The organism is Candidatus Accumulibacter phosphatis (assembly GCF_000024165.1).
Classification (GTDB): domain Bacteria; phylum Pseudomonadota; class Gammaproteobacteria; order Burkholderiales; family Rhodocyclaceae; genus Accumulibacter; species Accumulibacter phosphatis.
This window is the reverse complement of sequence record NC_013194.1, coordinates 3324680-3437571: the sequence shown is the minus strand read 5'-3', so window position 1 is coordinate 3437571 and position 112892 is coordinate 3324680. Positions and strand designations below refer to the sequence as shown.

The 112892-nt window shown below is 64.4% G+C and carries 109 protein-coding genes and 2 pseudogenes (2 of these 111 running past the window's edge); 71 read left to right on the top strand and 40 right to left on the bottom strand.

The window, feature by feature from the left end:
- The 5 genes from CAP2UW1_RS14855 to CAP2UW1_RS14835 all read left to right on the top strand — a co-directional run.
- Positions 1-535: the 3' portion of a bactofilin family protein gene (locus tag CAP2UW1_RS14855; RefSeq protein ID WP_015767441.1), read on the top strand. The gene continues 128 nt to the left of window position 1, outside the view; 535 of the gene's 663 nt are visible here — the last part of the coding sequence; its start codon lies beyond the left edge, outside the window; the stop codon is at positions 533-535.
- A 28-nt stretch (positions 536-563) separates the two neighbouring features.
- Positions 564-1271 carry an N-acyl amino acid synthase FeeM domain-containing protein gene (locus CAP2UW1_RS14850; RefSeq protein ID WP_015767440.1) on the top strand — a complete coding sequence of 236 codons (708 nt, stop codon included), beginning with the start codon at positions 564-566 and terminating at the stop codon, positions 1269-1271.
- Between the two features lie 141 nt (positions 1272-1412).
- On the top strand, positions 1413-2222 hold the full coding sequence (locus CAP2UW1_RS14845) for a spondin domain-containing protein (protein ID WP_015767439.1): 810 nt from the start codon (positions 1413-1415) through the stop codon (positions 2220-2222).
- Positions 2223-2289: 67 nt separating this feature from the next.
- On the top strand, positions 2290-3021 hold the full coding sequence (locus CAP2UW1_RS14840) for a response regulator transcription factor (RefSeq protein WP_015767438.1): 732 nt from the start codon (positions 2290-2292) through the stop codon (positions 3019-3021).
- A complete protein-coding gene (locus CAP2UW1_RS14835) occupies positions 2988-4496 on the top strand; it encodes a sensor histidine kinase (RefSeq protein WP_015767437.1) in 1509 nt (502 codons plus the stop codon). The genes CAP2UW1_RS14840 and CAP2UW1_RS14835 overlap by 34 nt, the downstream gene beginning before the upstream one ends.
- A gap of 155 nt (positions 4497-4651) precedes the next feature.
- Here the strand turns inward: CAP2UW1_RS14835 and CAP2UW1_RS14830 are convergent, their stop codons facing one another.
- From CAP2UW1_RS14830 to CAP2UW1_RS14820, 3 genes are read right to left on the bottom strand one after another with little or no spacing between them, the layout of a single operon-like run.
- Positions 4652-5497: a class I SAM-dependent DNA methyltransferase gene (locus tag CAP2UW1_RS14830; RefSeq protein ID WP_015767436.1), complete on the bottom strand. Its 846-nt coding sequence runs from the start codon at positions 5495-5497 to the stop codon at positions 4652-4654.
- Complete coding sequence (locus CAP2UW1_RS14825; RefSeq protein WP_015767435.1) at positions 5494-6342, bottom strand: class I SAM-dependent methyltransferase; 849 nt, start codon at positions 6340-6342, stop codon at positions 5494-5496. The genes CAP2UW1_RS14830 and CAP2UW1_RS14825 overlap by 4 nt, the downstream gene beginning before the upstream one ends.
- A complete protein-coding gene (locus CAP2UW1_RS14820) occupies positions 6342-6983 on the bottom strand; it encodes an FMN-binding negative transcriptional regulator (protein ID WP_015767434.1) in 642 nt (213 codons plus the stop codon). The genes CAP2UW1_RS14825 and CAP2UW1_RS14820 overlap by 1 nt, the downstream gene beginning before the upstream one ends.
- A 233-nt stretch (positions 6984-7216) precedes the next feature.
- Between CAP2UW1_RS14820 and CAP2UW1_RS14815 the strand changes: the two genes are divergently transcribed.
- The 12 genes from CAP2UW1_RS14815 to truB all read left to right on the top strand — a co-directional run bounded on the left by CAP2UW1_RS14815 (position 7217) and on the right by truB (position 19260).
- Positions 7217-8083 carry a 3',5'-nucleoside bisphosphate phosphatase gene (locus CAP2UW1_RS14815; RefSeq protein WP_015767433.1) on the top strand — a complete coding sequence of 289 codons (867 nt, stop codon included), beginning with the start codon at positions 7217-7219 and terminating at the stop codon, positions 8081-8083.
- Between the two features lie 15 nt (positions 8084-8098).
- Complete coding sequence (locus CAP2UW1_RS14810; protein WP_015767432.1) at positions 8099-8725, top strand: L-threonylcarbamoyladenylate synthase; 627 nt, start codon at positions 8099-8101, stop codon at positions 8723-8725.
- Between the two features lie 10 nt (positions 8726-8735).
- On the top strand, positions 8736-9389 hold the full coding sequence (locus CAP2UW1_RS14805) for a site-2 protease family protein (RefSeq protein WP_015767431.1): 654 nt from the start codon (positions 8736-8738) through the stop codon (positions 9387-9389).
- 17 nt (positions 9390-9406) lie between these two features.
- A complete protein-coding gene (locus CAP2UW1_RS14800) occupies positions 9407-10609 on the top strand; it encodes a tryptophan--tRNA ligase (protein ID WP_015767430.1) in 1203 nt (400 codons plus the stop codon).
- A 19-nt stretch (positions 10610-10628) separates the two neighbouring features.
- A complete protein-coding gene (locus CAP2UW1_RS14795) occupies positions 10629-11489 on the top strand; it encodes a segregation and condensation protein A (RefSeq protein WP_015767429.1) in 861 nt (286 codons plus the stop codon).
- The gene (gene scpB / locus CAP2UW1_RS14790) at positions 11452-12042 is read left to right on the top strand and encodes an SMC-Scp complex subunit ScpB (RefSeq protein ID WP_015767428.1); all 591 of its coding nucleotides are present in this window, start codon (positions 11452-11454) and stop codon (positions 12040-12042) included. The genes CAP2UW1_RS14795 and scpB overlap by 38 nt, the downstream gene beginning before the upstream one ends.
- A 79-nt stretch (positions 12043-12121) precedes the next feature.
- The gene (rluB, locus tag CAP2UW1_RS14785) at positions 12122-12997 is read left to right on the top strand and encodes a 23S rRNA pseudouridine(2605) synthase RluB (RefSeq protein ID WP_363319328.1); all 876 of its coding nucleotides are present in this window, start codon (positions 12122-12124) and stop codon (positions 12995-12997) included.
- Between the two features lie 139 nt (positions 12998-13136).
- Positions 13137-13604 (top strand): ribosome maturation factor RimP, encoded by a 468-nt coding sequence (gene rimP / locus CAP2UW1_RS14780; protein WP_015767426.1) that lies wholly within the window; start codon positions 13137-13139, stop codon positions 13602-13604.
- Positions 13605-13618: 14 nt separating this feature from the next.
- Complete coding sequence (gene nusA, locus CAP2UW1_RS14775; protein WP_015767425.1) at positions 13619-15091, top strand: transcription termination factor NusA; 1473 nt, start codon at positions 13619-13621, stop codon at positions 15089-15091.
- Between the two features lie 19 nt (positions 15092-15110).
- Positions 15111-17942, top strand: a complete 2832-nt coding sequence (infB, locus tag CAP2UW1_RS14770; protein WP_015767424.1) for a translation initiation factor IF-2 — start codon at positions 15111-15113, stop codon at positions 17940-17942.
- Complete coding sequence (rbfA, locus tag CAP2UW1_RS14765; protein ID WP_015767423.1) at positions 17943-18353, top strand: 30S ribosome-binding factor RbfA; 411 nt, start codon at positions 17943-17945, stop codon at positions 18351-18353.
- Between the two features lies 1 nt (position 18354).
- On the top strand, positions 18355-19260 hold the full coding sequence (gene truB, locus CAP2UW1_RS14760; protein WP_015767422.1) for a tRNA pseudouridine(55) synthase TruB: 906 nt from the start codon (positions 18355-18357) through the stop codon (positions 19258-19260).
- A 61-nt stretch (positions 19261-19321) separates the two neighbouring features.
- Here truB and CAP2UW1_RS14755 read toward each other — a convergent pair whose 3' ends face one another.
- The 3 genes from CAP2UW1_RS14755 to CAP2UW1_RS14745 are packed head-to-tail and all read right to left on the bottom strand — an operon-like array spanning position 19322 to position 21508.
- Complete coding sequence (locus CAP2UW1_RS14755; RefSeq protein WP_015767421.1) at positions 19322-19987, bottom strand: energy-coupling factor ABC transporter ATP-binding protein; 666 nt, start codon at positions 19985-19987, stop codon at positions 19322-19324.
- Positions 19984-20676, bottom strand: coding sequence for an ABC transporter permease (locus tag CAP2UW1_RS14750; protein ID WP_015767420.1), 693 nt, complete (start codon positions 20674-20676; stop codon positions 19984-19986). The genes CAP2UW1_RS14755 and CAP2UW1_RS14750 overlap by 4 nt, the downstream gene beginning before the upstream one ends.
- 7 nt (positions 20677-20683) lie before the next feature.
- Positions 20684-21508: a substrate-binding domain-containing protein gene (locus tag CAP2UW1_RS14745; protein WP_015767419.1), complete on the bottom strand. Its 825-nt coding sequence runs from the start codon at positions 21506-21508 to the stop codon at positions 20684-20686.
- Between the two features lie 227 nt (positions 21509-21735).
- Between CAP2UW1_RS14745 and CAP2UW1_RS14740 the strand changes: the two genes are divergently transcribed.
- From CAP2UW1_RS14740 to CAP2UW1_RS14690, 11 genes are all read left to right on the top strand, one after another.
- Complete coding sequence (locus tag CAP2UW1_RS14740) at positions 21736-22161, top strand: c-type cytochrome (RefSeq protein WP_015767418.1); 426 nt, start codon at positions 21736-21738, stop codon at positions 22159-22161.
- Between the two features lie 176 nt (positions 22162-22337).
- Positions 22338-23390 carry a quinone-dependent dihydroorotate dehydrogenase gene (locus CAP2UW1_RS14735; RefSeq protein WP_015767417.1) on the top strand — a complete coding sequence of 351 codons (1053 nt, stop codon included), beginning with the start codon at positions 22338-22340 and terminating at the stop codon, positions 23388-23390.
- An 88-nt stretch (positions 23391-23478) separates the two neighbouring features.
- The gene (gene rsxA / locus CAP2UW1_RS14730) at positions 23479-24063 is read left to right on the top strand and encodes an electron transport complex subunit RsxA (protein ID WP_015767416.1); all 585 of its coding nucleotides are present in this window, start codon (positions 23479-23481) and stop codon (positions 24061-24063) included.
- The gene (gene rsxB / locus CAP2UW1_RS14725; RefSeq protein ID WP_015767415.1) at positions 24060-24602 is read left to right on the top strand and encodes an electron transport complex subunit RsxB; all 543 of its coding nucleotides are present in this window, start codon (positions 24060-24062) and stop codon (positions 24600-24602) included. The genes rsxA and rsxB overlap by 4 nt, the downstream gene beginning before the upstream one ends.
- 10 nt (positions 24603-24612) lie before the next feature.
- Complete coding sequence (gene rsxC, locus CAP2UW1_RS14720) at positions 24613-26364, top strand: electron transport complex subunit RsxC (RefSeq protein WP_015767414.1); 1752 nt, start codon at positions 24613-24615, stop codon at positions 26362-26364.
- A complete protein-coding gene (locus CAP2UW1_RS14715; RefSeq protein WP_015767413.1) occupies positions 26361-27386 on the top strand; it encodes an RnfABCDGE type electron transport complex subunit D in 1026 nt (341 codons plus the stop codon). The genes rsxC and CAP2UW1_RS14715 overlap by 4 nt, the downstream gene beginning before the upstream one ends.
- Positions 27383-28054, top strand: coding sequence for an electron transport complex subunit RsxG (gene rsxG, locus CAP2UW1_RS14710; protein WP_015767412.1), 672 nt, complete (start codon positions 27383-27385; stop codon positions 28052-28054). The genes CAP2UW1_RS14715 and rsxG overlap by 4 nt, the downstream gene beginning before the upstream one ends.
- Positions 28051-28749 (top strand): electron transport complex subunit E, encoded by a 699-nt coding sequence (locus tag CAP2UW1_RS14705; protein ID WP_015767411.1) that lies wholly within the window; start codon positions 28051-28053, stop codon positions 28747-28749. Before rsxG ends, CAP2UW1_RS14705 begins: the two co-directional genes overlap by 4 nt.
- Position 28750: 1 nt before the next feature.
- Positions 28751-29428, top strand: a complete 678-nt coding sequence (gene nth / locus CAP2UW1_RS14700) for an endonuclease III (RefSeq protein ID WP_412566826.1) — start codon at positions 28751-28753, stop codon at positions 29426-29428.
- Positions 29425-30552, top strand: a complete 1128-nt coding sequence (locus tag CAP2UW1_RS14695; protein WP_015767409.1) for an FIST C-terminal domain-containing protein — start codon at positions 29425-29427, stop codon at positions 30550-30552. The genes nth and CAP2UW1_RS14695 overlap by 4 nt, the downstream gene beginning before the upstream one ends.
- The gene (locus CAP2UW1_RS14690) at positions 30533-30961 is read left to right on the top strand and encodes a DUF1841 family protein (RefSeq protein WP_015767408.1); all 429 of its coding nucleotides are present in this window, start codon (positions 30533-30535) and stop codon (positions 30959-30961) included. Before CAP2UW1_RS14695 ends, CAP2UW1_RS14690 begins: the two co-directional genes overlap by 20 nt.
- Before the next feature lie 55 nt (positions 30962-31016).
- Here the strand turns inward: CAP2UW1_RS14690 and CAP2UW1_RS14685 are convergent, their stop codons facing one another.
- Entirely contained in the window at positions 31017-31292 is a 276-nt protein-coding gene (locus CAP2UW1_RS14685; protein WP_015767407.1) for a hypothetical protein, read from the bottom strand.
- A 104-nt stretch (positions 31293-31396) separates the two neighbouring features.
- On the opposite strand from CAP2UW1_RS14685, the gene CAP2UW1_RS14680 reads away from it, so the two are divergent.
- Positions 31397-32239, top strand: a complete 843-nt coding sequence (locus CAP2UW1_RS14680) for an AAA family ATPase (RefSeq protein WP_015767406.1) — start codon at positions 31397-31399, stop codon at positions 32237-32239.
- A gap of 20 nt (positions 32240-32259) precedes the next feature.
- Positions 32260-33429 (top strand): vWA domain-containing protein, encoded by a 1170-nt coding sequence (locus CAP2UW1_RS14675; RefSeq protein ID WP_015767405.1) that lies wholly within the window; start codon positions 32260-32262, stop codon positions 33427-33429.
- A 319-nt stretch (positions 33430-33748) separates the two neighbouring features.
- On the opposite strand, the gene CAP2UW1_RS14670 is transcribed toward CAP2UW1_RS14675, so the two are convergent.
- The 10 genes from CAP2UW1_RS14670 to CAP2UW1_RS14625 form a co-directional block, all read right to left on the bottom strand.
- Positions 33749-34426 carry a hypothetical protein gene (locus CAP2UW1_RS14670; protein WP_015767404.1) on the bottom strand — a complete coding sequence of 226 codons (678 nt, stop codon included), beginning with the start codon at positions 34424-34426 and terminating at the stop codon, positions 33749-33751.
- Complete coding sequence (locus tag CAP2UW1_RS14665) at positions 34423-37386, bottom strand: N-6 DNA methylase (RefSeq protein WP_015767403.1); 2964 nt, start codon at positions 37384-37386, stop codon at positions 34423-34425. Before CAP2UW1_RS14665 ends, CAP2UW1_RS14670 begins: the two co-directional genes overlap by 4 nt.
- On the bottom strand, positions 37383-37859 hold the full coding sequence (locus tag CAP2UW1_RS14660) for a hypothetical protein (RefSeq protein ID WP_015767402.1): 477 nt from the start codon (positions 37857-37859) through the stop codon (positions 37383-37385). The genes CAP2UW1_RS14665 and CAP2UW1_RS14660 overlap by 4 nt, the downstream gene beginning before the upstream one ends.
- Positions 37860-38096: 237 nt before the next feature.
- The gene (locus CAP2UW1_RS14655; protein ID WP_015767401.1) at positions 38097-39350 is read right to left on the bottom strand and encodes an EAL and HDOD domain-containing protein; all 1254 of its coding nucleotides are present in this window, start codon (positions 39348-39350) and stop codon (positions 38097-38099) included.
- A gap of 43 nt (positions 39351-39393) precedes the next feature.
- Positions 39394-40773, bottom strand: a complete 1380-nt coding sequence (locus CAP2UW1_RS14650) for a phosphomannomutase/phosphoglucomutase (RefSeq protein ID WP_015767400.1) — start codon at positions 40771-40773, stop codon at positions 39394-39396.
- A 1-nt stretch (position 40774) separates the two neighbouring features.
- Positions 40775-41746 carry a hydrolase gene (locus CAP2UW1_RS14645; RefSeq protein WP_015767399.1) on the bottom strand — a complete coding sequence of 324 codons (972 nt, stop codon included), beginning with the start codon at positions 41744-41746 and terminating at the stop codon, positions 40775-40777.
- On the bottom strand, positions 41743-42192 hold the full coding sequence (locus CAP2UW1_RS14640; RefSeq protein WP_015767398.1) for a YybH family protein: 450 nt from the start codon (positions 42190-42192) through the stop codon (positions 41743-41745). The genes CAP2UW1_RS14645 and CAP2UW1_RS14640 overlap by 4 nt, the downstream gene beginning before the upstream one ends.
- On the bottom strand, positions 42189-43205 hold the full coding sequence (gene waaF, locus CAP2UW1_RS14635) for a lipopolysaccharide heptosyltransferase II (RefSeq protein ID WP_015767397.1): 1017 nt from the start codon (positions 43203-43205) through the stop codon (positions 42189-42191). The genes CAP2UW1_RS14640 and waaF overlap by 4 nt, the downstream gene beginning before the upstream one ends.
- A gap of 58 nt (positions 43206-43263) precedes the next feature.
- Entirely contained in the window at positions 43264-43461 is a 198-nt protein-coding gene (locus CAP2UW1_RS14630) for a zinc-finger domain-containing protein (RefSeq protein WP_015767396.1), read from the bottom strand.
- Positions 43462-43483: 22 nt separating this feature from the next.
- Entirely contained in the window at positions 43484-44404 is a 921-nt protein-coding gene (locus tag CAP2UW1_RS14625; RefSeq protein ID WP_015767395.1) for a branched-chain amino acid transaminase, read from the bottom strand.
- 106 nt (positions 44405-44510) lie between these two features.
- Between CAP2UW1_RS14625 and CAP2UW1_RS14620 the strand changes: the two genes are divergently transcribed.
- The 7 genes and pseudogenes from CAP2UW1_RS14620 to CAP2UW1_RS14595 all read left to right on the top strand — a co-directional run bounded on the left by CAP2UW1_RS14620 (position 44511) and on the right by CAP2UW1_RS14595 (position 49205).
- Positions 44511-44960 (top strand): NUDIX hydrolase, encoded by a 450-nt coding sequence (locus CAP2UW1_RS14620; protein ID WP_015767394.1) that lies wholly within the window; start codon positions 44511-44513, stop codon positions 44958-44960.
- Positions 44957-45583 (top strand): hypothetical protein, encoded by a 627-nt coding sequence (locus CAP2UW1_RS14615; protein ID WP_015767393.1) that lies wholly within the window; start codon positions 44957-44959, stop codon positions 45581-45583. Before CAP2UW1_RS14620 ends, CAP2UW1_RS14615 begins: the two co-directional genes overlap by 4 nt.
- Positions 45584-45596: 13 nt before the next feature.
- Positions 45597-46697, top strand: coding sequence for a tRNA 2-thiouridine(34) synthase MnmA (gene mnmA / locus CAP2UW1_RS14610; RefSeq protein ID WP_015767392.1), 1101 nt, complete (start codon positions 45597-45599; stop codon positions 46695-46697).
- 163 nt (positions 46698-46860) lie between these two features.
- On the top strand, positions 46861-47169 hold the full coding sequence (locus tag CAP2UW1_RS23940; RefSeq protein WP_015767391.1) for a type II toxin-antitoxin system prevent-host-death family antitoxin: 309 nt from the start codon (positions 46861-46863) through the stop codon (positions 47167-47169).
- On the top strand, positions 47169-47483 hold the full coding sequence (locus tag CAP2UW1_RS14600) for a type II toxin-antitoxin system RelE/ParE family toxin (RefSeq protein WP_015767390.1): 315 nt from the start codon (positions 47169-47171) through the stop codon (positions 47481-47483). The genes CAP2UW1_RS23940 and CAP2UW1_RS14600 overlap by 1 nt, the downstream gene beginning before the upstream one ends.
- 75 nt (positions 47484-47558) lie before the next feature.
- A pseudogene (locus tag CAP2UW1_RS26145) lies at positions 47559-47648 on the top strand (aminomethyltransferase beta-barrel domain-containing protein); the annotation flags it as partial.
- 402 nt (positions 47649-48050) lie between these two features.
- Positions 48051-49205: an SGNH/GDSL hydrolase family protein gene (locus tag CAP2UW1_RS14595; protein ID WP_412566873.1), complete on the top strand. Its 1155-nt coding sequence runs from the start codon at positions 48051-48053 to the stop codon at positions 49203-49205.
- Positions 49206-49402: 197 nt separating this feature from the next.
- Here the strand turns inward: CAP2UW1_RS14595 and CAP2UW1_RS14590 are convergent, their stop codons facing one another.
- The 10 genes and pseudogenes from CAP2UW1_RS14590 to CAP2UW1_RS14545 all read right to left on the bottom strand — a co-directional run bounded on the left by CAP2UW1_RS14590 (position 49403) and on the right by CAP2UW1_RS14545 (position 59545).
- On the bottom strand, positions 49403-50614 hold the full coding sequence (locus CAP2UW1_RS14590) for an ABC transporter permease (RefSeq protein WP_015767388.1): 1212 nt from the start codon (positions 50612-50614) through the stop codon (positions 49403-49405).
- A gap of 30 nt (positions 50615-50644) precedes the next feature.
- Entirely contained in the window at positions 50645-51886 is a 1242-nt protein-coding gene (locus tag CAP2UW1_RS14585) for an ABC transporter permease (RefSeq protein WP_015767387.1), read from the bottom strand.
- Between the two features lie 158 nt (positions 51887-52044).
- On the bottom strand, positions 52045-52878 hold the full coding sequence (locus tag CAP2UW1_RS14580) for a hypothetical protein (RefSeq protein ID WP_015767386.1): 834 nt from the start codon (positions 52876-52878) through the stop codon (positions 52045-52047).
- A 137-nt stretch (positions 52879-53015) separates the two neighbouring features.
- Complete coding sequence (locus CAP2UW1_RS14575; RefSeq protein WP_015767385.1) at positions 53016-53348, bottom strand: DMT family transporter; 333 nt, start codon at positions 53346-53348, stop codon at positions 53016-53018.
- Between the two features lie 13 nt (positions 53349-53361).
- Positions 53362-53766, bottom strand: a complete 405-nt coding sequence (locus CAP2UW1_RS14570) for a DMT family transporter (RefSeq protein ID WP_081444192.1) — start codon at positions 53764-53766, stop codon at positions 53362-53364.
- Positions 53767-54163: 397 nt separating this feature from the next.
- Positions 54164-54577 (bottom strand): annotated as a pseudogene (locus CAP2UW1_RS26140) (Druantia anti-phage system protein DruA); the annotation flags it as partial.
- Between the two features lie 322 nt (positions 54578-54899).
- Complete coding sequence (locus CAP2UW1_RS23930; protein WP_015767383.1) at positions 54900-55544, bottom strand: class I SAM-dependent methyltransferase; 645 nt, start codon at positions 55542-55544, stop codon at positions 54900-54902.
- Positions 55545-55829: 285 nt separating this feature from the next.
- Positions 55830-56483, bottom strand: coding sequence for a DapH/DapD/GlmU-related protein (locus CAP2UW1_RS14555; protein WP_015767382.1), 654 nt, complete (start codon positions 56481-56483; stop codon positions 55830-55832).
- Positions 56484-57068: 585 nt separating this feature from the next.
- Positions 57069-57863 carry a PEP-CTERM sorting domain-containing protein gene (locus tag CAP2UW1_RS14550; protein ID WP_015767381.1) on the bottom strand — a complete coding sequence of 265 codons (795 nt, stop codon included), beginning with the start codon at positions 57861-57863 and terminating at the stop codon, positions 57069-57071.
- A gap of 356 nt (positions 57864-58219) precedes the next feature.
- Positions 58220-59545, bottom strand: a complete 1326-nt coding sequence (locus CAP2UW1_RS14545; RefSeq protein ID WP_015767380.1) for a glycosyltransferase — start codon at positions 59543-59545, stop codon at positions 58220-58222.
- 576 nt (positions 59546-60121) lie between these two features.
- Here CAP2UW1_RS14545 and CAP2UW1_RS14540 point away from each other — a divergent pair.
- Positions 60122-60811, top strand: a complete 690-nt coding sequence (locus CAP2UW1_RS14540; RefSeq protein ID WP_199931476.1) for an MBL fold metallo-hydrolase — start codon at positions 60122-60124, stop codon at positions 60809-60811.
- 19 nt (positions 60812-60830) lie between these two features.
- Here CAP2UW1_RS14540 and CAP2UW1_RS14535 read toward each other — a convergent pair whose 3' ends face one another.
- Together CAP2UW1_RS14535 and CAP2UW1_RS14530 are read right to left on the bottom strand one after the other, a co-directional pair.
- On the bottom strand, positions 60831-61898 hold the full coding sequence (locus tag CAP2UW1_RS14535) for a nitroreductase family protein (protein WP_015767377.1): 1068 nt from the start codon (positions 61896-61898) through the stop codon (positions 60831-60833).
- Positions 61888-62784, bottom strand: a complete 897-nt coding sequence (locus CAP2UW1_RS14530; protein ID WP_015767376.1) for a ThiF family adenylyltransferase — start codon at positions 62782-62784, stop codon at positions 61888-61890. The genes CAP2UW1_RS14535 and CAP2UW1_RS14530 overlap by 11 nt, the downstream gene beginning before the upstream one ends.
- 249 nt (positions 62785-63033) lie before the next feature.
- Here CAP2UW1_RS14530 and hfq point away from each other — a divergent pair, with 249 nt between their 5' ends.
- From hfq to CAP2UW1_RS14400, 26 genes are all read left to right on the top strand, one after another.
- Entirely contained in the window at positions 63034-63273 is a 240-nt protein-coding gene (gene hfq, locus CAP2UW1_RS14525) for an RNA chaperone Hfq (RefSeq protein WP_015767375.1), read from the top strand.
- A gap of 114 nt (positions 63274-63387) precedes the next feature.
- Complete coding sequence (hflX, locus tag CAP2UW1_RS14520) at positions 63388-64560, top strand: GTPase HflX (RefSeq protein WP_015767374.1); 1173 nt, start codon at positions 63388-63390, stop codon at positions 64558-64560.
- Between the two features lie 20 nt (positions 64561-64580).
- Complete coding sequence (gene hflK / locus CAP2UW1_RS14515) at positions 64581-65849, top strand: FtsH protease activity modulator HflK (RefSeq protein ID WP_015767373.1); 1269 nt, start codon at positions 64581-64583, stop codon at positions 65847-65849.
- Positions 65849-66736 (top strand): protease modulator HflC, encoded by an 888-nt coding sequence (gene hflC, locus CAP2UW1_RS14510; RefSeq protein ID WP_015767372.1) that lies wholly within the window; start codon positions 65849-65851, stop codon positions 66734-66736. The genes hflK and hflC overlap by 1 nt, the downstream gene beginning before the upstream one ends.
- Positions 66733-66918, top strand: coding sequence for a DUF2065 domain-containing protein (locus CAP2UW1_RS14505; protein ID WP_015767371.1), 186 nt, complete (start codon positions 66733-66735; stop codon positions 66916-66918). Before hflC ends, CAP2UW1_RS14505 begins: the two co-directional genes overlap by 4 nt.
- The gene (locus CAP2UW1_RS14500; protein ID WP_015767370.1) at positions 66915-68072 is read left to right on the top strand and encodes an ATP phosphoribosyltransferase regulatory subunit; all 1158 of its coding nucleotides are present in this window, start codon (positions 66915-66917) and stop codon (positions 68070-68072) included. The genes CAP2UW1_RS14505 and CAP2UW1_RS14500 overlap by 4 nt, the downstream gene beginning before the upstream one ends.
- 5 nt (positions 68073-68077) lie before the next feature.
- The gene (locus tag CAP2UW1_RS14495; RefSeq protein WP_041567859.1) at positions 68078-69385 is read left to right on the top strand and encodes an adenylosuccinate synthase; all 1308 of its coding nucleotides are present in this window, start codon (positions 68078-68080) and stop codon (positions 69383-69385) included.
- 103 nt (positions 69386-69488) lie between these two features.
- Positions 69489-70514 (top strand): hypothetical protein, encoded by a 1026-nt coding sequence (locus CAP2UW1_RS14490; protein ID WP_015767368.1) that lies wholly within the window; start codon positions 69489-69491, stop codon positions 70512-70514.
- Between the two features lie 133 nt (positions 70515-70647).
- Positions 70648-71133, top strand: a complete 486-nt coding sequence (locus CAP2UW1_RS14485) for a hypothetical protein (protein WP_015767367.1) — start codon at positions 70648-70650, stop codon at positions 71131-71133.
- A 300-nt stretch (positions 71134-71433) separates the two neighbouring features.
- A complete protein-coding gene (locus CAP2UW1_RS14480; protein WP_041567858.1) occupies positions 71434-72294 on the top strand; it encodes a hypothetical protein in 861 nt (286 codons plus the stop codon).
- Positions 72227-72700 (top strand): hypothetical protein, encoded by a 474-nt coding sequence (locus CAP2UW1_RS14475; protein WP_199931475.1) that lies wholly within the window; start codon positions 72227-72229, stop codon positions 72698-72700. Before CAP2UW1_RS14480 ends, CAP2UW1_RS14475 begins: the two co-directional genes overlap by 68 nt.
- Positions 72681-74348 carry a tetratricopeptide repeat protein gene (locus tag CAP2UW1_RS14470; protein WP_015767365.1) on the top strand — a complete coding sequence of 556 codons (1668 nt, stop codon included), beginning with the start codon at positions 72681-72683 and terminating at the stop codon, positions 74346-74348. The genes CAP2UW1_RS14475 and CAP2UW1_RS14470 overlap by 20 nt, the downstream gene beginning before the upstream one ends.
- 285 nt (positions 74349-74633) lie before the next feature.
- A complete protein-coding gene (gene gyrA / locus CAP2UW1_RS14465; RefSeq protein ID WP_015767363.1) occupies positions 74634-77252 on the top strand; it encodes a DNA gyrase subunit A in 2619 nt (872 codons plus the stop codon).
- Between the two features lie 100 nt (positions 77253-77352).
- Positions 77353-78444, top strand: coding sequence for a prephenate dehydratase (gene pheA, locus CAP2UW1_RS14460; RefSeq protein WP_015767362.1), 1092 nt, complete (start codon positions 77353-77355; stop codon positions 78442-78444).
- 23 nt (positions 78445-78467) lie between these two features.
- Positions 78468-79556 (top strand): histidinol-phosphate transaminase, encoded by a 1089-nt coding sequence (hisC, locus tag CAP2UW1_RS14455; RefSeq protein ID WP_015767361.1) that lies wholly within the window; start codon positions 78468-78470, stop codon positions 79554-79556.
- Positions 79557-79581: 25 nt separating this feature from the next.
- A complete protein-coding gene (locus CAP2UW1_RS14450; RefSeq protein ID WP_041568558.1) occupies positions 79582-80469 on the top strand; it encodes a prephenate dehydrogenase in 888 nt (295 codons plus the stop codon).
- Positions 80466-82433 (top strand): bifunctional 3-phosphoshikimate 1-carboxyvinyltransferase/cytidylate kinase, encoded by a 1968-nt coding sequence (locus CAP2UW1_RS14445; protein WP_015767359.1) that lies wholly within the window; start codon positions 80466-80468, stop codon positions 82431-82433. The genes CAP2UW1_RS14450 and CAP2UW1_RS14445 overlap by 4 nt, the downstream gene beginning before the upstream one ends.
- A gap of 183 nt (positions 82434-82616) precedes the next feature.
- The gene (gene rpsA / locus CAP2UW1_RS14440) at positions 82617-84317 is read left to right on the top strand and encodes a 30S ribosomal protein S1 (protein WP_015767358.1); all 1701 of its coding nucleotides are present in this window, start codon (positions 82617-82619) and stop codon (positions 84315-84317) included.
- Between the two features lie 9 nt (positions 84318-84326).
- Positions 84327-84620: an integration host factor subunit beta gene (locus CAP2UW1_RS14435; RefSeq protein WP_015767357.1), complete on the top strand. Its 294-nt coding sequence runs from the start codon at positions 84327-84329 to the stop codon at positions 84618-84620.
- Between the two features lie 65 nt (positions 84621-84685).
- A complete protein-coding gene (locus CAP2UW1_RS14430; protein ID WP_015767356.1) occupies positions 84686-84967 on the top strand; it encodes a LapA family protein in 282 nt (93 codons plus the stop codon).
- 22 nt (positions 84968-84989) lie between these two features.
- Positions 84990-86156: a lipopolysaccharide assembly protein LapB gene (lapB, locus tag CAP2UW1_RS14425; RefSeq protein ID WP_041568556.1), complete on the top strand. Its 1167-nt coding sequence runs from the start codon at positions 84990-84992 to the stop codon at positions 86154-86156.
- Positions 86157-86239: 83 nt separating this feature from the next.
- The gene (gene rfaE1, locus CAP2UW1_RS14420; protein WP_015767354.1) at positions 86240-87172 is read left to right on the top strand and encodes a D-glycero-beta-D-manno-heptose-7-phosphate kinase; all 933 of its coding nucleotides are present in this window, start codon (positions 86240-86242) and stop codon (positions 87170-87172) included.
- 12 nt (positions 87173-87184) lie between these two features.
- A complete protein-coding gene (gene rfaD, locus CAP2UW1_RS14415; RefSeq protein WP_015767353.1) occupies positions 87185-88189 on the top strand; it encodes an ADP-glyceromanno-heptose 6-epimerase in 1005 nt (334 codons plus the stop codon).
- A complete protein-coding gene (gene cysM / locus CAP2UW1_RS14410) occupies positions 88182-89081 on the top strand; it encodes a cysteine synthase CysM (RefSeq protein ID WP_015767352.1) in 900 nt (299 codons plus the stop codon). The genes rfaD and cysM overlap by 8 nt, the downstream gene beginning before the upstream one ends.
- Positions 89082-89088: 7 nt before the next feature.
- Positions 89089-89874 carry a 3'-5' exonuclease gene (locus CAP2UW1_RS14405; protein WP_015767351.1) on the top strand — a complete coding sequence of 262 codons (786 nt, stop codon included), beginning with the start codon at positions 89089-89091 and terminating at the stop codon, positions 89872-89874.
- A gap of 92 nt (positions 89875-89966) precedes the next feature.
- Positions 89967-90821, top strand: a complete 855-nt coding sequence (locus CAP2UW1_RS14400; protein WP_015767350.1) for an amino acid ABC transporter substrate-binding protein — start codon at positions 89967-89969, stop codon at positions 90819-90821.
- A gap of 14 nt (positions 90822-90835) precedes the next feature.
- On the opposite strand, the gene CAP2UW1_RS14395 is transcribed toward CAP2UW1_RS14400, so the two are convergent.
- Entirely contained in the window at positions 90836-91645 is an 810-nt protein-coding gene (locus CAP2UW1_RS14395; protein ID WP_015767349.1) for a DUF2189 domain-containing protein, read from the bottom strand.
- Positions 91646-91952: 307 nt separating this feature from the next.
- Between CAP2UW1_RS14395 and CAP2UW1_RS14390 the strand changes: the two genes are divergently transcribed.
- On the top strand, positions 91953-92168 hold the full coding sequence (locus tag CAP2UW1_RS14390; protein WP_015767348.1) for a hypothetical protein: 216 nt from the start codon (positions 91953-91955) through the stop codon (positions 92166-92168).
- Positions 92169-92341: 173 nt separating this feature from the next.
- A complete protein-coding gene (rimO, locus tag CAP2UW1_RS14385) occupies positions 92342-93667 on the top strand; it encodes a 30S ribosomal protein S12 methylthiotransferase RimO (RefSeq protein ID WP_015767347.1) in 1326 nt (441 codons plus the stop codon).
- A gap of 30 nt (positions 93668-93697) precedes the next feature.
- On the opposite strand, the gene CAP2UW1_RS14380 is transcribed toward rimO, so the two are convergent.
- The 4 genes from CAP2UW1_RS14380 to CAP2UW1_RS23925 are packed head-to-tail and all read right to left on the bottom strand — an operon-like array spanning position 93698 to position 101098.
- The gene (locus CAP2UW1_RS14380) at positions 93698-96826 is read right to left on the bottom strand and encodes an error-prone DNA polymerase (RefSeq protein WP_015767346.1); all 3129 of its coding nucleotides are present in this window, start codon (positions 96824-96826) and stop codon (positions 93698-93700) included.
- 59 nt (positions 96827-96885) lie between these two features.
- Complete coding sequence (locus CAP2UW1_RS14375; protein ID WP_015767345.1) at positions 96886-97776, bottom strand: formyltransferase family protein; 891 nt, start codon at positions 97774-97776, stop codon at positions 96886-96888.
- Positions 97767-98789 (bottom strand): ABC transporter substrate-binding protein, encoded by a 1023-nt coding sequence (locus CAP2UW1_RS14370; protein WP_015767344.1) that lies wholly within the window; start codon positions 98787-98789, stop codon positions 97767-97769. The genes CAP2UW1_RS14375 and CAP2UW1_RS14370 overlap by 10 nt, the downstream gene beginning before the upstream one ends.
- Positions 98786-101098, bottom strand: a complete 2313-nt coding sequence (locus CAP2UW1_RS23925) for an MFS transporter (protein ID WP_015767343.1) — start codon at positions 101096-101098, stop codon at positions 98786-98788. The genes CAP2UW1_RS14370 and CAP2UW1_RS23925 overlap by 4 nt, the downstream gene beginning before the upstream one ends.
- A 63-nt stretch (positions 101099-101161) precedes the next feature.
- On the opposite strand from CAP2UW1_RS23925, the gene CAP2UW1_RS23920 reads away from it, so the two are divergent.
- Entirely contained in the window at positions 101162-102994 is a 1833-nt protein-coding gene (locus CAP2UW1_RS23920) for an SUMF1/EgtB/PvdO family nonheme iron enzyme (protein ID WP_015767342.1), read from the top strand.
- A 96-nt stretch (positions 102995-103090) separates the two neighbouring features.
- Here CAP2UW1_RS23920 and CAP2UW1_RS14350 read toward each other — a convergent pair whose 3' ends face one another.
- The 6 genes from CAP2UW1_RS14350 to map all read right to left on the bottom strand — a co-directional run bounded on the left by CAP2UW1_RS14350 (position 103091) and on the right by map (position 109966).
- Positions 103091-104236 (bottom strand): nucleotidyltransferase domain-containing protein, encoded by a 1146-nt coding sequence (locus CAP2UW1_RS14350; protein ID WP_015767341.1) that lies wholly within the window; start codon positions 104234-104236, stop codon positions 103091-103093.
- The gene (locus CAP2UW1_RS14345) at positions 104229-105146 is read right to left on the bottom strand and encodes an HprK-related kinase A (RefSeq protein WP_015767340.1); all 918 of its coding nucleotides are present in this window, start codon (positions 105144-105146) and stop codon (positions 104229-104231) included. The genes CAP2UW1_RS14350 and CAP2UW1_RS14345 overlap by 8 nt, the downstream gene beginning before the upstream one ends.
- A complete protein-coding gene (locus tag CAP2UW1_RS14340; RefSeq protein ID WP_015767339.1) occupies positions 105143-105463 on the bottom strand; it encodes an HPr-rel-A system PqqD family peptide chaperone in 321 nt (106 codons plus the stop codon). Before CAP2UW1_RS14340 ends, CAP2UW1_RS14345 begins: the two co-directional genes overlap by 4 nt.
- 53 nt (positions 105464-105516) lie before the next feature.
- Positions 105517-106020 (bottom strand): hypothetical protein, encoded by a 504-nt coding sequence (locus tag CAP2UW1_RS14335; protein ID WP_015767338.1) that lies wholly within the window; start codon positions 106018-106020, stop codon positions 105517-105519.
- Between the two features lie 520 nt (positions 106021-106540).
- The gene (locus tag CAP2UW1_RS14330; RefSeq protein ID WP_015767337.1) at positions 106541-109129 is read right to left on the bottom strand and encodes a [protein-PII] uridylyltransferase; all 2589 of its coding nucleotides are present in this window, start codon (positions 109127-109129) and stop codon (positions 106541-106543) included.
- 6 nt (positions 109130-109135) lie between these two features.
- Positions 109136-109966, bottom strand: a complete 831-nt coding sequence (gene map, locus CAP2UW1_RS14325) for a type I methionyl aminopeptidase (protein ID WP_291911502.1) — start codon at positions 109964-109966, stop codon at positions 109136-109138.
- Between the two features lie 299 nt (positions 109967-110265).
- Between map and rpsB the strand changes: the two genes are divergently transcribed.
- From rpsB to frr, 4 genes are all read left to right on the top strand, one after another.
- The gene (rpsB, locus tag CAP2UW1_RS14320) at positions 110266-111009 is read left to right on the top strand and encodes a 30S ribosomal protein S2 (protein WP_015767335.1); all 744 of its coding nucleotides are present in this window, start codon (positions 110266-110268) and stop codon (positions 111007-111009) included.
- Between the two features lie 112 nt (positions 111010-111121).
- Entirely contained in the window at positions 111122-112018 is an 897-nt protein-coding gene (gene tsf, locus CAP2UW1_RS14315) for a translation elongation factor Ts (protein ID WP_015767334.1), read from the top strand.
- Between the two features lie 61 nt (positions 112019-112079).
- Positions 112080-112802 (top strand): UMP kinase, encoded by a 723-nt coding sequence (gene pyrH, locus CAP2UW1_RS14310; protein WP_015767333.1) that lies wholly within the window; start codon positions 112080-112082, stop codon positions 112800-112802.
- A gap of 11 nt (positions 112803-112813) precedes the next feature.
- A protein-coding gene (gene frr / locus CAP2UW1_RS14305; RefSeq protein WP_015767332.1) for a ribosome recycling factor crosses the window boundary here: on the top strand, positions 112814-112892 show its start. The gene runs 482 nt beyond the window's last position; only the first 79 of its 561 coding nucleotides appear in the window; it begins with the start codon at positions 112814-112816; its stop codon lies beyond the right edge, outside the window.

Below are 112892 nucleotides of genomic sequence, written 5' to 3'. Positions count from 1 at the left end.
CAGTTCGCCGGTTCACTCAGTCGCCCAATCGCCGGTGTCTCCCGACGAGGTGACTCAGAATCTCTCCGGCGCCCAGCCCGTGCGTGCCACCAACACCCCGGCACGCGCCAGCGCGGCGGTGCCCCGCGAGTCGTTGATCAGCGACAACATGATCGGTGCCCGCCTCCTCGTCGGCCCCGACGTCAAGCTCAAGGGCGCCGAAATCCTCGACTGCGATACCTTGGTGGTGGAAGGTCGGGTCGAGGCGACGATGGATAGCCGGGTGATCCGGATCGCCGAGAACGGCGCCTTCGTCGGCAAGGTCAGCATCGACATCGCCGAGATCCACGGTAGCTTCGAAGGCGAACTGACCGCTCGCAGCCAACTGATCATTCATGCGACCGGGCGCGTCAGCGGCAAGATTCGCTACGGCAAACTGGTGGTCGACGAAGGCGGCGAGGTCTCCGGCGACATCAACATTCTGTCCGACAATGTGTCGGCGCGCACCAGACCGGTGATGGAAGCGCTGGTCGCGGTCAACGCGGCGGCCGGTTGACCATGCCACGACGCCGCAGGGAGCGCCCATGCTGACCGCCTTGCACGCCGGTCGACAGCCGGGAGCGCCAGTCGCCCTTGACCGGTATGGCGTGCAGTTGTCGGGCGCCACGCGCCGTCCGCCGCCGCCCGAACCTGCTGCGGCGTACCCCACTTACCTCGCCTACCGCACCGACTACGCCATTCGCCCGGCGCGCACGCCGTATGAGCAAGGCATGGCAAGCATGCTGGTGCGCCGGATGTACGCCTGGCGGGGCTACCAGAGCGAAGCCGTCAGGCCACCGGTGGACGATCCGCACCGGCTGACGCTCGCCGCCTGGCACCGCGACGAGGTCGTGGCCACCCTTACGCTGGGCCGCGATTCCTCTGCCGGCTTGCTCGCCGACGTCCTTTACGCGCCGGAAATCGGTCGCCTGCGTCGCCCCGGGCACGTCGTTTGCGAGGTGTCGAGGCTGGCGGTAGCTCCGGAATCCAGTTCGCCGGACCTGCTGATCGCCCTCCTGCAGTCGGCACATCGACACGGACAGGAGCGCTTTGCGGCCACCGATGTGGTGATCGAGGTGAATCCGCGGCACGCCCGCTACTATCAGCGCGTTCTCGGCTTCCGACAGCTTGGCGGTCTGCGCCAGTGCCCGCGGGTGGACGCACCGGCGCTTCTCCTGCACCGGGCGCTCGACGATTTCTCCGTGTCGATCGCCAGGCTGTCTGGCCGCGAGGCGCTTGCCGACGCCGCGTGAATCCCGCCCGCCTGCCGGCGGGATTCACGGCGCCGTGATCTTTCGATGAGGACTGCGGGATGCGGGCTGCCTATGATCAGCCCGGCGAGTCTGCCTTGCGGGCTCGTTTGCCGATCGCAACATCCTGACAGGAGAACCCTCATGTACCATACTTCTTGCACCCTGGCCCGCCTCACCGTCGGTGCCGCTGCGCTCGCCTTGTGCGCGACGGCTGGCGCGGCGCAGCTCAACGTTACCGTGAAAGTCGAGAATCTTGCACCCACCAACAGCATCAGCTTCGCGCCGCTGCACCTGGGCTTCAACAACGGCAGTTTCGACGCCTTCAACAATGGCGAGACTGCCACTTCGCCAATCGTCTCTGTGGCCGAAGGCGGCAGCGGCTCGGCCTGGCAGCCGGCTTTCGCGGCGGCCGATCCGAGCGCGACGCGCGGCACGATCGGTGGTCTGCTGCAGCCCGGGGAGCGCCGCAGCAGCAGCTTCCTGGTGGATACGATGCTGAATCCCTTCTTCACCTTCGCCGCGATGGTCGTGCCCAGCAACGACTTCTTCATCGGCAACGACTCGCCGACGCGCTTCCGCTTATTCGACGCCGCCGGCAACCTGCTGATCGGATCGATCGGTCAGAAAGCGCGCGACATCTGGGATGCCGGGTCCGAGCTGTTCGATCCGTTGGCGGCTGCCTTCGTCGGCAACAATGACCTGCGCACGCCGCAGAACGGCGTCGTCAGTTTCAATTTCGCCGAACTTGCCGGTTTCGACGGACTGACCACGGGTGCCGGCTACGTGTTCGCGAGCGCGCTTGCCGCCGACTCGGATGTCTACCGAATCAGCTTCGCCGTCGTTCCCGAACCCGCCACGTACGCGCTGATGGCCGGCGGTCTGTTCGCCGTCGGTTGGCTGTCGCGTCGCCGCCGCGGCCAGCCGTCGGCCTCCACCGTCGCGCCGGTGTGACGCCGAGTGGCGTCGTTCACCTTTCCCGGACGCTCCGGTGCCGCCCGCGCGCGGTACCGGTCGCCCGATGAACGAGCAACTGCTGCTCGTCGAGGACGACGACGCGATTGCCGCCGCCTTGCGTCTGCACCTGGAGGCGGCCGGCTACCGGCTGCATCGCGAGTCCGACGGCCTGCAGGCGATGGCGGCGATCGATCGCCAGCGCTGGGACATGGTCCTGCTTGACCTCATGCTGCCGGGCGCCGACGGCTGGGACGTCTGCCGCCACCTGCGGGCACGTCACGCGGATGTGCCGGTGATCATGCTCAGCGCCCGTTCGGCCGAGGCGCACCGTGTGCTGGGGCTCGAACTGGGCGCCGACGACTACCTCGCCAAGCCGTTCTCGATGCTCGAACTGGTGGCGCGCGTGCGCGCCCTGTTGCGGCGGATCGAGCAATTGCGCTCGTCGCCGGCGTTGGCGTCGGAACTGCGCTTCGGTCCTTTCCGGCTCGACACCGTCCGCCGCGAGCTTCTGCGCGGCGACGATGTCGTGCCGCTGACCCTGCGCGAGTTCGATCTCCTGTACTTCCTGGCGCGCCACCCGGGCCGGGTGTTCAGCCGCGGCGAGCTGCTGCAGCGCGTCTGGGGCGCCGCTTTCGACGGTTACGAGCACACCGTCAACTCGCACATCAACCGTCTGCGCACGAAGATCGAGGACGACCCGCGCGACCCGCGGCGGATCGTCACCGTCTGGGGCGTCGGCTACCGTTTCGAAGAGAAACCCGCATGCTCAGCCGCCGTTCCTTCACCACTCGCCTGACGCTGGCGCTGGCGCTGCTGCTGCTCGCCTACGGTGCGCTCGTCGGCCTGCTCGGTCGGCATGTCGCCGCGGAGCACGAGCAGGAAGCGCTGCAGCGGCTGTCGCACGGACTGGCTCGCCACATCGTCGAACACTGGCCGGAAATCACCCTGACCGACCCCGATCAGGCCGACCGCGCGGCGCGTGCGGCGCTGCTGTCGATGCTGATGGTGGTCAACCCCGGTATCCAGGTCTATGTCCTCGATGCCGACGGCCGCGTCCAGGCTTACATCGGCGATCCCGGCATGGTGCGACAGGAACAGGTGGACCTCCAGGCAGTGCGCGACTTCCTGGCCGGCGCTGCTCTGCCGCTGCGCGGCACCGACCCGATGGGCTCGGGAATTCCGCGCATCTTCAGCGCCGCGATGTTCCCGCCGCGTGCCGCTGACGCGCGGCCGCCAGGTTACCTGTACGTCGTGCTCGACGGGCAGGCGCGCGAGCAGGTGGCCGGGCAACTCAGCCTGCGCCGGGTCTGGCAGGGTGCCGGTCTGGTCGCCGCGGCCGGCATGCTGGTGACGCTGCTGCTCGGCATCTTCGTCTTTCGCCGCCTGACCCAGCCCCTGCATCGTCTGGCCGGTCGCCTGCGCGACTACTCCCTGCGTACCCTGAACACCGGCGCCGCCGCCGGTCGCCGCGTGCCGACGGGCGAGCAGGAGCGCAGCACCGGCGACGAGGTGAGCGCCATCGGCGCCGCTTTCGACGCGATGACGCAGCGCATCGAGGCGCAGACGGCGCGCGAGCAGCAGCAGGCGAGCGACCACCGCGAGATGATGGCCGGCGTCGCGCATGACCTGCGCACCCCGCTGACCGCGCTGCACGGTCACCTCGAAGCGCTGGCCGGCAGGGGGCTGGCCGAATCGGGGCAGCGCGAGCGCGTGCTGGCCGCGGCCCTGGCCCAGAGCGACAAGGTTCGCCTCCTCTCGCAGCAACTGTTCGAACTGGCGGCGCTGCAGTCCACCGATCAGGTGCTGCATCGCGAGCGTTTCCGCCTCGACGAACTGGTGACCGACGCGGTACAGAAGTTCGATCTCGGTGACGGGCCGCCGCCCGTGACCTTGCACGGCGCACCCCCCGGACCCCTGGAATTCGAGGGCGATCTGCATCTCATCGAGCGGGCGCTGAGCAACCTGATCGACAACGCCATGCGGCACGCCGCAGGCGCTGCACCGGTGCGCGTCAGTCTGCGACGTGAGGGCGGGCTGGCCGAGGTGCTGGTCGAGGATGCCGGCCCCGGTCTGTCGGCAGAACTGCTGAGTCGTCTCGAGCAGGGAGAGTCGCTGCGCGACCCGCCGCTCCGACGCACCAGCGGCGGCATCGGCGGCCTCGGTCTGGCGATCGCACAACGCGTGGCGGCGCTGCACGGCGGCAGCCTGCGGCCCTTGCCGTCGGTGCTCGGTGGTACGCGACTCTGTCTGGCTTTGCCGCTGACGAACTGATCAGTTCCGCTGCGGGTGCTGTGGGGTTGATGGTCGGGGCGCGTCGCCGCCGGCCCGGGAGGAGTCGCCGCGTTGCGTGCTGGCCGGGGCTTCCCCCTGCGCCCCGGGGTGCAAGCCGGGTCGTTCGCCGGCGCACGCGGTGCCAGCACCCCACCTCACCGGCGCACCATCCTCGCCACCAGCACGCTTCCCGGAAGGTGTGCCCGGATGATGATGCGGTCCGCCATCCGCGACAGCCGGCGCAGGCGATACGGTACGTAGCCATCGAGTTGTCCGAGGCGATGCAGGCTCCAGGTCTGCAAGGAAAACTCGTTGCCGGCGAGGCGGCGAAGCGCGGCAGGGCTGTTGCACCGGTAAAAGACCGGGAAATTGTCGTAGCGCGCGAGGTGCTCGCCCCTCCGCCCGCGCACGCGGTCCAGGTAGCGATCCTTGAGGCGGAGCGCGCCCAACAGCTCGCTGCACCACGAGAAGTAGTGTCGGCGGTCTACCGTGAATGCCCAGAACACTCCCCCGGGGCGCACGACGTCGGCGAGCTTGGCGAAGAAGTCCGCCGGCTGGCGGACATGCTCGAGCACCATGGCGGCATAGGCGAGATCGACCGAGGCAGCATCGATCGGCGCCTCCTCGAACGTGTGCGGGTGCACGCGCGCAAACACCGGCGCGGGCTCGGCGGCCGTGTCGGGTTCGACGCCGATGTAGCAACCGGCGCGCGCGGCGATTGCCTGTTGCCAGATCCTGGCGCCAAGCAAGCCGCCGCCGCAGCCAATGTCGAGGACGGTCGGGCCCGACGAGGCGCCAAGCGATTCGAGGTCGTCGACGATCAATCGGGCGTAGAACTCCCCTGGACCTCGCCAGGCGAAGCCGTATCGGCCGGTGACGTCCTGATCGGGCACGCAAGGCCGGAACGGCGGTACATGGGGGGGCGGATCCAGGTGAGTCATCTGTCGGCGATCGCCAACCGGCGATGACGGCGCCGCAATCTCGGCTGTGCGCTTACTCATTGCACCCGGAAGACACCCCTTACAAGCCGGACCTGGCCTTCGTCAAGACTGCGTCGGGCGTTCCCGGCCTTCTGTGCGAGATTGTCGACGTACACCGCCAGGCTCAGCTGTCCCGGAGTAGCGGGCGTCATGTTTGCGGGTGTCGCGCCCAAGTGAGCATCGCTGGTGTCCTCCAGGAACTCAACGATGAATCCGGTTGCGCCGAGAAGCGAGCCCATCTCCTCAGCAGAGACCAGGAAGCTGTCGGCCGGGTCAGTGGCCCATGGAAGGGGAAAGTAGGACGTCGGCGCTTCTCCTGCGGCCATCTCCTGGAAAGCGAACCGGCCCCCCGCTTTGAGGACCCGGTAAATCTCCCCGTAGAGCGTCTGCTTGTCGGCGATGTTCATGCCGACGTTTTGCATCCAGACGACATCAAACGAGTCGTCTGGAAATGGCAGGTCGAGAGCACTGCCCCTATGCACCTCGATCCGGTCGTCAAGCCCGGTCAGTCGATTCAGCAGCACGGCACCTGCGCAGAAATCGCGCGACATTTCGAGGCAGTCGACGCGGCAGCCGAGGGTGGAAGCGAGCAGCCGGGCGGGACCGGCCAGCCCGGCTCCAATGTCGAGAACGCGGTCTTCGCCCCGAATTCGCGCCAGCTCCAGCAACCCGCGTGAGGCGCCGAGCCCGCCCGTGTGGAAATGGTCAAGCGCCGCCAGTTCCTCGGGCGACAAGCCTTGCTCGGGATTCAATCCGGCGGCGCGGATGGCCGCCAGGATTCGCGTCTCGATGTCGCGGACCGAATAGTGTGTTTCCAGACCAGCCATCACCAATCCCCCCTCAGAATCCAGCGTGTTCGGCGGCATCAGCCTCCATTGACTAAAGCCGCCAGCATAGCTGCGGATGTGACGTGCTCGCCGCGCTTGCGTAACTCCTCGGCGGAGTTGATGCGATCTCGCTCCTCGCGGTTCTGGCTAAGCTTCCACTTCCCGACCAGCTGGGTGATCTCGATCTCGATGCCGACGATGGCTGACAACATCTGATCGATATACTCCTTTGATGAATCGCTCATCTTCCAAGGCTTGTCGGACCCGGTGCGCGCCTCATTCACCCGCGTGAGGCGGGCCACGACACCGCGCACGAACCTTTCGTCATCGCGAATCTTGATCTTTCCGTGAGCGTGCACAGCCTGGTAGTTCCACGTTGGCACTTGCCGATGAAACTCGTGCTTGCTCGGATACCAGTTGGGTGAGACATAGGCATTGGCAGCACGAAAGATCACGAGAGCGTCGTCACCATCCTTCGCCTCCTGCCATAAGGGATTGGCGCGCGCGACATGAGCGAGCAGATGTCCGCGCTCGCCGGAATCCGGATTCAACTCGAAAGGCAGGTGATTGGCATCGAGTCCGCGCGGCCCATCAACCACGAGCACGCCAAGCGGGTAGTCGCGGATCACGCGGTGAAGCTCTTCCGCGCGCGCTTCTTCAAAATGCTGAGGTAGGTACATACCGTTCCGTTCACAGGCTCATGAAGGCTAGAGTGTAATCAACCTTGAACGCGGAGAGAATGCTGCGCATATGGCTGGAACATCAGATGCCGCGTCTTGTCGCCGCCGACTACTTCTACGTGGTCAGATTGCGTTTCAATCTGATGTGATTGCGCCTCACGCTCATACCGCGTTGGACAAGGCTGCCCCGGGAGCCGCGCAGCGCGCTGTGCTATCATAGGCAGTTCTCGATTTTGCGCTGCTCATTCTGCCCTTTCCTGTCTTCTGCCGTGTTCAACTGCGATCTTCACTGCCACTCTACTTGCTCTGACGGCCTTCTCCCGGCTGCGGAAGTCGCGCGTCGGGCGGCGGCGAATGGTGTCGACATGCTCGCCCTGACCGACCACGACGACGTCGACGGCCTGGCGGCGGCGCGCGAGGTGGCTGACGCGGTGGGTATGGCGTTTGTCAATGGGGTCGAGATCTCGATCGAATGGGAGAGGCTGCAGATTCATGTTCTGGGCCTGGCCTTCGATGTCGCCGACGCACCACTGAACGCCGGTCTGGCCGCTATCCGCTCGGGTCGGATAGAACGTGCGCGGCGGATGTCGGCGGAACTTGCTCTGGTCGGCGTCGGTGGCGCCTTCGAGGGGGCGATGCGTTATGCGGCCAACCCGAACCTGATCAGTCGCGCGCATTTCGGACGCTATCTCGTGGAAGCTGGCGTCTGCAAGGACTTGCGCAGTGTCTTCGAGGCGTATCTGGTCCCCGGGCGACCGGGTTACGTGGATCATCGCTGGGCGACGCTGGGCGACTCGGTGCGCTGGATCCTCGATGCAGGCGGGATTGCGGCGGTGGCGCACCCGGGCCGTTACAAGCTGACGCGTAGCGAAATGCGGCGCTTTCTCGGCGAGTTCAAGGATCTCGGTGGGCAGGCGATCGAAGTCATGTCGGGAAGTCACACGCCGGAGCATGTCGCTGTCTATGGCCGCCTGGCGAAGGAGTACGGCTTTCTGGCGTCGCGAGGTTCGGATTTTCACGGGCCCGGCGAGAGTTACGTGGATCTCGGCCAGTTGGCGCCCTTGCCGGACGGCCTGACGCCGGTCTGGGAAGCTTTTTGAGCCTTCTGACAAGCCATGGCACAGTATCTTTCAATTCATCCGGAGAACCCGCAGGCGAGGTTGCTGCAAAGGGCGGCCGAGGTCATCGGGCAGGGAGGGGTGATCGCCCTGCCGACTGACTCGAGTTACGCTCTCGGTTGCCAGCTCGGCGACAAGGCGGCGGTCGAGCGCATTCGCAGTTTGCGGGGTGTCGATGATCGACACCATCTGACCCTGATGTGCCGCGACCTGTCGCAGATCGGTCAGTTTGCGCGCGTCGATAATGCTCGCTATCGTCTCCTCAAGGCCACCACGCCGGGCAGCTATACCTTCATCCTGGAGGGAACCCGCGAGCTGCCGCGGCGCGTCCTGCACCCCAAACGCAAGACGATCGGCCTGCGCGTGCCTGCGCATGTGGTCACCCTGGCGCTCCTGGCGCAGCTCGGCGAGCCGCTGCTGACCTCGACCCTGATCGTTGCGGGCGACGATGAGCCACTGACCGAAGCGTGGGAGATCCGCGACCGGCTCGACGCCCAGCTCGAGCTGATCCTCGACGGCGGGCGTTGCGGGGTCGAGCCGACCAGCGTTGTCGATCTGACCGGCCAGCTGCCGGTGCTGGTCCGCGCCGGCCTCGGGTCGCTGGCGCCGTTTGGCCTCGATTGAGGAGGACCGCATGGAGGCGCTGATTCAGGCGATTGCCATTGCCGCCTTGCCGGTGATTCTGGCGATCACGCTGCACGAGGCGGCGCATGGCTATGCCGCGCGCCATTTCGGTGATCCCACCGCCTGGCAGCAGGGCCGGATCACGGCCAATCCGCTGAAGCATATCGATCTGGTCGGGACGATCATCGTGCCGGGCATCATCCTGCTGCTGTCTACTGGCGGCATCCTGTTCGGCTGGGCGAAGCCGGTTCCCGTCGATTTCAGTCGCCTGCGCCATCCGAAAAGCGACATGTTATGGGTCGCCGCGGCCGGTCCGGGGGCCAATCTGGCGATGTTGCTGTTCTGGGCTCTGGTGATGAAGCTGGCCTGGCTCCTGCCGATCAATTTCTTCAGTCTGCCGATGGCGCGCATGGCCGAGGTCGGCATGTCGGTCAACATCGCTTTGATGGTGCTCAACCTCTTTCCGTTGCCGCCGCTCGATGGCGGCCGCATTGCGGTCAGCCTGCTGCCACGAGCCGTGGCCTGGCGCTTTGCGCAGATCGAGCGTTTCGGCTTCCCGATCCTGCTGGTCCTGTTATTCACCGGAGTGCTCGGGTCGCTGTTGACGCCGGTGATGCGTCTGGTCGGCGGGATGGTCGAAATGCTGTTTCAATTACCTTCCTGAATCGTCGAAGACAGAACATGTACGCAGAACGAGTCCTCTCCGGCATGCGGCCGACCGGCAGCCTGCATCTCGGTCACTATCATGGGGTGCTGAAGAACTGGGTCCGCCTTCAGAACGAGTATCCCTGCCTGTTCTTCGTTGCCGACTGGCATGCGCTGACGACTCAGTATGACGACCCGCAGGGCATCGTCAGTTCCTCGTGGGACATGGTCATCGACTGGCTGGCGGCGGGTGTCGATCCCGAGCGGGCGGTGCTGTTCATCCAGTCGCAGGTGCCCGAACATGCCGAGCTGCATCTGCTGCTGTCGATGATGACCCCCTTGGGCTGGCTGGAGCGCGTGCCGACCTACAAGGATCAGCAGGAAAAGCTCGAGAACAAGGACTTGTCGACCTATGGTTTCCTCGGCTATCCGCTCCTGCAATCGGCCGACATCCTGATCTACCGCGCCGACAAGGTGCCGGTGGGCGAGGATCAGGTGCCGCACATCGAGTTTTCGCGCGAAGTCGCGCGCCGCTTCAATCACCTGTACGGGCGCGAGCCGGGTTTCGAGGACAAGGCCAGGGAAGCGGTGACCCGACTGGGCTCCCGGCGCGCGCGCCGCTATCAGGAACTGCGCACGCGTTTTCAACAGCACGGCGAGCAGGCGGCGATCGAGCGTGCGCATGTGCTGCTCGATGAAGTCGCGGGCCTTTCGCATGTCGACCGCGAACGCCTCTGCGGCTATCTCGAAGGCACCGGCAAAATGATTCTCGTCGAGCCCGGCGCGCTGCTGACCGAGGCCTCGCGGATGCCCGGGCTCGACGGCCAGAAGATGTCGAAGTCCTACGGCAACACGATCACCCTGCGCGAGGACGCGGAGTCGGTGACCCACAAGGTCAGGCGGATGCCCACCGACCCGGCGCGCGTGCGCCGCAACGACCCTGGCGACCCGGACAAGTGCCCCGTCTGGCAACTGCATCAGGTCTATACGGACGAGACCTGTCAGGCCTGGGTGCAGCAGGGTTGCCGCAGTGCGGGGATTGGCTGCCTGGAGTGCAAGCAACCGGTGATCGATGGCATTCTGGCCGAGCAGGCACCGATGCGTGAGCGGGCGCAGCCGTATCTCGACGACCCGCGTCTGGTGCACGAGATCATCACCGACGGCACCCACAAGGCACGCCAGCTCGCTCGCGAAACGATGCGCGACGTGCGCGACGCCATGGGGCTGCATTACGGCTGAGCGCCGGCTCGCAACGGCGATGAGCGATACTGCCACCATCGAAGCGGAAGCGGAGCAGTCGCTCGACCCGGCGGCCAGTCCGCTCGCCCGCATCTATGGCGAGCCCCTGGCGCAGCTGCCGCATGATCTCTACATTCCGCCCGATGCGATGGCGGTCATGCTCGATGCCTTCGAAGGACCACTCGATCTCCTGCTCTACCTGATTCGCAAGGCGAACGTGAATGTTCTGGACATTCCCATGGCGCCGCTCACCGAGCAGTACCTGGTGTACGTCGAGGCCATGCGCTCGCAGAACCTCGAGCTGGCCGCCGACTACCTGGTCATGGCGGCGATGCTGATCGAGATCAAATCGCGGATGCTGCTGCCTCGCCCAAAGGTCGTCGCAGGCAGCGAGGCCGAGGATCCGCGCGCCGAACTGGTTCGCCGCCTGATCGAGTACGAGCAGATGAAACTCGCCGCGCACGGACTCAACGAGCTGCCACAGGCCGAGCGCGATTTCGACTGGGTCGAGGCCTGGGTCGAAAAGACCCTGTTGCGGCGACTACCGGAAGTCAATGTGCTGGACCTGCAAAATGCCTGGTCTGCGATCCTGCGACAGGCCAGGCTGCACACCCGTCATCTGGTGCAGCGCGAGGAGTTGTCGGTGCGCGAGCACATGGGGCTGATCCTGCGTCATCTGCGTGGCGCCGGCGGCTTCGTCGAGTTCGCTGATCTTTTCGATCCCGCGCAGGGTGCACCGGTTCTCGTGGTGCACTTCCTGGCCCTGCTTGAACTGGCGCGCGAGCATCTGCTGGAAATGACGCAGGTGGAAGCCTTTGCGCCGATCTACCTGAGGTTGGCTGATGAACGCAGCGACTCCCGATCCCGCCCCGACGCCTGAGCTGTCGGGCACTCCCGGCGAGTTGAAGCGCGTGCTCGAAGCGGTGCTGCTGAGTGCCAAGGAGCCCCTGTCGCTTGGTGAACTCAGGAAGGTTTTCGACAACAGGATTGCCGCCGACGTGCTGCGCGTGCTGCTCGACGAGCTGCGCGCGGAGTGGGACGCTCGCTCGCTCGAACTGCTGCAGGTGGCGAGCGGCTGGCGTTTTCGTACGCGCGCCGAGTTCATGCCGTATCTGGAGCGGCTCAACCCCGAGAAGCCGCCGCGCTATTCGCGTGCGGTGCTGGAAACGCTGGCCATCATCGCCTACCGGCAACCGGTGACGCGCGGCGATATCGAGGATATCCGTGGGGTCACGGTGGCGACGCAGGTGATCCGCGTGCTCGAGGAGCGCGGCTGGGTCGACGTCGTCGGTCACCGCGACACGCCCGGGCGGCCGGCGCTGCTGGCGACGACCCGGAAATTCCTCGACGACCTGGGTCTGCGCAGTCTCGCCGAGTTGCCGGCCCTCGAACATATCAATCCCACCCTGGACCTCAATGATGCCGACAAGTAATCGCAGACCCCCTGCCGATCCCTCTCCCCAGCCGCGTCCGGCCCGCTCGGCGGCTGCAGGGCGACGTCCGTCCGCAGCGGTGCCGGATTCTTCCGGTACCGTCGGCGGTCCTGGCAAGCCGGCTCGCGGCGGCCAGCGCGACTCGTCCCGGCGTACGCGTCACCAGGAAGTTGCGGGAAAGCCCGAGCGCCTGCACAAGCTGCTCGCCCAGAGCGGTATCGGTTCGCGTCGGGAAATGGAAGAGCTGATCGCGGCCGGTCGTATTTCGATCAATGGCGAGACGGCGAGCGTCGGCCAGACGGCAAGCGCCGGCGACCGGGTAAAGGTCAATGGCAAGCTGGTGCAGCTGCGCTTTTCCGACCGTTTGCCGCGGGTGATCCTCTATCACAAGCCCGAGGGAGAGATCGTTTCGCGCAACGACCCCGAGCATCGACCCAACGTCTTCACGTCGATGCCCCGCATTTCGGCCGGACGCTGGGTGGCGGTCGGCCGTCTCGACTTCAACACCAGCGGGCTCCTGCTGCTGACGACCTCTGGCGATCTCGCCAATCGACTGATGCATCCGCGCTACCAACTGGTCCGCGAGTATGCGGTGAGAATTCTCGGCGAGCTGACCGAGGAAGTGCGCCGGCAACTGCTCGACGGCATCGATCTCGACGATGGTCCGGCGCAGTTTGCCAGCTTTCAGGAGGCGGGCGGCGAGGGCGCCAACCGCTGGTACCGCGTCTCTCTTCACGAGGGCAGGAACCGCGAGGTGCGCCGCATGTTCGAAGCGGTCGGTGTGGTCGTCAGTCGGCTGATGCGCGTGCGTTACGGTCCGTTCGCCCTGCCGCCGGGGTTGAAGCGTGGCCAGGTGCTCGAATTGAGCGAGGCGGACGTGAAGAAGCTGCTGGCCGACTTCGGGATGGCCAATCCCGAAGCTGGACGTGCGCCACGCCGACCACGCGAGCGCTGAGAATTCCGCAAGCTCTCTGTTTGCCCTGCACGCATTTACGCAGCCTGACATTTTCTTTATAATTGAAGGGTTTTCCGCTCGCCCCCCAGGGGGCAATTTTTTCGGGGATGGGCGTTTCGCCCATTTTTTGTTTGCAGCCATGGATTTGCACGAAGTTCTTGAAGTTACGGTAACGGGTCTCGGCTACCAGTTGGTAGACGTCGAGCGCAGTCCGCGTGGGCGCGTGCTGCGCGTCTTCATCGACAAGCCCGCGAAGCCGCGTGGTGTCGATGTCGAAGACTGTGCGCTGGTCAGCAATCAGCTCACGCGCGTCCTGCTGGTCGAGAATATCGACTACGAACGTCTTGAAGTCTCGTCACCGGGGCTCGACAGGCCGTTGACGAAGGAAGTGGATTTCGAGCGTTTTGCTGGCTCGGAGGTCACCATCAAGCTGCGCTTGCCGCTCAACGGTCGACGGAACTTCGCTGGTGTCCTGCATGGCGCCCAGGATGGAAAAGTGCGCGTGCAGATCGATTCCGGCGAGATCGAGTTCGACCTGGCCAACATCGACAAGGCACGGCTGGTTCCGGACTTCGATCTGAAGAAGTCGAGCAACAGGCTGGTTTAGGAGGTAAAGGGAAAATGAGCCGCGAAATCTTGCTGCTGGTAGATGTCCTGGCGCGCGAAAAGAACGTGACCAAGGACATCGTCTTCGGCGCGCTCGAAATGGCGCTGGCGTCGGCTACCAAGAAGCGCGTTCACGACAACGCCAACGTGCGCGTGGTCGTCGATCGTGAGACCGGCGATTTCGAGACTTTTCGTCGTTGGGAAGTGGTTGCCGACGGCGACTTTCTCGATGAGGAACAGCAGATCCCCTTGTCGGACGCGCAGGAGCAGGACCCGGAGGTGGAGATCGGTGATTTCCTGGAGGAGTCGCTCGAGCCGATCGATTTTGGCCGCATTGGCGCGCAAGCGGCCAAGCAGGTGATTCTGCAGAGGATTCGCGACGCCGAGCGCGAACAGATCCTCAACGACTTTCTGGCGCGCAAGGAACACCTGGTCACGGGTACGATCAAGCGCATGGAGCGCGGCAACGCGATCATCGAGACCGGCAAGATCGAGGCCGTTCTGCCGCGCGATCAGATGATTCCACGTGAGAACCTGCGTATCGGCGACCGCGTCAAGGCGTATCTGCTGCGCATCGATCGCGCTGCCCGCGGGCCGCAGTTGATCCTCTCGCGCACGGCGCCGGAGTTCATCATCAGGCTGTTCGCGCTGGAGGTGCCGGAAGTCGATGATGGCCTCCTGGAGATCAAGGCGGCTGCCCGCGACCCCGGCATGCGTGCCAAGATCGCGGTCAAGTCCAACGACCAGCGCATCGACCCGATCGGCACCTGTGTCGGGATGCGCGGTATGCGGGTGACGGCGGTGACCAACGAACTGGCCGGCGAGCGCGTCGACATCGTGCTCTGGTCGGCCGACCCGGCACAGTTCGTGATTGGCGCGCTGGCTCCGGCGGAGGTGAGTTCGATCATCGTCGATGAAGAGAAACACAGCATGGACGTCGTCGTGGACGAGCAGAACCTGGCGATCGCGATCGGTCGCGGCGGCCAGAACGTTCGCCTCGCGTCGGAAATGACCGGCTGGACGATCAATCTGATGACCGAGGAAGAGTCGAAAACACTGGTCGAGGCCGAGGCTGCAGCGATTCGCGTGCTGTTCATGGAGAAGCTCGACGTCGATGAGGAGTTGGCCAACATCCTCATCGAAGAAGGTTTCTCGACCCTCGAGGAGGTGGCCTATGTGCCGCTCCACGAGATGATCGAGATCGAGTCCTTCGACGAGGCCACCGTTCAGGAACTGCGCGAGCGCGCGCGCAATGTCTTGCTGACCGACGCGATCGTCACCGAAGAGAAAATCGGTGAGGTCGCCGAGGACATGCTGAACCTTGAGGGAATGGACAAGGTGCTGGCCGGCAAGCTGGCCAGCAGCGGGATCAAGACGCGCGACGACCTGGCCGATCTCGCGGTCGACGAACTCACCGAGATCACCGGGATCGATACCCCAAGGGCCAAACAACTGATCACCACGGCGCGTGCGCACTGGTTCGAGTAAGCGGGAAAGAGGAATTCATATGGCGCAAACAAGTGTTGCCCAATTTGCGACCCAGCTCAAGATGCCGGCTGGCGCGCTGCTCGAACAGTTGCAGAAGGCCGGCGTCGGCAGACGACAGGCGGACGATCTGCTTTCCGAGCAGGACAAGTCGAAGCTGCTGGATTATTTGCGACGCGCGCATGGCAGGGCGGACGGCAAGACCAAGATCACCCTGACGCGCAAGGAAACGACCGAGATCAGGTCGCAGGACGCGCACGGCAAGTCGCATACCGTGCAGGTCGAGGTGCGCAAGAAGCGCGTTCTCGTCAAGCGCGATGTTCCCGACGCACGTGCCGAAGTGCCGGCCGGGTCGCCGCAGGCCGCCGCGGTGTCGGCGGTCGTCGAGGAGGCGCGAGCGCTGCCGGTTGTCGAGCATGTCGAGCCGATCCGCGAAGTGGCCGTCGAGCCGGTCGTGCAGGCGATCACCGAAGCGCCCATCGAAGCGCCGGCCGAGCCGGTCGTCGAGGTGAAGAGCGAACCGGTTGTCGAAACCGTCGCCGCGCCGCCGGTCGAAGCGCGTCCCGAACCTGTCGCCGACGTGAAGGCGGGCGGCAAGAAAGTGGTGACGCGGGCGTCGATCATCGGCGAGGAGCAGCAGCGGCTGCGCGCTGAAGAAGAGCGGCGCAACGCCGAATTGCGCGCTCGCCAGGAAGCCGAGTTCAAGAGCAAGCAACAGCGCACCGCCGATCTGGCGCGCCTCAAGCAGGATGCCGAGAACAAGGCAGTGGCGGCGAAGGCGGCCGGCGTTGCCAAGCAGGTGGCAGCACAGACCGCGAGCGAGAGTCCCGCCGAAGACAAGACCTTGCACAAGCCGGCCGGCAAGCCGGCGACGGGCGACAAGAAGGCGACCGACAAGAAGTTGCCGGAGAAGAAGGTCGCCGACAAGAAAGGCCAGTGGAAGAACGAGGGTGCCAACAAGCGCGCCGGCTTGAAGACGCGCGGCGCCACCGGTGCTACCGGCTGGCGGGACAACAAGCACGGCAAGCGTCCCGGACGCGGCGCCGGCGGTGAGGAGGAGGAACACTCGTTCCAGTTGCCGATGGAGCCGGTGATCCACCAGGTCTATGTGCCCGAGACGATCTCCGTTGCCGATCTGGCGCACAAGATGGCGGTCAAGGCCACCGAAGTGATCAAGGCGCTGATGAAGATGGGCTCGATGGTGACCATCAATCAGTCGCTCGACCAGGAAACGGCGATGATCATCGTCGAGGAAATGGGTCACAAAGCCTTTGCCGCGAAGCTCGACGACCCGGATGCCTTCCTCGATGAGGCCCCTGGCGCCGACCAGAAGGATGTCGCCCTCGAGCCACGCGCGCCGGTGGTCACCGTCATGGGTCACGTCGATCACGGCAAGACCTCGCTGCTCGACTACATCCGCCGCACACGCGTCGCCAGCGGCGAGGCTGGCGGCATCACCCAGCACATCGGCGCCTACCACGTCGAAACCGACCGCGGCGTGGTGACCTTTCTCGATACGCCGGGTCACGAGGCTTTCACGGCCATGCGCGCACGTGGTGCCAAGGCCACCGACCTGGTCATCCTGGTGGTCGCAGCCGACGACGGTGTGATGCCGCAGACGCGTGAGGCCATCCACCATGCGAAAGCCGCCGGGGTGCCGATCATCGTCGCGGTAAACAAGATCGACAAGCCGGGCGCCCAGCCGGAGCGGGTCAAACAGGAACTCGTCGTCGAGGATGTCGTGCCCGAGGAGTATGGCGGCGATGCGCCTTTCGTTTCCGTTTCTGCCAAAACCGGCGTCGGCATCGACGAGTTGCTCGAGAACGTCCTGCTGCAGGCCGACGTGCTGGAACTCAAGGCGCCGCGTGAGGCGTCGGCCAGGGGTCTGATCATCGAAGCCCGCCTCGACCGTGGGCGGGGGCCGGTGGCGACGATGCTGGTTCTCTCGGGAACACTTCATCAGGGCGACGTCCTCCTGGCCGGCCAAGTCTTCGGGCGGGTGCGGGCAATGCTGGACGAGAACGGCAAACCGATCAAGGAAGCCGGTCCGTCGATTCCCGTCGAAATCCTGGGGCTCTCGGATGTGCCGGCGGCAGGTCAGGAGGCGGTGGTACTCGCCGACGAGCGCAAGGCGCGCGAGATCGCCCTGTTCCGCCAGGGCAAGTACCGTGACGTCAAACTGGCGACCAAACAGGCAGCCAATCTCGAGAACCTGCTCGAACAGATGACCGAGGCGGAAGCCAAGGTCCTCGCCCTGATCATCAAGGCCGACGTCCAGGGTTCTCAGGAAGCTCTCGTGCAGTCGTTGCTGAAATTGTCGACCGGCGAAGTCAAGGTCAATGTGATCCATGCGGCGGTCGGCGCAATCAGTGAGTCCGACGTGCACCTTGCACAGGCCTCGAAGGCGGTGATCATCGGCTTCAACACGCGTGCCGACGCCGGCGCGCGCAAGGCGGCCGAGACCGCGGGGGTCGACATTCGCTACTACAACATCATCTACGACGCCGTCGATGAGGTCAGGGCAGCGCTTTCCGGCATGCTCTCGCCCGAGAAGCGGGAGGACATCACCGGTCTGGTCGAAATCAGGCAAGTTTTCCACGCCACGCGCATCGGCACCATCGCCGGGTGTTACGTCCTCGAGGGCGTCATCAAGCGCAGCTCGCGCGCGCGCTTGCTGCGTCAGCACATCGTCGTCTGGGACGGCGAGATCGAGTCGCTGAAGCGCTTCAAGGATGACGTCAAGGAGGTCAGGTCGGGCTTCGAGTGTGGTCTCTCGCTGAAGAACTTCAATGCTTACGAGGAGGGCGACCAGCTCGAGGTGTACGACGTCACGGAAGTGGCAAGGACGCTGTAAGTGAGTGGCAACCGGGGTTTTGCCCGCCGCGACCGGATCGCCGAGCAGATCCGCCGCGAGCTCGCCGAGTTGATCCGGACCGAGCTCAGGGATCCGCGTGTCGGCATGATCAGCCTGACGGAAGTCCAGGTGAGCGCCGACTACGCACATGCCAAGGTATTCTTCAGCACGCTGGCCGGCAGCGAGCAACTCGACGCGGTGTACGCCGGCCTGCAACACGCCGGCGGCTTTTTGCGCCGCGAACTGGGCAAGCGCATCAGCATCCACGCGACACCTGAGCTGCATTTCGTTTTCGATGCGTCACTCGAGCACGGCGCCCAGCTTTCAAAGCTGATCAGCGAGGCGGTGGCGATCTCGGAACACAGCAGTCCGGCAGACCAGGCCCCTGAAGCCGATCCCGACCCGCGCTGAGTTGGCCGGCAGGAAGGTCTGGCGGCGCGTCGACGGCGTGCTGCTGCTCGACAAGCCGACCGGCATGACCTCCAACTCGGCCTTGCAGGCGGCGCGGCGTTTCTTTTCCGCGGCCAAGGGCGGGCACACCGGCACGCTCGACCCCCTGGCCAGCGGCCTCCTGCCGCTCTGCTTCGGTGAGGCCACCAAGTTCTCCGTGGATCTCCTCGCCGCCGACAAGACCTATGACGCCGACCTGCTGTTTGGCGTGCAGACGGATACCGGCGATGCCGACGGAATGGTCGTCAGGCGCTGCCCGGTCGACTTCGGGCCGGCCGAACTCGCGGCCGCGCTGGAGCCGTTGCGCGGCGGGATTCGACAGATTCCCCCGATGTACTCGGCACTCAAGAAAGACGGGAAACCCCTCTACGATCTCGCCCGTCAGGGCATCGAGGTCGAGCGTGTGGCGCGCGCGGTGACGATTCACGAACTGCTGCTGCTCGATGTTGCAGGCGATCGCTGTCGCTTGCGGGTCACCTGCAGCAAGGGCACCTACATCCGAACGCTGGCTGAGGATCTCGCAAGTTCTCTCGGCTGTTGCGCGCACCTGACGGCGCTGCGACGAACGGCCGTCGGCGCGCTGAACGTCGCCGATGCGGTGACCCTCGACCAACTGGCGGCGCTTTCCGAAGAAGCGCGCGGTCAATGGCTGCGGGCGCCCGACACGCTGCTGCAGAGCCTGCCGGCCATCTATCTCGCCGATGACGCCGCGCGCCGCTTTGCCCATGGCAATCCGGTCAGCGTCGCGGCGGCGCCGGGCCAGTGCCGGGTCTACGGCGAACAGCGTCTGCTCGGCCTCGGCGAGGTCGATGCCGCCGGCAGCCTGCAGCCTCGCCGCGTCGTCGGCGGCGTCGCGGCGGACGCGTAGGGCGCCCCGCCGCGCCAGCCCGGGGCGCTGGCGGCTATCGGCGACGGCCGCCAGGCTGCCGTCAGGAGGTCGGCGGGAGGGCCTGGCGAAGCGTCTGATCGACCAGATGCAGTCGCTGCATGTCGGGCAGTTCGATGACGTCGCGATCGTGGCAGGCGATCACGGCCGTCGTCTGCTCGGCGCAGAAACCGCGCAGGAGATCGATCGTCTGCGCGCGCGACTCGCTGTCGAGGTTGGCGGTCGGTTCGTCGAGCAGCAGCACCTGCGGCTTCAACACCCACGCACGGGCCAGCGCCACGCGCTGCCTCTCGCCTCCCGAGAGCCGCTCCGGCGGCGTCTCGAGCAGGCGCGTCAGGCGTGCCCAGGCGATGGCCTCGGCGAGCCGCCGCTCGCGCTCGTCAGCTTCGATGCCGCGCGCGCGCAGCCCGTAGGCAATGTTCTCGGTGACGCTGGTATGGAAGAGGTAGGGTTGCTGATGGACGTAGATGATCTCCCGCCGCAGCCAGCCCGGATACGGGTTCCAGTCGAAGCACCGGCCGGCGTAGCGCCCGCTGCCGGCATCGGGCGCTTCGATGCCGGCCAGGATGCGTAGCAGGGTCGATTTGCCGCTGCCGTTCTCGCCGGTCAGCACGTAGCTCTGGCCGGCGTTCAGCGTCAGCGTATCGATCGCCAGCAGGCGCCGCTCGCCGAAGGACTTGGCGAGCGAGGAAACGGCGAGCAGGCTCATCGCCGCGACTCGCCCTGGAAGTAGGCGAAGGCCGAATTGACGGCCAGCGCGACAAGCAACAGGACGATGCCGAGGGCGATTCCCTGCGCAAACTCCCCCTTGCTCGTTTCGAGTGCGATCGCCGTCGGGATGTTGCGCGTGACGCCGGCGATGTTGCCGCCCACCATCAGCGAGCAGCCGATTTCCGAGACGACACGGCCGAAGGCGTTGCAGACGGCAGCCATCAGGGCAAAGCGGACCTCGACGAGCAGCGTCCACGCGATGCGCGGTGCCGATGCGCCAAGCGCGACGGCCGTCTCGCGTGCGCGCGGGTCGGCGCCCTGGATCGCCGACAGCGCGAAAGCGATCAGGACCGGCAGCGCAATCAGCACCTGGCCGATGACCATGGCCGTCTGGGTGAACAGCAGATGCAGTTGGCCGAAGAGGCCCTGCCGCGACAGCAGCAGGTAGAGGAGCAGGCCGACGACGACGGTCGGCGAGGCGAGCAGGCCCTGCGTGACGACGATCAGCAGCCGCCGCCCGGGAAATTGAACCGTCGCCAGAAGATAGCCGACGCCGACTCCCAGCGGCATGGCGATCAGCATCGCGCGTAGCGTCACCGACAGGGACACGCCGACGATGCCCCAGAGCTCCGGGTCGGCGGAGAGGAGCAGCCGCAGGGCCGCGCCGGTGGCTTCGACGAATCCCATGTCCCGATTACCGGTCTGCCGTGACGAAGAACAGTTGCTCGCCGCCGGGGCGGAAAGCGCTGATCGCCGACCGCCCGGCGGGGCTGGTCAGCCAGTCGATCAGCGCCGTGGCGTCGGCAAAATTGACGTCCGGGTGTTTCTTCGGGTTGACCGCGATGACGCCATAGGGATTGAACAGGCGTCGGTCTCCCTGCACCATTATCTCGAGCCCTGTTCGCGCCCTGGTTGTGGCGTAGGTGGCGCGGTCGGCCAGAGTATAGGCCTGCATTTCGCCGGCCATCGTCAGCACTTCGCTCATTCCCAGACCCGCCGAGACGTGCCACGGCGCGCCCCTGACGCTGATCCCGAGTTGCTCCCAGTAACTTCTTTCCATCCGGTCGGTTCCCGAATCGTCGCCGCGCGAGACGAAGCGCACCTGGCCGGCAGCGATGCGCCGCAGGGCATGCAGCACGTCGCGGCCGCCGCGGACTGTCGCCGGGTCGCTCCGGGGTCCGACGAGGACGAAGTCGTTGTACATCACGTCACGCCGATCGAGGCCGTGCCCGGCCGCAACGAAGGCCTGTTCGGCCTGCCGGTCATGCACCAGAACGACATCGACATCGCCGTTCTCGGCCAGTTTGAGCGCCTTGCCGGTACCGACCGCAACGACCTGCACCCGGCAGCCGCGTTCCCGTTCAAACGGCGGGAGGATGGCGCGCAGCAAACCGGAGTGGTCCGTGCTGGTTGTCGTTGCCAGGCGCAGATCGCGCGCCTCGCTGGCGGATGACAGGAAAGCCGACAGCAAGGCCAGCGTCGCTGCCAGGTGCCGCCAGCCCAGGAAAGTGCTTGTCATGCCGTTGGTCCGCTGGAAGAAAGAAGTCGATTCAAGGTAGACCTCGCGAAGTGGCCGCGAGTCTATCGAGAAATCCGCTAGCGACCAAGCCGCATGCGTGCGTAGCGCGAAGGACGCTGGCCGAAGCCCATACGTGGGAAAGCAGCTTGCGCTATGCCGAGGGCCGTCTAGAATGATACGAGGAAGTGGTTTTTCGTAGTGCGCATTTCATACCAGGGAGAGCGATCATGAACAGAACAGTCTTTCGTCGTTTCGTCGTTGCCGTTTCGGCGGCGGTGTTTGCCGGCGGCGCCGTTGCGGGCGAGCGTCTCGATATCGGAAAGCGGGAGTACGAGGCGAACTGCGTTGTCTGTCACGGTGTGAAGGGCAAGGGCGACGGCCCGTTCAATCAGGTGCTGACCATCAAGACGCCCGATCTCACGGTCCTGAGCAAGAACAATGACGGGTTGTTTCCCGTGAGCCGGGTACTCGAAGTGATTGACGGCCGGAACGTCGTCAAAGGGCACGGAACGCGCGAGATGCCAATCTGGGGCGACATCTACACGGCGCAGGCGTCCCCCCAGTTTGACGACTACCCGTACAATGCGGCGCTCTTCGTCTGGGCCCGCACACTCGCCCTGATCGATTACCTGAATCGCTTGCAGGTCAAGTGAGCCGGCGGATCGGTGCGCCGCCAAGGCACAGCTTGTCGGCGTCGGCAGCCGGCGTACGCGCAGGGGAGTCTGCGAAACCCTGACGGGCGCGCGCTCGGCGCCCGCCGGGCGCGGCGATGGTCCGAGAATGCCGCCCGCGGCGGGCGTCGCATGCTGCGATGCGGTAAAATGCGGGCATGATCTATCCGCTGCTGCGCAATTTCTTCTTCGCCCTGGACGCCGAGACCGCGCATGGTCTCGGCATGGCCGGCGTGGACTTTCTCAAGGCTGCCGGCGCCACCTGCCTGTTGGCCAGTGCCGTGCCGCCCGACCCGGTGCGGGCGATGGGGATCGACTTTCCCAACCCGGTCGGCCTGGCCGCGGGCCTCGACAAGAATGGCGATCACATCGATGCGCTGGCTGCCCTGGGCTTCGGCTTCGTGGAGATCGGCACCGTCACGCCGCGTCCACAGCCGGGGAATGCGAAACCTCGCCTGTTCCGCATCCCGGAAAGGCAGGCGATCATCAATCGCATGGGCTTCAACAACGGGGGCGTCGATAAGTTGCTGGCCAACGTCACCGGCGCGCAGTTCCTGCGCCGCGGCGGTGTCCTCGGCATCAATATCGGCAAGAACTTCGATACGCCGATCGAGCGGGCGGCCGACGACTATCTGCTCTGTCTCGACCGTGTCTATCCGACGGCAACTTACGTGACGGTCAACATCTCGAGTCCGAACACCAGGAACCTGCGCGAGTTGCAAAACGACGAGGCGCTCGACGCGTTGCTCGGCAGCCTGAAGAGCAGGCAGGCACGCCTCGCCGATCGGCATGGAAGATACGTGCCGCTGGCGCTGAAGATCGCTCCCGACCTCGAGGAGACGCAGATCCAGGCGATTGCCGACCTGCTGCGGCGGCACTGCATGGACGGCGTGATCGCCACCAACACCACCGTTTCGCGCAGCGGCGTCGAGGGGTTGGCAAACGCCGAACAGGCTGGCGGGCTTTCGGGCGCACCTCTCGCCGCCATGTCGACGGCGGTCGTGCGCCGCCTGTCGACGGCGCTCGCTGGCGAACTGCCGATCATCGGCGTCGGCGGCATCATGAGCGGAGCCGACGCGGCGGACAAGATCGCCGCGGGTGCGAGTCTGGTCCAGTTCTATACCGGCTTCATCTATCGCGGGCCGCAGCTCATCGCCGAAGCGGCGGCCGCGATCGCCGGGCGGCGTGCCGCCCAAGCCCGCATGGCGTGATTGACAACGTGGTTGCAAGCGCTCACCGGCCGCGGGATAATCGATCCGCTCCGGACTGCGCCGCCGCAGCCAACTGCCTACGCAAACCATGACCCACTACCTGTTCATCATCGTCGGCGCGGTCCTTGTCAACAATGTCGTGCTGGTCAAGATTCTCGGCCTCTGCCCATTCATGGGCGTATCCCGGAAACTCGAGACGGCCTTCGGCATGGGGGCGGCGACGACCTTCGTGCTGACCGTCGCTACCGGCGCCAGCTACATCATCGACCACTACCTGTTGATGCCGTTCGGGCTCGAGTACCTGCGCACGCTGTCGTTCATCGTCACCATCGCGGCGATCGTCCAGCTCACCGAGATGGTGATCCAGAAGACCAGCCCGCTGCTGCACCAGGTCCTCGGCATCTACCTGCCGCTGATCACCACCAACTGCGCTGTTCTCGGCGTGCCGCTGCTGAATATCGCCAACAAGCATGATTTCGTCGAGTCACTGCTGTTCGGTGCGGCCAGCGCCATTGGTTTCTCGCTGGTCCTCATCCTCTTTGCCGGTATTCGCGAACGTATCGAGGGCGCCGACGTGCCGGTGTACTTTCGGGGCACGGCGATCGCGATGGTCACCGCCGGACTGATGAGCCTGGCCTTCATGGGCTTCGCCGGACTCGACAAGTACCAATGATCACGACCCTGGCGATCATGGCGCTCGGTGCCATCGTCCTGGGCGCTGCCCTCGGCTACGCGTCGATCAGGTTCAAGGTCGAGGGCGACCCGCTGGTCGAGAAGATCGAGGCGATCCTGCCGCAGACGCAATGCGGCCAGTGCGGCTACCCGGGCTGCAAGCCCTACGCGGCAGCCATTTCGGCCGGCGAGGCGGACATCAATCTGTGTCCGCCGGGCGGCATGGATGGCGTGCGCAAGCTGGCCGACCTGCTCGGTCGCGAAGTCAAGCCGCTGGAGGCCGAGGAGAAGCCCAAGCAGGTGGCGATCATCGACGAACAGACCTGCATCGGCTGCACCTTGTGCATCCAGGCCTGTCCCGTGGATGCGATCGTCGGCGCCGCCAAACAGATGCACACGGTTGTCGAACCGCTGTGCACAGGTTGCGAACTGTGCGTCAAGCCGTGTCCGGTCGAGTGCATCCACATGCTGCCGATCAACGAGAATCTCGACAACTGGAAGTGGAAATACCCGGTGATCGAAATCAGGCGTGCCGCGTAAGGCGCCCGCAATGCTGCAGCGATTGTTCGGCTTCAAGGGTGGCGTCAAACCGCAAACGCACAAGGCGCCGTCGGTGCAGGAACCGATCGCCCAGGCGCCGCTGCCAGCCCGCCTTTACGTTCCCTTGCATCAGAGTATCGGTGGCGCGCCGACACCGCGCGTCGAGGCCGGAGAGGACGTCCTCAAGGGGCAATTGATCGGCGGTGCCGACGGCTGGGTGTCGGCGGCCGTGCATGCACCGACCTCTGGCAGGGTCGTGGCCATCGTGGACCATGTTGCGGCACACCCGTCGGGGCTGCCGACACTCAGCGTCGTCATCGAGCCGGACGGACGCGACGAGTGGATCGCGCGCACGCCGCTCGATCATCGGAGCCTGCCGCCCGAGCGGGTGCGCGAACTCCTGCGCGACGCCGGCGTCGTCGGTCTCGGCGGCGCCGCCTTTCCCAGTCACGCCAAACTGACGGCGGCCAGATCGGTGCCGATGGAGGATCTGGTCATCAACGGCGCCGAGTGCGAGCCGTACATGACCTGCGACGACATGCTGATGCGCGAGCGCGCCGAAGAAATCGTTCGCGGTATCGCGATCTTTCGTGACCTGCTTGGCGCGCGCCGCGTCCTGATCGGCATCGAGGACAACAAGCCGGAAGCCGTCGCGGCAATGCAGGCGGCAGTGTGCGGGCTCGCCGAGGACTACGAAGTCGTCGCCGTGCCTACGCGCTACCCGGCCGGCGGTGCCAAGCAGTTGATTCGCGTGCTTACCGGCAAGGAAGTCCCGGCCAGCAAGCGCTCGACGGAACTCGCTGTCCAGTGCTTCAACGTCGCCACCGTCTATACGGCCTACCGCGCGCTCGCGCATGGCGAGCCGGTGGTTTCGCGAATCGTCACGCTGACCGGCAACGTCGAGCGGCCACGCAACTGGGAAGTCCGGCTCGGCACGCCGCTGGGCGACCTCGTCGCCCTCGGCCGACCGAAGGCCGATACCAGCCGCTATCTGATGGGTGGGCCGATGATGGGCTTCGCTCTGCCGAGCCTCGAGGCCCCAGTCGTCAAGGCGACCAACTGCATCATTGCCGCGGCGCCGACGACATTCCCGGCGAGTCCGCCGGAGATGCCGTGCATTCGCTGTGGCGCCTGCGCGGAAGTCTGTCCGCACGAGCTGCAACCCTTTGAGTTGTACTGGTTCGCGCGCGCCCGCAACTTCGGCAAGACACAGGAGTACTACCTCTTCGACTGCATCGAGTGTGGGTGCTGCAGCTACGTCTGCCCATCGCACATCCCATTGGTCCAGTACTTTCGTTTTGCCAAGAGCGAGATCTGGGCCCGCGAGCGGGAAAAGAACGCGGCCGACGCCGCCAAGGCCCGCTTCGAACTGCGCAACGCGCGCGAGGAGCGGGAAAAGGCCGAAAAAGCCGAGCGCCTGGCGCGCACCGCGGCCGCCAGGCCGGCCGAGAAGAAGCCCGCGCCGGCCAGTGCCGAAACCGTGGCGGGTCAGCCGGCGGCCGTGCCCGTCGATGCCGCGCCGGCGGCGCCCGCGGTCGACGCCGAAGCGGTCAAGAAGGCGACCATCGTCGCGGCGATGGAACGCGCACGCGCCCAACGCGAGGCCGCGCAGCCCAGAAACACGGAACAACTGAGCCGCGAGCAGCAGCAGGAAATCGCCGCGATCGAGGCGAGGAGGGCACGCGTGGCGGGCGACCCGCCGGGTACGCGCACCACGCGGCCGGGTTCGGCGCCGCCGCCTGCGGAGACCGGCGACTCATGAGCGACTTTACGACGCCGCCCTATCTGCTCCTCGAACGCACCAGCGTGCGGCGCGTCATGCTGCAGGTTCTGCTCGCCCTGCTGCCCGGTGTTGTTGCCTACGTCTGGCTGATCGGTCCGATCCTCCTCCTGCAACTGGTGATCGCCATGCTTGCCGCGCTCGCCGGGGAGGCGCTGATGCTCGGCCTGCGGCGCAAGCCGCTGGCGCTGTTCCTGAGCGATGGCAGCGCGCTCGTCACCGCCTGGCTGGTCGCCCTGGCCTTTCCGCCATTGGCCCCCTGGTGGCTGGTCGCCGTCGGCACGCTGTTCGCGATCGTCGTCGCCAAACAGCTCTACGGTGGCTTGGGCCAGAATCCTTTCAATCCGGCGATGGTCGCCTTTGCCGTGTGCATCGTCTCCTTCCCGGCCCTGATGTCGCAGTGGCCGGCACTCGGGCTTAAGCTGACGCTGGCCGAGCAGGTACAGATCGTCGCCGGACTGGCGCCACGGATCGACGTGATGAGCGGTGCGACGCCGCTCGACGCGATCAAGACGGCCCTGAAACTCGGCGAGGGCAGCGTGGACGTGCCGACGCTGCTGGCGACGCAGGACGTTTTCGGCAACTTCGCCGGCCGCGGCTGGGAATGGGTTGCCGTCGGCTATCTGCTCGGTGGTCTGTGGCTTTGGCAGCGCCGGATCATCACCTGGCACGCGCCGCTCGGTTTCATCGCCGGCCTTTCCTTGCTGGCCGCCGTCTTGTGGCTGTGGAACCCCCTGCAGTTCGCCAATCCGGTATTCCATCTGTTTTCGGGTGGCGCGATGCTTGGCGCCTTCTTCATCGTCACCGACCCGGTTTCCGGTTGCACGACGCCGAAAGGCAAGCTGATCTTCGGCCTCCTGGCAGGCGTCGTGGCGTACACCATACGCGTTTTCGGCGGTTATCCGGACGGCGTCGCTTTCTCCGTGCTGCTGCTGAATCTCTGTGTGCCGGTGATCGACATGTACTCGCAGCCGCCGATCTTCGGCATGAAGAACGACAAATGACGCCACCGGTCAGGACGCCGACGGCTGCGCGAATGGCGGTACGCACGGCGGTCATTCTGCTGATCTTCGTGGTCGTGTTCACCAGCTTGTTGGCGGGTGCGTTCCTGTGGACGCGGCCGGCGATCGAGGCGGCGGCGGCGGCCGAGAAGATGAAGCTGATCGGTGAGGTGCTGCCTTCTCTGGCGTACGATAATGATCTGCTGAAGGACAGCCGGCAACTGGCGCCCAGCGCCGCGCTCGGCCTCGACGAAGCGTCGACGGCCTACCTCGCACGCAAGGATGGCCGGCCCAGCGCGCTGGTTCTCGAAGCCGTTGCCCCGGACGGTTATGCCGGGAGGATCCGCCTGTTGATTGCCGTTGCGGCCGACGGCACGCTGCTCGGTGTGCGCGTGACGCAGCACAAGGAGACGCCTGGGCTCGGCGACTACATCGAGCCGCGCAAGGACCGGAACAAGCAACGCCCGTGGATCACGCAGTTCGACGGCTTGTCGCTGGCGACGGTTGGCGAACGCGAATGGCGGGTGAAGAAGGACAGCGGTCGTTTCGACTCGCTTGCCGGGGCGACGATCACGCCGCGCGCCGTCATTCGCGCGGTGCACAAGGCGCTGCAGTACGTCGCCGAGAATCGCCAGCAGTTGTTCGCCTACCATTCGGGAGAAGGCCAATGATCAATCGCGAGGAATTCCGCCAGATCCGGGACAACGGCATCTGGCAGCAGAACACCAGCCTGGTGCAGATCCTCGGCCTGTGCCCGCTGCTGGCGGTGACCACCAATCTGGTCAATGGCGTGATGCTCTCGCTGGCGACGATCATCGTCATGGCGATCGCCAATCTGGCCGTTGCGTCGTTGCGCAACCTCATTCCGCACGAGATTCGCATCCCCGTCTTCATCCTCATCGTCGCCGCCCTGGTCACCGTCGTCGACCTGGTCTTCAACGCCCAGTTCCACGAGCTCTACCTGGTGCTCGGCATCTTCATTCCGCTGATCGTTACCAACTGCATCGTACTTGCACGCGTCGAGGCCTTCGCCAACAAGAATCCGCCGCTGCAGTCGCTGATCGATGGTGTCTTCATGGGTGTCGGCATGCTGTGGACGCTTGCCCTGCTCGGCGGGCTGCGCGAACTGATCGGTGGCGGCACGCTGTTTGCCGGCATCGACATGGTTTTCCCGGCGCTGCAGCCGTTGCAGTTGCTGCCGGCCGACTACCCCGGTCTGCTGCTCGCCATTCTGCCGCCCGGCGCCTTCATCCTGCTCGGTTGCCTGATCGCCTGGAAGAACTGGGTCGAGGCGCGTGTCGCGGCGCGCAACCCCGGCCCCGGCCAGCATCAGGCGCCGCCGGTGGCGCTCACCGATGGTGCCTGAAATGACCGGGGAGTCGTCGGCGCTGAGCAGTGGGCAGCGCCATGAACTCTTTGCGCGGCTGCGCGCGGCCAATCCGCAACCGGCTACCGAGCTCGCGTACGCGACGACCTTCCAGTTGCTGATTGCCGTCATCCTGTCGGCACAGGCCACCGACAAGAGCGTCAACCTGGCCACCCGCCAGCTCTTCGCCGACGCGCCGACGCCGCAGGCGATGCTGGCGCTCGGCGAAAGCGGCCTGGCCGACTACATCAACCGTATCGGCCTCTACCAGGGCAAGGCCCGCAACGTCATCGCCACCTGTCAGCAACTGCTGGCTCGCCATGCCGGCGAGGTTCCGCATTCGCGGGCGGCGCTCGAGGCGCTGCCGGGTGTCGGCCGCAAGACGGCCAATGTGGTTCTCAACACCGCTTTCGGTGAAGCGACGATCGCCGTAGACACGCATATTTTCCGCGTCGCCAACCGCATCGGCCTGGCCGCCGGCAAGACGCCGCTGGCCGTCGAACGCCAACTGCTGCAATCCGTGCCGGAGGAGTTCAGGCAGTCCGCGCATCACTGGCTGATCCTGCACGGGCGCTACGTCTGCAAGGCACGCAAGCCCGAGTGCTGGCGCTGCTGCCTTGCCGATCTCTGCGCCTGGCCCGAGAAGCTTGAAGACCCCGTCGGGGCAGCAGGCCGATGAGCGTGGCCAGTGCCCTGGTCGCCGGCAACGATCCGCTGCCCGGTCTGGCCGAGCAAGCGCTCGCGGAGGCGCTGGAAAAGACTGGCGCAAGGCAGGCCAATGGCGTGCTGTTGTTCCTCACTCCCGAGTTTTCGCACCACGCGCAACAGACCGTCATCGCCGTGGCGCGGGCGGCGCGCTGCACCCAGCTTGTTGGCGGGATCGCTGCCGGCGTGTTCACCGACAGCGGCTGGGTTCTCGACCGACCAGCGGCTGCCGTGCTGGTGCTTGCCGGCGACCTTTCCCTGGGACCGCCGGACCTTGGCGTAGACACCGGCGAACCGCTCCTGGCGTACGGGGACGGCAGTTTCCCCGGCGCCTGGGCGGTCTCAGGACGGCAGCGTTGCGGTGGCAGCTTCGCCGGCAACGCGGGTCGTAACGAGCGCGTCGCCTGGCAGCAAGGTCGCCTGGCGGCACATTGCAGCGTGCAGGTGCTTGGCGCGCACGTTGATGTGGACGTTTCTCCGGGCTGGCGACTGCTTGGTGGCCCGCATGCGGTCGACAACAGCAGGGCCTACGAATTGCTTGGCATCGGCGGGTACGCTGCCCGCGACAGCTTGCTGCGCGCGCTTCAGGCGGCCGGCTACAGCGAGCCGCAGCCGGCGATGCGATCCCTGTGCGCGGTTCTCGTCGCGGATGCGGGCAGTGCCTCCACGCAGGAATGCCCGCGCTTGCTTGGTGGTGCCCAGCGGCCGATCGCGATCATCGACATCAGCGACAACGGCTCCGTGACCCTCGCCGAGCGCATCGCTCCCGGGCAACGCCTGGCCTGGGCGATACGCCTGCCGCAGGCGGCCGTAGACGACATGCGGCAGAGCGTCGCCCGCCTGGCAGCTTTGGCCGCCGATCCACAGGCCGCCGTGGTGTTCTCGTGCATTGGTCGCGGCCCCTACTTTCACGACGGCGAAGACCGCGATGTCGACTGCCTGCGCGAGCGCTTCCCGCAATTGCCGCTGATCGGCGTCTACGGCACCGGGCAGATCGCCCCAAACGCGGCGGGCGGGAATCGCTTGCTGCAGAATGCCGTCGTCACCGCACTGCTCAGCCAACCCATAGGGAACGCCGATGTTCAATCCGAGCCGTGAGCAGGTCCGCCAGTTCTTCTGCGAGGCCTGGCGAAAGCATCGCACGCGTTCAATCCTCGAGGGTGCCGAGGTCATCGCCGCCGACCTGATCTCGCATCATCCGGAATACCACAGTCTGCTGGAAAACCCCGCCGCCGCGATCGAGCAGGAGTTCACTCCCGAGAGCGGGCAGATGAACCCTTTTCTCCACCTGTCGTTGCATCTGGCCGTCGCCGAGCAGATCAGCATCGACCAGCCGCCGGGAATTCGCACCGCCTACCAGGCGTTGCGTTCTCGGCTCGACGTGCATGACGCGGAACACGCCATCCTCGAGTGTCTCGGCGAGGCGATCTGGCGCGCCCAGCGGCTCGGCGGGCCGCTCGATGGCGTAGCCTACCTGGACTGCATCCGGCGGACGGCCGGTACCTGAGCGCGCCGCGTCGGGCAAAGGCCTGCCGCGCCAGGCCTGAGGGTTGCGGAGCCGCTCAACAGGCGGTCGTCACCCGACAGACGATGGCCCGATCGGCGAAGCAGGAGCCGACGATGAACCGCCGCTCACCCTGCACCGCGTACGGAGCAGCGACGCTGCACGCCGGGATCTCCGCGCCATCGTCGTCGTAGACCGCTTGCGGGCGTGCGCGGCTGAGTGGCGGCATGTCGGCCGCAAGGTCGGCAGCGGGCAGGAGAATCCGGGCCACGTGCGAAGGCGCGCGGTCGCTGAGTTGGAGCACGTACGGCATGCCCTTCGGGATCTCGCTCATATGAGTCCTCGGCCTGGCCAGTGCGCACCTGTCGCGCTGCTGTGGCCGAGCCGCGCAGGGAGATTTGCGGGTAGAATCGGGCGGTGTTCGAGAGGAGCAAGACCATGCGCTTTGCCGGTTCCGAGAGTTACGTCACCACCCGCGACCTGACGCTTGCCGTCAATGCGGCGATCACCCTGCAGCGGCCGCTGCTCATCAAAGGCGAGCCGGGTACCGGCAAGACCATGCTGGCCGAGGAAGTCGCTGCCGCACTCGGGCTGCCGCTGTTTCAGTGGCACATCAAGTCGACCACCAAGGCGCAGCAGGGCCTGTATGAATACGATGCCGTATCCCGCCTGCGCGACTCGCAGCTCGGCGAGGCCAAGGTCGCCGACATCGGCAGTTACATCGTCAAGGGTGTGTTGTGGCAGGCTTTCGAGTGCGACACGCCATCGGTCGTGCTGATCGACGAAATCGACAAAGCCGATATCGAATTCCCCAACGACCTCCTGCGCGAGCTCGACCGCATGGAGTTCTACGTCTACGAAACCCGCCAGAACGTGCGCGCCCGCCATCGTCCGGCGGTCTTCATCACTTCGAACAACGAGAAGGAATTGCCCGACGCCTTCCTGCGGCGCTGCTTTTTCCATTACATCAAATTCCCCGACAAGGAGACGATGAGCCGCATCGTCGACGTCCATTTCCCGGGGCTGAAGCCGGCCCTGCTGCGCGAGGCGCTCGAAGTGTTCTTCGAGCTGCGCGAGATCCCCGGCCTCAAGAAGAAGCCTTCGACCTCGGAACTGCTCGATTGGCTCAAGCTGCTGCTCGCCGAGGACATCCCGCCGGAAGCGCTGCGCAGCAAGGACCAGAAGACCGCCATTCCCCCGCTGCACGGGGCGCTGCTGAAGAACGAGCAGGACGTTCACCTCTTCGAGCGCCTGATCTTCATGGCGCGTCACAACCGCTGAGTGCTTGAGCGAGGCCGGCGATGCTGATCGACTTCTTTCTGCATCTCAAGTCGAGCCGATTGCCGGTATCGATCAAGGAGTTCCTGGCGCTGCTCGAAGCGCTGCAGCGACACGTCATCGAGCACAGCCTCGACGACTTCTACGTCCTCTCGCGCGCCATTCTGGTCAAGGACGAGACCAACTTCGACAAGTTCGATCGCGCTTTCGGCGAATACTTCAGGGGTGTCGAGGCGCTACCCGGAATGGACGTCCTGATCCCGGAAGAGTGGCTGAAGCGGGCGATGAAGAAACACCTGACCGACGCCGAGCGCGCGCAGCTCGAAAAGCTCGGCTGGGACAAACTCATGGAGACCTTCAAACAGCGACTCGCCGAACAGAAGGAACGCCATTCCGGCGGCAGCAAGTGGATCGGTACCGGCGGCAGTTCGCCATTCGGACATGGCGGTACGCATCCCGAAGGAATCCGCGTCGGCGGCAGGAGCGAAAATCGTTCGGCGGTCAAGGTCTGGGAGCAGCGCGAGTATCGCAACCTCGACGACAACGTCGAACTCGGCACGCGCAACATCAAGCTGGCCTTGCGCCGCCTGCGCCGTTTTGCCCGCCAGGGCGCGCCGGAAGAACTCGACCTCGAGGGCACCATCGCCGGCACGGCGCGCAATGCCGGCTGGCTGGATCTGCACTTGCGTCCGGAGCGTCACAACGCCGTCAAGGTCCTGCTCTTTCTCGACATCGGCGGCTCGATGGACGACCACATCCGCGTCTGCGAAGAGCTTTTCTCGGCCTGTCGCAGCGAGTTCAAGCACCTCGAACACTATTACTTCCACAACTGCGTCTACGACTACCTGTGGAAGGACAACCGTCGCCGCCACAGCGAGCGCGTGCCGACGCACGACGTGCTGCACAAGTACGGCAACGATTACAAACTGATCTTCGTCGGCGACGCGGCGATGAGTCCCTACGAACTCGTGCAGCCCAACGGCAGCATCGAGTTCAACAACGCCGAGCCCGGCGCGACCTGGCTGCGCCGCCTCACCGAGACCTGGCCGCACGCGATCTGGCTCAACCCCGAGTCGGCGCAGGCCTGGCAATACCGGCAATCGACGTCGCTGATCCACAACCTGCTGGGTGGCCGAATGTTTCCGCTGACGTTGGATGGATTGGAGCGGGGGATGCGGGTGTTGAGCAAGTAGGTGAGTGCCGGGTCGCGCTTCGCGCGACCCGGCACTCACCTACAGAATGTCCGGCGCTCAGGAGGCTGGCGGCGATGCTGCCTCTGGTCGACTCGGAGCCCGACGTCGGCTGCTGATTGTAGAGGGTTGATGGCCGCCGCGCGCGCTACGATTCCACCTGTCGGTTGCTTTACTTGGCAACGCCGCAACGTCGTCTTGTCGGGGACGCCATCGAGCAGCAGTTCGAGGACCACGCCGTCGCCGCATCCGTCATTTGGCTCGCTTGAATGTCAACACACTCCAGGAGAGTGCCCAAAGCTCTACACCGAGTTGTGGGATGTCAAGTGGCAGTGGCCTTGAGTTCGAGAAAGGCATGATGCAGGCGAACCGGCGATGGCGGGGCGCTGCGCGGATGCTGACTCACCCAACTCGATACTTTATCGCAAATGTCGGAAGGCGCCAGATGCTCCACTTTGCGAGAGGTACGAGTCAGGTACTTGTTCACACCATCCGCCGCCTCATCGTCTGTGCCGGAGAGCAGGTAGCCGACCATGAAGCCCACGGCGTGGTTACTTCCATACTTCCCCGTACGGAATCTATCCATGCCTTCCACCACGTATTCGCGACACAGATTCACGTCCGCACCGGCCATCCGCTTGCATTCGATGATCGCATGCGGGTCGTGCTCCTGGGTTTGCAGGAACAACTCGATCAGCATCAGGGGAATGTCGGTGCGCCCATCGGGGATCAGGACATCAGTGTCGGATCGGGATTCCGTGCCAGGCAGTATCACCAGGGTCTTTCCCCATGGGTGGCCCTTTGTTTTCAACTCGCCGCGCATGCCATCGCGCAAGTGCTCGGTCATCGGGACTTCCCACGCATGGGCATTGACATCAGCGAAGTCACGAACTCGGTCCCACCCCACGACCAATGTAAGAAGGATCCCTGCGATGATTTCTGGGGCCAGGTCGATGAACTCTCTTCCCAAGGGGGCAGGTGCTTCATAAGGAATTCTCAAGCATTGCCTCCTACGAAGCTTTCAGCGATCACCGTATCCGCATCCTCCAGGGCTGATACGCCCATCCAATAACGTCGTGCTGCCGGCTTGATGATCACGACTTCATTGCGCCCATGGATGCGCAATTCCCGTTCGCCGCTTAGCGCAGTGGCAAGCTTAACCTTCAGGCGCCTGCCGATGCTGGCAAGGATGTCGTTCAGTTCACCTACGGGCTTCACCACATCAATCGTCGCCTTGCCGGGTCCGTCTTCGAGAACGAAGCGCACGACTCTGAGCGCATCGCGCATCGGCAGGTCAAAAATTTCTGCGCGCATGTGGCGCTTGTTGCGCGCGGAAAGCCAGCCGCCAATAACCGACACGAAGACTTCCGCGTACGAAGTGATGTCCGTTCGAACATCGGCGGGGGCAACGGAAGTCAACCGCCCGGCCTGCCATTGCCAACTGGCACGGAACAACCCGCTCCGAACAACGACGCGATCCACCTCATCAATGTCGTAGAGGTCGAACACCGCCTCATCAAGGAGCGCCCAGCTCCTCCCCTCAATCGCAGGCGTCCGCAATCCTTTTTCGATCTGCAACAGTTGCTTGCCGGCGTCAGACTTGACAGCCTGCTTCAGGTCCGGAACAGGCATGGAAGCAACGTCACTGATGAGCAGCTTTCGCTTCCATATTCCGAACTCGGAAGAAGTCATCAGGAAGAACCAGGATGCCAGTGACGATCCCAGGATGGCCGCCAACAGATGTGCGGATTGCTTGTGTGACGTCGGCAAGGATGCAGCGAAATACGCATCCGTGAACACAAGATCCCTTTCGGCGACAGCAACCGCTACACGGGCGTTGTTGCCCATCATTTCTTTGACGACAACGAGAGGTGCCCGGTAGATTTCTCTGGTTCGAGGTCGCTGAGCCTTGGCTTGCGTGAAAAGGTCCAAGTCGTCCGGAATGTAGAAGGGGCAAATATCCGGGGCTTGAAGAACTTCCAATCCTTGGAGCGCACGTGCATCCATGGTTTGGTTCTCCGCCAAGCCATGCGTCAACCCGTCAGAGAACTTGGCTTTGAGCGTCATGAGTTGCTTACCCAATCCCGCGTGCTCAGCGCAAAGCGTATCAAGCAGCAAGAGATCGCGCCGACGACCAACCGCCGCCACTTTCAACTTGAACGGCTGCTTGTCGATCTCAGCCTGCGATAGTTTGATGATGTCGCGGGGCGATACCTCGAACGAGTGCGTTCTTGCACCGCTGGCCGTCCATGGAATCTGGACGATCGTCACCTGGTCCGACCGTTGAGGCCGATGGCGCGCAAACAGCACGACTGCTGGCATGGTGGCTGTGGCGAAAAGCCAGTTGCACAGGTTCGACAGATTGACCAGCGTGACCGGCGCAAGAAGCCGCATGACATGTTGAGCCGCCGCCATGCCTGTGCCGCTCCGGCTGAAGAATGGCATCGCACTGAGAATGACGCCGAAGCGCGTCTTCTCGTGCGAGAACTCGGCCGCACGCAAGACGAAATCGAGACCCTCGCCGCGTGGCTGCGCAGGGATCCCGACATCGCGTGTCTTACGCCGCGCCTGCGTGCCCTTCAGCCCCCTAAAGCTCCAAGGCGGGTTGCCAACGATCAAATCGAATTGCTTCAAGCCGCTCGGCGTCGTCAAAGCTTCCCGACCATCACCATCCTGCTCGACCGTACGGGCATCTCCGATGAGCAGAGTCTTGCCGATGAGTGGTCGGAATTTCAGCGAGTGCGGTGGTTGCGGATCGGGATCGAGTTCGAGTGCGGCCAGGTAGAGACTGAACGCTGCCACCCGGATGGCAGCTTCGCTGATGTCTACACCGTAGACCTGCTCATGGAGAATCTTCCGGATCAAGTCACGCGTTGGTGCTTGACCATCCGCGCGTCGATGCACCAGACGCCGCAACGCTTCAACGAGGAAGATGCCCGAGCCGCAAGTCAAATCCAGTACGGACTCCATGCCCGTCAGTCCATCCATGACTTCATCGAGAACCAGCGAAACCGCAGACAGGCGCGTGTAATGCACACCGTTCTTGCGGGCCTCGGTCGGCCGCCGAGCCACAGTCGGCGGCACGGCGTGGGCGAACTGTTCGTAGATCGAACTGATCAGTTCAACCGGAATGATGTCGAATTGATAGGGAAAGAAGGTTCGTTGGCCGCTGTCAGGGTCGACGGCCTCCAAGAAATCGGCAACACGCGTGAGGTAACTGGTCATCGGCGTGTTCTTCACGGACGATGGAGGAAACATGTCGCCGTTGAAGGTCTGGCTGAGCCAACTGAAAAGCTTCTCCGTCGCCGTGCGGTCCCGCAGAATGAGAGGTAACTCGGCATGGCCGCACAATTTCTTCAGATGTGTGGTGCTGACGATTTCCCGATCGATCAGGTACTGGGTGAAGATCACGCGTCCGATCACAGCCTGCGCGGCGCTGCGGGCGAGATTGGCCTTCACAAGATCGTGCTCCAAGGCCGCTAGATCGGATAACAGCTTTTGATCGACGCTGGTCTTACGATCAACTGCGGTCGCCTGGGCCCAGAACTGCCCTGTCTCTATTGATAGGCGCCCTGCCAGCGCATCCAGCTCAACCAGAGAAGCATCGATGTTTGCGAAGGTTCGGAGCAAATGCTTCTGGGCATCATCTTTCTGAACCGGCGTCCCGAAACCGTTGTACAGGTCAATACGTTCGGGCGAGACGACCCAGAGCAGTGGTGCGAAACCTTCGTTCCAGACCTCGCGACGCCATTTACTGACGAGTTCGTCTGCCGGTTGAGCTTCCTCGAACTTGAAATAGACTGTCAGCGCCGACGGGCTGCGCCAAAGTGCGTCGGGCACGAAGTCTCGGCCACGACGCAGGTTTCGTGCGTCCTGGCCCAAGTGTAAACGGGCCGCAGCTTTGCCATCCGGGAAGTAACCCGTGGCCTCTAGCACTTGCAGAAGAGATGCGCTGCTCATGCCCGGCTCCGCACTACTTCGGGAGGAAACGGCAGTGTCTTCTGGCTTACACTGGGCATGGCGGGCAGCATGTGTCGCTGAATCCCGATCATCAACGGTGCCAGCGGCACCATGAACGCAGGCTTCGCCGGCACTTTGCCGAGGCCATCGGCTTCCTCTTGGTGGAAGGTCACATCTGTCGCCGTGATGAATACAATTGTCCCCTCCAACGAGGCTGGGCTGCTAGCGGCCAGCAATCGAAAGAGTTCGTCAATACTCGTGCTCAACGTGGCAATGTTGACGCCGAAAGAGTGAACCAGTTCGTGCGCGACGGCCAGCCCGAGAAGTTCAGGAAAGGTGAATCGGCCCGTCTTGCCGGTCTTGGACGAGAGGTAGGGGACGGTTTTTCGCCAATGGCGCACGCTCTCAACCGACACGCCCGTGAGCATACGCGCTTGATCTTGCGTGAATTGGATGGAGACCACCTCGGACATTCTAGTTGTCTGCAACGTGAAATAGATGAAGATTGTCCGCCTTCCATCGGGTGCTGGCAACATATATCTGGAGATGCCGTATAAGTTCGCTAACTCGTGGCGAGCGGCTTGTCGCAGCTTTCTCTTTCTCTCGATTCTGCCCTTCTCGTTCGCGATATCACGGGTGTCGTCGTACGACGATGCCGGGTGATGCTCTGTGGTTGGCCATCGCGACTGGCTGCGACGCCGGGAGGCGGCTCAGTCGCTCCCGCCGTTCAACCAGCGCAGCGCGGCGCTCAGGCAGGTGTTCAGCGTGTGCCGGTCGAAATGGCCGGGTAGCGCGGACAACAACTGATCGCAGCCTGCCGCATCGTCGCCGTCGAAGCGCTCGAGCAGGGCCAGAAGCTTGCCCAGCAGGCCGTCGTGCCGGCACAGCGCGCTGCGTACTTCGCGCTCGACGGCAATCTGTTCGAGAATCTCGTCGATCGGCAGGCCGAGGGCGATCGGCATCATCGACAGGATGCCGGTGAGAAAGGCCAGATCCGCCAGCTTCTGATCGCGGGGCTGGCCGACCTCGACGAGCAGTTCCATCATGCGTCCGCGCAGGGCGGCGACCTGCAACAGGGGCGAACGCGCCGGGTCGGCCGCAGCACTGCCCGGCGCCAGCATCAGCAGCGACAGCCAGCGCTGCAACTGGCGTCGTCCGAGCAGGGTGATCGCGTGGCGCAACGACGTCACCGGTTGCGCAAAGCGGTTGCCGCGGTGGCCGACGGCGTTGACGACGCGCAGCAGGTTGAGCGTCAGCGCCGGTTCGTGCTTGAAGGCGTCCTCGATGAGGGTGGTGTCTACGTCACGTCCGACGAGGTTGATCAAGCGGATCAGGGCCGCCTGCGAGGCGGAAAGCCGCCGGCCGCTGACGATTTCGGCCTGCGCGAAGTGACGCCCCTGGAAGAGGTCGAAGCCGAGGCTTCGACAACGCTCCAGCTGTTCGCGGCTGTCGACGTGTTGCGCGAGGAGCTTGATCGGCAGGTGGCGCAGCGAGCCGGCCAGATCGCCGAGTCGGCCTTCGCCGGCGGCGTGCAGGTCGATCTTGATCACCTCGACCATCGGCAGAAGCAGCCGGCTACGGTCGTCTATCCCCCGATAGTCGGTCAGCGCGAGTGAATAGCCGCGCGCCCGCAGGTCCTGGCAGCGCCGCAAGGTGGTCTTGTCGGGGACGCCGTCGAGCAGAAGTTCGAGGACCACGCCTTCGGGCGGCAGCAGCTCGATCGCCTCCTGGTGCAGGAAGCCGGCGTCGATGCCGATGAACGCACAGGCATTGCCGAGGGCGCTGCGCATGCCGAGTTCGGAATAGGCGGCGCACAGGGGTGCGCTGGCGCCAGGCGCGTTGCCGTCGGCGGCCAGCGCATCGTTGCTTTGGAAAGACAGCTGGTAGCCGGCAAGCTCCTGCTGCCGATTCAGGATTGGCTGGCGGAAGAGGAAGGCGTTCTTCAGGAATTGCTCGGTCATCATCGCCAGCCATCCTTGCCTGTCGTCGGACGAAGGGTTCAACGCCTCAGAAAGGCAGCGCCAGACCGGGTCGCGCCGCGTTGAGGACGCGCCGGAAATCGGCCTGGATGCGTTCGAGTGCCGCGCTGTCGTCGGCCTCGAATCTTAGCACCACCACCGGCGTCGTGTTTGACGGCCGCGCCAGACCGAAGCCGTCGGCGTACTCGACGCGCAAGCCGTCGATGGTGATGATTTCGCGCGCTCCCGTGAACTGCGCGTTATGCCGCAGATCCTCGATCAGTGCAAAGGGCTCGCCTTCCTGCATGCCGATGTTCAACTCCGGTGTCGAGCTGCTGTCGGGCAGAGCCTCGAGCACGGCATTCGCATCGGCGGCGCGCGACAGGATCTCGAGCAGGCGAACGCCGGCGTAGAGGCCGTCGTCGAAGCCGTACCAGCGTTCCTTGAAGAAGACGTGGCCGCTCATTTCGCCTGCCAGCGGCGCCCCGGTTTCTCGCAGCTTGGCCTTGACCAGCGCGTGCCCGGTTTTCCACATCAGCGGCTCGCCGCCGTGCGCACGTATCCACGGTGCCAGGAGGCGCGTGCATTTGACGTCGTAGATGATCTGCTGACCGGGACAACGGGCGAGGACGTCGGCAGCGAAGAGCATCAGTTGGCGGTCCGGGTAGATGATCTGCCCGTCCTTGGTGACGACGCCGAGACGGTCGCCATCGCCGTCGAAAGCGAGTCCGAGTTCGGCGTCAGTTGCGCGCAGCGCCTGGATGACATCCTGCAGGTTTTCCGGCTTCGACGGGTCGGGATGGTGATTTGGAAAATTGCCGTCGACCTCGCAGAAAAGCTCGACGAGTTCGCAGCCGAGCGCGCGGAAGAGTTCGGGGGCGATGGCGCCGGCGACGCCGTTGCCGCAGTCGATGACGATCTTCATCGGGCGCGCCAGACGGACGTCACCGGTGATGCGTGCGAGGTAGGCGCGCCGGACATCGGCGCTGCTCGCCTGGCCGCTGCCGTGCTGCAGCTCGTCGGCGTCCACCCGCCGGCGGATCCCCTGAATCGCCTCGCCGGCGAGGGTCTCGCCGCCGATGACCATCTTCAGGCCGTTGTAATCGGGTGGGTTGTGGCTGCCGGTGACGGCGACGCAACTGGCGCAGCCCAGTTCGTGAGCGGCGAAGTAGACGACCGGCGTCGGCACGCAGCCGACGTCGATGGTATCGATCCCGGCCATGCGGATGCCTTCCATCAGTGCCGTCGCCAGTTCCGGTCCCGACAGGCGCCCGTCACGGCCGACGGCAATCGCGCGCTGGCCGCGTTCGCTCGCCAGCGAGCCGAGTCCATGGCCGATGCGTCGGACGATGTCGGCCGTCAGTGTCTTGCCGACGATGCCGCGAATGTCGTAGGCCTTGAAGATTTCCGCGGGGAGGGGAGCGTTCATGTCAGACCTCGTGCTGAAAGTAATGAAGGATGCGTTGCGGCAGCCAGGCGAGCCGCCCCGGCAGGCTGCCGGTGACGAAACCGACGTGTCCGCCTGCGCGTGGAAAGTCGATCCGCACGCTGGTCGCCACCTGTCCGGCGGCTGGCAGCGTCCCGGCCGGCAGGAAAGGGTCGTTCTGGGCGTTGAGGAGCAGCGTCGGCAGCCGGATGGCGGGCAGCCAGGGCTTGCTCGAAGCGCGCCGCCAGTAATCGTCGGCGCCCGCAAAACCGTGCAGCGGTGCCGTGACGACATCGTCGAATTCGTACAGGCTGCTCGCCGCGCGCATGCGCCGTTCGTCGAAGAGGCCGGGATGGCGGCGCAGCTTGGCGGCGGCATTGCGTTTGAGCGTCTGCAGGAAATGTCTGGTGTAGACGCGGTTGAAGCCGCGTCCGAGATGGTGGCCGCAGGCGCTCATGTCGAGCGGCGCGCTGATCGCCGCGGCAGCGCCGAGACAATCGGCGGCCTCCGCCTCGCGTTCACCGAGCCACTTGAGCAGAGCGTTGCCGCCCAGCGAGACGCCGACGGCGTAGTGCGGGCGCGCCGGAAAGAGTTGGCGCAGGCGGCGCAGGATCCAGTCGATTTCGTCGCTGTCGCCCGAGTGGTAGGCGCGCGGCAGGCGATTGATCTCGCCCGAACAGCCGCGGAAATTCACCACCACGCCAGACCAGCCGATGGCGGCGGCGGCGGCCATGAGGGTGGTCGCATAGTGGCTGCGCGAGCTGCCTTCGAGGCCGTGGAAGAGGATCAGCAGCGGCGCGCTGGCCGTCGATGGGGTGGCCGGCTCGCCAGGATGCCAGTCCAGGTCGATGAAGTCGGCGTCCGGGGTTTGCCATCGCTGGCGGCGCCAGGGCAGGGGGTCGGGCCGGATCAGCAGCGGGTAGATGGTCTGCGCGTGGCCACCGGGCAGCCAGGATGGCGCGCGGTAAGCGGTCAATGCAGGGTCCGTGGCGTTGCCCCGTCGCTGCCGCTGCTTCCCGGTGTCTCGGCGGCGTCCCTGTCGGCAGCGGTCGATGCATGGTGCGCCAGCAGGCGCCAGCCGCTCGCACCGCGCTGGAAGACGTTGGTGGCGAGCATCGGCCCATGCGGCTTGCGCTCGTCGCCGATGTAGAGCGTTTCGACAACGTTGTGTACGGCCAGCAACATGCCGCTCCAGCGGACGGCGCGCGACAGACGCACCGTCAACTGCGGGTTGTTGGTGAAGATTGCGCGCCAGCTGTCGCGGATCGCCGCGGCACCGGTCAGGCGCTGGCCGGTCGGGTGGATGCAGACGATCTCTTCGTCGTCAGCCCAGACGCTCATCAAGGCCGCCAGATCGGCGCGGGCGATGGCTTCGTAGAAGGTCGCCTCGACGTCCTCCGGGGTGGCAAAAACCGCCATCATGCCGGCAGACCCTCCAGGCAGGCGGCGAGAACCCGTTGCGGGTCCAGCTTGTTGAGGCAATCCAGATGCCCCAGCGGACACTCGCGCTTGAAGCAGGGGCTGCATTCGAGCGCCAGACTGATGACCCTCGCCTGGCGCGAGAGTGGCGGCGTGAAGCCTGGCGAGGACGAACCATAGACGGCAATCAGCGGCCGGTCGAGGGCGGCGGCGACGTGCATCAGTCCGGAGTCGTTACAGACGACAAAGGAGGCGGCAGCCAGCAGGTCGATCGCCTGGGTCAGCGAGGTCGCTCCGCAGAGGTTCAGCGGCAGCCCGGCCGAGCCGGACAGGCTGACGATCTCGTCGCCGATGGCACGGTCCTTGGGCGAGCCGAGTAGCCAGACGGCGAAGCCCCGGTCGGCCAGAGCATTGGCCAGCGTCGCGAAGTGCCGTGCCGGCCAGCGTTTGGCCGGACCATACTCGGCGCCCGGGCAGAAGACGGCGAGCTTTGCCGGCAGGTTGAGGCCCAGCGACGCCAGCGTGCCGCCGCGTTCGGCGCTGCTCGAGCTCAGGCGTGGCAGGGGCAGGGGCCGCGGCAGTGGCGCCCCGGGCGCTTCGGCGAGCTGTGCGAAGCGTTCGCACATCTGCGGCAGCAGGGCCTTGTTCAGCGTATGCCGCCGGTTTATCAGGCCGTAGCGGGTTTCGCCGATGAAGCCGATCCGTTCGGGGATGTCGGCAAAGAAAGGAATCAGTGCCGACTTGAGTGAATTGGGCAGGACGTAGGCCTGGCCGTAGCCCGCGTGGGCCAGTTGGCGAGCCAGACGGTGGCGCGCTTTCAGCGACAGCTCGCCGTGTGCGAAGGGGCTGTCGACAATGCGTGCGATCTCCGGCATGCGTTCGAGAACGGGCGCCACCCAGCGTGCTGCCAGGGCGTCGAGTTGGAGGCCGGGAATCCGCTCGTGCAGTCGCACGAACAGGGGCTGCGCCAGCACCGTGTCACCGATCCACGACGGGGCGACGATCAGGGCCTTCATCACTGAGGCTGGGGTCGACTACGCGAGCGGGCGACGCTGGCTCGGCAGCGGCAGACGGTCAGTGATGCCCCTTCGGCAACTCGCCCTTGAAGACGTAATGTGCGCTGCAGTAGGGGCAGACGACTTCGCCGCTGTGCGTGACGTCGAGAAAGACGCGTGGATGCCGTGCCCAAAGCGGTGCGTCCTTGGTCGGGCAGTGCAGCGGCAGGTCACGAGCGGTGACCTCGATGGGCTTCTGCGGGGTGTTCTGAGACATGGCGGCAACCTTGCAAACTGGACTAAACGTAGGCGAGCCAGTCGTCGTGCGCCGGCACACGGCCGTTCACGCAGTCGAAGAACAGGCTCTGGATTCGGGTCGTGATCGGGCCGCGGTGGCCGGCGCCGATCTGTCGATTGTCGAGTTCGCGGATCGGCGTCACCTCGGCAGCGGTCCCCGTGAAGAAGGCTTCGTCGGCGCAATACACTTCGTCGCGCGTGATCCGCTTCTCGATTACGGGGATGGCCAGCTCGTCGGCGAGTTGCAGCACGGAAGCGCGGGTGATTCCCTCGAGGCAGGAGGTCAGATCCGGCGTGTACAGCTTGCCGTTCCTGACGATGAAGATGTTCTCGCCGGCTCCCTCGGCGACGTAGCCGTCGACGTCGAGCAGCAGGGCCTCGTCGTAGCCGTCGTGCGCCACCTCCTGGTGGGCAAGGATCGAATTGGTGTAGGTGCCGACCGACTTCGACCGGCACATGTTGATATTCACATGATGGCGGGTGAACGACGAGGTCTTGACGCGAATACCCTTCTCCATCCCCTCGGTGCCGAGATAGGCACCCCACGGCCAGGCGGCGATGGCCACGTGCGTGCTGATCGCCGTGGCGGCGATACCCATCGCTTCCGACCCGTAGAAGACGATGGGCCGGATATAGCACGACTCGAGCTGATTGGCTCGGACGACTTCCTTCTGCGCGGCCAGCAGGGTTTCCTTGTCGTATGGCATCTTCATCTGGAAGATGTACGCCGAGTTGAACAGCCGGTCGGTATGTTCCTTGAGGCGGAAGATGGCGGTGCCCTTTTCCGCCTTGTACGCGCGCACGCCCTCGAAAACCCCCATGCCGTAGTGCAGCGTATGGGTCAGCACGTGGGTGGTTGCCTCACGCCATGGCACCAGCTTGCCGTCGTACCAGATGAATCCGTCGCGATCCGCCATGGACATGTTCTTCTCTCCCTTTGCCGGAAATCCTGAAGCGGAAATTCTAGCCGATTTCGCCCCCCGGTTGGCGGTAAAATGGCAGCTTGGCTCCCCCTGCAAGGCTCCTCCCATGGTCTGGAAACCCAATGTGACCGTTGCTTCGGTGCTCGAACGCGACGGCCGCTTCCTGCTCGTCGAGGAAGAAACCGAGTACGGTATCTGTTACAACCAGCCGGCCGGTCACCTCGAGTGCGGCGAGTCGCTGATCGCTGCAGTGATCCGCGAAACTCTCGAGGAGACCGCCTACACCCTGGATCCACAATATCTGGTCGGCATCTACAACTACCGCAACGAAGCCCGGGACCTGACTTACCTGCGCTTTGCCTTCGGTGGTGAGGCGCACGCCGTCGATCCCGACCGGCCGCTCGACAAGGGCATCATTGCTGCGCACTGGCTGACGCTCGACGAAATCCGCGCGCGGCAGGCGCAGCACCGCAGCCCCATGGTTTTGCGCTGCATCGAGGACTGGCTCGCCGGTCGGCGTTATCCGCTCGACCTGCTGACTCACTACGGCTCATGAGGTGGCTGCTGTTCCTGGTGCTGGCCTGTCTCGCGGTGGCTGCGCGCGCCGAGACGGTCAGGATCTGCTACAACTACGGCTGCCTGGCCGAGGCCGAGGCGGAGTTCGACGAGCCGCAACTGGCGCGCGTGCGGGCCTTGCTGGGCAGCGCCGCGAGCGCTGAGGACGAGCGCGAGAGACTGGCGGTGGCGATCGGCTGGCTGCTCGGCTGGGCTGGCCGGCAGACGCCGATTGCCGCCGATCGCGGCGGCAACTACGCCGACGATGGGGTGCGTGGGAGGATGGACTGCATCGATCATTCGACGACGACGACACGCCTCTTGCGGCTGCTGGAAGCACGTGGGTGGTTGCGTTTTCACCGCGTACTCGACCCCGTGCTGCGCGTGCGCTTCCTGTTCGATGCCCACTATTCGGCGCAGATCGAGGAACTGCCGGAGGTCGCCGGCGATGACGCGACGGCTGACGCCGCCGCGCGCCATGTCGTCGATAGCTGGTTCCGAGACAACGGTCAGCCGGCGGTGGTTCTCCCCTTGCCGCGCTGGCTCGCCGGTGAGGGCGATGTAGGGGGCGAGTCCACACGCGTGGTGAGCGGGCCCGGCGAGGGCGTGACTGTCGAACGTTAGCGAGGACATGGCAATGAACAAGGGAAAGACCGTGGTCGTCGGCCTGTCCGGCGGCGTCGATTCGTCGGTTGCGGCGTTGCTGCTCAAGGAACAGGGCTGGCATGTCGTCGGTCTGTTCATGAAGAACTGGGAGGACGACGACACCGACGAGTACTGCTCCTCGCGTCAGGATCTGGTCGATGTGCTGAGCGTTGCCGACAGGATCGGGATCGACGTCGAAGTCGTGAACTTCGCCAGTCAGTATCGCGAACGCGTATTTGCGCATTTCCTCGCCGAGTATGCGGCTGGCCGCACGCCGAACCCGGACGTGCTGTGCAACTCGGAGATCAAGTTCAGCGCCTTTCTGGAACATGCGTTGAAGATAGGCGCCGAACGCATCGCCACCGGTCATTACGCCGGCGTGCGCGAGTTCCAGGGCGCCTGGCAGTTGCTCAAGGCCGAGGACGGGACCAAGGACCAGAGCTATTTCCTGCATCGCCTGAACCAGCAACAACTGGCGAAGACACTGTTCCCGCTCGCCGGCCTGTACAAGCGCGAGGTTCGCAAGATGGCCGCCGCGGCCGGGCTGCATCTGGCACTCAAGAAAGACTCGACCGGCATCTGCTTCATCGGCGAGCGGCCGTTCAAGGAGTTCCTGCTCCGTTATCTGCCGCCGAAGAAGGGCGAGATTCGCGGCCTGGATGACGATCGTCTGCTCGGCGAGCACGACGGCGTTGCCTACCACACCATCGGTCAGCGCAAGGGATTGCACATCGGCGGCGTCAAGGGCGGCAAGAGCGGCGACAGTGGCGACCACGATGCCTGGTTCGTGGCCAGGAAGGACATCGCCACGAATGTCCTCTATGTCGTCCAGGGGCACGCGCATCCGGCGCTGCTCGCCGACCAACTGACCGCCGGCGACCTGTCCTGGGTGGCCGGCGAGCCGCCGCACACGCACTGGGTATATACGGCCAAGACGCGCTACCGGCAGGCCGATGCCGCGTGCGAGGTCGAGCACGTCGACGCACACTCGTGTCTGATCAGCTTCGCGGAGCCGCAATGGGCCGTGACGCCGGGGCAATCGGTGGTGGTCTACGAAAGCCGGGTTTGCCTTGGTGGTGGCGTCATCGCGTAATTGACCGCGACCGCAAGTGTCTTGTTGACACCAGCGGGGGTGCCATGGTCCGTTCGCACCTGTCGTGCATGCAAAGGTGCATCGTCTTGGCGCTTTCGCTTGCCTCTACGCCATGAAATGAACACAATAAAGTACCTATTTTGGTTTGATTACGAGGCGCACCATGGAACAGGTTCTTGCATCCCGCTCGGTGAGTATCACTGAACTCAAACGCAGTCCCAGCGCCGTACTGGAACAGGCGGGTTCCGAACCTGTGGCCGTACTCAACCACAATCGCCCCGCGGCCTACCTGCTACCGCCGCATGTCTATGCGGCCATGCTTGAACGGCTGAACTCCGACCTGCGGCAGGCCATACAGGATGGCATCGACAGCGGCCCGGCCATTCCGGCCGATCAGGTTCTCGCTGAAATGAACGCCCGCTACGCCGAAGCTGGGCCCACCATCAAGCCTGGGGGCAAGCGCACCGCCTGATGGTAGCGGTCACCTTCTCGCCGAAGTCCCGGCAAGACATCCTCGACATCGGCGATTACATTGCCAAGGACAGTCCGGCCAACGCCCGTCGTTTCGTCGGCCAGCTGATCGAGCAATGCCAACGCATCGGCAATGCCCCACTGGCCTATACCGGCCGCGAGGAACTTGCCCCCGGTTTACGCATGGCGCCCATGGGCCGCTATGTGGTCTTCTTCCGGGTGCTGGACGACATGGTGCGCATCGAAAGAGTACTGCATGGCGCGCGTGATCTACCTGCCATCTTCAGGCAAGGAGTGCTGCACAAGGCGAAGTGAACGGAGGGTTGGCAGGCGACGAAGATGGAGGAGCGAGAGTTCTTCCTCGCCTCAATCAGCAACCGTTGGCGAAGCTTCGCGGAGCCGCAATGAGTCGTCACGCCGGGGCAATCGGTGGTGGCCTACGAAAGCCGGGTTTGCCTCGGTGGTGGGGTGATCGCCTGACCAATCCGTCGGCGGGCTTGTCGGCACGATTCTGTTGGTTACGATGACGGAAGCGCCTTCCATCCTTGCACAGGCTGCCGTTCCAAAGGCCTTGGGCTGCGCGCCCGGGCAGTCGTCGCGATATCGGCAACGGCATCTCCGGGTGCGCGGCGCGACGGTTGGCTGTCGGAAAATTTTACACACGATCCTCGGAAATCAGGTAAGTCACTGAAATAGTTGTCTTGGCATAATTCTTGCATTCGCTGGTGCAGAGGTGCTGATGGGCTCGATTGCTGGCTGAGCCGGGTCGGTTACCGTGTGCAGCGGTTGTGAATTTGGTGGCGTTTCTATCCTGTAACCATCTGGGGGGGCTTACACATGCGCAAATTTTTCGTCGGCTGGATCGCGGCGATTGCTCTTTCGATGCCAGCCGTGGCACTGGCCGGCTTCTCGACCATGTACGTTTTCGGGGACAGCTTGTCGGACAATGGCAATCTGTACAACTGGACCGGTGCTTCGAATCCGGTAACCGGGGGGATCCCGATCCCCGTGACCGGGCTACCCGGAGTTGCTTCGCCACTGTATAGCGCGGGGCGTTTCGAGAATGGCAAGAGTTATTCCGAACTGCTGTGGACCGGGCTTCAGTCCACGGGCCACATGGGCGCCACAGGCGACCTCACTCCGCGCGGGCTGAGGCCTTGGGACGACGCCGTCCCTCCCGGGATTGATCCGAATCCCCCCGGGGGAACCAACTACGCGGTCGGCGGTGCGCGGTCGCGCTACCACACCTTCGACGTAGCGGGGGGGTTGCCGCCGGTCGGCTTGCCGACGCCGGGATCGCCGGGTTCTGCCCTCTTTTCTCCGTTCAGCCTGCGCGGGCAGTACGCTCAGTTCCTCGCGGACACGGGAGGAAAGGCTGACTCGAAGGCTCTGTTTGTCGTCTGGTCGGGGTCGAACGATATCGGTGACGTGTTGGAGCTCGCTTCCGTCGGCCGCCTCGGCGATGCTACCGCGCGGCTCACGGAGGCCATTGAGGACATCGGGTTCGTGCTCAGCGGTCTGGTGGCCAGTGGTGTCGACTATCTGTTGGTGCCGAACGTGCCGGACCTCGGCCTGGTGCCGGAGACCAACGGCAATCCAGCGGCTTCGGGGGCGGCCACGTTCTTTTCGGTGTTGTACGACGACGCGCTCGCACGCATCCTCGACGGGCTCAGCCTGCTGAATCCGGACGTCTCGGTGCACCGGTTTGACAGCTTTGGATTCCTGCGTGAGGTCGCCGGTTCTCCTGGCGACTTCGGATTCACGGACGTCACGAACCCTTGCTTGGCGGGACTTTTCGTCGCGCCGCCGCCGACCGGCCCCGTTTCGGTTTGCGGCAACCCTGACGAGCACCTGTTCTGGGACACCATCCACCCCAGCGCCCGTGCGCACGAGTTCCTCGCGGAGCGGATGCTGGCGGTGGTTCCCGAGCCTGCCACGCTTCTGCTGGTGGGCATCGGCCTGGCGGCGTTCGGGCTGAGGAGCAGGCGCAGCCGTGGCGAAAGCGTCCAGGCCGCTGGGATTGCTGCCACACGGTAGCCGGCGAACAATTTGCCCGCGCGAGGAATAGCCGTCATGCGCAGGATGCCCGATCAAGGGGGTCCTGCGCCAGCTGCGATCAGATGTTGGCCAAGGCTATGCTATGACTCGCCTCAGTCGCGGGGCTGTGGCGAGAAGTGCCACAAGACAGATCCAATGTTGTTCGCTGGCGCTGGCCGCAGAGCAGCTATGGTCTGTCAGTGGTTCTGCCGGAGCGCGTCGGATACCGGCGTTCTGGCAACCCGGCTGGCGGGAAAGATGGCTGCCGACACCGTTGCCACCATGCCCACTGCGAAGGCAATGGCGAGTACCGAGGGCACGACGCGAATCGTCGCCGTATAGCCGATATTGGAGTTGGGTGGCGGTGGCATGGGAATGCCGATGGCGGAAATGCCCAATGCCAGAGCCGTACCGACCACCACACCGAGGGTGCTGCCGACAGCGCCCAGCAGGAAGTTCTCGGTCACGACCAGCTGGAATATCCGGAGTCGGTTGTTGCCCAAGGCCATCATCGTGCCGAACTCACCAGTCCGTTCGAAGACACTCATATTTACGCTGTTGCCGACGCTCAACAGCACCATGGCCAGGATTATCCCCTGCAGCACGCCAAACTGACGCTCATAGAGCGCAGCGGTGCTACTGTAGAAATCGTTGAGTTCCTCCCATGTTCTGATCTCCAGATCCTGACTTGCCAGCCGGTTTCGCAGGGAAGCCGCAATGCGCTCGGTGTCGGCCGTTACTTTCAAGGAGACGACCACGCTGTTGGCTCGGGGACTGCCAACCAACTCCTGTGCTGCCGACAACGGGATCCGCACGGCGCGCGCGTCGAAATCCTTGGAGAAGCTCTGAAATACCCCAACCACGTTGAACTCCTGTGTGTTCAACGCGCCTTCGGCGGCGTTGAGGAGCACAGTGGCGGTGTCTCCCGGCTTGAGCTTCAGGGTCCGCGCCACGCCTTCGCCAAGCAGGATGCCATAGGGGTCTGTCGGAGAAAGCTGGCGGCCAGCGATGATCTGCAGTTGCGTCCCGAGTCGTGCCTCCCTGTCCGGCTCAACCCCTTCGCCGATTATCGGCCAGTCGCTTCGGCCATTGTTGAGAAGGCCCGAGAAACTCATCCGCAGCATGACGTCATCGACCAGCGGCAGCTTCGCAACGGATTCGCGTAGCTCGTCCGGGTGGTCGATGAGGTATTGATCGGGACTGCGCCCACCTTTTGCAAAATAGCCGACTCTCAGAACCTGCAAATGACCGGACTGAGAGCGAATGATTGACTCAGCCAGTTGGAAGAGCATGTCATTCACAAAGCCGCCACTGAGGATCAGGCCGACGATCCCGAAGACAATTACCGCCAGAGTCATGGCGGTTCGCACCTTGTGGCGAAGAATATTGCGCAGCGCAAGTTTCAGCATTTGTTGTCCTGATACCCGCAGGTCGAAGAGTCAGCGTTGGTGCCGCAAGGCATCGACGATCTCCATGCGCGATGCCCTCCACGCTGGATAAATGCTGGCCAGCAAAGTTGTCGCGAGCGCAAGAAGGAAGGCCTGCGCTGCCAGTCCGGGTGTCAGCATGATCGCCCCGGTGTAACCTTCAGTCATGCCCGGCGGTGGCGGCATGGGGATGCCAATCCATGAAATCAGGGCTGCCAGCAGCCAGCCGACGAGCACGCCGAGCGCACCGCCGATCAGACCGATGGTCAGCCCTTCATAGACAAACTGCCGCAGGATCTGCAACCTGCGGCGACCGATAGCCAGGCAGGTGCCTATTTCCGACGTACGTTCGAGGACATTCATGGTCATGGTGTTGGAGATGCTCAGGATGATGACCATGGCAATGATCAGTTCCACCACCATGACCTGTTGTGACATGAGGGTAACCGTCTTGTTGTAGAAATCGGCCAGTTCGTACCATGGAACGAACTGGATGCCGGTATCTTTGAAATCCGCACGTAACTTCTTCAGCATATTCGCAGTATGCGCCGTTTCATCAAGTACGAGGATCGAAAGGTGAACGCCGGAGATGCGGAGAAGGTGCTGGGCCAACGGCAAGGGAACCCGCAGTGCCGAGTCATCGTAGGCCTTGCTGACGGTGCTGAACAAGCCACGAACGTTCGCCTCGACGGCGTTGAATCCGCCCGATGGCGTCGTCGCCATCAACACCACTTTGTCTCCCACCTTGGCGCCGAGATTCTCCGCCAGACCGCGGCCAAGCAAGATTCCCTTGGCGTCCTCCGGCGTGAGGTTGCGGCCGGCGCTGATCTGCAGACTCGGACTGAGGATACGCTCCTTCTCCGGACTGACTCCTTCGCCGATGAATGACAGCGTGGTTTCTCCGTGGCTGACCAGCCCGGTAAAGGCCACTCTTGGCGCCGCTGTGCGTACCGCAGGCAGCTTCTCGATGGCCGGGACCCGCAGAGCACTCTCCGGCGTCAAGTACTTGTAGGGGTCCGCCTGTCCGTTTTCCAGGTAACCCGGCCGCATGACGTGGATGTGGCCAAGCCCTTCCTCAATGGTGCCCTCTCGGGCCGCCCAGAAAATCCATTCGACGAACCCGGCTGTCAGCAACAACGCAATTACGCCGAAGGCCACGGCCGAGATGCCAAACAGGCTTCGTCGATACTGGCGAACGATATTCCTGAAGGCGTTCAAGAACTCCGACCACAGATCTGCCCACGTCACTTGCACCTGAGACCCTCCCGAGGCATGCGTGCCCACGCCGCATTCTGGCATAGCATGGCGCAAAAAGGGATCTCGCGGAAGCGCGGGCAAAGGGATCAGCGCTCGTCGCAGCGGTGGTGGCTACAGGCGTCTGCGCAAGAGCTCGCCTCTCGCACGGTTTCGGGTCAGCGCGCGCCGCAGACGGCGGCGGACCCTGTCGTGGACTTCGTCGAGCAACTTCTGGTCGGGCGCACGGCTTTTGCGAAGCGTCGCCGTTCCCGAAGGATCCGCCGCGAAGACACCCTCGATGACGAGGCAGTGACCACCGCGCGACCGTCGGCAACACAGAGCACGTGCCCGTCGAGCCTGCCCGGTCCGCTCACACCCTGGCGCCCCATGCCGAAGGTTTTGCTGTCGAGTACCGCGTCGAACGACCCCAGCATCACCTGTGAAGGATGACCGTCGACGCGCAGCGCTTCGGCCACCAGCGTAGCCATCATCGGGCAGGTGCCGGCCCAGTTGTGCAGGTACAGCCAGCCGAGATCGAAGAAACGGTCGAAGATGCGCTGCACGCAGGCCGCCAGCGCGGCATCGGAAATGCGATTCACAAGCAAAGCACGGCGCAGCGTGACGCGAGAGACAAAGGCGCCAGCCAGGAATTCTTCGAACTGTTCGAGCGCTGCGGCGTGGCGGGCGGTGGGCTCGACGAGCGCATCGTCGCCGTTGCCGATCCCGCGCGTTATGCGCAGCATGTCGGCGCGGGCCATCGCCTGCACGCGATTCGCCACCTCGTCGGGCGCGGCACCGAGTGCGGCGGCGATCGAGCCCCCGACGGCGGCAGCGGCGCGCGCGCTGCGCACCAGCATCAAGAAGTCGAGCAGCAGCGGCTGCAATCCAACGCCGACGGTGCGCTCGGCCGAGCGCGACACGTCGCGCAGCGAATCCACCTCCGCCAGTGGATCGTCGGTGCGCAGCCAGCGGCGATGGTGTTCGGCCCCGGATTGCGCCGGGCCGAACAAGGGTACGCCGCTGACTGCGTAGTTCGCCGTCGACCGAAGATACGGTGCGGTGGTGGGGCTGACGAGCGCGAAACAGAATGTTACCCCGGTTCACGGGGCAGCAAAGAGGGGTACGTCCGGTTGCCTGACCGGCCCGCTCACCTCGGCACCGCCGCCGAAAACACCTGCAACACCACCACGCCCGCGACGATCAGCACGATGCCGATCAGCGCCGGCCGGTCCATCACCTGCTTGAACACGACCTGCCCGACAATCGTGATCAGGGCCACCCCCGAGCCCGACCAGATCGCGTAGACCGGGCCGACCGGCAGCGTGTCGAGCGTCAGCGACAGCAGGTACAGCGCGAGGCCGAAACAGCCGGCCATCACGAAGGCCCAGGGCCAGATCTTCTTGAAGCCGTCGGTAAGCTTCATCGCCGTGGTCGCCATTACCTCGGCACAGATCGCGACGAAGAGGATCAGCCAGGTCATCGCGCAGGCGCCTTCATGCCGCCGTGGTCTTCGAAAAGCCGTTGATCGCCACCACGCCGGCGATGATCAAGCCGACACCGGCGAGCCCCGCGGCATCCAGCGGCTGATCGAGCCAGAACCAAGCCACCAGCGTGACCAGCGCCACACCCACCCCCGACCACAGCGCGTAGACCACGCTGACCGCGATGCGCTTGACGCACAGCGCGAGCAGAATGAACGCGATCTCGTAGCAGGTGATGACGATCACCGAAGACCACAGCCGCGTGAAGCCTTCGGTGGACTTCAGCATCGTCGTGGCGATGACCTCGGCGACGATGGCGATGACGAGCAGTAGCCAGTACAGGCCCGGCGGGCCCGATGGGACCGGCGCGGCGCCGGCTTGTGCGGCTTGTGCGGCTTGTGCGGCTTCGTTCGCCATCGGTGATAGGGATAGGGAATCCAACGGTACCATTAGGAGTATATGAGCCTCCATCAAGGGGCGTCAATCTCGAATTTCGTAAGTATTCGGCCATCCCGTAGTGAGGCAGTGGGGTTGGCGAGGGGGTTAGCGGCAGAGGAGTGATCGGGAGGATCGGTGAAGGGGATAGAGCCAGATATCCTTGATCGGGAGGATCGACTTGCTGGTGGGGCACTTCTTGCCTCACCCGGCGGTTTGACGGACGTTGATCCAGTTGGCGGCCGGGTAGCAGGTGCCGCGATGGCGGGGCGTCTCGACGAAGGTTTCGAGCAGCACGGGGCGGTAACCGTAGCGCCAGCCAGTCGATGGGTAGTTGCCGCTGCATGAGCGAGAGGATCTTGGCGGCCAGGCCCTTGCACTGGATCCGGGGCAGGATCAGAAAGCGGGCATTGTTCACCACGAGTTGCAGGTTCCTTTGTCGCTGGTGATCGTGCCAACCGATGAACTGCTCGCGCGCGGCGAGTTTCCAGGCGCTGGCGCCGAAGCTGAGCAAGGCGACGAGGGGGTCTCGCCGGCGAAGACGAACTATCGGCACTGACTGCCCGCCATGGGCGTGTGGCCGAGATAGTGGTAACGGGCGATGTATTCGTTCCACAGACGCGAGTTCGCCGAACCGACGACCTGGTGCATAGAGAGCAGCGGCAGTTGATGCACCGGCTGAGTGAGCAAGGGCTGTGGATCGGTGGCGTGCGTGGCAGATACTCGGGTTGGCGAGGAGCGGCCGTCGTGCAGCTAGCAGGGTGAGCAGGCCGTCGGCTTGCCTGCGCAGCATGGCCACCCGGCAGGTCATGTCCTTGAGCTCGCCATTGGGCTTGCACCAGTCGAAGAGCGCGCACACATGACGCGAGAGTTGCGCCCAACTGCTGCCCGGAGGGGCCTCGATCAGGGCCCGCCGGAACTCGGCTTGATGCTCTCTCATAGACCAGGTGTTCGGCGTCGATTTCACGCAAGCGCTCGAGCGCAAAGGCCGGTCGAGCGCAGGAGCGCAGCAGCCGTTCCAGGCCCGGGCGGTCGTGCCTTCGATGCGCACGCTGGCGTCGTGGGAGCAGCCGCCACCGTGCGCCCAGTTCGCCATCGTCTCGGCGTCTTCCGGCTCAAGCACACCGTTTTCCGGGCAGACGGGAGAAGGTCTCAGCCTGCTTCCTGGACAGCACGAAGCGGTGAAAAGGTTGATGCAAGACGCCCAGTTGATCGATCACGTCGTGGATGTCGACGTTGTCGGAATAGGGCGTGCCGACAATCAGCCTGCCCCCGGGGGCAACCTGATCAGCCAGTCGGGCAAGCAACTCGAAGGGTTCGTCGACATGCTCAATGACGCCCTGGCAGGTCACCACATCGTACCTGCGGGCCAGCACGCCGGGATCGCAGTGCTGCTGGTTGTACGGATCGTAGCCACGGCACTGGTAGCCCTTGTCGACGAGGTAGCGCACAAAGAGGCCACTTCCGCAACCGTAATCCAGCACCGAATGCTCGTGTAACAAACCGGCGGCGACCAGGATCTTCAGCCGCTTCGCCAGAAGCCGCTGCGAGAAGAAGTCGTCGCGCTGCCGCTGGACTGGATAGTTGGCGTAAATCCGGTCATAGTCGACCGGTTCGAGCGCGTTCAGCGTGCCGCAGTGCCGGCATCGCCAGACGGTATAGCTCTCGTGCTCGACATCGCGCGTGGCGCCGCGTACCCTGACCTGTTCGGGGTCGCGGCTCGACTGGTGGCAGATTCTGCACGGTTCGTCGACGGCCACGATGCCTCCACCCAGCGGCAGCGCCGCCCAAGTGTCAGGCCGATCCGCGGCCGATCGGGTGCCTCAGCTTGTCTGCTGCCGGTAGCGCTCGTTGCCACTTCTCAGCATCGCGCAGAACTATGTCATTCCGGACAACGTGTTCCGAATATCGGTACTCCGGCAATCGCGAAGAGGCTGGGGATCTGGGCCTGCTGCGGTTGCGACCTTGAGCATCGCGAGTCGTCGCAGGCTTCGTCAGCGGCGCCCTTGCTCGTGTCGACGAAGCCCCGAATTTCTCCAGTGTCGTCACAGCCACTTGCGCGCGGGGTTGCCTCGCCAGGTCTCGCCGGCCGGAATCCTGGTGCCCGGCATTACGTAGGAACCGCCCATGAGCGTGACATTCTCGCCCAGCTCGGTGCCCGGCAGGACTACCGAATTGACGCCAACGGTGGCCCCGGCACCGATCTTTACGCGGCCGCAGGTGAGCTTGCCGCCATGCAGCATGTTCCCGGAGACCAGGGACGCGTTTCCCAACACTGCACCATCGCCGATGGTCACCATGTAGGGATCGTCAATCGTTCCTCCGAGTGCGACGTTGGTGCCAACGCGAGCGCCGAAAAGGGCCTCGACGACTGGCTTGACAAAAACGGGGGTGAAGGGAAGGAGCGAACCCTGTCCCAGCCGGTAAACAATGGTCAACAGTTTCCAGTACGTGAAGGTCGCAGAATCCATGGTGTATTCGCCCGGCTTCATCGGCCGAAATCTCAGGAGCAAGCGTACGACCAGCGCCGAGAAAAGCCCGTAGAAAAGTAGAGCGAGCAGGAAGTCGACGATGACATGGTATTCCGCCGCCAGGGCTGTCGTCAGCGGCAGCAGGCAGACGATCAAACCCAGCGTGGCCGCGACGATGGCGCTGATGGCGCCGCCGCAAAGAAGGAAGTCGAGATAGCTGGCCTTCATCACATCGCTCCTCAGTCAAACCCGTGGTGGACCGATGGCTACTGTGCCCCGGTCAATTCCTGGGCACGGCGCCGCGCCGCGGGCATGCTCAATCGGTTTTCCGCTCCAGCGCGGTCGATGGCCCCGAAACGTGCTGCGTTTGCGGTGTGGAAGCCACAGCGCCGCGAGTCATCCGGCCGCCGCGAATACGAGTATCCACGGCGTCGGTGGCTGCTGTCAATCTGCGAGTTGCTACCAAGAAAGCCCCTGGCAGGGCTGCGAAGCAGGACTCCCGGGCAAGGCCGATCAAGCAACAGCGCCAGGTGAACAACGGGATCAGCAAGAGGGCGACCCGGTTCGTCACGCCTTCATCGCCACCCCAAGAGGCTTCGCGCGCGGCGTAGGCGGGCGTCGCGGCCGACTACCGGGCGCAGGTACTGGTGCTGCTCGCCACTCGGAGTCATCTGACTGAGGCTGACTGACTATGGGGGTGAATGGTCCGCTCTTGGGCGACTCGCTGGACCAAAGAAAACGCCCTCTGCACTGGTGAGTGGAGAGGGCGTCCCAGCCACCCGACGACTTCATCGGGTGACAAATCGGCGCGAGTTACAGCGACGAACGACGACGACGGATGCCACCCAGGGCCAGCAGACCGAGACCTGCCAGGACGAGCGAACCAGGCTCGGGAACCGTCGTGACTGAGTCGAGGGTGAGGTCAAGAGACACAAAAGTACCCAGCGGATCGATCAAGGCCTGCAGCGCGCCGACAGAGGAAAAATCAACGGGGTTCCAGGAACCGGGCGATCCAGCACAAGTCGTGACGGCACCCGGGATCATATTGTCGCAATCAAGAAAGGCGAGGAAGGGGATGAGTGACACTCCCGGCACCGGATGCGCCAGGGAATTCAGCTTCACACTACTCCAGTGGGTGTCATCGGTCCACGCGGTGAGGATAAAGTCGAAGCCGGCATCGGCGAAGACGATATCGAGTTGAAAACTCGAGGCGAACGGGCTCCCCAGGTCAACACCACCAAGGCCCGTCGTGTTGACGTCGGTGAAGCCCGTGGCCGCGTGCGAGCCATCCCAGAGGATCATTCCCGTGCCGGAGGCCCCCGAGTCAGTATTAAAGCTCACGGCACCAGTGTCGACACCGATGCTTGCGTTACGGACCGCTGGATTGGTGCTGACTTTCGTTTCCACGCCGAGGTCACGGTAGCCGCCCAAGATGTTACCGACGGGAAGGCCAGCTTCCGCAACCTGTGAAAACAGACCAACGCCATCAATGACGGTATCGGTCAGATACGCCTGATCGGTCGAGAAAAGGTCAATTGTTACCGCGCTAGCTGACGCGCTGGCACCGAGGGCCACGGCCACTGCAATTGCGCCGAGAGTTTTTTTCATTTTGAAATTCTCCAAGAAAGTTACATGCACTTAACAGAAACAGAGGCTCTGCAGCGTTGTGATGACAGTCCAAATCAGCCACCTGAACTCACTAAAGCTAAAACCATGCCTGGTTATGCAGTGGAATTTAAAAACAATGACTTACGAGAATCCGTGTCGCCGATGAGTCTCTGTAGAGCATTCGTGTGTAAGAAATTCCGACACACCCCCCTCGGCGGAGTGACTGTTCGAAGGCTTAGGATCCCGTCCTTCTGATGTCTGCAGGCGCGTTGAATCGCCGGCTTGCCTCTGCGAGGCGATGGCCGCAGACGATCCAAAAGGCCTCGTCGCGGTCGTTGGCCGGACGTGTGTGGCTGTCACTTGCCGCCCATCCCGGCGACAGAATGGGCGGTGATGTCACCCTGTGCAAAATGGTGGGCAAGTACTTGGGTGAGGCGATCGCTGGCGGACAAGCCACAGAATTGCGTGGCGACACGGCGTGCAGATTCGCTGAACTCGCTGCGCGAAAGCAACGCCTTGACGCTTTCGCGCAATTGGGTGCCTGCGAAGCGGTCGGCGCGCAGGGTCAGGCCGGCGCCGGCACGCGTGATGGCTTCCATGTTCAGGAACTGATCCAGATTGCCGGCGATACCGATTACCGGCACGCCGGCAGCTAGAGCCTGTTGGCTGGTGGGGCTGCCACCGTTGCAGACCACCAGGCTGGCGCGGTGGGACGCCTCGTCACCAGGGAGGTACTGGGCCACGTAGGCATTGGCCGGTATCGCTCCCGCGAGGCTGCTGCCCGCTGTTGCCGCGATCACCGTGACCTCCAGATCGCTGAGTGCCTGCAGTACATGTGGTAACAATGCACCCTGACCCGAACTGCCAAGTGTGACGTAGGCGATTGGTCGTTCAGACGAAAGGGTATTCCACCACAGCGGTGCGCTCACCGGTGGCTTCCAGATGATGGGGCCAATAAAATGATGGTTTGCCGGCAAGGACAACGTCGGGAAAAACTGCGGAAGGTCCGCATAGAGAACGTGATCGGCATCGGTGTAGGCGCGGCGGACATCATGCCCCAGCGACGACATGCCGTATTTGCGCCTGACTTGATCGAGAGGGCGGGCATGGAGCGCGAAAGCCAGTGGCCGCGCCAGGCGAAAGAGCATCGTCGCGAGCCCGATCGGCAGCAAGCGTGTCAGCGGCAAGCTGGGCACCGGATAGGCCGGAACACGGTAGTAGGGGCTCCAGTAGGCATTGCTGATTGCCAGATAGGGGATTCTGGCCAGGCGGGCACTGACGGAAAGTGACAGCCTGAAGTCGCCGATCACCAGGTCGGGTTTGACTTTCTCGAACAGGGACAAGTCGTCGTGAACGTAGGCTTCAAGCGTGGCGGTGTCGTAAACCGGCTTGCCTTGTGCCAATCGATTGAGAAAGGTATCGCTGGCTATCGATGGAACCGGGCAGAACTCCCCGGCAAAGTCACCTAGCAACCACTGGCAGCGGGGATCGCAGGCGAAGACCCGATGGTAGCGACTCGTGTCCGGCGCCTCGATGAGAGCGAGGGGGCGTGCCACATGAGCGAGGGTCACTGCCTCAGCGAAGAAAAGGATTGTTTTCCTGTCCATTAGCGAGTTCCCCATGCCTTCTCGTGCCTGTGGGTCCGCCGTGGCCGGCAGCTCTCCAGTCGTCAGCGGCTTCATCTTGCCCGTCTCCTTCAGCAAGAGACCTCACCGGCGCCGGTAGGCGGCTGAAGTTGGTGAGTTCGTCGATCGATCCATCTGCATGTCTCTGAAATGCACGTCTTCGCGGGTGGCGTTGTAGTCCCAGGGTCAGCACGGCAGATGTGCGTTCAAGTCTTACGGCTGAACCCCTGGTCAAACGTCCTGGTGCTCCCTGCGTATCGCAGTCACGGTCGAGGCTTGGGCGCCCCGCGCCAAGACTCCGCGTATGTCATGCGCAACTACAAGGTACGGAGCGCCATTCGCACCCAGCACCTTAGCACCTATTGGGTCAGCAAGACAGCCAGTGGCGCATTCTGGGGCCGACTGTCGGGAGCAGAAAACATGCTTGTCGGCCGCTGGGAAGCCAATGCGCGCGCGCCCAGGTCGTTCTGCGTGACGTGATCGCGGGTCTTGTGTCAGGATATGGTTTCCAGGCAACTCAGTGCGTCTGGCACCGATTGTATCGGGGACGGAATGATCAAAATTCTGCGCTTGCTTCTCGCTTCGGCCCTCCTTCAATCTGGGCTAGCCGCATCGGGGCGAGACTTTGAACACGTGGAAGTGGTTCAGATCCCGCTCAGCGTGTCGAATGTCCATCTAGTCAAGAGCGGCACGCGTTGCTTTCTCGTAGATGCGGGCAGCCCAGATGACCTGCCGAAGCTCGCCGCGGCTTTGGCGCGCGAGGGTTTACGGTTTCCGGACCTGTCAGCCGTCATTCTGACGCATGGGCATGCCGATCATGCCGCTCTGGCAGCGGAAATCAGGCGCCGCAGCGGCGCGGTGGTGATCGCCGGCCGCGGCGATCGTTCGATGCTGGAGTCCGGCGTCAACGAGCCGGTCACGCCCACCAGCTTCACCGCCAGGCTGATCCTGATGCTACCGCTCGATGCTCGTTACGAGCCTTTGCGGGCTGACGTCGAGGTCGATGGCGAACTCGACCTGGCCCCGTACGGCCTGGCCGGACGAGTGCTGCCGGTGCCCGGGCACACGCCCGGGTCGCTGGCGGTGGTGCTCGACGATGGCCGTGCCTTCGTCGGCGACATGATGCTCGGTGGCTGGCTGGGGGGGGCTCTGTTTGCCCAGCGGCCGGGCGAGCATTACTTCCACATGGATGTGGCAGGCAACGGCCATAGCCTGGCCGCTCTCGCCAAGCTGCCGATCCGGCAGTATTTCCTCGGCCATGGAGGCCCGCTGAGTCAGGAGGCCGTACGCGAGTACCTTGGTCGCGAGGGCGCTGCGCGCTGAACTCGGCGAGTAAACGCGGCTAACGCATCAGGCGCTCGCGCTCGAGTCGCAGCGAACGACTGGACGGTACCGACGAAACTCCGACACGGCAGAAGAAAAAGAAGGGCTCGTCCGGACCGCAGCCGGCCAGATCTTCAAACACCTGCGCAAGGCGGTGAGCGCTTGCGAATAGCGCCGGGTCGGCGGAAAACCGGCGATCGGCGCGCGCATACCAGCGAAAGATCACCGGGGTCAATTCGGGCTGCAGGTGCAGCCCCTCCCTGGCGACCGTCAGCCATACACGCTGCAGGCACATGCCCAGCCGCACCCAGTCGTGCAGCCCGGCAGGTGCTTGTCTGGGGCGCAGCAGCAGGTGCGCGCCGCACAGGACAGCCGGCAGGAAGTCGAGCTCGACGCGTGGAATGACGGTGCCCAGGAGGTAGCGATTGAAGAACTGCACGCGCTCCCAGCTCTGCATGACCCATTCCATGAGACGGGCGGTCATCGGGTCAACGCCAACCGCCTGCTCCGGAATACGATCCTGGCTGAAGCGGGCTCGCCATTCGATGACGTCCCGATGCACGGCGAACGCCTCGGGGCAGGTGAGGCGTATTTCAGCGTTGTGCCAAAGCAGTGACGCCACCTTGAGGCGCTTCGCGAAGGATGCGAAATACTGGACGGCGACTTCATCGCCGGCGGCCGCTTCGATCGCCGCGCGCTGCGCCGCGGTCAGCGGCGTGGTACGCATCGGCCGGCGCTGGACGACCCGTTGCTGGATATGTGGGAAGAGCGGGTCTGGCGGCACGCCCGGATTCGTCGAGAAATGCACGTCGTACGTGGGCGCGCGCGCTTCCTCGTCGGCCTCGACTGTCCAGTGCGTTGCCAGACCAAAACCCGATGCCGCCACGCGCAGCGTCTCGAGCAGCGCACCGTGCGCCATATGGCTGGCACGACCTTCGTAGTCGTAGAGGACGTGGTCACGCGTATCGTGGCCATGCACGCGCAAGTGCTGGTCGCCGACGATGCTGAAGCGCCAGGGTTGCGTGTTGTCGCCGCTGGGTGCCCAGCGCGCGAGATCCAGCAACTGGAGCAAGGTCTCACGGTTCATGGTGGCGGCCGCTCGGTGGTGTTTTGGCCATTCCGTTGAGTTGTGCCTTGACCAGCATGATCATCAGGCGCTGTAGCGGGTTGCGGTAGCCGAGGGGGCGCCAGGTCCGTACGAGGCGCATGCGGTAGGCATCGAACTGGCTGGCCCAGGGGGCCAGTCTAACGCCGCCGCGGCCGAGGAGCAGCTTGAGGACGTCCACCGCCGTCACGCCGGCGCAGAGCTGGCACGCGGCCATGCTTGACGGGCCGCGCCTCTCCGCCAGATTGATGCGCGTGCTGTCGGCTACGTAGCCACGCTGGAGCATCGCCGGCGACAGGCCGACGAGGAAGCGCACCGACATCTCGAGTTCATCGCCATCGTCCCAACCGAAGTAGTCCTCGAACGACATCCCACCGGGGCCGAAGACCACCAGGGCGGTGCCGAGGCCCAGAGGAGCTGCAGTGACCACCGGAATGCCCTTGCGTTCGCACGCGGCAAAGGTCATTCGCCGGGCGCCGAAGGCAAAGAAGTCCAGGCCGTCAACGTAGACGTCGACTCCATCGAGGAAGGCATCGATCGAGTCCGCCTGGATGCCGTCAGCGAAGGCGCGCAGATCGACCTCCGGGTTGATGTTACGCAGCATCTGGCCCATCACGTCGATCTTCGGGCGGCCCAGCGTGTCCACCCCGGCGCCGATCTGGCGATTGAAGTTGGCTGTTTCGAAGACATCGAAGTCGGCAATCGAAAACCGACCGATACCCAGACGGGCGAGGGTGAGCAGGTGAACGCCGCCGACTCCACCGAGCCCGCCAATGGCCACGCGCGACTGACGCAGTTTCTGCTGCTCGGATTCGGTAACCCAGCCGACATTTCTCGAAAAGGCTTCGTGGTAATCGAAGATGCCCATGGTCTTCCTTGGTTGCGCGAGTTTGAGTTTCGAATCAAGAGCCGTACTCAGGAGCCGTACACTACCTGAAGCACCGCACCGAGCCAATCGGCAGCTCACCGGACGGTATGTTCGATGCTGCCGTTTCGCCTGCAGAATTCGCCAGCGGGCAGCCGGCCGGCCGAGCATCTTGCGCCCTGATCTGGCAAACGGCGGCAAAATCCATTATGCTGAAACTCCCAGAACATAATTAAAGATGGAGTTTGAAGGATGACTAACAAAGGGCAACTTCTACAAGACCCCTTTTTGAACACGCTGCGGCGCGAGCGCGTGCCGGTTTCGATCTACCTCGTGAATGGCATCAAGCTCCAAGGTCAGGTCGAGTCCTTCGACCAGTATGTCGTCCTGCTCAAGAACACGGTCACCCAAATGGTATACAAGCATGCCATTTCGACGGTCGTGCCCTCGCGTCCGATCACCATTCAGCAGGACGCCGACGGCGAGGCGTGAGCGGGTCGCCTCGTCTCCATCGTTCCGTCGCGCTGGCACCGGGCTGGGTCAGCCCGCGTTTGCAGCGATCTTCTGACGGTTCCCCGTTGCAGCCGTCTTTCCCAGGTCACCGACATGCATGAGCGTCCCTCGGGTGAGGAGCGCGCGGTCATCGTCCAGCTCGACTTCGGCCGTGACGACCTGACCGAACAGCTGGAAGAGGTTCGTCTGTTGACCCGGTCGGCAGGCGCCGCTGTCTGTGCGGTGGTGCATGGGCGTCGTCACAGCCCGGATGCGGCGACCTACGCCGGCAAGGGAAAAGTGCTCGAGGTCGCCGCCGAAGTCGCCGCGCACGAGGCCGACCTGGTGATCTTCAATCACGAACTGAGCGCTGGGCAGGAGCGCAATCTGGAGCGCGCCCTGCAGTGTCGCGTCATCGACCGGACCAGTCTGATCCTCGATATTTTCGCGCAACGTGCGCAAAGCGCCGAGGGCAAACTGCAGGTCGAGCTGGCGCAGCTCGAGCACCTCGCTACTCGCCTGGTGCGTGGCTGGACGCACTTGGAACGGCAAAAGGGCGGTATCGGCCTGCGCGGTCCGGGTGAAACTCAGCTCGAAACCGACCGGCGCCTGCTGGGGATTCGCGTCAGGCTGTTGAAAGAGCGACTGGGCAGGCTCGAGCGCCAGCGCGGCGTGCAGCGCAAGGCGCGGGGACGCGGCGAACTGCTGAACGTATCGCTGGTCGGCTACACCAACGCCGGCAAATCGACGCTGTTCAACTCACTCACGCATGCGGGCGTGTTTGCTGCCGACCAGTTGTTCGCGACGCTGGATACGACGACGCGTAAACTGTGGCTGGCGGAAGCCGGCCATATCGTGCTCTCCGACACGGTCGGCTTCATCCGCGATCTGCCGCACTCGCTGGTGGCAGCCTTCCACGCCACACTCGAAGCGACTGCCGAGGCGGATCTGCTGCTGCACGTGGTCGATTCGGCAAGCCAAGCGCGTGACGAGCAGATAGCCGATGTGAACAAGGTTCTTGCGGAGATCGGTGCCGCCGACGTTCCGCAGTTGCTGGTGCTCAACAAGCTCGATCTGACCGGACTACCACCGGCAGTCGAGCGTGACGAATATGGTAGAATCCGCCGCGTTCGTGTCAGCGCCAAAGGCGGTGACGGACTGCCACTACTGCGGGAAGCGCTGGCCGAAGTGGCTCTCGCGAAGACGGGCAGGCTGCGCGAGCGGTCCTCGGCCGCCGCAACTGTGCAGGCTACCGACCTGATTACTGATTCAGACTGGTCCCCATGATTTCAAGCCTTGGAGTGTTTATGTCGCTCAATGACCCACAGTGGGGCAATCGCGGCAACGATGACGGTGGTGGCAAGCGTCCCAACCAGGGGCCTCCCGACCTTGAGCAGTTGTGGCGCGATCTCAATCGTCGTCTGTCCGGAATTTTCGATCGGCAGCGTGGCGGCGGTGGTGACCGCGGCGGCGATCGCGGCGGCGACCGGCCGCCGGTCCAGTTCAATCCAAAGTTTCTCGGCGGCGGTATCGGGCTGCTGCTGGCGCTGGTCGTCGTCGTCTGGCTGGCGAGCGGCTTCTATATTGTCGACGCGTCGCAGGTGGGCCTGGTCCTGCAGTTCGGCCGTTACAAGGAAAGCACGGATTCCGGTCTACGCTGGCGGCTGCCGTATCCGATTCAGTCGCATGAGCTGGTCAATGTTTCGGGGGTCCGCACGCTCGAGATAGGCTATCGCGGCAGCGAGAAGAACAAGGTTCTCAAGGAAGCGCTGATGCTCACCGATGATGAGAACATCATCAATATCCAGTTTGCCGTGCAGTACATCCTCAAGGATCCGGTCGACTACGTGTTTACCAACCGGCATGCCGACGACGCGGTGATGCAGGTGGCCGAGACGGCGATTCGCGAGGTCGTCGGCAAGAACAAGATGGACTTCGTGCTCTACGAGGGGCGCGATACGGTCGCGGCCAATGCTTCCAAGCTGATGCAGGAGATCCTCGATCGCTACAAGACCGGGATTCTGATTTCGAAGGTGACGATGCAGAACGCGCAGCCGCCGGAACAGGTTCAGGCAGCGTTTGACGATGCGGTCAAGGCCTCGCAGGACCGCGAGCGCCAGAAAAACGAGGGCCAGGCCTACGCCAATGACGTCATCCCGAAAGCGCGCGGTACGGCGGCGCGGCTGACGGAAGAGGCGGAGGGCTACAAGAAGCGCGTCATTGCCACGGCCGAGGGTGACGCCAGCCGCTTCCGGCAGATCAACACCGAATACGCGAAGGCTCCGGAAGTCACCCGCAGCCGGATGTATATCGAGACGATGCAGCAGGTCTACTCGAATACCTCCAAGGTAATGGTCGACGCCAAGGGGCAGGGCAATCTCCTCTACCTGCCGCTCGACAAGTTGATCCAGGCCGCCGGGGCGGTAGTGGGTGCGCCTGCGACGGGCAGTGCCGAGGTGCCTGCCGCGGCGCGCTCGACACCGGCGATTTCCAACGAGGTGCCGCCACAGGTCGTCGAAAAGAACGAGGCGCGGTCGCGCGAGACCTTACGGCAGCGTGATCGGGAGTCGCGCTGATGAGAACACTCAATGTATTTGCGGCGGTTCTCGTGGCCGTGCTGGTTCTGCTCGGGGCAACGATCTTCACCGTTGATCAGCGGCAGTACGCGATGGTTTTCCAGCTCGGCGAGATTCGCAACGTCATCGAGGAACCGGGCCTGTATTTCAAGTGGCCACTGATCCAGAACGTGCGTTATTTCGACAAGCGCATCCTGACGCTCGACAGTGCCGAGCCTGAACGCTTTCTCACCTCCGAGAAGAAGAACGTGCTGGTGGATTCCTTCACCAAATGGCGAATCATCGATCCCAAGCTCTACTACCGGTCGGTCGCCGGTGACGAATCGCGCGCCAAGACGCGTATTGCACAAACCGTGAATGCCGGTCTGCGTGAGGAGTTCGGCAAGCGGACCGTGCATGAAGTGGTCTCCGGTGAGCGCAACAAGATCATGGAGCAGATGCGCGAAAAGGCTGACCTGGATGCCCGCAACATCGGCGTGCAGATCGTGGACGTGCGCGTCAAGCGCGTCGAGCTCCCCAGCGACGTCAGCGAATCCGTCTATCGCCGCATGGACGCGGAGCGCAAGCGCGTGGCCAATGAACTGCGTTCGCAGGGTTCTGCCGAGGCCGAGAAGATCCGGGCCGACGCCGACAAGCAACGCGAGGTGATCGTTGCCGAAGCCTATCGCGATGCCCAGAAGATGAAGGGTGAGGGCGATGCCAAGGCCTCGGCCATTTATGCCGAAGCCTTCGAGAAGAATCCCGAGTTCTACGCCTTCTATCGCAGCCTGGAGGCGTATCGCGGCAGCTTCAAGGGCAAGAACGATGTGATTGTCGTCGAACCCAGTTCGGATTTCTTCAAATACATGAAGAGCGTCGGCCGGGGTGGCGACAAAGCCGGCAGATGAGCAACAACCTGTTGCTGGCCTTTGCCCTGATGCTGGTGCTCGAGGGCTTGCTGCCGTTTGTGGCGCCGAGCGCCTGGCGTGAGACCTTTCGTCGCTTGATCCGCCTCACCGATGGGCAGATCCGTTTCATCGGTCTGACGTCGATGCTGATCGGGCTGGTGCTCCTGATCGTTTTCAAATGAACTGGCTGCTGCCCGAACACATCGCCGACGCGTTACCGTTGGAGGCGGCACACATTGAACGCTTGCGCCGCCTGCTGCTCGACCTGTTTCGCGTCCACGGCTATGAACTGGTCATGCCGCCGCTGCTCGAGCACCTCGAATCGTTGCTTACGGGTTCGGGGCAGGATCTCAAGCTGCGTACCTTCAAGTGCGTCGACCAACTCTCGGGACGCACGCTTGGTGTGCGCGCCGACATGACGCCGCAGGTGGCCCGCATCGATGCGCACCTGCTGAATCGGCAGGGGGTGACGCGACTCTGTTACTGCGACAGCGTCCTGCACACCCTGCCGGCTTCGCTGGCGGCGAGCCGCGAGCCGATTCAGATCGGCGCCGAGTTGTTCGGCCATGCCGGGGTGGCAGCCGACCACGAGATCATTCGGCTGATGGCAGATTCCTTGCGTTGTGCGGGAGTACCGGCGGTACGTATCGATCTCGGCCACGTTGGTGTCTTTCGCGCGCTGGCCGATGCTGCAGGCCTCTCCGGCGACCTCGAAGCCGTGCTGCTGCAGTTGCTGCAGGCCAAGGATGTACCTGGCCTGCGCGATCTGTGTCGGCGACTCGACGAACCCTTCGCTTCGGCGCTACTCGGCCTGCCCGACCTCTACGGGGGCCCGGAGACCTTGGTGGCAGCGACCAGCGCGCTCCCTGCACTGCCGGCAATCACCACCGCACTGACCACCCTGCGGCAGCTGCAGGCCTCCTTGCCCGATCTGCCGCTGTCCTTCGATCTGGCCGACTTGCGCGGCTACCATTATCACAATGGCGCCGTCTTTGCCGCCTATCTTCCGGCGTTCTCGAGCGCCGTCGCGCTTGGCGGGCGTTATGACGGGGTTGGCCGGGCTTTTGGCCGGGCCCGGCCGGCTACCGGTTTCTCGCTCGACTTGCGTGAATTGGCACGGCAGGCGACCAGCGTCGCACCTGCAAAGGCGATTCTGGCGCCGTACGCGGCGGCCAATGCCGCCGCAGCGCAGGCGATCGACCTCTTGCGTGAGCGCGGCGAGACGGTCGTCGAGCTTCTCCCCGGCGAGACGGGCAGCGAGGGGCCGCTGTGCGATCGTCGACTGGTCGAACGTAGCGGGCAGTGGGTCATTGAGGCAATCAACAGGGACAAATGACAGGAATGGCTAAGAACGTCGTAGTCGTTGGCACCCAGTGGGGCGACGAGGGCAAGGGCAAGATCGTTGACTGGCTCACCGATCATGCGAAGGGGGTCGTGCGCTTTCAGGGCGGCCACAACGCCGGTCATACGCTGGTCGTCGGCGACAAGGTCTACAAGCTCAATCTGGTGCCCTCGGGGATCGTTCGCGACGGGGTCGATTGCTTCATCGGCAACGGTGTCGTGCTCGATATCCATCACCTGATCAGCGAGATCCGGGTGATCGAGTCAGGTGGCATCGATGTCCGCTCGCGGCTCAAGATCAGCCCGGGCTGTCCGATCATCCTCGCCTACCACTCTGCCCTCGATCATGCTCGTGAGGCTGCGCGCTGTGCGGACGTCAGGATCGGCACGACCGGCAAGGGCATCGGGCCCGCGTACGAAGACAAAGTGGCGCGCCGTGCGCTACGCGTTTACGACCTGTTCTATCCCGCCCGTTTTGCCGAGAAGCTCAAGGAGAATCTCGACTACCACAACTTCGTGCTGACTCGCTATTTGGGTGCCGCGGCAGTCGATTGCGAAGCCGTACTGGCGCAGGCGATGGCCGACGCCGAGGAGATCAAGCCGCTGGTCACCGACGTATCGGCAGCGCTGCATGCGCTGAACAAGGCCGGCCACAATCTGCTCTTCGAAGGAGCTCAAGGGGCGCTGCTCGACATCGATCATGGCACCTATCCCTTCGTCACCTCATCGAACTGCGTTGCCGGTCAGGCGGCCGCCGGCTCGGGCATCGGTCCGGGCATGCTGCACTACGTCCTGGGAATCACCAAGGCCTATTGCACGCGCGTTGGCGGCGGGCCTTTCCCGAGCGAGCTCGATATCGAGACCGAGGGCCTGCCAGGACACCAGATGTCTCAGAAAGGCCGGGAGTTCGGCACCGTCACCGGACGCAAACGTCGCTGCGGCTGGCTCGATGTCGCGGCGCTCAAGCGTTCGATCCAGATCAACGGGGTCACTGGTCTGTGCATCACCAAACTCGACGTTCTCGATGGTCTTGCCGAGCTGAAGATCTGTACCGGTTATCGGCTCGACGGCAGCATCGTCGACCTCCTGCCGATGGGCGCCGACGAGGTCGCCGCCTGTGAGCCGGTCCTCGAGAGCCTTCCCGGCTGGTCAGGGTCGACGGTTGGCGCGACTACGATGGCCGCGCTGCCGCTGGCGGCGCAGGCCTATTTGGCGCGCATCGAAGAACTGTGTGACATTCCGATCGACATCGTGTCGACCGGACCGGAGCGCGCGGAGACGGTTGTCCGTCGTCATCCACTAGGGTGATTCCCGCGCGACCCCGCGCTGGTCCGCACGCGCAACCCAGCGCGCTGAAGTACCGTTGCTGTGTCGACGAAAGCAGGCAGGGCTTTCGCTAGCGGGAGGGGTTATGGGCATTCTCGACTGGTTCAAGAACAGGCCGGCGCAGTTCGATCCGGACCGTGTGTCCGACGAGATGATTGGGGCAGCCACCGAGAAGGCGATCACGCTGACCAATCCGCGCCTGAAGGTGCTGCCCGCGTGCCACAGTCATCTGGCCCCGGCCGTCGGCACCACCATAGAATTCCTGCGCGCGATGATCAAGGCACTGCCCGATGCACGGCCGGTGTCGACGGCGACCTGGGCTACTGACCCCGCCTTGCGGGCGTTCTTTGTTGCCCCCTCGGATATCCCGAAGGCACTTGGACGTTCGGACAATCTGCGTACCCTGTTCGACAAGTTCCCCGAGCTCGATGAGGCCTGCCTGGTCCTCGGCATGGCATTCAATGAGCAGCGCGTCTTCGGGATGGCCTTGCAGGGTGAACTGGTCCAGCGCGACGTGGTCCAGACCAGTGTCAGCTTCTCGGACCACCGGGCGCACATCTGCGGCCGGGACGAATCCCGCTTGCGCCGTATCGTCGGCGTCGAGGCCTTCGAGTATCTGCTCGGCCGGGCTCTGGCCGAGATTGGCGAGGATCGCGTCGAAAGGCAGCAACTCGAGGCCAATCGTGCGCTGATTCGCGCCCGCCTGCGCCTGTTGCAGCAGCAGGGTCCAGGTCTCGGGTCGATGTTCGGTTCGCCGCCAGCAGCACGCAACGAGCAGGCCAGGCTTGAAACCGAGCTACAGGAAAACGAGCGGCAACTCGAAACGGTGGGTGACACCCAGTCGGCGCTGGCCATGGAACTCGAGTGCCTGCGCGACGTGCTCGCCAACCCCGAGCGTCACCTGCGCGTCGGGCAAAGGCAGTTGCGGCTGAGCACGATGAACGTCGTGCTCGAGGAAGGGAGTTCCGAGCGGGCTGCGGACGTCGACTTTTCGGTCGCCGAGCTGGCCGGACCACCGCGGCAGAGAGCTTTCATGGTGGCACGCGTCGCGCGTGCGGAACTACCCGCTACGCAAGGAATCGACTTCGACGACGCGGCACGCTACCTCTGATGAAGGACCGTCGTTCGCGGGAAAACGAGGTATCCTGACGGTTCACAAGCCTGCCGGGGCAGTCCGGCCGCTGTGTACCTAATTCCCAACACCGATCGACGTCCCGTCGACGACAATTTCAGGAGAATCAGACATGAATCGAGAGGAAGTCCGTGATCAACTGCTGGCACCGGTCCTGCAATGGACCCGCCTGGGAAGGCAGTTCAACCAGGGGATGCTCGCGTCGATGGAAGTCATCACGCAGCGCAGTTACGGCCTGCTGCGCGGTCATACATCAGGCGACGGGCACGACTGGGAAGAAATGGCGCTGATGACGCGCGAGAAGGTCGCCGTGCCGCTGGAGGGCCTGGCTGCCATGGCAAGCGCGTTGCCCGGTGAAGTCGCCAGCTTCTGGACACGCACCGGCGAGGCGATGGCTGCCTGCGCCGGCAGCGCCATGTCGCTGGCCGCCAGTCGCAGCGTAGAGGACTTGCGGGAACGGCAGGCCGACTTGGGCGAGGCGCTCGTCGGCAGCGCACTCGCCTGGTACGCGCTTTTCGGCAGTGCCGCGACCCTCACCGACGCCGCTCTCGCACCGCTGATTCGCCAGGTCAAGGACAACGCCGAACGCCTCGGCTGACGCTGTTCCGGTGGGTGGCGGCCGGCAACGCGCTGTCCCGCCGCACCACCGTCGCCGCGTAACCACGTAACCGCGTAACCACGTAGCCCGGATGCAGCGCAAGCGAAATCCGGGGCCACGCAGCCCGCCCGATCCGCCAACGAGCAAAAGCTGGAGTCGCGGCGAGCACTCAGCCGCCATGCCGCCGTTTGCCGGCCTGGTTTGCCGGCCTGTTCGGGAGAAGGACCAACGCTGGATATCTGGGACTACCGCAAGAATTTCCAGTACGACGAGCCTCTCGCACCCGGCGATGAGCGCCGCGTGGCCTTGAACGACGCGCGTGGCGACTACAACAGCAAGCGCCTGCTGCGCGAACTCGGAATCGAGGTGGATGCGCGGCGCTTGCGCGTCCCGCCGGTCGGCAAATGCATCCTCTTCGGCGGCCATCGCGGCTGCGGCAAGAGTACCGAGCTGCGGGCGATCGCCGCGGAACTCGCCGGGCCCGAACGCTTCCTCGTTGTCTCGATCGACGCGCTGCAGGCGCTCGACATCAACAACCTGACTTACGCCGACGTCGCTCTGGCCCTCGCGGAAGCCCTGGCGGCAAGCGTCGAGCAGGCCGGCATCACCGTCCCCGAGGTTTTCCTGACGCCGCTGCACGAGTGGTTTCGCGAGGTCAGCCGCAACACGGCATTGACGACCAGCCTCAGCGGCGAGGTCAAGGCCGGCGTCAAGGCAGAAACCGGGCTGCCGTTCGTCGGCAAGCTGTTCGCCAGTCTGACGGCGGCGATTCGCAGCAACACCACCTACAAGACCGAGATTCGCGAGAGTGTAAGGAACTCTTTTTCGGTGCTCGCGCGCGGTTTCAACCAGCTCCTGTCATTCGTCGAAAGCGAGGTCGACAAGCACGGCAAAGGGCACGCAGTGATCTTCGTCGTCGATGGCACCGATCGTCTGCGCGGTGACGGGGCCGACGACTTCTTCGTCCGCGACAGCCACCAGCTCCCGCCAATAGCGCGGCAACTGCATCTATTGTGCGCCGATCGGCGTGCTCAACGAACAGGGGCAGGTCGGCCAGAATTTCGACGCCATCTTCCGTCTACCGATGGTCAAGTTGGCCGAGAAGGGCCAGCACGAGCCGCTACCCGTCGCCTGGCAGCGCCTGCGCGAGTTCGTCCATAGGCGCCTGCCGGCGGAGAACTTCGACGACCCGGCGACCCTGGACGGGCTCATCGCGCATTCCGGCGGCCATCCGCGCGACCTGCTACGGCTCGTCAACCTCTGCTTCCAGGAGATCGACCAGGGACCGATCAGCGGCCAGGTGGCGGCTACCGCGGCGCGGCGGCTGACCAACGAGTATCGGCGCCTGGTGCAGCCCGACGACTTCGCGCTGCTCGCCCGGATCGACCGGGCCGGCACCGACTACGCGCCGGTCACCGAGCAGACCCGGCGTTTGCTCTACGATCTCGCCCTACTCGAATACAACAGCTACTGGTGGCAGTCGCATCCGGCGGTGCGGGCGCTCGACGGCTACTGTGCCGAGCAATCCCGGCTCGCCTTGTCGGCCGATGAACTCTCCCGTAGCTAAACAGCCGACTCTGGCAGCGGCCAGTTCGAGCGCGCCGGCGGCGGTTTTCGGCGAGGATCTCGACGGTCGCCACAGCGGCGATTTCCTGCGCCTGCAACGCCTGCTCGAGCACGCCGGCGGCTTTCAACTGGTCTTCGCCGGGTGCCTCTCGTTCGCCTATCGGCAAGCGCTGATCGACCGCATCGACGTCCGCCACCCGTCGGCAGTAATCGTCGATCTCGTGCCGCTCGCCGGGCCGTCGGTGGTGCTCGACGAGTTGCGGCGGATCGGCCCGCAGCACAACCCGATCCACCTCGTCGGCGTCGAGGCCTGGCTGCGGCAAGCCGGTCCGGAAGCCCTGCATGCGCTCAACTATCGCCGCGAGTCGCTGGCCGCCGACGTCCCCAATACGCTCGTGCTGTGGCTCGACCCCGGCACCATCGCGACCGTCGCCAGCGAAGCCCCGGACCTCTGGGCGTGGCGCGCGGCGGTGCTCGATTTCTCGCACCCGCCAGCGGAGCGTCTGGCGGTGCACCGTGGTTCGATCTTCCTCGGCAGCGCCGAGCGCGCGCAGCGCGAACGACGCCTGGCCGAGATCGGCGACTATCTGCGGAGCATTGGCGAGCCGGGCGGACCGGACGCCGATTTGATGCTCGAAGCCAGCGACATCGAGCAGTCGCTCGGCCGCTCGGAGGCCGCTCTGGCACACGCCAAGGCCGCAGGGGCGGCGTTCCGCGAAATTGACGATCGTCGCAGCGCAGCCGTCGCCGTCGGTCGCATCGCCGACATCCTCGCCTCCTGCGGCCAGCTCGACGAGGCGATGCGCCTCCGCGTCGAAGAACAGCTGCCCGTCTATGAGCGCCTCGGCGACGTCCGGTCGAAGGCGGTGACCCAGGGCTACATCGCCGACATTCTCGTCTCCCGCGGCCAGCTCGACGAGGCGCTGCGCCTCCGCGTCGAAGAAGAGCTGCCCGTCTATGAGCGCCTCGGCGACGTCCGGTCGAAGGCGGTGACCCAGGGCTGCATCGCGGACATCCTCGCCTCCCGCGGCCAGCTTGACGAGGCACTGCGCATCCGGGTCGAAGAACAGCTGCCCGTCTATGAGCGCCTCGGCGACGTCCGGGAGAAGGCGGTGACCCAGGGCAAGATCGCCGACATCCTCGCCTCCCGCGGCCAGCTCGACGAGGCGCTGCGCATCCTTCGCCAAGAAGTGCTTCTCGCTTTCGAGCGCCTCGGCGACGTCCGGTCGAAGGCGGTGACCCAGGGCAGGATCGCCGACATCCTCGCCTCCCGCGGACAGCTCGACGAGGCGCTGGCCTTGCACGAACAACGGCTGCCGGTCGCCGAGCGCTTGGGCGATATCGACAGCCTCGCGCACATCCGCTACTCGATGGCTGCGCTTCGCTTGCAGCGCGGCGAGCACGAGAGTGGCGGCCTGCAGCGGATCCACGACGACCTCGTCGCGGCCTTCGCGACCAGCCGGCAGCTCGGTCGCCCGGATTTCATCGGAGGAATCGGCCAACTGTTGGCGCAGGTGCTGGCGATGGGCGGCGCGCGCGAGGAGGCGCGGGACGTCCTGACGCTGGCCGAGGCGGCTTTCGCGAGGCTCGACGACGCCGCTGGCCTGGCGCAGGTGCGCGCCTTGCGGGAAACCATCGGCGCTAGCTGATCGCTGCCGCCCGGCCGGCGCAAACGCCCGGCGCCGCGCCGCCGCGGTCGCAGTATCTGCCGGCGTGTCGATTGATGCGCGCGAGCCTGCCCAGGGCATCGACCGTGCCCGCCACTGGGACTCCTGGCGTATACGGATCCAGCCCGCGCCCCGCGCCGTCTGACCGCCGCCAATGCGCGCCAATGCGCGACTCGTCAGGCCAGAGGCAGCGCTGGCGTGATAGAATCACGGGCTTGATCACGACGCCGACATTACCCCCTCAGTCGCGTCATCAGCGGGAAGAAGATGGAAGCTTTCGCCAAGGAAACCCTGCCCGTCAGCCTCGAAGACGAGATGCGGCGCTCGTATCTCGATTATGCAATGAGCGTCATTGTCGGGCGGGCTCTGCCGGACGCCCGCGACGGTCTCAAGCCGGTGCATCGGCGCGTCCTCTTCGCCATGCACGAGCTGTCGAACGACTGGAACAAGCCCTACAAGAAGTCGGCCCGTATCGTCGGTGATGTCATCGGCAAGTACCACCCGCATGGCGACACGGCCGTCTACGACACCATCGTGCGCATGGCGCAGAATTTCTCGCTGCGCTACATGCTGGTCGACGGGCAGGGCAACTTCGGCTCGGTCGACGGCGACAACGCCGCGGCGATGCGTTACACCGAAGTGCGGATGGCGCGTATCGGGCATGAACTGCTGGCCGACATCGACAAGGAAACGGTCGATTTCGGACCCAACTACGACGGCTCCGAGGAGGAGCCGCTGGTCATGCCGGCGCGCATTCCGAATCTGCTGATCAACGGCTCGGCGGGCATCGCCGTCGGCATGGCGACCAACATTCCGCCGCATAACCTGGGCGAAATCATCGATGCCTGCCTGGCGCTGCTCAACAACGCCGAGGTGACGATCGACGAACTGATCGACCTGGTGCCGGGCCCCGACTTTCCGACGGCCGGCATCATCTACGGCGTCGCCGGCGTGCGCGAGGGCTACCGCACCGGGCGTGGGCGCGTGGTGATGCGCGGCCGGACGCATTTCGAGGACATGGACAAGGGCAACAACCGTCAGGCGATCATCATCGACGAACTGCCCTACCAGGTGAACAAGCGGACGCTGCTCGAGAAGATCGGCGAGCTGGTCAACGAGAAGCGGATCGAGGGCATTTCCGACCTGCGCGACGAGTCCGACAAGTCGGGCATGCGCGTCGTCATCGAGCTGAAGCGCGGCGAAGTCGCCGAGGTGGTGTTGAACTGCCTGTACAAGCAGACGCAGCTCCAGGATACCTTCGGCATGAACATGGTGGCGCTGGTCGACGGCCAGCCACGGCTCCTGAACCTCAAGCAGATGCTCGAGTGTTTCCTGCGGCACCGACGCGAAGTGCTCACCCGGCGCACCGTTTTCGAACTGCGCAAGGCGCGCGAACGGGCACACATCCAGGAAGGCCTGGCGGTGGCGCTCGACAACGTCGATGAAATCATCGCCCTGATCAAGGCGTCGCCGACGCCGGCCGATGCTCGCCGCGGCTTGATGTCGCGGTTGTGGACGTCACCGACGGTGGCCGAGATGCTGCAGCGTGCGGCGCTCGACGCCACGCGTCCGCAAGGGCTGGGCCTGGAATACGGGCTGTCGGCGAGCGGTTATCTGCTCTCCGAAGCGCAGGCGCAGGCGATCCTCGAACTGCGCCTGCAACGACTGACCGGTCTCGAACGCGACAAGATCGTCGCGGATTACGGCGAACTCCTGGCGCGCATCGCCGACCTGATGGATATCCTGGCGCGGCCGGAGCGGATCACCGAGATGATCGTCGAGGAACTGACCGCGATCCGTGCCCAGTTCGGTGACAAGCGGCGTTCGGAGATCGTCATCAGCACCCAGGACCTGGGTATCGAGGACTTCATCACCCCCGTCGATATGGTCGTGACGCTGTCGCACACCGGCTACATCAAATCGCAGCCGCTCGCCGACTACCGGGCGCAGCGGCGTGGCGGACGCGGCAAGCAGGCGGCGGCGATGAAAACCGATGATTTCGTCGATCACCTGTTCGTCGCCAACACGCACGATTTCATTCTCTGCTTCACCAATCGGGGCCGGGTGTACTGGCTGAAGGTCTATGAAGTGCCGCAAGGGACGCGAACCAGTCGCGGCAAGCCGATCGTGAACCTGTTCCCGTTCGAGGAAGGCGAGAAGATCAGCGCGATCCTGCCGGTCAAGGAGTTTACCGACGATCGCTACATCTTCATGTGCACGGCACAAGGGACGGTGAAGAAGACGCCGCTGTCCGATTTCTCGAATCCGCGCAAGGCCGGCATCATCGCCGTCGCCCTCGATGACGAGGACGTCCTGATCGGTGCCGAGATCACCAACGGTACGCAGGACGTGGTCCTGGTTTCCGACGCCGGCAAGGCGGTGTGGTTCGACGAGGAGGACGTCCGGCCGATGGGACGCACGGCGCGCGGTGTGCGCGGGATGCGGCTGGCGGACCAGCAACAGGTTCTCTCGCTGCTGGTCGCCGACAACGATCAGCAGACCGTCCTGGTGGCCACCGAGAATGGCTTCGGCAAGCGCACGGTGCTCGCGGATTTCCGGCATTCGGGGCGTGGCACGCAGGGCGTCATCGCCATTGCCGGCAGCGAGCGCAACGGCAGAGTGGTGGCCGCTCGCCTGGTTCGTGATGAGGACGAGATCATGCTGATCACGACCGGTGGCGTGTTGATCCGCACTCGTGTGCGTGAGATTCGCGAGTTGGGTCGCGCCACGCAGGGCGTGACACTGATTGCCCTTGACGCCGGCGAGAAGCTGGCGGGCCTCGAGAAGATCGTCGAGACCGAAGACGATGCCGAGATTGCCGATCTGGTCGAGCAGCCAGGTGAGCCGGCAGCCGGGGGCCAGTACGCTGATCCGGGCGAGGAGTGACGCGCGTGCTGCATGTTTCGACCGCCCCTGTTGCGCCGGCCTCCTTGGCCGTCCTGGGTGGTGAGTGGTCGACCGGCGGCTGGTGACTGCGGGTGGGAGCATGAACGAGGATCTGCAGAAGGAGCTGGCGATCGTCCGTCAGCAGATCGACCGAGTTGATGGTGATCTGCTCGAACTGCTGAACCAGCGTGCCAGGTATGCGCAGCAGGTTGGCCAGATCAAGGCGCGCCACGGCGAAGCGGGTTTCATTTACCGTCCGGAGCGTGAGGCTCAGGTGCTGCACCGGGTCCAGGAAATGAACCCGGGCCCACTGGCCAACGAAACGATCACCTGGTTCTTCCGCGAAGTGATGTCGGCGTGCCTGTCGCTCGAGCAGCCGCTGGGCATCGCCTTCCTCGGACCTCTCGGCACCTTTTCGGAGGGTGCGGCGACCAAGCACTTCGGTCACGCCGCCCGCCTGATGCCGCAGATCTCGATTGACGATGTCTTCCGCGAGGTCGAGGCCGCGCATGCCGACTACGCGGTGGTGCCGATCGAGAACTCGACCGAAGGTGCGATCGGACGTACGCTCGACCTGTTGTTGACGACGCCGCTGAAGATCTGTGGTGAGGTGGTCCTGCGCATCCATCAGCACCTGCTCTCCAGCGAAGCGTCGCTTGCCGATGTGCGCAAGGTGTATTCGCATGCCCAGTCGCTGGCGCAATGCCACGAGTGGCTGAACCGCTCGCTGGCACAGGCGCAGCGCATACCGGTCGGCAGCAATGCGCAGGCGGCGCAACTCGCCGCCGGCGAGGCCGGTGCGGCGGCGATCGCCGGGCAGGCGGCGGCCGATCGCTACCAGCTGCCGCAGTTGGCGAGCAACATCGAGGACGAGCCGAACAACACGACGCGTTTCGTCGTCCTGGGTCGTCAGGATGCCGGACCGTCGGGGCGCGACAAGACGTCGCTGATCATGTCCGCCGCCAACCAGACCGGCGCCTTGAGCCAGCTGCTGTCGCCCTTCTCCGACGCCGCGGTGTCGTTGACGCGGCTCGAGTCGCGGCCGGCTCGGCACACGCTCTGGGAGTACGTCTTTTTCGTCGATGTCGAGGGCCACCGCGACGATCCGCCTGTGCGCGCCGCGCTTGCCGAACTCGGGCGGCGGGCGCCGTACCTGAAGCTGCTCGGCTCCTACCCGATGGCGGCCTACTAACGCAATACTTTCGAGGACTGCCGATGGCACTCTGCGAACAATCGTTACCCTACGTCCGGGCCATCTCGCCCTACCAGCCGGGCAAGCCGATTACCCAGCTGGCGCGCGAGATGGGCATCGCCGTCGACCAGATCGTCAAGCTGGCGTCCAACGAAAATCCGCTCGGCATGAGCCCGAAAGCGCGGGCCGCTGCGGAACAGGCGATGGCGGACTTGTCGCGCTACCCGGACGACTTCCTGCTGAAACAGGCGCTGGCTGAGCGGACGGGCATCGGCATGGAGCGCATCGTGCTCGGCAATGGTTCGAACGACGTTCTCGATCTGGTGGCGCGCGTTTTTCTCGCGCCCGGTCGCACGGCCGTGTTCGCCCAGTATGCGTTTGCCGTCTATCCGCTGGCGACGCTGTCGGCCGGTGCCGAACCAATCGCCGTTCCGGCACGGGATTATGGCCATGACCTGGAGGCGATGCGCGGCGCGATCCGGCCCGATACGCGGCTGGTCTGGATTGCCAACCCCAACAATCCGACCGGCAGCTTTGCGCCGTATGGCCAGCTCAAGGCGTTTGTCGAGTCGGTACCGTCGGATGTCGTCGTTGTCCTCGACGAGGCCTACAACGAATACCTGTCTCCCGGTGATCGGGTCGATACGACTGCCTGGCTCGCCGACCTGCCGAATCTAATGATCACCCGCACGTTCTCGAAAATCTACGGTCTGGCGGGCCTGCGCGTCGGCTATGCGCTGACGTCGGCCGAGATCGCCGACCTCATGAATCGCGTTCGTCAGCCCTTCAACTGCAACAACATGGCGCTCGCGGCGGCCACGGCCGCACTCGACGACCATGAATTCGTCGCCCGCAGCTATGCCCTGAATCGGGCGGGAATGGAACAGATCGTCGGCGGGCTGAAGCGGATCGGCTGCCAGCACATTCCATCGCACGGCAATTTCGTGACCTTTCGGGTGAGCGAGGCGGCGCTGGTGAACCAGAGCTTGCTCAGGCATGGGGTGATCGTGCGTCCGATTGCGGCTTACGGGATGCCCGAGTGGCTGCGCGTGACGATCGGCACGGAGAGAGAGAACGCCCGCTTCCTGGAAGCGCTCGGGGGTTCCCTGTGATCGCCCGGCAGTGGGCTCTCCGGCTGTGAACGGGGCCCCGCAGTTCGGCAAGATCGTCATCTTTGGCGTCGGCCTGATCGGCGGCTCTTTCGCGCTCGCCCTCAAGTCCGCCGGGGAGGTTGGCGAGGTCGTCGGTTTTGGAAGACGCCTGGGTTCGCTGACGCAGGCGCTCGACCTCGGCATCCTTGACCGCGCCGGCTTCAACATCGGCCAGGAGGTGGGCAACGCCGACCTCGTCCTGATTGCCACGCCCGTCGGAACGACCCCCGAGATCATGGCGCGCATCGCCCCCTGTCTGGGCCCGCAGACCGTCGTCACCGACGCCGGCAGCACCAAGGGAGACGTGGTTGCCGCCGCACGCGCGCACTTCGGCGAGCGGCTTGGGCAGTTCGTGCCGGCACATCCGATTGCCGGTGCCGAGAACAGCGGTGCGCTGGCTGCGCGCGCCGATCTCTATCGCCAGAAGCAGGTGGTGCTGACGCCGCTTCCCGAGAACGCGGTGGCGAGCGTGGCGCGCGTGCGCGCGGCATGGGAGTGCTGCGGCGCTCTGGTCAGGGAGCTGAGTCCGGCGGAGCATGATCGCGTCTTCGCCGCCGTCAGCCACCTGCCCCACCTCCTCTCTTTTGCCCTGGTGCATGACCTGACCCGGCGCGACAACCGCGATCTCCTTTTCGATTTCGCGGCGAGTGGTTTTCGCGACTTCACGCGTATCGCCGCCAGCCATCCGGAGATGTGGCGCGACATCTGTCTGGCCAACCGGACGGCGCTGCTCGACGAACTCGACCGCTACCGCGCGCAGCTCGATGAGCTGCGCGATGCTCTGCAACGTTCCGACGGTGCCGGTCTGGAAGCGGCCTTCGACGTGGCGCGCGCGGCGCGGCGGGCCTGGGCCGAGAACAAGGCGAGCGAGTGAGCACAGCCTATCTCGATCTGCCGCAACTGGTCGGGGCGCGCGGCACGTTGCGCTTGCCCGGCTCGAAGAGCATTTCCAACCGTGTGCTGCTGCTGGCCGCTCTGGCGAGCGGCGAAACCGAGCTTCACGACCTGCTGGTCGCGGACGACACGGCGCGCATGCTCGATGCACTGCGAGCGCTGGGCGTTGGCGTCGAGCCGCTGGGCGACACGGTGTTTCGCGTCACCGGGGTTGGCGGGGTTTTTCCCGTACGTGCCGCCGACCTGTTTCTGGGCAACGCGGGAACGGCCTTTCGGCCGCTGACGGCGGTCCTCGCCCTTGCCGGCGGTGACTACCGGCTGTCGGGGGTGCCGCGCATGCACGAACGTCCGATTGGCGACCTGGTGGATGGTTTGCGGCAACTCGGTGCCGACATCCGCTACCTGGGGGAAGCCGGCTTTCCGCCCTTGGCGATCAGCCCGCCGATGCCGGGTCGGGGCGAGGAGGGGCGTGCGGTCGTCGTGCGTGGCGACGTGTCGAGCCAGTTCCTGAGCGGACTGTTGATGGCGCTGCCGCTGCGTGGCGTCGAGACGACGGTCGAAGTGGTCGGCGAACTGATCTCGAAACCCTATGTGGAAATCACGCTGGCGACCATGGCGCGCTTTGGTGTGCAGATCCAGCGCGATGGCTGGCGCCGCTTTACGGTAGCGGCCGGTAGCACCTATCGCTCGCCGGGAGTGCTGCACGTGGAAGGTGACGCCTCGTCGGCGTCGTATTTTCTCGCCCTGGGTGCCATCGGCGGAGGGCCGCTGCGCGTCGAAGGCGTTGGCCGTGACTCGATGCAGGGCGACGTCCGCTTTGCCGATGCGCTGGCGCTGATGGGGGCGCGAATCACTTGCGGTGCCAACTGGCTCGAAGCCTCGGCGCCCGACGCCGGCAGCTTGCAGGGGATCGATCTCGACTGCAATCACATTCCCGATGCGGCGATGACCCTGGCCAGCGTGGCGCTGTTTGCCGAGGGGCCGACGAGCCTGCGCAACATCGCGAGTTGGCGGGTCAAGGAAACCGACCGGATCGCCGCCATGGCGACCGAGTTGCGCAAGCTCGGCGCGCGCGTCGATGTCGGCGAGGATTTCATTCGCGTGTCCCCTCCGCTTGCGGGCCGGGCCCTGCAACCGGCGGTGATCGACACCTACGACGATCACCGCATCGCCATGTGTTTCTCGGTGGCGGCCCTGGGGACGCCGCTGCGCATCAATGATCCGCAGACGGTGGCGAAGACCTTCCCCGACTATTTCGCGCGCTTTGCCGAAGTCACGCAGGCGGTGCCGGTGATCGCCATCGATGGCACCTCGGCGTCCGGCAAGGGGACAATCGCCTCGCGTGTCGCCGAGGCGCTCGGCTGGCACTACCTCGATTCCGGGGCCTTGTATCGGCTGACGGCCCTGGCCGCTGCCCGGGCGGACGTCGGCTGGGACGACGAAGCCGGCGTGGCGGCGATCGCCGCCGGTCTCGATGTCGAGTTTGCCGGCACCGCGATCAGGCTGTCCGGCGAGGATGTCGGTGATGCCATCCGCAACGAGAAGATCTCCGCCGGTGCCTCGCGAGTGGCGGCCTTGCCGGGCGTGCGCGCGGCGCTGCTCTTCCGGCAGCGTGCCTTCCGCCGCCCGCCCGGGCTGGTAGCCGATGGCCGCGACATGGGCTCGGTGGTGTTCCCGGATTCCTCGACCAAGGTCTTCCTCACCGCGACTGTCGAGATGCGTGCCAGGAGACGCCATAAGCAGTTGATCGACAAAGGAATCGCTGCTAGTATTACAGATCTCTTGCTGGATTTGCGCGAACGCGACGAACGGGACAGCCAACGCAGCGTCGCCCCGATGCAGCAGAGTACGGATGCTGAATTGCTCGACACGACCAACCTGACCATCGAAATTGCGGTGGCCAAGGTGCTCGACTGGGTCAACAAGGTTCCGAAAAAAGGGTGAACGGCAGTCGCCGTCAGCCAGTGGTGTCACCAGTTCGACGCGTCGTCGTCGGCCAGGCGGCGGATCCTCCCGCGGCCTGCCGGTTCTGCGGACCTGCTCCGCAGCGGGGTCCCCGGAGTGTCGGGAACTGGTGATCGTTATCAACTCACCCCGCAGCCGTTGCGGTTAGGTAACTCAACATATATGTCAGCCAATCCCAGCATGCAAGAAAGCTTTGCCGAACTTTTCGAAGAGAGCCTCGGGCGTCAGGAAATGCGCCCTGGAGAGGTCATCACCGCAGAAGTCGTGCGCATCGACCAGAATTTTGTCGTCGTCAATGCCGGCCTCAAGTCCGAAAGCTATATCGAACTTGAGGAATTTCGCAATGACCAGGGCGAACTCGAAGTCAAGGTCGGTGACTTCGTCCAGGTGGCCATCGAGCAACTCGAGAACGGTTTCGGCGAAACGCGCCTGTCGCGCGACCGTGCCAAGCGGGTCGCTGCGTGGAATGCCCTCGAACAGGCGCTGAACGACGGTAGTCTCGTGGTCGGCACGATCACCGGCAAGGTCAAGGGGGGGCTGACGGTAATGACCAACAGCGTCCGCGCCTTCCTGCCGGGCTCTCTGGTGGACATGCGTCCGGTCAAGGACACCACGCCGTACGAAGGCAAGACCTACGAATTCAAGGTCATCAAGCTCGACCGCAAGCGTAACAACGTGGTGGTCTCGCGGCGTGCCGTCCTCGAGGCGAGCGTCGGCGAAGAGCGCGATGCCCTGCTCGCCGCCCTCAAGGAAGGCAGCATCGTCAAGGGCGTGGTCAAGAACATCACCGACTACGGCGCCTTCGTCGATCTCGGCGGCATCGATGGCCTGCTGCACATCACCGATCTGGCGTGGCGTCGTGTTCGGCACCCGTCCGAGGTTCTCGCGGTCGGCGACGAAGTCCAGGCCAAGATCCTCAAGTTCGACCAGGAAAAGAACCGCGTTTCGCTCGGCCTCAAGCAGCTCGGCGAAGATCCCTGGGTTGGCATTTCGCGTCGCTACCCGCCGACGACCCGTCTTTTCGGCAAGGTCACCAACCTCACCGACTACGGCGCCTTCGTCGAGATCGAGCAGGGAATCGAAGGACTGGTGCATGTCTCCGAGATGGACTGGACCAACAAGAACGTCCATCCGTCCAAGGTCGTTCAGCTGGGCGACGAAGTCGAGGTGATGATCCTCGAGATCGACGAGGACCGGCGGCGGATTTCGCTGGGGATGAAGCAGTGCGCTGCCAATCCGTGGGACGACTTCTCGATGAACTACAAGAAGGGCGACCGGGTGCGTGGCGCGATCAAGTCGATCACTGACTTCGGCGTGTTCATCGGCCTGCCCGGCGGCATCGACGGCCTGGTGCACCTGTCCGACCTGTCGTGGTCGCTGCCGGGTGAGGAAGCCATTCGCAATTTCAAGAAGGGCGACGAGGTTGATGCCGTGGTTCTCGCCATCGACACCGACAAGGAGCGGATTTCCCTGGGTATCAAGCAACTCGACGGCGATCCCTACACCAGCTACATTGCCACGCACGACAAGAACAGCATCGTGCGTGGATTGGTTAAATCGGTTGACGCGCGTGGCGCGGTGGTGATGCTGGACGGCGACATCGAGGCGTATCTGCGGGCGTCTGAAGTCTCGCGTGATCGGATCGACGACCTCACCAGGGTCTACAAGGAAGGCGACCAGATCGAGGCGATGATCATCAACATCGACCGCAAGACGCGTTCGATCAGCCTGTCGATCAAGGCCAGGGAGCAGGCCGAGCAGCAGGAGGCGATGCAGAAGTTTTCTGCCGATAGCAGCAGTGCCAGCTCGGGCACGACCAACCTCGGGGCGTTGCTAAAAGCCAAGCTGAACAATCCGCAATAGGTTCGAGCGATGACCAAGTCGGATCTCATCGCCCAACTGGCCGAGCGCTTCCCACAACTGGTCGCCAAGGATGCGGACCTGTCGGTCAAGATGATTCTCGAGGCGATGGCCGAGGCGCTGTCAAACGGCGATCGCATCGAGATCCGCGGTTTCGGGAGCTTCGCCTTGAACTACAGGCCACCGCGCGTCGGGCGTAACCCGAAGTCGGGGGAGAAGGTCAACGTTCCGGAAAAGTGGGTGCCGCACTTCAAGGCTGGCAAGGAGTTGCGGGAGCGCGTGGACGGCTCCCTGGAATCGATCTGAGTGATCAGTGAGTACGGGTTTGCGGGCGGCAACATGCCGCCCGTTTTTCTGTGGGAAGGTGATTGATGCGTGGATTGTCGTGGACCTCGAGAATCGTCCTGTTCCTTCTCCTTTTTGCGTTTGCCATCAAGAACACCGATCCGGTTGGCGTGCATGTCTTTCTTGATGCCACTTGGCACGCGCCCCTGATCATTGTCGTGCTCGCGTCTCTTGCTGGCGGCGCCGGCCTCGCCGTGCTCTTCCTGCCCAGCACTCTGCTTGGCCAGCGCCGCGAACTCGCCCGCCTGCAGCGTGAGTTGAACGAAGCTCGGACCAGCGTGGCCAGCGACCCGCTCCACCGGGTCTGAACATCACAAAGCCGATTCCATGATTGAATTCGAGTACTGGCAGTTGCTGCTTTTTCCGCTCTTCTTCGGGCTCGGCTGGGCGGCCGCACGCATCGACATCCGGCATCTGGTGAGGGAGTCGCGGGCCTTGCCGCGTTCGTACTTTCAAGGGCTCAACTTCCTGCTCAACGAGCAGCCCGATCGCGCGATCGAGGCTTTTGTCGAAGCCGTCCGGGTCGACCCCGAGACCATCGAGCTGCACTTTGCGCTCGGCAGCCTCTTTCGTCGCCGCGGCGAAACCGAGCGGGCGATCCGGATGCACCAGAATCTCCTGGAGCGCGAGGACCTCAAGCAGGATCTGAAACTGCAAGCGCTGGCCGAACTCGGGCACGATTTTCTGAAGGCTGGGTTGCTTGATCGGGCCGAGGAAATCTTCGACAAGCTGCGCGAGTCCGAACTGGCGGAAGACGCCAAGCGCAATCTGCTCGAGATCTATCAACTGGAGAAGGATTGGGAAAAGGCGATCGTCATCGCATCGGAACTGCCGGATTTCGCGTCGCACAAGGAAATCGCCGAGTACCATTGCGAACTGGCCGCCGCCGAGATGATCCGCTCGCGTCACGATCTCGCGGCGAGCCACCTGCAGACCGCGCTTGGCCGCAACCGGAAGTGCGTTCGGGCCAGCCTTCTGCAGGGTGACATAGCGTTTCAGCAGGAGCAGTACGATGCGGCGATCGACTCGTGGCAGCGGATCGAGCAGCAGGGCCCGACTTACCTCGCGCTGGTCGCGCAACGCCTGCTCGACGCGTTCCGCAAGCTCGATCGGCGTGAGGAGGGGCTGCGCCTGTTACGCGGCTACCTCGAGCGCTACCCCTCGCTCGACCTGCTTGACGTTGTCTTTCAACTGGTGCTTGAAGGCGATGGACCCGAGGCGGCGTACCGCCTCGTTCGTGACGAGCTGAAACGTAACCCGACGCTGCTCGGTTTCGACAAGTTGCTGGAAGCACGCTTGTTGTTTGCCGCTCCGGAGATTCGTCCTGATCTGGACCTGGCGAAAGCGATAGTGCAGAGCTATACGCGGCGCCTGGCTCGCTATCGGTGCGATAATTGCGGCTTCAAGGCGCGCCAGTTCTACTGGCGTTGTCCGGCTTGCGGCGGTTGGGAGACGTATTCGCCCAAACGTACCGAAGAATTCGACCTGACACCCTAGGACGTTCATGTTCCCATTGCGCGTGCGTGCCACCGGGCACGGCCGCCGCCCGAGCAGGGCTTGCAGGATCGCGGCAGGCGCCTATGCGGCTTGCTGATCTGTCGGCAGCCAGGCTGCTGATTGTCGGCGACGTGATGCTCGATCGCTATTGGTTTGGCGACGTGACGCGCATTTCGCCCGAGGCCCCGGTGCCGATTGTCAAGATTGAGCGCAGCGAAGAGCGCCCGGGTGGAGCGGCCAACGTCGCCCGCAATGTCGCCGCCCTGGGGGCGCAGGTGGGTCTGCTGTCGGTCGTCGGCGACGACGAAGCCGGGCGGAGCCTGCTGCGCTTGCTGGAAGCGAGCGGCATTGCGGTCAATCTGCACGTTGACCCGGCGATCAGCACCACCGTCAAGCTGCGGGTGATTGGCCGTCAGCAACAGCTGTTGCGGATCGACTTCGAGACCTCGCCGTCGCACGAGGTTCTGCGGGCCAAGTTGCTTGAATTCGCAACGCGTCTTGGCGACTGTGACGCGGTGATCCTCTCCGACTACGGCAAGGGCGGTTTGACGCATATCGGCGAGATGATTCGACTGGCACGCGATGCCGGCAAGCACGTGCTGGTCGACCCCAAGGGCGACGATTTCTCGAAGTATGCAGGCGCTACCGTCGTTACACCCAACCGGGCGGAACTGCGCGCGGTGGTTGGTCGCTGGCAGGATCCCGAAGAACTGGCACGCAAGGCGGAGGCGCTGCGTGCCGGTCTCGGGCTGGACGGACTGCTGGTGACGCGTAGCGAGGAGGGGATGTCGCTTTTCCATGCCGGCGGGGCGCTGCATGAGCTGGCGGTGGCGAGAGAGGTCTTCGACGTTTCCGGTGCCGGGGATACCGTCATCGCGACGCTTGCCGTGATGCTTGCCGGCGGTGCGGGTTGGGAAGAGGCCGTGCATGTGGCGAACGTTGCTGCCGGCCTGGTGGTTGGCAGGTTCGGTACGGCGGTTGTTGGTCGCGATGAGCTTACCGCGGCCTTGAAATGAAGTGAGGTGAGCATGTACACGATCGTTACCGGCGCGTCCGGCTTCATTGGCTCTAATCTGGTCAAGGCGCTCAACGAGCGCGGGGTGCGCAAGATCATTGCGGTCGACAATCTGACCCGCGCCGACAAGTTCAAGAATCTCGTCGACTGCGACATCGCCGACTACATCGACAAGGGTGAATTCCTCGATCGCCTCGTCGCCGGCGACTTCGATGGCGATCTCGACGCCATCCTGCATCAGGGGGCCTGCTCCGACACCATGGAGGCCGATGGCCGTTACATGATGGAGAACAACTATCGCTACTCGCTGGGGATTCTCGACTGGTGCCTCGACCAGGAAGTGCCCCTGCTCTACGCATCGAGTGCCGCGACCTATGGTGGCGGCGGCGTGTTCACGGAGGAGCGGCAGCACGAGGCGCCATTGAATGTCTACGGCTATTCGAAGTTCCTTTTTGATCAGATCGTCCGGCGACGACTCGCGGAAGTCGGTTCGTTCAATTCGCAGGTCGTCGGATTCCGCTATTTCAATGTCTACGGTCCGCGCGAGTCGCACAAGGCGCGCATGGCGTCGGTAGCTTTTCATCACTACCATCAGTTTCGGCGTGAGGGCAAGGTGAGGTTGTTCGAAGGCTGCGATGGGTACGCTGCCGGTGAGCAGCGGCGCGATTTCGTTTTTGTCGGTGACGTGGCGCGCGTCAACCTCCACTTCCTCGATCACCCCGAGAAGTCGGGTATCTTCAACGTCGGCACGGGCCGCGCGCAGAGCTTCAACGAGCTGGCCGTGGCCAATGTCAATGCCTGTCGCGCCCTGGTCGGTCAGCCGGCGCTGCCGCTTGCCGAACTGGTGCGGCAGGGCTTGATCGAGTACATTCCGTTTCCCGCGGACCTCAAGGGGAAGTACCAGAGTTTCACCGAGGCCGATCTTTCGAAGCTGCGCAAGGCGGGTTACGATGCGCCCTTCACCGGCGTCGCCGAAGGCGTCGCGCAGTACGTCGAGTGGTTGTGCAGCCATGGATAAGACGCTCGAAGACTACGTCGGCGACACACCTCTGGTGCGTCTGAAACGCCTGCCGGGTGCCGTCGGCGAAGCGCGCGGTAATCGGCTGCTGGCCAAGCTCGAGGGTAACAACCCGGCCGGTTCGGTGAAGGATAGACCGGCACTGTCGATGATTGCACGCGCCGAGCAGCGCGGTGACATCAAGCCAGGCGACACGCTGATCGAGGCGACTTCCGGTAACACCGGGATAGCTCTGGCGATGGCGGCTGCCTTGCGCGGTTACCGGATGATCCTGGTCATGCCCGAAAACCAGAGTGTGGAACGTCGGCAGACGATGCAGGCTTTTGGTGCCGAACTGGTATTGACGCCGCGCGAGGGCAGCATGGAACTGGCGCGCGACGTCGCCGAGGCGATGCGCAACGAAGGGCGCGGCATCATTCTCGATCAGTTCGCCAACCCCGACAACCCGTTGGCACACTACGAAGGGACCGGTCCGGAGCTGTGGCGTCAGACCGCGGGGACGATCACGCATTTCGTCAGCAGTATGGGCACCACCGGCACGATCATGGGCGTTTCACGTTACCTCAAGGAACGCAACCCGAACGTCTGTATCGTTGGTTGCCAGCCCGAAGAGGGGTCACAGATTCCCGGTATCCGCAAATGGCCGGAGGCCTACCTGCCCAGGATCTTCGATTGCCGGCGAGTCGATCGAATCGAATCTGTTGCGCAGGGAGACGCCGAGCACATGACGCGCCGGCTGGCTCGCGAAGAAGGTATTTTCGCTGGCATTTCGTCGGGCGGTGCGCTGGTCGTCGCCCTGCGGCTGGCCGCAGAACTCGAGAACGCCACCATCGTCAGCATCGTTTGCGACCGGGGTGACCGGTACCTGTCGACCGGGGTCTATCCGGCCTGATTGTGCGATGAAACCCGTCCTCGTCTTCGACATCGAAACCATTCCCGACGTGGCGGGCCTGCGTCGCTTGCACGATCTGGAACCGCTGTTGTCCGACGACGAGGTCGCCGAACTGGCTTTTCAGCACCGGCGCGCGTCGAGTGGCCACGATTTTCTGCCGCTGCACCTGCAGCGGGTAGCGGTGATTTCATGCCTGCTACGGGTCGGCAAGGATCTCCGTGTCTGGTCGCTGGCCGAGCCCGAGCAGGGCGAAGCGGAAATCATTCAACGGTTCTTCGAGGGCGTCGAGAAGTTCACGCCGCAGATCGTCTCCTGGAACGGTGGCGGGTTCGACCTGCCGGTGCTGCACTATCGCGGGCTCGTGCATGGTGTCGTCGCGCCGCGCTACTGGGACCTCGGTGACGGCGACTACGCGGACAGCCGCGACTTCAAGTGGAACAACTACATCGGTCGCTACCACACACGTCACCTTGACCTCATGGACCTGCTGGCCATGTATCAGCCACGTGCCAGCGTACCGCTCGACCAGCTTGCCAAGCTGATCGGCTTTCCCGGCAAGATGGGCATGGATGGTGGCAAGGTGTGGCAGGCGTGGCAGGCCGGTCGGACTGCCGAAATACGCGACTACTGCGAAACCGACGTCCTCAACACCTACCTGGTGTCAGTTCGCTTCCGCCTCATGCGCGGCGAGCTGTCGGCGGCCGAGTATGCAGATGAAATTTCCTTGGTGCGCGCTGAAATCGCGAAGATCGGCAAGCCGCATTGGCAGGAATTCCTGGCCGCCTGGCGCTAGTGCGCGGCCGTCTGTGCACCGGCGATTTGCAGATTGCTGCCGAGATGTCAGAATCTCCGCCGATGAAAAAGCCTTGCTTATGGAGGAAGTGGATGCGGTTCGAGCGCTGGCTTCTGTGTGTCGCGACTGCCCTGAGTTTTCCCCTGTCTGCCCTGGCGGCAGGCACCCTGGACAAGATCAAGGCGTCGCGGACAATTTCCCTCGGCTATCGGGAGGCGTCGATCCCGTTTTCCTATACTGGCGACGACAACCAGCCCTGGGGCTATTCGGTGGACTTGTGCACCCGAGTAGCGGCGGCCATCGTCAAGCAGTTGGGCCTCGAAGAACTGCAATTACAGTGGGTGCCCGTTACCCCGGAAACGCGTGTCGCCAAACTGAAGTCCGGTGCGATCGATCTCGAGTGCGGGTCGACGACGAGTTCGCTGGCGCGAATGCAAGAGGTGGATTTCAGTCTGCTGACCTTCGTTGATGGCGGCAGCTACTTGACCCGCAAGGCTTCCGGCATCAAGCGTCTCGACGACCTCGCCGGCAAGCGGATTGCCGTTGCCGCCGGTACCACCAGCGAGCGAACGATCGCCGAGGCGCTGACGCAACACCAGGTCGGAGCGCAGCTGGTCAAGGTCAGCGACCACCAGCAGGGGCTGGCGGCGATGGTGCAGGGCAAGGTGGACGCCTATGCTTCCGACCGTTCCCTGCTGATTGGCTTGGCTCTCGACTCCGGCAACCAGAGCGACTGGGTGCTGGGCCCGGAGACCTTCTCCTATGAGCCTTACGCCCTGATGATGCGTCGCAATGACGCGGACTTTCGTTTGGCGGTCAACCGCGAATTGGCTCGCCTGAGTCGTAGCCGTGAAATCTACACGATTTATGACCGTTGGTTCGGCTATCTCGCCAAGCCGGGAGTCAAACTGGAGAGCGTCTATTTCCTGAACGGCCTGCCGGAGTAGGGTGCGCTCTTCGCTCAGGGCGGCATTGTTTCGTCGTGCTGGCCGTCGGCGGCAACGAGGTCCCGATAGGCGTGCCAGGTGGCGTGCCCGACCAGCGGCATGGTGAATACGAGACCGACGAAGGCCGTCGCAAAGCCGATGGCGGCGAGAATCGCGATACAGGCAGCCCACAGCAGTATCGGACCCGGATTGCGGCCACAGGCGAGCAGGCTGGCGATTGCCGCGGTCACCGCATCCGTCTTGCGGTCCAGCATCAGCGGCACGGTAACCACGCTGATCGCGAAGACAAAGGCGGCAAAGAAACCACCGACGGCGAAGTAGACGAGGGCAAAGTCGACCTGTTCGAAGGTCAGGACCGTCCGTACGACATCCGCAAAAGTTGGTAGGCCTCCTGCGAAAAACAGAGCAAAAATAACGATCGACGCACGTGCCCAGACGAGCAGGACGACCGCCAGCAAGGCCGCGAAGAGACCAATATTGGCCAGGTTGGGGCGCCAGGCGGCAAGGCTGGGGGCCAACTCGGGCAACTCTTTGCGTTCGATGCGACGACTCAGGTCGTAGAGTCCGAGGGTCAGGAATGGACCGAGGAGAAGAAAACCGGTGGTGAGCCCGGCGAAGAGCGCATAGGCTTTGGCAAAGACGGCCTGCATCAGCCATCCGGCGGAGGCAAAACACACGCCGTAGAAAATGCTGGCCAAGCCGGCCAGGCGAAAGTCTCGCCAGCCGGCGCGCAACCAACCGCCGACGGCGCTGAACCCAACCCGCCGGATGACCGGGAAGCGGCTGGCGGCGTCTTCGCTGGCTGGGGCATCGTTCTCGCTCATGGATGGCTTCCTCCTTGGTGGATGTCGTGTACTCGCATACAAATCGTAACATGCTGGCTGGTCACGACTGCGCGGCGCGTGGCAGCCGCTGTCAACGATCCGGTCGAAAGGAGCGGCCCGTGCGTGCGCCTGTACTCGGTACTTCGTCGTGCGGCCGAGTGCTTGACTCGGGACGACTCTCGCTTACAATCGGGTGGGTGGCGCACGGGCATTGCTTCGTCGAGGCAGCGTTGCGTGGCGCCGGGTTGATGCCGTTGTTGCCGGTGCGGCAGCAGGTTCTGTTCGTTTTCCACACAAAGGGCAAGAAATGGAAAGTCTTCTTCTGCTGTTGGGACGTCTCGCCGGTATCGGTGGCCTGGCGCTTTGCGTCGTCGCCGCGGTGGCACGTCTTCAGGGCAACTTCTATCTGGGTGCCATGCAGGTGGGAACCCTCCTGCAGGCTGGCGTTGCCGCCATCGTCATCGCCTGCTTCTTCCTCTTGCTGGGGCTGGTGAGCCAGGGTAAGGCTGATCGCTCGCGTTGACCGCGCCTGCAGCTCGCTCGTCGACGGTGGGCAGCCGCGCAGAGGCCGGCTGAACCGGTAAGGGCGTCGCAGCCGCAGCTTGCTTGCCGCCCTGCCTCTCCGGTTCTCCCGGGACCGCCCGCTGCCGGCAGGCCCACGGTATACTGGCCGGCTATTCACGAGAGCGGTATGCCATGTCCAAGCCGAAGAACGTCGGTTTTGTTTCGCTGGGTTGCCCGAAGGCATTGGTCGACTCGGAGCAGATTCTCACCAGGTTGCGCGCCGAAGGCTATCTGATTTCGCCTTCGTATGAAGGTGCCGATCTGGTGCTGGTCAACACCTGTGGTTTCATCGATGCCGCCGTCGAGGAGTCGCTCGATGCCATCGGCGAGGCTCTGGCCGAAAACGGCAAGGTCATCGTCACCGGCTGCCTGGGTTCCCGAGAGGATCTGATCCGCAAGGCGCATCCGCAGGTACTGGCGGTGACCGGTCCGCATGCCACCGACGCGGTATTGCAACACGTGCATGCGCATCTGCCGCAGCCACACGACCCGTTCACGAGCCTGGTTCCACCACAGGGAATCAAGCTGACGCCGCCGCATTTCGCCTATCTGAAGATTTCCGAGGGCTGCAACCACAGTTGCACCTTCTGCATCATTCCTTCGATGCGCGGGCCGCTGGTCAGCCGACCGATCGGCGACGTGCTCCAGGAAGCGCGGACGCTTGCCGATTCGGGCGTTCGTGAATTGCTGGTCATCTCGCAGGACACCAGCGCCTACGGCGTCGACCTCAAGTACCGGACCGGCTTTGTCGGCGGTCGTCCAGTGCGCACTCGACTACGCGAACTGTGCGAGGCGCTGGGCGACCTGGGGATCTGGGTACGCCTGCACTACGTCTATCCGTATCCGAGCGTCGATGCGCTGGTGCCGCTGATGGCCGAGGGCAGGTTGCTGCCCTATCTCGATGTGCCTTTCCAGCACGCCAGTGCGCGCGTCCTGGCGGCGATGAAGCGTCCGGCGAGTGCCGAGAACAATCTCGAGCGGGTGCGGGCGTGGCGGGACATCTGCCCAGAGATTACCATCCGCAGTACCTTCATCACCGGTTTCCCGGGTGAGACGGAGTCCGAGTTCGAGGAATTGCTGGCGTTCCTGGCCGAAGCGCGGCTCGACCGCGTCGGCTGTTTCGCCTATTCGCCGGTCGCCGGTGCGGCAGCCAATGCCCTGCCTGGTGCGCTGCCGGACGAAGTCCGCGAGGAGCGCCGGCAGCGGCTGATGGCCTTGCAGGAGGACATTTCTGCAGAATTGCTGGCAGCCAGGATCGGACGTGAAATCAACGTGCTGGTCGATGAGGTCGACGACGAGGGAACGATTGCCCGTTCGGCGGCCGACGCGCCGGAGATCGATGGTCTGGTTTTCATCAACGATCATTTCGACGCCGAGCCCGGAGACTTCCTGCGCGTGCGCGTCGTCGACGCGGACGAGCACGATCTCTACGCCGAGCTCGTTACCAGTGCTGCCTGAGCTGGATTGCCGTTCGCTTACGGCTTGCACTCAATGAAAATCCCGGCTCGCCGTCGGTAGCCGGCCGAGTAGCGACGAGAGATCGACGAGACGCTTGGCGACCAGATGGACGACCTCGCCTTCGCGCTGCACCTGCCCGAGGACGCCGAGCAGGCGGGCACCGAGCAGTTCCCGGCGCTGTTTTTCGACGAGTCGCGAGTGCACCACGATATTCGCCAGTCCGGTTTCATCTTCGAGCGTGACGAAGACAATGCCGCTGGCCGTTCCCGGCCGCTGACGACAGGTGACGATGCCGGCGGCGCGCGCCAGCTGGCGGTCGGGGGCGCGCTGCAGCTGGCTGGCGGAAACGAAGCGCTGCGCGCTTAGTCGCTCGCGCAGCAGGGCGAGCGGATGCCGACCGAGGGTGAGCCGGGTGCTGGCATAGTCGGCGATCAGATCCTCGCCCTCGGAAGGGATGGCGAGTTCGGCAAGATCTTCAGGTGGCGCATTGCCGCTGAGCAGGTCGAGTTGCACGGCAACCCCAGCGGCGGCCCAGGCGGCCTGCCGACGATGGCCGCTGAGGCTGGCGAGTGCGTCGGCAGCGGCGAGCAGATCGAGATCCCGGTGCGTCAGACGTGCCCGCGCCGCCAGCTCGGCAATGTTGGCGAAAGGCCCTTGTTTGCGAGCTTCGAGCAGGCGAACGGCAGTTGCCTGGGACAGGCCGACGATGCTGGCCAGTCCCAGGCGAACGGCCGGCCCGCCGGCGGCGATCGCCGGTGCCGCGCTTTCGAGGAGCGCTTTCCAGCCGCTGGCGCTTACCGTCGCCGGTCGTACTTCCACGCCGTGCCGGCGGGCATCCTGGACGAGTTGCGACAGCGAGTAGAAGCCCAGCGGCTGGCTGTTGAGCAGGGCGCAGAGGAAGGCGGCAGGATGGTGGCGCTTGAGCCACGCCGAGACGTAGACCAGCAAGGCGAACGAGGCGGCGTGCGACTCCGGGAAGCCATACTCGCCGAAACCCTGAATCTGCGCGAAGATGCGCTTGGCGAAGGCTTCGTCGTGGCCGCGTTGACGCATGCCGGTGATCAGCTTCTCTTCGAAAGGCCCGAGCCCGCCCTTGCGTCGCCAAGCGGCCATTGCGCGGCGTAGTTGATCGGCCTCGCCGGGAGTGAAGCCGGCAGCGACGACGGCCAGTTGCATCACCTGCTCCTGGAAGATCGGCACGCCGCAGGTGCGTTCGAGAACCGCGGCGATCTCCGGACGCATCGGCTCGATGCGTTCCCGGCCGTGCCGGCGGCGCAGGTAGGGATGGACCATGTCGCCCTGGATGGGCCCCGGCCTGACGAGTGCCACTTCGATCACCAGATCGTAGAAATTGCGCGGTCTGAGGCGCGGCAGCATGGCCATCTGCGCGCGCGATTCAATCTGGAAGACACCGACCGTATCGGCGGCGCAGATCATGTCGTAGACCGCCGGGTCTTCGGCGGGAACCTCCGGCAGACGGCAGCCGACGAGGTCGAGCGCCCGATGGATCGCCGAGAGCATGCCGAGGGCGAGCACGTCGATCTTCAGCAGCCCGAGGGTGTCGAGATCGTCCTTGTCCCACTGGATCACCGTGCGCGCCGGCATGGCGGCGTTCTCTATCGGCACCAGACGGGCGAGCGGGCCGCGTGAGATCACGAAGCCACCAACATGCTGCGACAGATGGCGCGGAAACCCGCGCAGGGCGTCGGCCAGTGCCAGCCATTTGGCGACGCGCGGCGCGGCCGGGTCGAGGCCGACGGCACGCAGGCGGCCGGGGAGTTGGTCGCGTTTGTCCCACCAGGCCAGCGAAGCGGTCAGCGCGTCGATCTGGGCGCTGCCAAAGCCGAGCGCGCGCCCGACGTCGCGCAGGGCGCCGCGCGTCCGGTAGGTGACGACCGCTGCCGTCAGCGCGGCACGTTCACGTCCGTATTTCGCGTAAAGGTACTGGATCACTTCCTCGCGCCGCTCGTGCTCGAAATCGACGTCGATATCGGGCGGCTCGCCACGCTCCCGGGAGATGAAGCGTTCGAAAAGGAGGTTCGAACGCGCCGGGTCGACTTCGGTGATGCCAAGGCAGTAACACACCGCCGAATTGGCGGCCGAGCCGCGTCCCTGGCAAAGGATATGGCGACTGCGGGCAAAGTTGACGATGTCGTACACCGTCAGAAAGTAGGGCTCGTAGGCGAGTTCGTTGATCAGTGCGAGTTCGTGCTCGACGCGCGCGCGTACGCCGGGCGGCACGACGTCTGGGTAGCGCCGGCGCAGCCCCTCGGTCACCTCGGCACGCAGGAAGGTGGCCGGGGTCTGGCCGTCCGGAACCATTTCGTCGGGGTATTCGTAGCGCAGTTCGTCGAGCGAGAAATGGCAGCGTGCGGCGACGAGCAGGGTTGCGGCGAGCAGTTCGGCCGGGTAGATCCGTGCCAGCCGCAGGCGCGTTCGCAGATGGCGCTCGCCATTGGCAAAGAGCGCGTGGCCGGCGGCAAACAGCGTGGTGTACAGACGGATCGCCGTCAGCGTGTCCTGCAGCGGGCGGCGCGCACGCAGGTGCATGTGCACGTCGCCGGCAGCGACGGCCGGCAGGCCGCTCGCTTTGGCAAGTTCGAGCAGCGTTGCCAGTCGCGCCGCATCGTCGGGTCCCGAGTGCAGTTCGACTGCCAGCCATGAACGGTTCGGGAAGCGACTCGCCAGCCAGCGACCCTCTTCGGCGCTGGCATCGGTGTCCGCGTCCGCGTCCGCTATCCAGAGCGCCAGGCAGTCTGGCAGGGCGCCGCTGCGGAGTGCGACCAGGTCGGGCTTTTCGAAGTCGTTGCGGTACAGGCGGTACTCGCCCTTCGCCGAGCGCCGCCTCGCCAGCGTGATCAGCGCTGACAGGTTGCCATAACCAGCGCGGTTCTGCGCCAGAAGTACCAGCCGGGAACCCGGTTGGCGCGCGTCGGTGAGACGAAACTCGGCGCCGATGATGAGTTGCAGGCCACGTTCCCTGGCCGCCTTGTGGGCGCGCACGACACCGGCCAGCGAGGCTTCATCGGTGATGGCCAGCGCGCTGTAGCCTAGTGCCTGTGCGCGCTCGACCAGTTCCTCGGGATGTGACGCCCCGCGCAGGAAGGAGAAGTTGGAGCAGCAGTGCAGTTCGGCGTAAAAGGGAAGGGCGTCAACCACGGCAAAAACTGTATAAAACCCCAGTATAATGCCTCGGTGGCGCTTTTCCCATTTTGGGCTCAGCGATGCAGGAGGGGAGCCTCGAGGTTTCCGTCGAATCGCCCGGGTCCAAACCGTCCGGCCGCTTCAGGTGCGGCAATTCCCTGGCCGTTCGGCAGAAAGCGGGCAAGCAGATCGTCATAGCCTTGCGCGGTCCACAAGCGGTGCCCGGCAGCCAGGAAGGCGCCTACCTCGGCCGCGCTCGGCGCCGGCCAGTAGCGGCGTTGCCGCCGGTCCTGAACCGCCGCCCGGATGCCGGTACCTCGTTCCAGCCGGTCGATCAGATCGAGCAGCGGGGTGATGGCCAGTGGATAGATCTCGGCAGTCTGGGTCAGCAGCCCAAGGTCTTTCCGGTAGGGCAGGCGTTGCATGTCGATGATGGGCCCGCTGTCGATGCCGGCGTCGATGAAATGCAGGCAGCACACGAGATCCCGGCCGCCCTCGGCAATCGTGCGCATCGGTGCAAAAAGACCGGCATACGCGGGCAGTTCGCCGGGATGGACGTTCAACACCCCGAAGCGGGCGGTGCCAATCGCCGCTGGCTTGAAAATGTAGCTGAAGCGTGCCGAGATGATCAGATCCGGAGCGAAGGCCTGCAGCGCCGAGAGGGTGGCGGGAGCGTTGATGTCGTCAAGTCGTTCACACCTGAGGCCGTGGCGTTTTTCGAGGCCGGCGAAGGTCGCCCATTCCGCCGCCGCTGCCGGCATCTGGTCGAGCAGCGGGAACAGTCGTTGCAGCGGCAGGCCGCGTTCGAGGTAGGCCAACTCCGACAGCTCCGGAATGCTGCATTCGGCTGGCCGGGTCTTGTCCGCAAGCAGGACGTGCACCTGGTGGTTCGCCAGCCGTGGCAACAGCCGGTTGAGAAAGACGCAGCCGTGCAGGTCGCGTTTGACGCAGACGATCAGTCGCATGCTTTTCCTTTCGTGCGGGTACATGCCGGGCCGCCGACGATCTCGGCAATGTCGAGCAGCGGCAGAGGCGGGTAGCGGCCCAGGCGGTGGGCGACGCGCAGATTGATCAGGTACGAGAATTGCCGTGGCAGTTCGATCGGCAACTCGCCGGGCGGTGCGCCCTCGCGCAGGATGCGCAGTGCCAGGCGGGCCGTGAAGCGGCCGATCTGGTCGTAGCGGTTGAGCACGCCGAGCAGCGCGTCGGCCTGGGTTACCGGCGCCTCGGCAGCGGCGAAGACCGGCATTTGCCGAGCCAGGGCTTCGCCGGTGACGAGCCGGCGTTGGCTGTTGAGGAAACTGTCGGGCGAGAAGTACAACAGATCGACACCGGCCGCGGCCAGCGCCGCGATGCGGCCCGGGATGTCGCCGGCACTCGGCTGGCCGTTTGCGCCAATGGGCAGCGTTTCGACGACAAGGCTGAAGCCGAAGTGCGACGCTTGCGCGCGCAAGTCCTGCAGGCTGTTCAGCGAATTGGCTTCTGCGGGGTTGTAGAGAAAGCCTATCCGGCGGAAATCCAGGTACGCGCGCGCCGCCCGCAACTGCTCGGCGACCGGTAGCAGGTACAGCGTCCCCGCCAGATTGCGTCCCGACCCGGCGAGCGTCGGCACCAGTCGGCTTTGCAGCGGATCGCTGACGGCCATGAAGACGACCGGGATGTCGGCAATATGGCGTGAGCGATCGACCGCGTCCCACTGGCCAACGGTTTCCAGAGCAACCGTCGTTCCCCAGGCGACGACCAGATCGGGCCGCAGGCGCCGGGCTTCGGCGACGAAGCCGGGAATGCGCCGCGCGTCCTGGTCGGCGTCGCGCAAGGTGAAGCGGGCGCGCACCTGCTGGCGTCCGAAATGGTCCTGGAAACCCCGGCAGGCCTCCTCGCAGCCGCGATAGAGCAGCATCATCACGTGGTAGGAGGGCGGCTCCGCGCTCGCAGCGGCAGCGGCGTGGAGAAGCAGGGCGAGCAACCAGCGGCTCATCGGGCTCCCTCTTCGCGCACGCCGAGGCAGAGCAGGGTGCCGGCCAGGACGGCAACGCCGATTGCCGCCATCGCACCGCGCCAATCCCCTGAGATGAGCCAGGCGCCAGCCCACAAGGGGCCGATGACGCTGCCCAGACGTTCCACCGTACGCAGTACGACAGCGACCGAGGTGGCGCCGGCCCGCGCCCCGATCTCGCTGGCCAGTGCCTGCATCGGCGCGGCGGCCAACCCGGTACCGATACCCAGGGCGGCGATTCCGGTCCACACGGCGGCCTCGCCAGGGAGCCAGCCGGCGACCCCCGCCAGCCCGCCGAGGCCGATCAGAAGGCCGCCGCCCACGGTCAGCGCCAGGCGCCAGCCGAAGTGATCCGCCAACCAGGAGGCAAGCGGATTGACCGCCGCGACGAGAACGAAATAGAGCATCACGGCCCGGCCGATCGCCGCCGGGCTGTAAGCGAGTTGGTGCAGCGCGAGCGGCGTCAAATAGAACAGGTAGCCGGCGAGGGCGATCTTGGCGGGAACCGCACCGCCGAGCATCAGGAAGGTGAAGCGACGGTCCGCGAAGAGCCTGCGGACCTCCGCCAGGCCGAGCAGCGGCCCGGCGTCGCCTGGTGCCATCGTCGGCACCCGGGCGGAGTGGAAGGCGGCGAGTGCGAGCAGCGTCAGCAAGGCGGAGAGGGCAAACACCAGGCGAAATCCGAACTGCTCCGCGAGAACACCGCCAAGTGCCGATCCGCAGATCGCGGCGATGCCGACTGCGCCGACGAACAAGGCCAGGCCGCGCGCCCTCTCGGCGGGTCCGGTAAGCGCGATCAACTGGCGCTGACACGCTATGGTGCAGGCGGCGTAGCCGCAGGCGCAGAGGGCGCGGGCGGGCAGCAACTGCCAGTAGGCGGTAGCGAGAGCCGTCCAGGCGAAGCCGGCGAGGGCCAGGCCGACGCCGGCCGCGAACACTCTGGCAATGCCCCAGCGGTCGGTCCAGCGGCCGGCGAAGGGCGTCGCCAGGGCAAAGCAGAGCATGTAGGCGGTTATCGGCAGGCCGACCTCCGCCTCCTGGCCGAGGAAGCTGCTGCCACTGGTGAATGACTGCAGGTAAAGCGGCAGAAAGGAGCGCGACATCTCCTCGCTGAGGATGAAGAGGAAGAGCGGCAGGCGCAGGGACTGCAGGGCACTCAGCGTCGGCACGCCGCCGCTGCGCGGCAGGCGATGGAGCAGTGCCGCCAGCAGTTCGCGGAAGATCAGGCCCGAGACGAGGAGAACGATGCCGACATCGGCGGCCAGTTCACCCAGTCGGCGCGCCACGAAGCGCTCGTCGGTGGCGGCGGCGACCTGGGCGTTGCCGACGGCGCGCGTGATCCAGCGGCCGCGGGCAGCGCCGTGTTCGGCGAGGACGCCGCCGGTCGCGTCGCTCAGGCGCAACGCGGCGACCTCCGGGTGGCGGGCAATGATGCCAGCGAAGTAGTCGGTGACCCCTGGCAGCTTGTCGAGCGGAATCTCCAGGGCCGCCGCGTATTCGAGCTTGTTCGCCAGCAGATTGGCGATGCCCTGCACCTTGGCCGTCACCGCCGGCTTCAGTTGCTCGCCAAACAGCCGATCGGCCTGCCAGGCGACGAAGGCGCTGGCGGCAAGCGTGCTGCTCAGCGCCAGCACGACGATGCGGCGGTGCAGGGCAGCGCCGCTACCGGCGGCGCGCAGCCGCGCCAGGGCAGCCAGTGTGAGCACGGTCAGCGCGCCGACGGCAGCGGCGATCGTGTACCAGAGGCTGTTGGCCATGGCCTGGCTGGCGGCGGCCAGCGGCGCGCCGGCGGCGCGCACGCGCAGGCCGCCGATGACAACTCCGGCGGCATCGCGAACGGCGACCTCGATCTGCGGCCCGGCATCGGCGTCGTGGCGCGTGAAACCATGTGCCGAGGTGGATTGCCACTCGTCGGCGGGCAGCGTCTTGCCGAGCTGCCCGGGGTCGTCGGCGAAGACGATACGGGCGGTGTGCGCCTCGACGCTGAGCACCGCGATGGCGGCGATTGCCGGGTCGGCTGCCTTCAGGTGTTGGACCATCGCTTCCAGCCGGAACATCTCGCCCGGCTGCAGTCCGCTCATCGCGCCGGTGCGCAAGGCGGTTTCGAGGTCGCTGGCCTCGATCTCGATGCGCGACAACATCAGCTCGTCGAGCAGACTGCGGTGCTTGTTGAGCAGCATGTAGCCGAGCAGCGTCAGCGCCAGACACTGTGCGGCGACAACAAAGAACGCCAGCCGTCGCCAGGGTACGTTCGCCTGGTGGGCTGGGGCGGCATCGGCTGGAGTACGCAAGGTGGCTATTCGGCATGCACGGCGTGATGTCGCCGGGCGAATTTCATAATAACATCCGTCCTGATGAACTCTCTCCCCGTCTTGCGTCTGGTCGTGGCGCTGATCGCCGGCCTGCTGCTGGTCGTCGGCCGGCCCTTGCTCGCCGACGAGAAGCGGATTGCCCTGGTGGTCGGCAACTCGGCGTATCGCGCTTCGCCTTTGCGCAATCCCGGCAACGATGCGCGCGCCGTCGCCGCCAAGCTGGAGAAGCTTGGCTTCGAGGTGGTCGTCCGCGAAGACCTGCGGACGCGCCAGATCGCCCCGATGCTGCGCGAGTTCCGCAGCCGCCTGCAGCCAGGGAGCGTCGCGCTCTTCTTCTACGCCGGTCACGGCATGCAACTGAAAGGCATCAACTACCTGCCGACGATCGATGCCGATATCGCCGGCGAGGAGGACGTGCCGCTGAACAGCCTCAACGTCAGTCAGGTCCTCGAGATCATGGAAGAGAGCAAGACCCGGCTCAACCTGATCTTCCTCGACGCCTGCCGCAACAACCCCTTTACCCGCCGCTTTCGTTCGGCGGCCGGCGGCCTGGCGCGCGTCGAGGCGCCGTCCGGTACGCTGATCTCGTTCGCGACCCGACCCGGAAGCGTCGCGGCCGACGGCGACGGCGAGCATGGCGTCTACACGCAGCATCTGCTCAACCAGATGGAGGTTCCCAGCCAGCCGATCGAGCAGACGCTGAAGCACCTTGTGAAAGGCGTGAAGCGGGATTCCGGCGGTCAGCAGGAGCCCTGGATGGAAGGCAGCCTCGAGGGCGATTTCTATTTCGCCGGGGGCGCCGTGGCGGCAGTCGGCCCTCCGGCTGCGGGGCTTGGCGAAGTGGCGAGTTTCGAGTTGAGTTTCTGGGACAGCATCCGGGCCAGCGACAACCCGGACGACTTTCGTGCCTACCTGGAGAAATACCCGCGCGGCCAGTTCGCGTCTCTCGCCGACGCGCGCTTGCGTCGCCTGGTGGCGCCGAAGTCGCCCGAGCACATGGGAGTGGATCGCGATGCCGGTACGAGCAAGCTCTTTCGCGATTGTCCCGAATGCCCCGAGATGGTCGTGGTTCCCGAAGGAGGCTTCCAGATGGGCGCGTCGATGCGCGAGACCGGCAGCGGCGACGCCGAGCGGCCGCGCCACCTGGTGACGATCCCGCGCCCGCTTGCCGTCGGCCGTCATGAAGTGACGCGCGGACAGTATGCGGTCTTCGTCAGGGACAGTGGTCATCGGAGCGAAAGCTCGTGCTACATCTGGGTCGGCCCGGAGTGGGTCAATCAGCCCGGCCGCAGTTGGCGAGACCCCGACTTCGCGCAGACCGACGAGCACCCGGCGGTCTGCGTGAGCTGGCTGGACGCCAGGGCCTATGTCGCCTGGCTGGCAAAGAAGACCGGCAAGCCCTACCGGCTGCTTTCCGAGTCCGAGTGGGAGTACGCCGCGCGCGCCGGCACGCGGACCTCACGCTTCTGGGGCGACGATCCCGGTCTCGCCTGCGACTACGCCAACGTGCACGACGCCGACAGCCAGCAAACCCGCCGTTTCGAGTGGGAAGCTCATGAATGCCGCGACGGCTACGTCGAGACCGCACCGGTCGGCCGCTTCAAGCCCAACGCTTTCGGCCTGTACGACATGCTCGGGAACGTTTGGGAGTGGGTCGAGGACTGCCTGACGGTCAACTATATCGGCGCCCCGGTCGACGGCTCGGCACGCAGCGACGACGATTGCGCACGCCGTGTCTATCGCGGCGGCGGCTGGAGCGGTCCGGCCTCGGTGCGGGCAGCCACCCGCAACGGCAATTCGCCCAGCTATCGCAGCCAGTTACTCGGTTTTCGCGTGGCCTTGCCACTCTCCAGTGCCGCGAAAGGTCGGCCATAGTCCGGGATTCGCGTCTGGCAGCCGGTGGCAAATGCTTCGCCGATGCCGGCCGGTACGTATGGTACGTATCCCGCGGCTGCCGGGCGGTCCTCTCGGCTACTGCTGCTTGAGGTCGAGTTGGGCCAGATCGATGCGTTTGCGGGCACCGCGAAAGCGCAGCCATGCCTTGTGCGACAGGTGGCGGGCCAACAGGCCTGGCGGCATCCGTAGCCAGTGCGCACGCACGTAGAGAAGCCAGCGGCTGCAGGCGGCGCGTCGGGAGGGATGATCGGGGTGCCCGGGCAGCAACGCCAGCGGGATCAGTTGATCCATGAGCACGCGGATCGGCCAGATGGGGCCCGCGTCCTCGAGTAGCTGCAGGACCTCGGCGGGAACTGGCGTCCCCAGGAGTCGCCGGGCGTGGCGCAGCCCGTAGAAAAGCGGCCGCGCGAAACCCAGCGCGCGCGCGCGTTGCGCCAGTTCCGTCCAGAAGCCGGGTTGTTGACCGTTGTGTCCGAGCAGGTCATGGACATCGACGAGGTCGCGCAGGCGCAGGCCTTCGTCAGGATCGCCCTCAAGGAACAAATGCACCAGCGAGTGGAGCACCATGTCGACGGGCGCGAGAACCCGCAGGCGCGGGTCGGCGAGCGGCCGGGAGGCGGCGAACAGCGGTGCGGGATCGGAACTGAGGTGGCTGGTCTTGGGCAGGAGTCGATGGTGGATGTCGATCTCGGTGCCGCGCTCGCGATGGCGGAGAGGCGGAATCTCGTGCATCCAGACACGGTAGTAACGGTCGTCGTAGGGGTCGATCTGAGTCTTGAACCAGCCGCGCTCGACGAGCCTTTCCTCGACCTCGCCGATCCGCTCCTCCGGCACCAGCAGATCGACATCGGCGAAGATGCGTCCGCGTGCCGGCGGCAGCCCTGCCAGGAGATAGCCTGTGCCTTTGAGCAGGATCAGCGGTACCTCGATACCCTTGAGCGCCCAGAGGATCCGGTTCACCTCCCAGGACACCAGCGTCTTCCGATGTTCGATGACGTTGCGGGCGGCCCGCAGATGCGCCGCGGCGCGCGTCGGGATGCTGCCGAGCAGGCCCAAGCGGGAGAGCTCAGACTCCAGTCGGCCGAGCAACCTGACGCGCCGGGCGACGCGCAGGAGCAGCTCCCAGTCGGCCGGCGGCAGGGCGGGCAACTGTTCGGGCGCCTTCAGGGCTCCCAGCAGCAGCCTGTGCGCGCGCCGTGTGGGGTCGACAACTTCAGACATCGGTGGCGCGGGAAAGCTCGTCGAGCGCGGCGACCGCCTCGTCGAGGTCGGAATAGCTCAGCGAGTAACAATCGCAACTGCCCACCAGGTCGGCGACGAGCCGAAAGGCCGTTTCATCGAGCACCTCGTAGTTGAACGCATTGGTCGCGACCATCAGGAACGCCTGGCTTTTCGCCATCGGTTCCAAGGTCAGCGGGGCATTGGCGATCCAGCGCGGGAAAACGAACCAGCGTGGTCGGGCCGGTTCGTGCATCCTGCGGATGCTCTCCAACGGTGGCCGTACATGCGCGACCGTGCCCTTGCGCGTCTCGAGGAAGGCCGGGCCGATGATGGCTTCCGGCCTGAACCGTCTGATCACGTCGATCGACTCGTTCTTCAGCGGGATCAGCCGCGGCAGGGGCAGCAACATCCCGTCCTCCGGGCGCACGAGGCCGAATTCATCGGACATGAGGCGCCAGCCCGAGTGGATCAAGGCGGTACACAGGGTCGATTTGCCATCGCCAGGCGAGGCGGGGAAGAGGATCGCTCGCCCATTGCGCTCCACGCCCGCCGAATGGAGCATCAGCAGATGATGCGCACGCGTCGCCACGCACCAGTTGATTCCCCACTCCAGGGCCGGGAAGGCATGCTCTACGGTATAGGGTGCGAAGGGAGATTGTCCGTCAATCGTGAAGCTGGCCTGGCGGCGAAGCCAGCGGCGCATTCCCCGTGGGCGCCTTATCCCGACGTGGAAGTCGGTCATTTCCCCCGCTTCGGGCAGCGGGTAGGGCGCGTAAAGGGAACGGGCGAGGGAGGCGAACGACGTGAGGTCGGAGCGAATCGTCAGGTTGAACGGGCCAAAGCGAAGACCTAGCCCAGTACCGGCCAGGCGACTTCCGAGTTCCCGGCGACTCAGGTCACCGACGATCATTGAGTGGCCAGGGCTTGTTCCAGGGAGTCAACGAGACCCAGTTCTTCGAGCCGCCCAACGGCGAAGGCGAAGTGATCAGTAGCCAACTGCCCCTGCTCGACGCCAAGCGCGGTTTCGGTCCAGCTCCTGACAGCCGTCAGTGATTGCGGGCCGTGTTCGAGGCATCTCAGGATGAGGGCGGTGGTATCGTTGAAGACGTGCGTTTCCGCCGATGAAGCTTGATAAACGAGGTAGACCTCGTCCCACTGCTGCCAGCGAAGCGAGCCAGCGGCTGGGGTCGAGATGAGGATTTCAGCCCCTTCACCGGAGTCGCTCATCAAGTGTGAGTCGCTTCAGAGCAAACGTGCGCCAGCTTGGGGCACCGCTGCCGTTAGGGAGCCACACCCATTGAGGCGACGGACGCCGAACTCAGGATGGCTACGTTCTGACCCTGGAATTGGCGGTCTCCGCACGTCCAATAGTCAGTACCGGCGACGTCCCGAAAAAGGATTTCCTCGGAGTTCGTCGCGTTGATAGGCGAGGAAGTCAACACCTTTTCCACACTGGGAGCCGGGCACTGTACTAGCACGCCCGGTGCGACGCAGACATCCTTATTTGCCAGAGGCGTCGGCGGGTTCATGATTTCTCCTCTACGTTCGGAACCCGCGCCGGTTGATACTCTCACGCTGGCAATTTTCACCCCCGTGCATGAGGCGGCCGCTAGCGCCCCGCTGCGCAAGGTCAGCACCAGTGGCGCGACGGCCATTGCGCCGCGAACCAAGCGCCGACGCCGCTGGTCCATGAGCGACGTCTGGCTCGGGCTGACGGCGTCACCGTCGGCGAGCGATCGACCGGTCGAGGCCGCCGTCTCGTCAATTGATTCCGTGCTCTTCATCGTACTGCTCCCAAAAAGTTTCGACCCCGGTTTTCGCTTTGCAAAACCAACGTGCGTGCCCTGTAATTTTCGGTAACGACCATCGCACTTCTCGCCAGCCTGGGCTGATCCGAGGTGCCAACCGGTTCGTTTCAGTGCTGTCTTCGCAGGCTCCTATTATCGCCGGCAAGATCAAGCGCAGACCCAACCGACGTATCCTAGCGCCGACATCGCGGCTCGTATGCGGACTACGTCACGCTCCAATCGCAGAACTGAAACGACTGCCAGCAATAAACCGTTCGCCAAATCACGCTTTCCCACTCTAATAGCAAATTCTATACCAGAAACATGGAAGAACAAAACAGCTCGCTAAAGCAATGAGTTGTCGGCGCCGCCCCGATTCAGGGTGGCGTGGCGGGTGCTTCGGTGTAAAAAAAGCCGACACCCAGCTTGCGGTCGGTTCGAGGCGTCGCTGCCTCCCGCTCTGGTGCCGCTCGCCACGCGCGGCCGGTCATGATCCGCGCACCGTGCGACGACAGCGTCAGAGCTTCAAGCTCAAGCGATCCAACAGTTCGGTCTCCAGTCTGATGCGGCTGGCGGCCTGACCGAGGTCGCCGCCGCTGATCAGGAAGGTGTCCTCGACCCGTTCGCCAAGCGTCGAGATCTTGGCCGTATGCAGATTGGCACCGTGCGCTGCCAGCGTCATGGCGATCGTGTAGAGGAGACCGGGGCGATCGGCAGCGTTGACCGACAGCACGTAGTGCGAGCCCTTCTCGTCAGGTTCGATGGTGACTACGGGCTGAATCGGGAAGTGCTTGACCTGGCGCGAGATGCGTCCGCTGGCCGGCGCCTCGGGTGGGCTCTGGCGACTGAGGCGGGTGCTCAGCTCGTGCTCGATGTAGGTGATCATGGCGCGGTCACTGTCGCGGTCGCTGAGGTCGAGAAGCATGAAGCTGTCCAGCGCGTAGCCATGCCGCGTGGTGTGGATCTTGGCATCGACGATGGTGTAGCCGGCACGACCGAAAAACCCCACCACGCGTGCGAACAGGTCGCGCTGGTCGCGGGTGTAGATCATCACCTCGAGCCCTTCGCCCTGCGGGTTGACGCGCGCCTTGACCACCGGCTTCTCGACGCCGGGCCGATAGTGCAGCGCGCGCGTATGCCAGGCGATTTCCTCCGCGGAATGGCGCAGGAAGTAGACGGTATCGAGTTGCTTCCACAAGCGCTGATGCACTGCCTCGGGGAGGGCGAAATAGCGCAGCAGGCGCAGCGCTTCCTGCTGCCGCTCCTCGATCAGTCCCTGGCGCACCGGTACGTGACCGCCGGCGAGCAATGTTCGGCACGTGCTCCGGAAAAGCTGCTCGAGGAGCTGTCCTTTCCAGGTGTTCCAGACCTTCGGGCTGGTGCCACGAATGTCGGCGACCGTGAACAGATAGAGCGCGGTCAGGTGCCGCTCGTCCTTGGCCATCGTGGCAAAGCCACCGAGGACGTCGGGGTCGGCAAAGTCCTGCTTCTGCGCGACCATCGACATCAGCAGATGCCGCTGGACGAGCCAAACGACCAGTTCGCTGTCCTCCGCGTCGAGGCCATGATCGGCACAGAACGCGGCGGCGTCGATGGCACCGAGTTCCGAATGATCACCGCCTCGTCCCTTGGCAATGTCGTGGAAAAGGGCGGCGACGTAGAGGACCCAGGCGCGGGGAAAGTCTCTGATCAGTTCGCTGCACAGCGGGTACTCGTGGGTGAACTCGTCGGCGAGAAAACGACGCAGGTTACGCAGGACCTGCAGAGTATGCTGGTCGACCGTATAGACATGAAACAGGTCGTGCTGCATCTGGCCGACGATCTTGCCGAACTTGGGTAGATAGCGGCCAAGAACGCCGAACTGGTTCATACGCTGGAGTTCATGCAGCACGCCACGCGGTTGCTGGAGGATTTGCAGGAAGCGGGCACGATTGTCGGGGTCACGGCGGAAACCATCATCGATCAGGGTGCGTGCGTGCCACAGCGCGCGCAGGGTGCGTGCCGTCATCCCCTGCAACTCGGGATGCTGTTGCATGACGAGAAAAGCCTCCAGGATGACCCCGGGCTCTCTCGCGAAAACCCCTTCGTCGACGACATCCAGCAGGTCGTGCGTATTCTGGAAGTGTTCATTGATGGCTTGCGGCGGCTGGTCGGGCAGCGGCGAGATGGCGGCGCCGATGTTCAGCAGCAGGATCGTGTTGATCTGCGTGACTTCCTTGGCCGTGCGGTAATACTGCTGCATCAACAGTTCGCTGGCCCGCCGGGTTGCCGTCGCCTTGTAGCCCCACTGCTCGGCAAGCGCACTCTGGTAGTCAAAGAGGAGGCGATCCTCACGCCTGCCGACATGAATGTGCAGGCGGGTTCGCAACTGCTGCAGGAAACTCACGCTGCGCTGGAGTTGCTGTTCCTCCTCCCGGGTGATGAATCCGTGCTGCGCCAGCGCTTGCCAGGTTTCCCCATAGCCTGCTGCACGGGCGATCCAGAGGATTGTCTGCAGGTCGCGCAGGCCGCCGGGAGCCTCCTTGCAATTGGGCTCCAGGCTGTACGGCGAGCCGTAATAGCGCAGGTAGCGCTCCTCCTGCTCTTTCTTCTTCGCTTCGAAGAAGGCGTGCGGGTCGAGGATTCGGGCCAGTTCCGCCGAAAGATCCTCGAACAGCCTGGCGTTTCCAGCGAGCAGGCGGGCTTCGAGCAGCGCGGTTTGAACAGTCAGATCACCGCTTGCTGCCTGCGAACACTCGTCGATCGTGCGCACGCTCGGCGCGACCTCCAGTCCGATGTCGTAGAAGACGGTGACGACCGCCTCGAGCTGCGCTGTCAGTGCCTCGTCAGGCGGGCCGGGCAGCAGCAGCATCAGGTCCACGTCCGATGCCGGATAGAGTTCGCCGCGCCCATAACCGCCGACAGCGACCAGCGCCAATGACGTCGGCAAGTCCAGTTCGCGCCACAGGTCGCCGAGGACCGCGTCGATCAGTTGGCAGCGTTCGTGCAACAGGCACGGTGCATCGCCCTCGGCCAGAAAGCGCTCGCGGATGCTCTTCTGGGCGTCCCGCAGGCGTGATCGGCAGCGGCCGACCAGTGGTTCACTAACGACGGCAACCGAAGCCATGCGCGACTACCCGATCCAGTCTGGTTGACGGCGGCTGCCCTCCGAGACGGTGAGCACTTCATGGCCGGACTCGGTGACCAGAATCGTGTGTTCCCATTGCGCCGAGAGGCTGTGATCCTTGGTGACGATCGTCCAGCCGTCGGCCATGGTTCGGATCGCCGCCTTGCCGGCATTGATCATTGGCTCGATGGTGAAGATCATGCCGGCTTCCAGACGGATACCGGTGTTGGGACGGCCATAATGAAGCACCTGTGGTTCTTCGTGGAAGCTTGCGCCGATGCCGTGGCCGCAGAACTCGCGGACCACCGAGTAGCCGGACTTCTCCGCATGCTGCTGAATGGCGTGACCGACGTCGCCGAGATGCGCTCCGGCCCTGACCTGCGCGATGCCGAGCCAGAGGCACTCGAAAGTCACTTCGCAGAGTCGTCGAGCCTGCACCGAGGTGTCGCCGACCTGAAACATGCGGCTGCTGTCGCCGTGGTAGCCGTCGCTGATGACCGTCACATCGAGATTGACGATGTCCCCGTTCTTGAGCTGCCGGTCACCGGGTACGCCATGGCAGACCTGGTGGTTCACGGAGGCGCAGATCGACTTCGGGTAGGGCTTGTAGCCTGGCGGCGCGTAGTTCAGCGGTGCCGGAATGCAGCCCTGGATACCAACGATGTATTCGTGGCAAAGACGGTCCAGCTCACCGGTGGTGATTCCAGATGTCACGTGAGGCGCGATGTAGTCGAGCACCTCGGCCGTGAGGCGGCCAGCGACACGCATTTTCTCGATTTCGTGAGGGGTCTTGATGGAGATGCTCATGGATTGCGCTCGGCGCCGGGTGAGGACCAGCAAGGATAATGGAAGCGCACCGCTTAGGCAATTTGACCGGTGGTCGGTCGCCTCCCCGCGACAGGTGCAGACGAGCTCGGCAATTCGCCGCGAATTGAAATGGCGCGGCTCTTGATGGTACTATCGCCGACTTTTGCTGGTCTGCGCCAGCGATAAATGAAAGCGCGCCTCCATCTGGCGCGCCGGGTACGCCGAGGAGGCTCGCCCAAATACGCACATCCGCCTGTTCAAGGGTGTCGGCCATGACGGCCGGCTGTAGGTGGGCGGATGGTGGTCCAACCCTGATAGTGAGAGTGAAAATGTCTACAACCATGCGTCAGATGCTCGAGGCCGGGGTGCATTTCGGCCACCAGACACGCTTCTGGAACCCCAAGATGGCGCCCTATATTTTTGGCGCCCGCAACAAGATTCACATCGTCAACCTTGAGCAGACCCTTGCCAAGTACAACGAGGCGATGACCTTCGTTCGCCGGCTGTCTGCCAACAAGGGCAGCATCCTCTTCGTCTCAACCAAGCGGCAGGCACGGGAAATCATGGCTGAAGAGGCTACCCGTTGCGCTTCCCCGTACGTCGAACAGCGTTGGCTCGGCGGCATGCTGACGAACTTCAAGACGATCAAGCAGTCGATCAAGCGCATCAAGGACATGGAAGCGATGTCCGACGACGGCTCCCTGGCTCGTCTCGGCAAGAAGGAAGCGCTGATGATGACGCGCGAACTCGACAAGATGCAGAAGTCGATCGGTGGCATCAAGGATATGGTCTCGCTGCCTGACGCGCTGTTCGTGATCGACGTCGGCTACCACAAGATAGCCATCACGGAAGCCAACAAGTTGGGAATTCCGGTCGTCGCCGTGGTCGATACCAACCATTCGCCTAAGGGTGTCGACTACGTCATCCCCGGCAACGACGACTCGTCGCGAGCGATCCGGCTCTACGCCCGGGGCGTAGCCGATGCGGTGCTTGAAGGTCGCAGCCAGTTCGTCGAGGAGATCCTCGACGCGGTGTCGGGCGACGAGTTCATCGAGGAAGCTGCCGACGATTGATCGCCGGCAGCCCGGGCTGGAGGTTGCGGCAGCACGTACCGGCCGGTTGTCTTGAACGTGTTTGGAGAGGCGCGGCCGGCACGGCCGACCGCGCCCGCAAGTGGAGAATGAAATGGCGGAAATTACCGCAAGCATGGTGAAAGAGCTGCGCGAGAGAACCGACGCGCCGATGATGGAGTGCAAGCGCGCACTGACCGAGTCAGCTGGCGATATCGGCAAGGCCGAGGAGATTCTGCGCGTCAAGCTGGGTTCCAAGGCCAGCAAGGCAGCGAGTCGAATCACGGCGGAAGGGGTCGTCGCCGTACATATGGCGAACGACGGCAAAGTTGGCGCGATCGTTGAAATCAATTGCGAAACGGATTTCGTCGCCAAGAACGATGACTTCCTGAAGCTGGCCAGCGATTGCGCTGCGCTGGTCGCTGCCCATGACCCCGTCGACGTCACGGCGCTGGCCGCCTTGCCGATGGCGGGTGGGACGGTCGAATCGACGCGTACCGCGCTCGTCGGCAAGATCGGCGAGAATCTGGCAATTCGCCGCTTTGTCCGCATGCAGGCCACTGGCAAGCTTGCTGCCTATGTTCACGGTGGCGCCAAGATTGGTGTCGTGGTCGATTGCTCTGGCGGCGATGATCAACTGGGACGCGATCTTGCCATGCATGTTGCGGCGACCAAGCCAAAGGCGCTGGATGCCTCGGGTGTGGCCGCCGAACTGATCGACAGCGAACGCCGCGTTGCCACGGAGAAGGCCAGGGAAGCCGGCAAGCCGGAGGCAATGATCGAGAAGATCGTCGAAGGCTCGGTACAGAAGTTCCTCAACGAAGTGACGCTGCTTGGTCAGGTCTTCGTCAAGGCGGAAGACGGCAAGCAGACCATTGCCCAGTTGCTCAAGAGCAAAGCGGCGTCAGTAGCCGGTTTCACGCTCTTCGTCGTTGGCGAAGGCATCGCGAAGCGGTCGAACGACTTCGCCGCCGAGGTGGCTGCGCAGGCGGCGGCTGCAGCGCAGAAGTAGTCAACGAGCGACAACCGAGATCGAGAACTGTCCCACGCCCAAGCCAAGGAGCCCGACGCCGATGTGCGCGAACGCACCCCGATACAAACGCATTCTGCTCAAGCTCTCCGGTGAAGCCCTGATGGGGGGCGACGCCTACGGAATCAACCGGCAGACCATCTCGGGAATCGTCGACGAGATCAAGGTGGTTGTCGATATGGGTGTCCAGGTTGGCGTCGTCATTGGCGGCGGCAACATCTTTCGGGGTGTTGCGCCTGCCGCGACCGGCATGGATCGCGCGCAGGCCGACTACATCGGCATGCTGGCGACGGTGATGAACGGGCTGGCGTTGCATGATGCAATGCGGGCTGCCGGAATGGTTTCTCGCGTGCAGTCGGCCCTCAACATCGAACAGGTCGTCGAGCCGTACATACGCGGCAAAGCCATCCGCTACCTGGAGCAGGGGCGGACGGTCATCTTTGCTGCCGGCACCGGCAACCCGTTCTTTACGACCGATACGGCCGCCGCCTTGCGCGGTGCCGAGATCGGTGCTGAAATCGTTCTCAAGGCGACCAAGGTCGACGGTATCTACTCCGCCGATCCCAAGAAGGATCCGCATGCCGTGCGCTACGACCGGATCACCTTCGACGAGGTGATCGCCCAGAACCTGGCGATAATGGACGCCACTGCCTTTGCCCTGTGTCGTGATCAGAAGTTGCCAATCAACGTCTTCTCCATCTTCAAGCAGGGCGCGTTGAAGCGGGTCACGATGGGCGAGAATGAAGGCACTCTGGTGTCTTGCTGACGGAGATCGACATGTCCCTAGCAGATTTGAAGAAGACCACTGAGCGGAAAATGGAAAAGTCCCTTGAGGCCCTCAGGACGGATTTGGCGA

Coding starts and splice junctions, on each gene's coding strand:
- CAP2UW1_RS14850 (WP_015767440.1), top strand. CDS start 564: ATGCTGACCGCCTTGCACGCCGGTCGACAGCCGGGAGCGCCAGTCGCC.
- CAP2UW1_RS14845 (WP_015767439.1), top strand. CDS start 1,413: ATGTACCATACTTCTTGCACCCTGGCCCGCCTCACCGTCGGTGCCGCT.
- CAP2UW1_RS14840 (WP_015767438.1), top strand. CDS start 2,290: ATGAACGAGCAACTGCTGCTCGTCGAGGACGACGACGCGATTGCCGCC.
- CAP2UW1_RS14835 (WP_015767437.1), top strand. CDS start 2,988: ATGCTCAGCCGCCGTTCCTTCACCACTCGCCTGACGCTGGCGCTGGCG.
- CAP2UW1_RS14830 (WP_015767436.1), bottom strand. CDS start 5,497: ATGAGTAAGCGCACAGCCGAGATTGCGGCGCCGTCATCGCCGGTTGGC.
- CAP2UW1_RS14825 (WP_015767435.1), bottom strand. CDS start 6,342: ATGCCGCCGAACACGCTGGATTCTGAGGGGGGATTGGTGATGGCTGGT.
- CAP2UW1_RS14820 (WP_015767434.1), bottom strand. CDS start 6,983: ATGTACCTACCTCAGCATTTTGAAGAAGCGCGCGCGGAAGAGCTTCAC.
- CAP2UW1_RS14810 (WP_015767432.1), top strand. CDS start 8,099: ATGGCACAGTATCTTTCAATTCATCCGGAGAACCCGCAGGCGAGGTTG.
- CAP2UW1_RS14805 (WP_015767431.1), top strand. CDS start 8,736: ATGGAGGCGCTGATTCAGGCGATTGCCATTGCCGCCTTGCCGGTGATT.
- CAP2UW1_RS14800 (WP_015767430.1), top strand. CDS start 9,407: ATGTACGCAGAACGAGTCCTCTCCGGCATGCGGCCGACCGGCAGCCTG.
- CAP2UW1_RS14795 (WP_015767429.1), top strand. CDS start 10,629: ATGAGCGATACTGCCACCATCGAAGCGGAAGCGGAGCAGTCGCTCGAC.
- scpB (WP_015767428.1), top strand. CDS start 11,452: ATGAACGCAGCGACTCCCGATCCCGCCCCGACGCCTGAGCTGTCGGGC.
- rimP (WP_015767426.1), top strand. CDS start 13,137: ATGGATTTGCACGAAGTTCTTGAAGTTACGGTAACGGGTCTCGGCTAC.
- nusA (WP_015767425.1), top strand. CDS start 13,619: ATGAGCCGCGAAATCTTGCTGCTGGTAGATGTCCTGGCGCGCGAAAAG.
- infB (WP_015767424.1), top strand. CDS start 15,111: ATGGCGCAAACAAGTGTTGCCCAATTTGCGACCCAGCTCAAGATGCCG.
- CAP2UW1_RS14755 (WP_015767421.1), bottom strand. CDS start 19,987: ATGAGCCTGCTCGCCGTTTCCTCGCTCGCCAAGTCCTTCGGCGAGCGG.
- CAP2UW1_RS14750 (WP_015767420.1), bottom strand. CDS start 20,676: ATGGGATTCGTCGAAGCCACCGGCGCGGCCCTGCGGCTGCTCCTCTCC.
- CAP2UW1_RS14745 (WP_015767419.1), bottom strand. CDS start 21,508: ATGACAAGCACTTTCCTGGGCTGGCGGCACCTGGCAGCGACGCTGGCC.
- CAP2UW1_RS14740 (WP_015767418.1), top strand. CDS start 21,736: ATGAACAGAACAGTCTTTCGTCGTTTCGTCGTTGCCGTTTCGGCGGCG.
- CAP2UW1_RS14735 (WP_015767417.1), top strand. CDS start 22,338: ATGATCTATCCGCTGCTGCGCAATTTCTTCTTCGCCCTGGACGCCGAG.
- rsxA (WP_015767416.1), top strand. CDS start 23,479: ATGACCCACTACCTGTTCATCATCGTCGGCGCGGTCCTTGTCAACAAT.
- rsxB (WP_015767415.1), top strand. CDS start 24,060: ATGATCACGACCCTGGCGATCATGGCGCTCGGTGCCATCGTCCTGGGC.
- rsxC (WP_015767414.1), top strand. CDS start 24,613: ATGCTGCAGCGATTGTTCGGCTTCAAGGGTGGCGTCAAACCGCAAACG.
- CAP2UW1_RS14715 (WP_015767413.1), top strand. CDS start 26,361: ATGAGCGACTTTACGACGCCGCCCTATCTGCTCCTCGAACGCACCAGC.
- rsxG (WP_015767412.1), top strand. CDS start 27,383: ATGACGCCACCGGTCAGGACGCCGACGGCTGCGCGAATGGCGGTACGC.
- CAP2UW1_RS14705 (WP_015767411.1), top strand. CDS start 28,051: ATGATCAATCGCGAGGAATTCCGCCAGATCCGGGACAACGGCATCTGG.
- nth (WP_412566826.1), top strand. CDS start 28,751: ATGACCGGGGAGTCGTCGGCGCTGAGCAGTGGGCAGCGCCATGAACTC.
- CAP2UW1_RS14695 (WP_015767409.1), top strand. CDS start 29,425: ATGAGCGTGGCCAGTGCCCTGGTCGCCGGCAACGATCCGCTGCCCGGT.
- CAP2UW1_RS14690 (WP_015767408.1), top strand. CDS start 30,533: ATGTTCAATCCGAGCCGTGAGCAGGTCCGCCAGTTCTTCTGCGAGGCC.
- CAP2UW1_RS14685 (WP_015767407.1), bottom strand. CDS start 31,292: ATGAGCGAGATCCCGAAGGGCATGCCGTACGTGCTCCAACTCAGCGAC.
- CAP2UW1_RS14680 (WP_015767406.1), top strand. CDS start 31,397: ATGCGCTTTGCCGGTTCCGAGAGTTACGTCACCACCCGCGACCTGACG.
- CAP2UW1_RS14675 (WP_015767405.1), top strand. CDS start 32,260: ATGCTGATCGACTTCTTTCTGCATCTCAAGTCGAGCCGATTGCCGGTA.
- CAP2UW1_RS14665 (WP_015767403.1), bottom strand. CDS start 37,386: ATGAGCAGCGCATCTCTTCTGCAAGTGCTAGAGGCCACGGGTTACTTC.
- CAP2UW1_RS14660 (WP_015767402.1), bottom strand. CDS start 37,859: ATGTCCGAGGTGGTCTCCATCCAATTCACGCAAGATCAAGCGCGTATG.
- CAP2UW1_RS14655 (WP_015767401.1), bottom strand. CDS start 39,350: ATGATGACCGAGCAATTCCTGAAGAACGCCTTCCTCTTCCGCCAGCCA.
- CAP2UW1_RS14650 (WP_015767400.1), bottom strand. CDS start 40,773: ATGAACGCTCCCCTCCCCGCGGAAATCTTCAAGGCCTACGACATTCGC.
- CAP2UW1_RS14640 (WP_015767398.1), bottom strand. CDS start 42,192: ATGATGGCGGTTTTTGCCACCCCGGAGGACGTCGAGGCGACCTTCTAC.
- waaF (WP_015767397.1), bottom strand. CDS start 43,205: ATGAAGGCCCTGATCGTCGCCCCGTCGTGGATCGGTGACACGGTGCTG.
- CAP2UW1_RS14630 (WP_015767396.1), bottom strand. CDS start 43,461: ATGTCTCAGAACACCCCGCAGAAGCCCATCGAGGTCACCGCTCGTGAC.
- CAP2UW1_RS14625 (WP_015767395.1), bottom strand. CDS start 44,404: ATGTCCATGGCGGATCGCGACGGATTCATCTGGTACGACGGCAAGCTG.
- CAP2UW1_RS14620 (WP_015767394.1), top strand. CDS start 44,511: ATGGTCTGGAAACCCAATGTGACCGTTGCTTCGGTGCTCGAACGCGAC.
- CAP2UW1_RS14615 (WP_015767393.1), top strand. CDS start 44,957: ATGAGGTGGCTGCTGTTCCTGGTGCTGGCCTGTCTCGCGGTGGCTGCG.
- mnmA (WP_015767392.1), top strand. CDS start 45,597: ATGAACAAGGGAAAGACCGTGGTCGTCGGCCTGTCCGGCGGCGTCGAT.
- CAP2UW1_RS23940 (WP_015767391.1), top strand. CDS start 46,861: ATGGAACAGGTTCTTGCATCCCGCTCGGTGAGTATCACTGAACTCAAA.
- CAP2UW1_RS14600 (WP_015767390.1), top strand. CDS start 47,169: ATGGTAGCGGTCACCTTCTCGCCGAAGTCCCGGCAAGACATCCTCGAC.
- CAP2UW1_RS14595 (WP_412566873.1), top strand. CDS start 48,051: ATGCCAGCCGTGGCACTGGCCGGCTTCTCGACCATGTACGTTTTCGGG.
- CAP2UW1_RS14590 (WP_015767388.1), bottom strand. CDS start 50,614: ATGCTGAAACTTGCGCTGCGCAATATTCTTCGCCACAAGGTGCGAACC.
- CAP2UW1_RS14575 (WP_015767385.1), bottom strand. CDS start 53,348: ATGACCTGGCTGATCCTCTTCGTCGCGATCTGTGCCGAGGTAATGGCG.
- CAP2UW1_RS14570 (WP_081444192.1), bottom strand. CDS start 53,766: ATGGCGAACGAAGCCGCACAAGCCGCACAAGCCGCACAAGCCGGCGCC.
- CAP2UW1_RS14555 (WP_015767382.1), bottom strand. CDS start 56,483: ATGAAGGCCAGCTATCTCGACTTCCTTCTTTGCGGCGGCGCCATCAGC.
- CAP2UW1_RS14550 (WP_015767381.1), bottom strand. CDS start 57,863: ATGAAAAAAACTCTCGGCGCAATTGCAGTGGCCGTGGCCCTCGGTGCC.
- CAP2UW1_RS14545 (WP_015767380.1), bottom strand. CDS start 59,545: ATGAAGCCGCTGACGACTGGAGAGCTGCCGGCCACGGCGGACCCACAG.
- CAP2UW1_RS14535 (WP_015767377.1), bottom strand. CDS start 61,898: ATGAACCGTGAGACCTTGCTCCAGTTGCTGGATCTCGCGCGCTGGGCA.
- CAP2UW1_RS14530 (WP_015767376.1), bottom strand. CDS start 62,784: ATGGGCATCTTCGATTACCACGAAGCCTTTTCGAGAAATGTCGGCTGG.
- hfq (WP_015767375.1), top strand. CDS start 63,034: ATGACTAACAAAGGGCAACTTCTACAAGACCCCTTTTTGAACACGCTG.
- hflX (WP_015767374.1), top strand. CDS start 63,388: ATGCATGAGCGTCCCTCGGGTGAGGAGCGCGCGGTCATCGTCCAGCTC.
- hflK (WP_015767373.1), top strand. CDS start 64,581: ATGTCGCTCAATGACCCACAGTGGGGCAATCGCGGCAACGATGACGGT.
- hflC (WP_015767372.1), top strand. CDS start 65,849: ATGAGAACACTCAATGTATTTGCGGCGGTTCTCGTGGCCGTGCTGGTT.
- CAP2UW1_RS14505 (WP_015767371.1), top strand. CDS start 66,733: ATGAGCAACAACCTGTTGCTGGCCTTTGCCCTGATGCTGGTGCTCGAG.
- CAP2UW1_RS14500 (WP_015767370.1), top strand. CDS start 66,915: ATGAACTGGCTGCTGCCCGAACACATCGCCGACGCGTTACCGTTGGAG.
- CAP2UW1_RS14495 (WP_041567859.1), top strand. CDS start 68,078: ATGGCTAAGAACGTCGTAGTCGTTGGCACCCAGTGGGGCGACGAGGGC.
- CAP2UW1_RS14490 (WP_015767368.1), top strand. CDS start 69,489: ATGGGCATTCTCGACTGGTTCAAGAACAGGCCGGCGCAGTTCGATCCG.
- CAP2UW1_RS14485 (WP_015767367.1), top strand. CDS start 70,648: ATGAATCGAGAGGAAGTCCGTGATCAACTGCTGGCACCGGTCCTGCAA.
- CAP2UW1_RS14470 (WP_015767365.1), top strand. CDS start 72,681: ATGAACTCTCCCGTAGCTAAACAGCCGACTCTGGCAGCGGCCAGTTCG.
- gyrA (WP_015767363.1), top strand. CDS start 74,634: ATGGAAGCTTTCGCCAAGGAAACCCTGCCCGTCAGCCTCGAAGACGAG.
- pheA (WP_015767362.1), top strand. CDS start 77,353: ATGAACGAGGATCTGCAGAAGGAGCTGGCGATCGTCCGTCAGCAGATC.
- hisC (WP_015767361.1), top strand. CDS start 78,468: ATGGCACTCTGCGAACAATCGTTACCCTACGTCCGGGCCATCTCGCCC.
- rpsA (WP_015767358.1), top strand. CDS start 82,617: ATGTCAGCCAATCCCAGCATGCAAGAAAGCTTTGCCGAACTTTTCGAA.
- CAP2UW1_RS14435 (WP_015767357.1), top strand. CDS start 84,327: ATGACCAAGTCGGATCTCATCGCCCAACTGGCCGAGCGCTTCCCACAA.
- CAP2UW1_RS14430 (WP_015767356.1), top strand. CDS start 84,686: ATGCGTGGATTGTCGTGGACCTCGAGAATCGTCCTGTTCCTTCTCCTT.
- rfaE1 (WP_015767354.1), top strand. CDS start 86,240: ATGCGGCTTGCTGATCTGTCGGCAGCCAGGCTGCTGATTGTCGGCGAC.
- rfaD (WP_015767353.1), top strand. CDS start 87,185: ATGTACACGATCGTTACCGGCGCGTCCGGCTTCATTGGCTCTAATCTG.
- cysM (WP_015767352.1), top strand. CDS start 88,182: ATGGATAAGACGCTCGAAGACTACGTCGGCGACACACCTCTGGTGCGT.
- CAP2UW1_RS14405 (WP_015767351.1), top strand. CDS start 89,089: ATGAAACCCGTCCTCGTCTTCGACATCGAAACCATTCCCGACGTGGCG.
- CAP2UW1_RS14400 (WP_015767350.1), top strand. CDS start 89,967: ATGCGGTTCGAGCGCTGGCTTCTGTGTGTCGCGACTGCCCTGAGTTTT.
- CAP2UW1_RS14395 (WP_015767349.1), bottom strand. CDS start 91,645: ATGAGCGAGAACGATGCCCCAGCCAGCGAAGACGCCGCCAGCCGCTTC.
- CAP2UW1_RS14390 (WP_015767348.1), top strand. CDS start 91,953: ATGGAAAGTCTTCTTCTGCTGTTGGGACGTCTCGCCGGTATCGGTGGC.
- rimO (WP_015767347.1), top strand. CDS start 92,342: ATGTCCAAGCCGAAGAACGTCGGTTTTGTTTCGCTGGGTTGCCCGAAG.
- CAP2UW1_RS14375 (WP_015767345.1), bottom strand. CDS start 97,776: ATGCGACTGATCGTCTGCGTCAAACGCGACCTGCACGGCTGCGTCTTT.
- CAP2UW1_RS14370 (WP_015767344.1), bottom strand. CDS start 98,789: ATGAGCCGCTGGTTGCTCGCCCTGCTTCTCCACGCCGCTGCCGCTGCG.
- CAP2UW1_RS23920 (WP_015767342.1), top strand. CDS start 101,162: ATGAACTCTCTCCCCGTCTTGCGTCTGGTCGTGGCGCTGATCGCCGGC.
- CAP2UW1_RS14350 (WP_015767341.1), bottom strand. CDS start 104,236: ATGTCTGAAGTTGTCGACCCCACACGGCGCGCGCACAGGCTGCTGCTG.
- CAP2UW1_RS14345 (WP_015767340.1), bottom strand. CDS start 105,146: ATGATCGTCGGTGACCTGAGTCGCCGGGAACTCGGAAGTCGCCTGGCC.
- CAP2UW1_RS14340 (WP_015767339.1), bottom strand. CDS start 105,463: ATGAGCGACTCCGGTGAAGGGGCTGAAATCCTCATCTCGACCCCAGCC.
- CAP2UW1_RS14335 (WP_015767338.1), bottom strand. CDS start 106,020: ATGAAGAGCACGGAATCAATTGACGAGACGGCGGCCTCGACCGGTCGA.
- CAP2UW1_RS14330 (WP_015767337.1), bottom strand. CDS start 109,129: ATGGCTTCGGTTGCCGTCGTTAGTGAACCACTGGTCGGCCGCTGCCGA.
- rpsB (WP_015767335.1), top strand. CDS start 110,266: ATGTCTACAACCATGCGTCAGATGCTCGAGGCCGGGGTGCATTTCGGC.
- tsf (WP_015767334.1), top strand. CDS start 111,122: ATGGCGGAAATTACCGCAAGCATGGTGAAAGAGCTGCGCGAGAGAACC.
- pyrH (WP_015767333.1), top strand. CDS start 112,080: ATGTGCGCGAACGCACCCCGATACAAACGCATTCTGCTCAAGCTCTCC.